The sequence below is a fragment of the Rhodopila sp. genome (genome assembly GCF_965277165.1).
Lineage (GTDB): Bacteria > Pseudomonadota > Alphaproteobacteria > Acetobacterales > Acetobacteraceae > Rhodopila.
Map to the genome: position 1 here is coordinate 1,858,278 of NZ_CBDICE010000005.1, position 115,343 is coordinate 1,973,620.

Annotated in this window: 100 protein-coding genes, 1 tRNA gene and 2 pseudogenes (2 of these 103 cut by a window edge); 55 read left to right on the top strand and 48 right to left on the bottom strand. The window is 63.8% G+C overall.

The features are described from left to right. The 3 genes from ACQY4Y_RS09255 to ACQY4Y_RS09265 all read left to right on the top strand — a co-directional run. A protein-coding gene (locus tag ACQY4Y_RS09255; RefSeq protein WP_428490255.1) for an OPT/YSL family transporter crosses the window boundary here: on the top strand, positions 1-974 show its 3' portion. It extends 625 nt beyond the left edge of the window; only the last 974 of its 1,599 coding nucleotides appear in the window; the start codon falls outside the window, past its left edge; it ends in the stop codon at positions 972-974. Positions 975-1,053: 79 nt separating this feature from the next. Further along, positions 1,054-2,292: a UDP-galactopyranose mutase gene (locus tag ACQY4Y_RS09260; RefSeq protein WP_428490256.1), complete on the top strand. Its 1,239-nt coding sequence runs from the start codon at positions 1,054-1,056 to the stop codon at positions 2,290-2,292. Between the two features lie 211 nt (positions 2,293-2,503). After that, positions 2,504-3,370: a hydroxyacid dehydrogenase gene (locus tag ACQY4Y_RS09265; RefSeq protein ID WP_428490257.1), complete on the top strand. Its 867-nt coding sequence runs from the start codon at positions 2,504-2,506 to the stop codon at positions 3,368-3,370. 17 nt (positions 3,371-3,387) lie between these two features. Here the strand turns inward: ACQY4Y_RS09265 and ACQY4Y_RS09270 are convergent, their stop codons facing one another. From ACQY4Y_RS09270 to ACQY4Y_RS09285, 4 genes are all read right to left on the bottom strand, one after another. Then, positions 3,388-4,257 carry an MBL fold metallo-hydrolase gene (locus ACQY4Y_RS09270; protein WP_428490258.1) on the bottom strand — a complete coding sequence of 290 codons (870 nt, stop codon included), beginning with the start codon at positions 4,255-4,257 and terminating at the stop codon, positions 3,388-3,390. Between the two features lie 57 nt (positions 4,258-4,314). Next, complete coding sequence (locus ACQY4Y_RS09275; RefSeq protein ID WP_428490259.1) at positions 4,315-5,352, bottom strand: amidohydrolase family protein; 1,038 nt, start codon at positions 5,350-5,352, stop codon at positions 4,315-4,317. Between the two features lie 83 nt (positions 5,353-5,435). Continuing rightward, complete coding sequence (locus ACQY4Y_RS09280; RefSeq protein WP_428490260.1) at positions 5,436-6,752, bottom strand: FAD-dependent oxidoreductase; 1,317 nt, start codon at positions 6,750-6,752, stop codon at positions 5,436-5,438. 76 nt (positions 6,753-6,828) lie between these two features. Beyond that, complete coding sequence (locus tag ACQY4Y_RS09285) at positions 6,829-8,154, bottom strand: dihydroorotase (protein ID WP_428490261.1); 1,326 nt, start codon at positions 8,152-8,154, stop codon at positions 6,829-6,831. A 118-nt stretch (positions 8,155-8,272) separates the two neighbouring features. Between ACQY4Y_RS09285 and ACQY4Y_RS09290 the strand changes: the two genes are divergently transcribed. Both ACQY4Y_RS09290 and ACQY4Y_RS09295 read left to right on the top strand, forming a co-directional pair. Beyond that, a complete protein-coding gene (locus ACQY4Y_RS09290) occupies positions 8,273-9,142 on the top strand; it encodes a phytanoyl-CoA dioxygenase family protein (protein ID WP_428490262.1) in 870 nt (289 codons plus the stop codon). Positions 9,143-9,208: 66 nt separating this feature from the next. Continuing rightward, complete coding sequence (locus ACQY4Y_RS09295) at positions 9,209-9,994, top strand: HpcH/HpaI aldolase family protein (RefSeq protein ID WP_428490263.1); 786 nt, start codon at positions 9,209-9,211, stop codon at positions 9,992-9,994. 72 nt (positions 9,995-10,066) lie between these two features. Here ACQY4Y_RS09295 and ACQY4Y_RS09300 read toward each other — a convergent pair whose 3' ends face one another. Together ACQY4Y_RS09300 and ACQY4Y_RS09305 are read right to left on the bottom strand one after the other, a co-directional pair. Further along, positions 10,067-10,465 (bottom strand): type II toxin-antitoxin system VapC family toxin, encoded by a 399-nt coding sequence (locus ACQY4Y_RS09300; RefSeq protein WP_428490264.1) that lies wholly within the window; start codon positions 10,463-10,465, stop codon positions 10,067-10,069. A gap of 164 nt (positions 10,466-10,629) precedes the next feature. Continuing rightward, entirely contained in the window at positions 10,630-10,863 is a 234-nt protein-coding gene (locus ACQY4Y_RS09305; RefSeq protein ID WP_428490265.1) for an AbrB/MazE/SpoVT family DNA-binding domain-containing protein, read from the bottom strand. Between the two features lie 127 nt (positions 10,864-10,990). Between ACQY4Y_RS09305 and ACQY4Y_RS09310 the strand changes: the two genes are divergently transcribed. Both ACQY4Y_RS09310 and ACQY4Y_RS09315 read left to right on the top strand, forming a co-directional pair. Then, the gene (locus tag ACQY4Y_RS09310) at positions 10,991-12,400 is read left to right on the top strand and encodes an aspartate aminotransferase family protein (protein WP_428490266.1); all 1,410 of its coding nucleotides are present in this window, start codon (positions 10,991-10,993) and stop codon (positions 12,398-12,400) included. A 7-nt stretch (positions 12,401-12,407) separates the two neighbouring features. Further along, positions 12,408-13,301 (top strand): alpha/beta fold hydrolase, encoded by an 894-nt coding sequence (locus tag ACQY4Y_RS09315; protein WP_428490267.1) that lies wholly within the window; start codon positions 12,408-12,410, stop codon positions 13,299-13,301. 10 nt (positions 13,302-13,311) lie between these two features. Here the strand turns inward: ACQY4Y_RS09315 and ACQY4Y_RS09320 are convergent, their stop codons facing one another. The 6 genes from ACQY4Y_RS09320 to ACQY4Y_RS09345 form a co-directional block, all read right to left on the bottom strand. Then, positions 13,312-14,133: a ferritin-like domain-containing protein gene (locus ACQY4Y_RS09320; protein ID WP_428490268.1), complete on the bottom strand. Its 822-nt coding sequence runs from the start codon at positions 14,131-14,133 to the stop codon at positions 13,312-13,314. Between the two features lie 241 nt (positions 14,134-14,374). Beyond that, complete coding sequence (gene atpC, locus ACQY4Y_RS09325; RefSeq protein WP_428490269.1) at positions 14,375-14,776, bottom strand: ATP synthase F1 subunit epsilon; 402 nt, start codon at positions 14,774-14,776, stop codon at positions 14,375-14,377. Between the two features lie 61 nt (positions 14,777-14,837). Continuing rightward, on the bottom strand, positions 14,838-16,274 hold the full coding sequence (gene atpD, locus ACQY4Y_RS09330) for a F0F1 ATP synthase subunit beta (RefSeq protein WP_428490270.1): 1,437 nt from the start codon (positions 16,272-16,274) through the stop codon (positions 14,838-14,840). Between the two features lie 125 nt (positions 16,275-16,399). Continuing rightward, positions 16,400-17,281, bottom strand: coding sequence for a F0F1 ATP synthase subunit gamma (locus ACQY4Y_RS09335; protein ID WP_428490271.1), 882 nt, complete (start codon positions 17,279-17,281; stop codon positions 16,400-16,402). A 12-nt stretch (positions 17,282-17,293) separates the two neighbouring features. Beyond that, positions 17,294-18,826, bottom strand: a complete 1,533-nt coding sequence (gene atpA, locus ACQY4Y_RS09340) for a F0F1 ATP synthase subunit alpha (protein WP_428490272.1) — start codon at positions 18,824-18,826, stop codon at positions 17,294-17,296. A 1-nt stretch (position 18,827) separates the two neighbouring features. After that, a complete protein-coding gene (locus tag ACQY4Y_RS09345) occupies positions 18,828-19,409 on the bottom strand; it encodes a F0F1 ATP synthase subunit delta (protein WP_428490273.1) in 582 nt (193 codons plus the stop codon). 295 nt (positions 19,410-19,704) lie between these two features. On the opposite strand from ACQY4Y_RS09345, the gene ACQY4Y_RS09350 reads away from it, so the two are divergent. The 4 genes from ACQY4Y_RS09350 (at position 19,705) to metC (ending at position 26,818) form a co-directional block, all read left to right on the top strand. Continuing rightward, positions 19,705-20,913: an MFS transporter gene (locus ACQY4Y_RS09350; RefSeq protein ID WP_428490274.1), complete on the top strand. Its 1,209-nt coding sequence runs from the start codon at positions 19,705-19,707 to the stop codon at positions 20,911-20,913. 218 nt (positions 20,914-21,131) lie between these two features. Beyond that, positions 21,132-24,671 (top strand): PAS domain S-box protein, encoded by a 3,540-nt coding sequence (locus ACQY4Y_RS09355; RefSeq protein WP_428490275.1) that lies wholly within the window; start codon positions 21,132-21,134, stop codon positions 24,669-24,671. A 92-nt stretch (positions 24,672-24,763) separates the two neighbouring features. After that, complete coding sequence (gene sseA / locus ACQY4Y_RS09360; RefSeq protein ID WP_428490276.1) at positions 24,764-25,624, top strand: 3-mercaptopyruvate sulfurtransferase; 861 nt, start codon at positions 24,764-24,766, stop codon at positions 25,622-25,624. A gap of 3 nt (positions 25,625-25,627) precedes the next feature. Next, on the top strand, positions 25,628-26,818 hold the full coding sequence (gene metC / locus ACQY4Y_RS09365) for a cystathionine beta-lyase (protein WP_428490277.1): 1,191 nt from the start codon (positions 25,628-25,630) through the stop codon (positions 26,816-26,818). Here the strand turns inward: metC and ACQY4Y_RS09370 are convergent, their stop codons facing one another. The 3 genes from ACQY4Y_RS09370 to ACQY4Y_RS09380 form a co-directional block, all read right to left on the bottom strand. Further along, positions 26,819-27,523 carry a lytic transglycosylase domain-containing protein gene (locus ACQY4Y_RS09370; protein ID WP_428490278.1) on the bottom strand — a complete coding sequence of 235 codons (705 nt, stop codon included), beginning with the start codon at positions 27,521-27,523 and terminating at the stop codon, positions 26,819-26,821. It lies immediately after the preceding gene. Between the two features lie 127 nt (positions 27,524-27,650). Then, a complete protein-coding gene (locus tag ACQY4Y_RS09375; RefSeq protein WP_428490279.1) occupies positions 27,651-28,106 on the bottom strand; it encodes a hypothetical protein in 456 nt (151 codons plus the stop codon). Positions 28,107-28,271: 165 nt separating this feature from the next. Then, complete coding sequence (locus ACQY4Y_RS09380) at positions 28,272-28,724, bottom strand: hypothetical protein (protein WP_428490280.1); 453 nt, start codon at positions 28,722-28,724, stop codon at positions 28,272-28,274. 389 nt (positions 28,725-29,113) lie between these two features. Between ACQY4Y_RS09380 and ilvD the strand changes: the two genes are divergently transcribed. Continuing rightward, positions 29,114-30,838: a dihydroxy-acid dehydratase gene (ilvD, locus tag ACQY4Y_RS09385; RefSeq protein WP_428490281.1), complete on the top strand. Its 1,725-nt coding sequence runs from the start codon at positions 29,114-29,116 to the stop codon at positions 30,836-30,838. 224 nt (positions 30,839-31,062) lie between these two features. After that, positions 31,063-31,365, top strand: coding sequence for a hypothetical protein (locus tag ACQY4Y_RS09390; RefSeq protein ID WP_428490282.1), 303 nt, complete (start codon positions 31,063-31,065; stop codon positions 31,363-31,365). A 72-nt stretch (positions 31,366-31,437) separates the two neighbouring features. Here ACQY4Y_RS09390 and ACQY4Y_RS09395 read toward each other — a convergent pair whose 3' ends face one another. Further along, positions 31,438-32,208 carry an exodeoxyribonuclease III gene (locus ACQY4Y_RS09395; RefSeq protein WP_428490768.1) on the bottom strand — a complete coding sequence of 257 codons (771 nt, stop codon included), beginning with the start codon at positions 32,206-32,208 and terminating at the stop codon, positions 31,438-31,440. 88 nt (positions 32,209-32,296) lie between these two features. Here ACQY4Y_RS09395 and ACQY4Y_RS09400 point away from each other — a divergent pair, with 88 nt between their 5' ends. Further along, positions 32,297-32,923, top strand: a complete 627-nt coding sequence (locus tag ACQY4Y_RS09400; RefSeq protein WP_428490283.1) for a glutathione S-transferase family protein — start codon at positions 32,297-32,299, stop codon at positions 32,921-32,923. Positions 32,924-33,035: 112 nt separating this feature from the next. Then, positions 33,036-33,128: transfer RNA gene (locus ACQY4Y_RS09405), tRNA-Ser, on the top strand. Positions 33,129-34,490: 1,362 nt separating this feature from the next. Here ACQY4Y_RS09405 and ACQY4Y_RS09410 read toward each other — a convergent pair. The 3 genes from ACQY4Y_RS09410 to ACQY4Y_RS09420 form a co-directional block, all read right to left on the bottom strand. Beyond that, the gene (locus ACQY4Y_RS09410; RefSeq protein WP_428490284.1) at positions 34,491-35,765 is read right to left on the bottom strand and encodes a DUF927 domain-containing protein; all 1,275 of its coding nucleotides are present in this window, start codon (positions 35,763-35,765) and stop codon (positions 34,491-34,493) included. Further along, positions 35,762-36,055: a hypothetical protein gene (locus ACQY4Y_RS09415; RefSeq protein ID WP_428490285.1), complete on the bottom strand. Its 294-nt coding sequence runs from the start codon at positions 36,053-36,055 to the stop codon at positions 35,762-35,764. Before ACQY4Y_RS09415 ends, ACQY4Y_RS09410 begins: the two co-directional genes overlap by 4 nt. 607 nt (positions 36,056-36,662) lie before the next feature. Further along, positions 36,663-37,880 (bottom strand): IS256 family transposase, encoded by a 1,218-nt coding sequence (locus ACQY4Y_RS09420; RefSeq protein WP_428490753.1) that lies wholly within the window; start codon positions 37,878-37,880, stop codon positions 36,663-36,665. A 711-nt stretch (positions 37,881-38,591) separates the two neighbouring features. Between ACQY4Y_RS09420 and ACQY4Y_RS09425 the strand changes: the two genes are divergently transcribed. The 3 genes and pseudogenes from ACQY4Y_RS09425 to ACQY4Y_RS09435 all read left to right on the top strand — a co-directional run bounded on the left by ACQY4Y_RS09425 (position 38,592) and on the right by ACQY4Y_RS09435 (position 44,227). Beyond that, positions 38,592-39,866 carry an ISNCY family transposase gene (locus tag ACQY4Y_RS09425; RefSeq protein ID WP_428489471.1) on the top strand — a complete coding sequence of 425 codons (1,275 nt, stop codon included), beginning with the start codon at positions 38,592-38,594 and terminating at the stop codon, positions 39,864-39,866. Positions 39,867-40,402: 536 nt separating this feature from the next. Further along, positions 40,403-43,447 (top strand): annotated as a pseudogene (locus ACQY4Y_RS09430) (BPTD_3080 family restriction endonuclease). A gap of 51 nt (positions 43,448-43,498) precedes the next feature. Continuing rightward, on the top strand, positions 43,499-44,227 hold the full coding sequence (locus tag ACQY4Y_RS09435; RefSeq protein WP_428490286.1) for a DUF262 domain-containing protein: 729 nt from the start codon (positions 43,499-43,501) through the stop codon (positions 44,225-44,227). A gap of 262 nt (positions 44,228-44,489) precedes the next feature. Here the strand turns inward: ACQY4Y_RS09435 and ACQY4Y_RS09440 are convergent, their stop codons facing one another. Together ACQY4Y_RS09440 and ACQY4Y_RS09445 are read right to left on the bottom strand one after the other, a co-directional pair. After that, on the bottom strand, positions 44,490-44,693 hold the full coding sequence (locus ACQY4Y_RS09440) for an IS3 family transposase (protein WP_428490287.1): 204 nt from the start codon (positions 44,691-44,693) through the stop codon (positions 44,490-44,492). Next, the gene (locus ACQY4Y_RS09445; protein ID WP_428490288.1) at positions 44,680-45,093 is read right to left on the bottom strand and encodes a transposase; all 414 of its coding nucleotides are present in this window, start codon (positions 45,091-45,093) and stop codon (positions 44,680-44,682) included. The genes ACQY4Y_RS09440 and ACQY4Y_RS09445 overlap by 14 nt, the downstream gene beginning before the upstream one ends. A gap of 830 nt (positions 45,094-45,923) precedes the next feature. Between ACQY4Y_RS09445 and ACQY4Y_RS09450 the strand changes: the two genes are divergently transcribed. The 3 genes from ACQY4Y_RS09450 to ACQY4Y_RS09460 all read left to right on the top strand — a co-directional run bounded on the left by ACQY4Y_RS09450 (position 45,924) and on the right by ACQY4Y_RS09460 (position 50,930). Beyond that, positions 45,924-47,087: an IS4 family transposase gene (locus tag ACQY4Y_RS09450; protein ID WP_428490769.1), complete on the top strand. Its 1,164-nt coding sequence runs from the start codon at positions 45,924-45,926 to the stop codon at positions 47,085-47,087. An 832-nt stretch (positions 47,088-47,919) separates the two neighbouring features. After that, positions 47,920-48,720 (top strand): CbbQ/NirQ/NorQ/GpvN family protein, encoded by an 801-nt coding sequence (locus ACQY4Y_RS09455; RefSeq protein WP_428490289.1) that lies wholly within the window; start codon positions 47,920-47,922, stop codon positions 48,718-48,720. Beyond that, positions 48,717-50,930, top strand: coding sequence for a nitric oxide reductase activation protein NorD (locus tag ACQY4Y_RS09460; RefSeq protein WP_428490290.1), 2,214 nt, complete (start codon positions 48,717-48,719; stop codon positions 50,928-50,930). The genes ACQY4Y_RS09455 and ACQY4Y_RS09460 overlap by 4 nt, the downstream gene beginning before the upstream one ends. Before the next feature lie 39 nt (positions 50,931-50,969). Here the strand turns inward: ACQY4Y_RS09460 and ACQY4Y_RS09465 are convergent, their stop codons facing one another. Beyond that, positions 50,970-52,004: an aliphatic amidase gene (locus tag ACQY4Y_RS09465; protein ID WP_428490291.1), complete on the bottom strand. Its 1,035-nt coding sequence runs from the start codon at positions 52,002-52,004 to the stop codon at positions 50,970-50,972. A gap of 798 nt (positions 52,005-52,802) precedes the next feature. Here ACQY4Y_RS09465 and ACQY4Y_RS09470 point away from each other — a divergent pair. The 7 genes from ACQY4Y_RS09470 (at position 52,803) to ACQY4Y_RS09500 (ending at position 59,410) form a co-directional block, all read left to right on the top strand. Continuing rightward, a complete protein-coding gene (locus tag ACQY4Y_RS09470; protein ID WP_428490292.1) occupies positions 52,803-54,278 on the top strand; it encodes a hypothetical protein in 1,476 nt (491 codons plus the stop codon). A gap of 12 nt (positions 54,279-54,290) precedes the next feature. Next, positions 54,291-54,617 carry a hypothetical protein gene (locus tag ACQY4Y_RS09475; protein ID WP_428490293.1) on the top strand — a complete coding sequence of 109 codons (327 nt, stop codon included), beginning with the start codon at positions 54,291-54,293 and terminating at the stop codon, positions 54,615-54,617. 72 nt (positions 54,618-54,689) lie between these two features. Then, positions 54,690-56,399, top strand: coding sequence for a hypothetical protein (locus ACQY4Y_RS09480; RefSeq protein WP_428490294.1), 1,710 nt, complete (start codon positions 54,690-54,692; stop codon positions 56,397-56,399). Positions 56,400-56,507: 108 nt separating this feature from the next. After that, positions 56,508-57,482: a CobW family GTP-binding protein gene (locus ACQY4Y_RS09485; protein ID WP_428490295.1), complete on the top strand. Its 975-nt coding sequence runs from the start codon at positions 56,508-56,510 to the stop codon at positions 57,480-57,482. Positions 57,483-57,503: 21 nt separating this feature from the next. Continuing rightward, positions 57,504-57,998 (top strand): peroxiredoxin, encoded by a 495-nt coding sequence (locus ACQY4Y_RS09490; RefSeq protein WP_428490296.1) that lies wholly within the window; start codon positions 57,504-57,506, stop codon positions 57,996-57,998. A 191-nt stretch (positions 57,999-58,189) separates the two neighbouring features. Beyond that, on the top strand, positions 58,190-58,330 hold the full coding sequence (locus ACQY4Y_RS09495; protein ID WP_428490297.1) for a hypothetical protein: 141 nt from the start codon (positions 58,190-58,192) through the stop codon (positions 58,328-58,330). A gap of 12 nt (positions 58,331-58,342) precedes the next feature. Beyond that, on the top strand, positions 58,343-59,410 hold the full coding sequence (locus ACQY4Y_RS09500; RefSeq protein WP_428490298.1) for a HoxN/HupN/NixA family nickel/cobalt transporter: 1,068 nt from the start codon (positions 58,343-58,345) through the stop codon (positions 59,408-59,410). Between the two features lie 7 nt (positions 59,411-59,417). On the opposite strand, the gene ACQY4Y_RS09505 is transcribed toward ACQY4Y_RS09500, so the two are convergent. Together ACQY4Y_RS09505 and ACQY4Y_RS09510 are read right to left on the bottom strand one after the other, a co-directional pair. Next, positions 59,418-60,026, bottom strand: coding sequence for an ANTAR domain-containing response regulator (locus ACQY4Y_RS09505; protein WP_428490299.1), 609 nt, complete (start codon positions 60,024-60,026; stop codon positions 59,418-59,420). Between the two features lie 135 nt (positions 60,027-60,161). Next, positions 60,162-61,343: a transporter substrate-binding domain-containing protein gene (locus tag ACQY4Y_RS09510; protein ID WP_428490300.1), complete on the bottom strand. Its 1,182-nt coding sequence runs from the start codon at positions 61,341-61,343 to the stop codon at positions 60,162-60,164. Between ACQY4Y_RS09510 and ACQY4Y_RS09515 the strand changes: the two genes are divergently transcribed. Further along, positions 61,267-63,234: a purine-cytosine permease family protein gene (locus ACQY4Y_RS09515; protein ID WP_428490301.1), complete on the top strand. Its 1,968-nt coding sequence runs from the start codon at positions 61,267-61,269 to the stop codon at positions 63,232-63,234. The genes ACQY4Y_RS09510 and ACQY4Y_RS09515 overlap by 77 nt on opposite strands. 64 nt (positions 63,235-63,298) lie before the next feature. Here the strand turns inward: ACQY4Y_RS09515 and ACQY4Y_RS09520 are convergent, their stop codons facing one another. Next, positions 63,299-63,607, bottom strand: a complete 309-nt coding sequence (locus ACQY4Y_RS09520) for an FmdB family zinc ribbon protein (protein ID WP_428490302.1) — start codon at positions 63,605-63,607, stop codon at positions 63,299-63,301. A 3-nt stretch (positions 63,608-63,610) separates the two neighbouring features. Continuing rightward, positions 63,611-64,843: a formamidase gene (gene fmdA, locus ACQY4Y_RS09525; RefSeq protein ID WP_428490303.1), complete on the bottom strand. Its 1,233-nt coding sequence runs from the start codon at positions 64,841-64,843 to the stop codon at positions 63,611-63,613. Positions 64,844-65,087: 244 nt separating this feature from the next. Here fmdA and ACQY4Y_RS09530 point away from each other — a divergent pair, with 244 nt between their 5' ends. The 4 genes from ACQY4Y_RS09530 (at position 65,088) to ACQY4Y_RS09545 (ending at position 70,639) form a co-directional block, all read left to right on the top strand. Next, on the top strand, positions 65,088-68,456 hold the full coding sequence (locus ACQY4Y_RS09530) for a hybrid sensor histidine kinase/response regulator (protein ID WP_428490304.1): 3,369 nt from the start codon (positions 65,088-65,090) through the stop codon (positions 68,454-68,456). 1 nt (position 68,457) lies between these two features. After that, entirely contained in the window at positions 68,458-69,384 is a 927-nt protein-coding gene (locus ACQY4Y_RS09535) for a response regulator (RefSeq protein ID WP_428490305.1), read from the top strand. Between the two features lie 298 nt (positions 69,385-69,682). Next, on the top strand, positions 69,683-70,099 hold the full coding sequence (locus tag ACQY4Y_RS09540) for a hypothetical protein (RefSeq protein WP_428490306.1): 417 nt from the start codon (positions 69,683-69,685) through the stop codon (positions 70,097-70,099). Between the two features lie 18 nt (positions 70,100-70,117). Beyond that, on the top strand, positions 70,118-70,639 hold the full coding sequence (locus tag ACQY4Y_RS09545; RefSeq protein ID WP_428490307.1) for a hypothetical protein: 522 nt from the start codon (positions 70,118-70,120) through the stop codon (positions 70,637-70,639). Here ACQY4Y_RS09545 and ACQY4Y_RS09550 read toward each other — a convergent pair. From ACQY4Y_RS09550 to ACQY4Y_RS09570, 5 genes are all read right to left on the bottom strand, one after another. After that, positions 70,620-70,961 (bottom strand): EthD family reductase, encoded by a 342-nt coding sequence (locus tag ACQY4Y_RS09550; RefSeq protein ID WP_428490308.1) that lies wholly within the window; start codon positions 70,959-70,961, stop codon positions 70,620-70,622. The genes ACQY4Y_RS09545 and ACQY4Y_RS09550 overlap by 20 nt on opposite strands. Further along, the gene (locus ACQY4Y_RS09555; protein ID WP_428490309.1) at positions 70,958-72,994 is read right to left on the bottom strand and encodes an alpha/beta hydrolase domain-containing protein; all 2,037 of its coding nucleotides are present in this window, start codon (positions 72,992-72,994) and stop codon (positions 70,958-70,960) included. The genes ACQY4Y_RS09550 and ACQY4Y_RS09555 overlap by 4 nt, the downstream gene beginning before the upstream one ends. A 47-nt stretch (positions 72,995-73,041) precedes the next feature. After that, the gene (locus ACQY4Y_RS09560; RefSeq protein ID WP_428490310.1) at positions 73,042-75,087 is read right to left on the bottom strand and encodes an ATP-binding protein; all 2,046 of its coding nucleotides are present in this window, start codon (positions 75,085-75,087) and stop codon (positions 73,042-73,044) included. A gap of 271 nt (positions 75,088-75,358) precedes the next feature. Next, positions 75,359-76,312 (bottom strand): D-2-hydroxyacid dehydrogenase family protein, encoded by a 954-nt coding sequence (locus ACQY4Y_RS09565; RefSeq protein WP_428490311.1) that lies wholly within the window; start codon positions 76,310-76,312, stop codon positions 75,359-75,361. A 46-nt stretch (positions 76,313-76,358) separates the two neighbouring features. Then, entirely contained in the window at positions 76,359-77,099 is a 741-nt protein-coding gene (locus ACQY4Y_RS09570) for a maleate cis-trans isomerase family protein (protein ID WP_428490312.1), read from the bottom strand. A 101-nt stretch (positions 77,100-77,200) separates the two neighbouring features. Between ACQY4Y_RS09570 and ACQY4Y_RS09575 the strand changes: the two genes are divergently transcribed. Beyond that, positions 77,201-78,466, top strand: a complete 1,266-nt coding sequence (locus tag ACQY4Y_RS09575; RefSeq protein WP_428490313.1) for an MFS transporter — start codon at positions 77,201-77,203, stop codon at positions 78,464-78,466. A gap of 14 nt (positions 78,467-78,480) precedes the next feature. Here the strand turns inward: ACQY4Y_RS09575 and ACQY4Y_RS09580 are convergent, their stop codons facing one another. The 3 genes from ACQY4Y_RS09580 to speB all read right to left on the bottom strand — a co-directional run bounded on the left by ACQY4Y_RS09580 (position 78,481) and on the right by speB (position 82,336). Further along, positions 78,481-79,881 carry a homospermidine synthase gene (locus ACQY4Y_RS09580; protein ID WP_428490314.1) on the bottom strand — a complete coding sequence of 467 codons (1,401 nt, stop codon included), beginning with the start codon at positions 79,879-79,881 and terminating at the stop codon, positions 78,481-78,483. 20 nt (positions 79,882-79,901) lie between these two features. Next, positions 79,902-81,164, bottom strand: coding sequence for a type III PLP-dependent enzyme (locus tag ACQY4Y_RS09585; protein WP_428490315.1), 1,263 nt, complete (start codon positions 81,162-81,164; stop codon positions 79,902-79,904). A 269-nt stretch (positions 81,165-81,433) separates the two neighbouring features. Further along, positions 81,434-82,336, bottom strand: a complete 903-nt coding sequence (gene speB, locus ACQY4Y_RS09590; RefSeq protein ID WP_428490316.1) for an agmatinase — start codon at positions 82,334-82,336, stop codon at positions 81,434-81,436. Positions 82,337-82,699: 363 nt separating this feature from the next. Between speB and ACQY4Y_RS09595 the strand changes: the two genes are divergently transcribed. The 4 genes from ACQY4Y_RS09595 to ACQY4Y_RS09610 all read left to right on the top strand — a co-directional run bounded on the left by ACQY4Y_RS09595 (position 82,700) and on the right by ACQY4Y_RS09610 (position 85,815). Further along, positions 82,700-83,254, top strand: coding sequence for a hypothetical protein (locus ACQY4Y_RS09595; protein WP_428490317.1), 555 nt, complete (start codon positions 82,700-82,702; stop codon positions 83,252-83,254). Between the two features lie 227 nt (positions 83,255-83,481). After that, positions 83,482-83,925, top strand: a complete 444-nt coding sequence (locus tag ACQY4Y_RS09600) for an acetyl-CoA carboxylase biotin carboxyl carrier protein (protein ID WP_428490318.1) — start codon at positions 83,482-83,484, stop codon at positions 83,923-83,925. A gap of 4 nt (positions 83,926-83,929) precedes the next feature. Then, positions 83,930-85,270, top strand: coding sequence for an acetyl-CoA carboxylase biotin carboxylase subunit (gene accC, locus ACQY4Y_RS09605; protein WP_428490319.1), 1,341 nt, complete (start codon positions 83,930-83,932; stop codon positions 85,268-85,270). A gap of 71 nt (positions 85,271-85,341) precedes the next feature. Next, positions 85,342-85,815, top strand: coding sequence for a cupin domain-containing protein (locus tag ACQY4Y_RS09610; RefSeq protein ID WP_428490320.1), 474 nt, complete (start codon positions 85,342-85,344; stop codon positions 85,813-85,815). An 85-nt stretch (positions 85,816-85,900) separates the two neighbouring features. Here the strand turns inward: ACQY4Y_RS09610 and ACQY4Y_RS09615 are convergent, their stop codons facing one another. Further along, complete coding sequence (locus ACQY4Y_RS09615) at positions 85,901-86,383, bottom strand: DUF6362 family protein (RefSeq protein ID WP_428490321.1); 483 nt, start codon at positions 86,381-86,383, stop codon at positions 85,901-85,903. 41 nt (positions 86,384-86,424) lie between these two features. Continuing rightward, positions 86,425-86,715 carry an AsnC family protein gene (locus tag ACQY4Y_RS09620; RefSeq protein ID WP_428490322.1) on the bottom strand — a complete coding sequence of 97 codons (291 nt, stop codon included), beginning with the start codon at positions 86,713-86,715 and terminating at the stop codon, positions 86,425-86,427. A gap of 286 nt (positions 86,716-87,001) precedes the next feature. Here ACQY4Y_RS09620 and ACQY4Y_RS09625 point away from each other — a divergent pair, with 286 nt between their 5' ends. The 5 genes from ACQY4Y_RS09625 (at position 87,002) to trpA (ending at position 90,369) form a co-directional block, all read left to right on the top strand. Continuing rightward, entirely contained in the window at positions 87,002-87,334 is a 333-nt protein-coding gene (locus ACQY4Y_RS09625; RefSeq protein ID WP_428490323.1) for a helix-turn-helix domain-containing protein, read from the top strand. Between the two features lie 216 nt (positions 87,335-87,550). Beyond that, on the top strand, positions 87,551-87,904 hold the full coding sequence (locus ACQY4Y_RS09630) for a nucleotidyltransferase family protein (RefSeq protein WP_428490324.1): 354 nt from the start codon (positions 87,551-87,553) through the stop codon (positions 87,902-87,904). Next, entirely contained in the window at positions 87,901-88,098 is a 198-nt protein-coding gene (locus ACQY4Y_RS09635) for a hypothetical protein (protein WP_428490325.1), read from the top strand. Before ACQY4Y_RS09630 ends, ACQY4Y_RS09635 begins: the two co-directional genes overlap by 4 nt. 221 nt (positions 88,099-88,319) lie before the next feature. Further along, positions 88,320-89,534, top strand: a complete 1,215-nt coding sequence (gene trpB, locus ACQY4Y_RS09640) for a tryptophan synthase subunit beta (RefSeq protein ID WP_428490770.1) — start codon at positions 88,320-88,322, stop codon at positions 89,532-89,534. A 13-nt stretch (positions 89,535-89,547) separates the two neighbouring features. Beyond that, the gene (trpA, locus tag ACQY4Y_RS09645) at positions 89,548-90,369 is read left to right on the top strand and encodes a tryptophan synthase subunit alpha (RefSeq protein WP_428490326.1); all 822 of its coding nucleotides are present in this window, start codon (positions 89,548-89,550) and stop codon (positions 90,367-90,369) included. A 48-nt stretch (positions 90,370-90,417) separates the two neighbouring features. Here the strand turns inward: trpA and ACQY4Y_RS09650 are convergent, their stop codons facing one another. Then, on the bottom strand, positions 90,418-90,807 hold the full coding sequence (locus ACQY4Y_RS09650; protein WP_428490327.1) for a hypothetical protein: 390 nt from the start codon (positions 90,805-90,807) through the stop codon (positions 90,418-90,420). Positions 90,808-90,922: 115 nt separating this feature from the next. On the opposite strand from ACQY4Y_RS09650, the gene accD reads away from it, so the two are divergent. The 3 genes from accD to ACQY4Y_RS09665 are packed head-to-tail and all read left to right on the top strand — an operon-like array spanning position 90,923 to position 95,039. Beyond that, complete coding sequence (gene accD / locus ACQY4Y_RS09655) at positions 90,923-91,789, top strand: acetyl-CoA carboxylase, carboxyltransferase subunit beta (RefSeq protein WP_428490328.1); 867 nt, start codon at positions 90,923-90,925, stop codon at positions 91,787-91,789. Continuing rightward, on the top strand, positions 91,786-93,042 hold the full coding sequence (locus ACQY4Y_RS09660; RefSeq protein WP_428490329.1) for a bifunctional folylpolyglutamate synthase/dihydrofolate synthase: 1,257 nt from the start codon (positions 91,786-91,788) through the stop codon (positions 93,040-93,042). The genes accD and ACQY4Y_RS09660 overlap by 4 nt, the downstream gene beginning before the upstream one ends. A 38-nt stretch (positions 93,043-93,080) precedes the next feature. After that, complete coding sequence (locus ACQY4Y_RS09665; RefSeq protein WP_428490330.1) at positions 93,081-95,039, top strand: glycosyltransferase family 61 protein; 1,959 nt, start codon at positions 93,081-93,083, stop codon at positions 95,037-95,039. Positions 95,040-95,065: 26 nt separating this feature from the next. Here ACQY4Y_RS09665 and ACQY4Y_RS09670 read toward each other — a convergent pair whose 3' ends face one another. The 5 genes from ACQY4Y_RS09670 to ACQY4Y_RS09690 form a co-directional block, all read right to left on the bottom strand. Beyond that, the gene (locus tag ACQY4Y_RS09670; protein ID WP_428490331.1) at positions 95,066-96,391 is read right to left on the bottom strand and encodes a cytosine deaminase; all 1,326 of its coding nucleotides are present in this window, start codon (positions 96,389-96,391) and stop codon (positions 95,066-95,068) included. A 54-nt stretch (positions 96,392-96,445) separates the two neighbouring features. Then, positions 96,446-97,150, bottom strand: a complete 705-nt coding sequence (locus ACQY4Y_RS09675) for an aspartate/glutamate racemase family protein (RefSeq protein WP_428490332.1) — start codon at positions 97,148-97,150, stop codon at positions 96,446-96,448. A gap of 3 nt (positions 97,151-97,153) precedes the next feature. Continuing rightward, positions 97,154-97,609 (bottom strand): YaiI/YqxD family protein, encoded by a 456-nt coding sequence (locus ACQY4Y_RS09680; RefSeq protein ID WP_428490333.1) that lies wholly within the window; start codon positions 97,607-97,609, stop codon positions 97,154-97,156. Positions 97,610-97,643: 34 nt separating this feature from the next. Continuing rightward, a complete protein-coding gene (locus ACQY4Y_RS09685; RefSeq protein WP_428490334.1) occupies positions 97,644-98,876 on the bottom strand; it encodes a DEAD/DEAH box helicase in 1,233 nt (410 codons plus the stop codon). 317 nt (positions 98,877-99,193) lie between these two features. After that, a complete protein-coding gene (locus ACQY4Y_RS09690; protein ID WP_428490335.1) occupies positions 99,194-100,180 on the bottom strand; it encodes an N-carbamoyl-D-amino-acid hydrolase in 987 nt (328 codons plus the stop codon). 141 nt (positions 100,181-100,321) lie between these two features. On the opposite strand from ACQY4Y_RS09690, the gene ACQY4Y_RS09695 reads away from it, so the two are divergent. The 3 genes from ACQY4Y_RS09695 to ACQY4Y_RS09705 all read left to right on the top strand — a co-directional run bounded on the left by ACQY4Y_RS09695 (position 100,322) and on the right by ACQY4Y_RS09705 (position 103,958). Beyond that, a complete protein-coding gene (locus ACQY4Y_RS09695; protein WP_428490336.1) occupies positions 100,322-101,821 on the top strand; it encodes an MmgE/PrpD family protein in 1,500 nt (499 codons plus the stop codon). 82 nt (positions 101,822-101,903) lie between these two features. After that, positions 101,904-103,058 (top strand): bifunctional 2-methylcitrate synthase/citrate synthase, encoded by a 1,155-nt coding sequence (gene prpC, locus ACQY4Y_RS09700; RefSeq protein ID WP_428490337.1) that lies wholly within the window; start codon positions 101,904-101,906, stop codon positions 103,056-103,058. Positions 103,059-103,478: 420 nt separating this feature from the next. Then, a complete protein-coding gene (locus ACQY4Y_RS09705) occupies positions 103,479-103,958 on the top strand; it encodes a hypothetical protein (RefSeq protein ID WP_428490338.1) in 480 nt (159 codons plus the stop codon). Positions 103,959-104,141: 183 nt separating this feature from the next. Here the strand turns inward: ACQY4Y_RS09705 and ACQY4Y_RS09710 are convergent, their stop codons facing one another. The 3 genes from ACQY4Y_RS09710 to ACQY4Y_RS09720 form a co-directional block, all read right to left on the bottom strand. Continuing rightward, entirely contained in the window at positions 104,142-104,780 is a 639-nt protein-coding gene (locus ACQY4Y_RS09710; protein WP_428490339.1) for an aldolase, read from the bottom strand. A gap of 4 nt (positions 104,781-104,784) precedes the next feature. Further along, positions 104,785-106,059 carry a 3-oxo-tetronate kinase gene (otnK, locus tag ACQY4Y_RS09715; protein WP_428490340.1) on the bottom strand — a complete coding sequence of 425 codons (1,275 nt, stop codon included), beginning with the start codon at positions 106,057-106,059 and terminating at the stop codon, positions 104,785-104,787. Positions 106,060-106,140: 81 nt separating this feature from the next. Continuing rightward, the gene (locus ACQY4Y_RS09720) at positions 106,141-107,154 is read right to left on the bottom strand and encodes a glycosyltransferase family 4 protein (RefSeq protein WP_428490341.1); all 1,014 of its coding nucleotides are present in this window, start codon (positions 107,152-107,154) and stop codon (positions 106,141-106,143) included. 156 nt (positions 107,155-107,310) lie between these two features. Between ACQY4Y_RS09720 and ACQY4Y_RS09725 the strand changes: the two genes are divergently transcribed. From ACQY4Y_RS09725 to ACQY4Y_RS09740, 4 genes and pseudogenes are all read left to right on the top strand, one after another. After that, a complete protein-coding gene (locus tag ACQY4Y_RS09725; protein ID WP_428490342.1) occupies positions 107,311-108,717 on the top strand; it encodes a dipeptidase in 1,407 nt (468 codons plus the stop codon). Between the two features lie 129 nt (positions 108,718-108,846). After that, positions 108,847-110,298, top strand: a complete 1,452-nt coding sequence (locus ACQY4Y_RS09730; RefSeq protein WP_428490343.1) for an ATP-binding protein — start codon at positions 108,847-108,849, stop codon at positions 110,296-110,298. A gap of 8 nt (positions 110,299-110,306) precedes the next feature. After that, positions 110,307-110,649 (top strand): annotated as a pseudogene (locus ACQY4Y_RS09735) (transposase); the annotation flags it as partial. Positions 110,650-110,981: 332 nt separating this feature from the next. After that, complete coding sequence (locus tag ACQY4Y_RS09740) at positions 110,982-111,146, top strand: replication initiator protein A (RefSeq protein ID WP_428490344.1); 165 nt, start codon at positions 110,982-110,984, stop codon at positions 111,144-111,146. A 185-nt stretch (positions 111,147-111,331) separates the two neighbouring features. On the opposite strand, the gene ACQY4Y_RS09745 is transcribed toward ACQY4Y_RS09740, so the two are convergent. Next, positions 111,332-111,703, bottom strand: coding sequence for a response regulator (locus ACQY4Y_RS09745; protein WP_428490345.1), 372 nt, complete (start codon positions 111,701-111,703; stop codon positions 111,332-111,334). Between the two features lie 755 nt (positions 111,704-112,458). On the opposite strand from ACQY4Y_RS09745, the gene ACQY4Y_RS09750 reads away from it, so the two are divergent. Continuing rightward, positions 112,459-113,037 carry a hypothetical protein gene (locus ACQY4Y_RS09750; protein ID WP_428490346.1) on the top strand — a complete coding sequence of 193 codons (579 nt, stop codon included), beginning with the start codon at positions 112,459-112,461 and terminating at the stop codon, positions 113,035-113,037. 24 nt (positions 113,038-113,061) lie between these two features. On the opposite strand, the gene ACQY4Y_RS09755 is transcribed toward ACQY4Y_RS09750, so the two are convergent. After that, the gene (locus tag ACQY4Y_RS09755) at positions 113,062-113,502 is read right to left on the bottom strand and encodes a DNA polymerase III subunit chi (RefSeq protein WP_428490347.1); all 441 of its coding nucleotides are present in this window, start codon (positions 113,500-113,502) and stop codon (positions 113,062-113,064) included. Between the two features lie 83 nt (positions 113,503-113,585). Beyond that, positions 113,586-115,067: a leucyl aminopeptidase gene (locus tag ACQY4Y_RS09760; protein WP_428490348.1), complete on the bottom strand. Its 1,482-nt coding sequence runs from the start codon at positions 115,065-115,067 to the stop codon at positions 113,586-113,588. A 110-nt stretch (positions 115,068-115,177) separates the two neighbouring features. Here ACQY4Y_RS09760 and ACQY4Y_RS09765 point away from each other — a divergent pair, with 110 nt between their 5' ends. Then, a protein-coding gene (locus ACQY4Y_RS09765) for an L-threonylcarbamoyladenylate synthase (protein WP_428490349.1) crosses the window boundary here: on the top strand, positions 115,178-115,343 show its beginning. Its footprint extends 803 nt past the window's final position; 166 of the gene's 969 nt are visible here — the first part of the coding sequence; its start codon is at positions 115,178-115,180; the stop codon falls past the right edge of the window.

Here is a 115,343-nt window from a genome sequence, read left to right on the forward strand (position 1 = left end):
TGTTTTCCGGGCCGGCATTTCGGTCGATCCTCCCCGGCGGCGACCTGAACGCGGCGCTGGTGCCGCATGGGTTCATGATCGGTGCCGGTCTGATGGCGCTGGTGCAGGTCGGCCTCGCGATTGCTCGGCGTGACACGGGGTCCGAAACGCAGGCGACGCCGATCCGAGCCGGCGGCACATTGGGGTTGGGATTCGCCGGCTACGCCTGCATCGCGGTCGGCATCGCGCTGGCCGGCGGTCTGGTGAGCGAGCTGTCGGTCGGCTGGCTGGTCGCCTTTGTGCTCTACGCCGCTTTCGCGGCCTTCGTGCACGAGCTGATCGTCGGCCTGGCGGCGATGCACTCGGGCTGGTTTCCCGCCTTCGCGGTGGCGCTTATCACCTTGTTGATTGGCATACTGATCGGCTTTCCGCCACCGGCGCTGGGGCTGCTGGTGGGTTTCTCCGCTGCCACCGGGCCGGCGTTCTCCGACATGGGCTGCGACTTGAAGGCCGGCTTCCTGCTGCGCGCCGGCCATGGCGCAGCGTTCGAGATGGATGGCCGTCGGCAGCAGTTGTATGCGGCGATGGCCGCTTTTGTCGTGGCAATCGTGGTTGTCGGCTTGACCTGGCAGGGCTATTTCGCGCGAAACCTGATCCCCCCGGTGGACCGGGTCTATGCCGCGACGATCCACAATGGCCTGAGCGGGCCGGCCGCAACTTCGATGATGCTCTGGGCGGTGCCCGGCGCCCTGATGCAGTTGTTGGGCGGCCAGCAACGCCAGTTGGGCGTGCTGTTCGCAACCGGATTGCTGATCCCCGCGCCGCTGGCTGGATGGGCCGTGCTGATTGGCATTGTCTGCCGCCAGGCCTGGATGGCGGTCCGGGGTGCCGAGGGCCGCTCGATCATGGAGGTGTTCGCGGGCGGGGTGATCGCCGGCGACGCGCTGTTTTCGTTCTTCAATTCGGTCGGCGGCAGTTTTTCGCGGCGCCGCTGATCCGCCTGCCGCCGGCGTTCGAGGACCGGATGCCGCGAAGTTGTTGCGATAACGCAGGAAACCTTGTAAACGCTACGAAATGACCCGAATTCTGGTTGTCGGATGCGGTTTCGCGGGCGCCACGCACGCGCGCGAATTGGCCGACGCCGGATGGGAGGTCGATATGATCGACCAGCGCGGCCACATCGCCGGCAATGCCTTCGACGAGATCGACCGCAACGGCATTCGGATCCATCGTTACGGTCCGCATCTGTTCCACACCTCCAACAGAAGGGTGTTCGACTGGATCACCCGGTTCGGCGCGTTCGTCCCGTATGAGCACCGCGTTCAAGCGCTGCTGCCGGACGGACGATGCGTCGGGTTGCCGATCAACCGAGCGACCATCAATGATGTTTTTGGTCTGGGGCTGAACGACAGTGAGTCGGTCAGCGCCTTTCTGCGGACGCAGGCTGTGAAAATCGCCGATCCGGCCAATGCCGCCGAATACCTTGCGGCGAATATCGGCGTGGTATTGTCGGATCTGTTTTTTCGCCCCTATACCAAGAAGATGTGGGGCCTCGATCTCGAGGACCTGGATAGCTCTGTGGTGAAGCGGATTCCACTGCGTCACGACAATGAGGATCGCTATTTTCCGGATGAAAGCTACCAGGTGATGCCGCAGTTCGGCTACACACGGCTGTTCGAGGTTATGTTAGACCATCCGCTTATCCGCGTACACTTGAACCAGTCGTTTGACGCCTCGATGCTTCGGGGTTACGCGCATTGTTTCAACAGCATGCCGATCGACGGGTTTTTCGACTACCGGCTTGGCCGACTTCCCTATCGATCCATACGTTTCCACCATCACACTGTCCCGTTTGATCACGGCCGCGGGTCGGCCGCGACAATCAACTTCACCGACCCCAGCCCGTTGACGCGGGAGACTGACTGGACCCGGATACAAGGCCACGTTGTCCGTCAAGGTCTGAGCAAAACGATTACGCGAGAGGAACCTTGCGACTTCTCCGAAAACGGCGATGAACGATATTATCCCGTGAAGACCTCCGACGGGCGGTATCAGGCGCTGTACAGTCGATACAAGGCGCTCGCGGCCGAGGTCGCGAATGTCAGCTTCATCGGTCGCTGTGGAACCTACCAGTATCTCGACATGCATCAGGTCATCAATCAATCGCTGGCGCACGTATCGGATTGGGTCGGACGGCAACGGGCCTTGGGGTCTAATGACCGAGGGCCGACGTCTGGGCTGTCGTCATCGGTCAGCGAACCGCGCGGTCGGTTTGCCTATAAGCGCAACATCGGGCTATCTGCCGGGCCGTAACCGAGGCAGCGAAAGGCCACCGATGGCGCCGAATACCAAGCGGGTGTTCTACGTAAACAACGTTTCCGCGCAGATTTATCTCGATATCCTGGCCAGGCGCCCGGACATCCACGTGGACAAACTGGTCAACGATTCTCCGAACCATGACGTCGAACCGGTGCTGACACAGGCGCATGCCTACCAGATCGGCAGCAGCCGGCAGGAACTGGCGATGGCGCTGCAAGGCTATGCGCCGCTGCTGGCCCGTTGTCCCAGTCTGCTGGTGCTTTCGACCAACGGCGCCGGCTTCGATACGGTGAGTTTGGCCGACGCCACGGCGGCCGGTGTCATGGTGGTGAACCAGGCGGGCGGCAACAAAGAGGGCGTGGCCGAACATGTGATGGCGATGATGTTGGCGCTGTCGAAGCGCATCGTCGTCTCCGACCATGCGATGCGCCGTGGGGTCGCGTACCGGCGGCAAGACTTCATGGGCGATGACGTGCAGGGCCGCACGATCGGGATCATCGGTCTTGGCCATGTCGGCGCCAGGGTGGCGGAGCTGTGCCGTGGATTGTTTCAGATGCGGGTGATTGCCTATGACCCGTATCAGACGCCTGAGCAGATTGTCGCAAAAGGCGCCGAAAAGGCCGCGACGCTGGAAGCGATGCTGCGGGTCGCCGACTACGTATCGGTCAACTGTCCGCACACCGCTGAAACCAGGGGGATGATGGGGCCTGAGCAGTTCGCAATGATGCAGGCGCACAGCTATTTCATTACGACCGCGCGCGGCGGGATTCATGACGAGCGTGCCCTGGCGGAGGCGCTGACGGCGCGGCAGATCGCCGGCGCCGGTCTGGACGTCTGGGAAGACGAGCCGCCGCCTTCCAACCATCCGTTGCTTGGCTTCGACAACGTGGTGGTCAGTCCGCACACGGCTGGCATCACGCGGCAGTCGCGGCACAATATTGCCAGGATCGCGGCCGAGCAGATGCTTGATATCCTGGATGGGAAGAAGCCTTCACGCCTGCTGAATCCCGAAGTCTGGGAGGTTTACTCCGACCGGTTCGCGCGGATTTTGGGCTACCGGCCCCAGGGGTAGGGCCGGGACGCCAATCTTCAGGCGATGAATTTGTAGTCGAACGCGTCTGCCGTGGCCTCTACCCGTCCGACCGTGGGGCTGGGGAAGTGGATCGGCAACACAAACGTTCCGGTTCCAGCGATATCGCCCAGGAAACGGCGCCGCGACACCTCGGCCTGCTTGGCGTCCCAGTCAAAGATGGTCGACCAGCCTGGTTCGCGGACCTGCAACGCATGGTGCATCAGATCGCCTGTCACCACCGCGTGCTGGCCGCCCGATTTGATGTTCACGCAACAATGGCACGGTGAGTGACCCGGCGTCGGGGTAAGCCAGACCGTGTCATCGAGGGTGTAGCCATCGTCCACCAACAGGGCCTGCCCGGCTTCGACGATCGGCAGGCAGTTGAAGCGCCAGACATTCCCCGGCGGCTGCTTGTCTTGCTTCGTCGCCTGCTCCCAGGCGGCGTATTCGCTTTTGTGGAACACGTATTTTGCATTCGGGAAGGTCGGAACCCAACGTCCGTCGCGCAAGATCGTGTTCCAGCCGCAATGGTCGATATGCAGATGGGTGCAAAACACATAGTCGATCTTGTCGAACGACAGCCCGGCGGCTTTGAATTCTTCCAGGTAGCGCTGCTTGGGAAAATCCATCGGCGCGGGATAACCTTTGTCCTCGCCGGTGCAGGTGTCGATCAGGATCGTATGATGCGGCGTTCGCACCACGAACGTCTGATAGGTGATATACATCATCCCGGAGACCGGATCGAACACGACGGGATCCAGCGTTTTCAGGTGTTGGGCCGCCACTTCGGGATCATAGGCGGGAAACATATCGGCGGGCTTACGCCAGGGACCATCCCGTTCAATGATGCTGGTTATGCTGATGTCGCCGATTTTCAGAGTTCGCATTGTTTCGCTCCCGCTGGTAGGTGTTTGCGCGCCTCGACGCACATCCCGAAGATGGAATCAGATCTCCAGGCGGTAGAAGCGTGCCGCGGTGCCGCTGAAAAGCGCGGTCTTCTCGGCGGTGGAGGCGTCCCGCGCCAGGATCTTGCAGGCATTCCAGAACGCCGCATAGCCGTACGATCCCTTGTCCACCGGGAAGTTGCTTTCGAACATGCAGCGTGTTGCGCCGAATGCTTCGATGCAGGTTTCGACATAGGGTTTCCAGGCGGCGGCGAGTTCCTGCGATGACGGCGGTTCCGCCTTGGTATGGAAATCCCAGCCGTTGATCCGCATTGCCATGCCGCCGAGTTTCACCACCACGTTCGGGCAGGCCGCCAGCTCTCGGATCGACTTCGACCACTCGGCGAGAATCTCGGCGCGTTTGCCCGCATAGGAACCGATCGCCAGCGGGCCACCAACGTGGTTAAGGCATATCGGCGTGCCGGGGAATGCTTGTGCCAGCGCGGTCACATCGGCGATCTGAGGATGATACAACCATGCATCGAACGACAGATTGAGCGGCGCCAGGCAGGCAAATCCGTTGCGGAACGTCTCGTCGTACATCAGCTGTGGCGGGGGCGCATAGGCCGGGTTCATCAGGGTCGGATCGGGGTCGTAAGCCGTAATGTGCCGGATGCCGCGGAATCGTCCGCCTCCGGCGCGAATATGGGCCTCCAGCACCTGGCGTGATTGATCGCCGTTGCGCAGATCGACGTGGCCGACGATGCCGGCACAGATCCTCGAAGGCCCATAGCCGCCGGATGCGCTCATGGCCGCGACGCCGTTGACGAATTCGGTCTCTCCGACCGGCCTGAATGCCTCGGGGCCCGATGCGCGGTGCATCGACCGGCACTGGACGAACACCGTGCCGACGATGTTGTGGCCGCTGTTCGTATCCGCCAGTAGATCGTCCAGCATGTAACGCCAGTCGGACCGCTCCCACAGGTGGTGATGCGGATCGATGATCGGCAGCGCCGGGTCGAGGATGGGCTCGCTGCGGCGCGCCAGCCAGTCTTCGCGCACGGGCAAATACGGGCTCGGGGTAGATGTGCTGCTCATGGTTGGGCGTTTCCTTTTATCGGTTTCCGCATTCTTTCCCGCCGGGCGCGGACTGCCAAGAGCAGCGGTCAAAGGCTGGTCGATCATAGGCTGGTCAGGGCCCCGACGCTGACCGGCTTGGTGGGGAACCGTGCCCGCAGCGGCTCGATGGCGGAAACCGGGACACCTCGCGCCTGGGCCAGCACTTCGATCGCCACAGGCGCGCACATGCGGCCCTGGCATGGTCCCATGCCACAGCGGGTGTAGGCCTTGAGCTGATTCATCCCCGGGCAACCGGAACGGGCCGCGAGCCGCACGGCGCCGGCGGTGACCTCCTCGCAACGGCAGACCAGGGTGTCGTCCTCCAACCGCACGGACAGGGGCGCAAACAGCCGGTCCAGCAGCGGCCGCGCCGCCAGGCACCGCCGCCGTTGGGCGTCCAACGCGGAGGCATCGCCGCCGATCAAACCCAGAACCGCGATGCGTCCGGACAATACCGCCGCCGCGGCGCCGCCGACGCCTGCGCCATCGCCGGCGATCAGAATCCCGGGCACCGAGGTCCGACCCGATCGGTCCAGCATCGGTTGCCAGCAATGTTGCGTATAGCTCCATGTATGGACGCACCCAACCGCTCGGGATACTTGCACAGACGGAATGACGCCATCGTGCAGCAGCAGCGTGTTGGCGGTTTCGGTTTGCCAGCCTTGGGTGGTCCGGAACGAGACCGCTTGCAGTGCGGTCTCGCCCTCGGCCCGGATGTCGGATGCCGCGACCCAGCGGACACCGGCCTGCGACAGACGCCGCCAAGCGAGGCCGCGACGGATCTCCGGCAGCGCGTTCAGGGAGATGTGCTTCAGCGCTCGCAGCGGCGCGAACCCATTGGAAAGGTCGATCACACCGGCGATCCGGCCGCCCGCTTCCAGCACCTGCGTGGCATAGAGCCACAGCAGCGGACCCTGGCCTGCCAACCAGGTGCTTGTATCGGGCAGCAGGCCGCCGGTCTTCAGCGCAATCTGCGCGGCGCCGACCGTCATCACGCCCGGAAGCGTCCAGCCGCGGATCGGTAACGGCCGTTCGGTGGCGCCGGTGGCAAGCAGTATGGTCTTGGCCGACAGGGAATGCGCGCCGTCGGTGTCGGACCAGAAGGCCTGGCCGTCGGGCTCGATCGCCCACAGCGTGGCATTCCACCGCGCGTCCACCGCACTGCCGCGAAATCGCCCGATCAGGGAGAGGGCCGCCGCGTCCTCGGCGTCCTTGGCGCCGCGGGCTTCCAATGCCTGCCAGACGCGGCCGCCGGGCGCGGTGTTCTCATCCAGCAGCATCACCGAAATTCCATGTTCGGCGGCCTCTACCGCGGCACCCAGCCCGGCCGGCCCAGCACCGACGATCAGCAGATCAACGGCCCCAGTTCGCTTCGTCATCGCGCGGGTCGCGCGTCATGTGTTCGCGCGGGCCGCGCGTGGTGTATTGGCGCAGCCCGTGCCTGGTGCGGCGGAGTCACCCGCGGAAGTTCACCAGTCTGCCGGATGGCGAGCCCAGCACTTCGTCATCACGCATGACGATTTGGCCGCGTACGATGGTCGCCACCGGCCAGCCGGTGATCTGCATCCCGGCGAACGGGGTCCATCCGCACGGTGCGGCGATCCAGGATTCCTCGATGCGCCGGCGGCGTTTCATGTCGACCAGGGTGAAGTCTCCATCGTAGCCGGCGGCCAGGCGTCCCTTGCCGAGCACGCCATAAACCCTGGCGGGTCCGGCGCACATCAGATCGACCATGCGCGCCAGCGACAGACGGCCGGCATTGACGTGGTCCAGCATGATCGGCACCAGGGTCTGCACCCCGGTCAGGCCGGCGGGGCAGTCCGGCCAGGGCAGCAGCTTCTTGTCGCGCGGATGCGGCGCGTGGTCGGACCCGACGGTATCCACCGTGCCGTCGCTGATCGCTTTCCAGGCGGCGTCCAGGTGCTGTTGGCCGCGGATAGGCGGGTTCATGACGCCGAAGCCCTCCAGTCGCTCGTAGCAGTCCGGCGCGACCTGGGTCAGATGGTTGACCAGAACCTCGCATGTCGCGATGTCGCGGTAGTCTTTCAGGTAGTCCAATTCCTGCGCGGTGGAAACGTGCAGGATGTGCGCCGAACGCCCGGTCTTGCGCGCCAGCGCCATCAGCCGCCGGGTGCCGAGGAAGGCGCACTCCTCGTCGCGCCAGACCATGTGGTTGGCATAGGGATCGCCGGACTTGAACATTGGCTTGCGCGCCTGCAGGCGGTATTCGTCCTCGCTATGGAAGGCGATCCGCCGGCGCCCGGCGCGCATGGCTTGTTCCAGATGATCATCGTCCTCGATCATCAGGTCGCCGGTCGAACTGCCGGCGAAGATCTTTATGCCGCAGACACCGTTGCCCACTTCCAATGAAGCCAGCGCGGCGATGTTGGTCTTGGTGCCGCCGACATAGAGTCCCATGTCGCACCAGGCGACCTGCTGGACGTAGTCTTGTTTCCAGGTCAATCGATCCTTGTCCGTAATGGACGGGCTGGTGTTCGGCATGTCGAACACGGTCGTAAGGCCTCCGAGCACGGCGCCTTTGGTGCCGGTGGGAATGGTTTCGACCGCTTTGTCACCAGGATCGCGCAGATGCACGTGGGGATCGATCAAGCCGGGCAGCACATGCAGGCCGGTGGCGTCCAGTGTGTTGTCGGCGGTGCCATCCGAGCCGACGCCCAGCGAGGCGATTTTTCCTCCGCGTACTCCGACGTCGATCTGTTCCGAACCCCAGGGCAGCAAGCAGGTGCCGTTGCGAATCAACAGATCGTAGTGCGCCGCCATCGGTGATCCTTTCTCGATGCCGAACCGTGTTAGCACCGTTGCGCCCGATTGGTCACTCGGTCAGCCTCGACCCTGAACCTGCGCCGGTGTAGTGTCTCGACAAAGGGCGGAGGAATTCATGCTGAGCAAGGCCCAGATCGAGGAATACCATGACGTCGGCGCCATCGTCGTGCCGGACGTGCTGACCGCTGACGAGGTTCGCACGCTCAGCGACGTCACCGATGGCTTTGTCCAGCGCGCTGCCGGGCTCACCAGCCATACCGACATCTACGACCTGGAGGACAGCCACTCCGCGGCCAATCCCAGGGTTCGTCGGATCAAGGCGGCGCATCTGCACGACCCCGCATATGCCGCGCTGACCCGGCATCCGAAGATCATCAGCGTGTTGCAGGCGCTTTGGGGGCCGCACATCCGGTTCGATACCGCCAAGCTGAACATGAAGTGTGCCGGGTTCGGCGCGCCGGTGGAATGGCACCAGGACTGGGCGTTCTATCCCCACACCAACGACGATCTTGCGGCGGTCGGCGTCATGTTCGACGACATGGCGATGGAAAACGGTCCGCTGATGATCATTCCCGGCAGCCACGCCGGCCCGACGTTCGACCACCATGCCGACGGCGTGTTCTGCGGCGCGATGAGTCCGGACAATCACGACGTCGACTATGCCAGGGCGATCCCTCTGACCGGGAAGGCCGGTTCCATTACGGTGCATCATGTTCGCGCGGTGCATGGGTCGGCGCCGAACGTCTCCGACCGTGACCACCGCCTGTTGTTGTTCCAGTTCCGTGCCGCCGACGCCTGGCCGATCCTGGGGTTTCCTGGCGGCATCGAAGCATTCGACGCGCTGATGGTCGCCGGCCAGACGCAGCAGCCGAGGCTGTCCGCCGCGCCGGTGCGTTTGCCGTTGCCGCCGGCGGCTCGGCAAGGCTCGCTTTACGAAAATCAGAAGGGCATGAAGTCGCGTTTCTTCGAGATGGCGGCGCAGTAGGGCTGATCGAACCGATCTTTATGCCGCACTGACAAAATCGTCGCTCATGCAAGACGAGGCAAGCACATGACCGTCCGTAACGTCGCCCACGAGAAACTGACCCAAGGGCATCTGTCGCTCGGGGTCGGCATCCGCACCACACGCAGTGTGGAGGTGGCCAAGATGATGGCCACGGCGGGCTTCGACTGGCTGTTCCTGGACATGGAACATGGCACGATGTCGCTGGACGCTTGCGCGCAGATTTCCGCCGCCGCACTTGACGCCGGCATCGCGCCGATCGCTCGGGTGCCGAATGGGCAATACTCGATCGCCACGCGGGCGCTGGACAACGGCGCAATGGGTATTGTCATGCCGCATGTGGATACCGCGGCCGAGGCGCGCGAGGTGGTCGAGAGACTGAAGTATCCGCCGATCGGCCATCGTTCGGTCGGCGGCTGGGGGCCGCACTATCAGTTACAGAAGCTGAGCACCGGGGACGCGGTGAAGGCGCTGAACGCGGCCAACCTGACCGTGGTCATGCTGGAAACCCCGACCGCCATTGCCAACGCGGCCGAGATCGCCTCGGTCGCCGGCGTGGATGTGCTGCTGATCGGGTCGAACGATCTGTGCGCGGAAATGGGCATCCCCGGGGATTTCGGCAACGACCGGTTGGCCGAGGCCTATCGCGCGATGATCGCCGCCTGCGCTAAGCACGGGAAATTCCCTGGCATGGCGGGCATTTACAACGAGGCGATCATGCCACGCTACATCGAGATGGGTGCGCGGTTCATCCTGTCCGGCCAGGACGCATCCTTCATGCTGGCGGGGGCGCAGGCGCGGACCGGGTTCCTGCGCAAGACGCTGGGCAAATAGGCGCGACGTTGACGTCTCAGGGCGGAGGCCATTCTCGGGGGCGCCCCGGCGTTACGCCAGGGCGATCATGTCCTACGTTGGGAAATAGTGCCGGTATCGCCCTGCATCACGGGTCAACAAGGCGCAGTTCAACACGGCTGCGTGCGCGCCAACGAAGAAATCTGATAATACCCCGGTGCGTGTCCCGCCCCGACTGCGGTAGAGCCTGAACGCCTTAGCCGCCAAGAACAGGGCGGCCCGAGGAATCGGCTCTAGCCGGACGCCCAGTTCAGTGAGCGCCGTTTCAAGCGTTTCGATCGACTCGAACCGGACCGATAGTTCCGCATACACCACATCGTTGATTAGCAGAGGTCCAACCACCGAGGCCCGCGAAAGTTGCAGCCGAGACCATGACATCCAGCACGGATCATTCGTTACGATGTCCAGCAGGATATTCGTGTCAACTAATGTCCCGATTCGAAAGTCCGTCATACTGTGGATCAGCCGCTTTATGGACTTTCGAAACCATAAACCACACTAGTGTCCCGAGTCCGAAGTTCGCCCTATCAGGCGAACCTCAGCCTCGCGACTAGTGGCCGATCCCATGCGTCCGCCGCGAAGTGCGGCGAACTTCTGGGGCAGGACACTAGCGTCAATCAGTCGTCACCACGCAGCAGCGCCATGATCTCATCGGTGCTCATGCCAGGGCCAGCGCTGCCAACCACGCGCTCAAACCGAGGCATGGCCGGCTTCTCCGCCCCCACCTTGCGCAGGATCACCTCGCCCGCCGGGTCCAGGACGAACTCCACCGAGTTGCCCGGGCGAACATCCAGAAACTCGCGGATCGGCTTGGGAACTGTGACCTGACCCTTTACTGTAATGGTACTCATGGCATGTCCTTGAGGTAATACCGTCCGGACATAAGGTATTACCATCCTCCCTTCAACCACTGGTTTCCCCAAACACCCACTTGCGCCTATGCTCGTTCTTTAAGCCCCCCGCTACCCAGGAGCATCCATGGCACCGCCCCCGCCCTTCGGCGCGAACTCCGCGGCTGCACGCGACATCGCCAACGTGCTGCATCCGTACACCGACCTGGAAGCCCACCAGACCACCGGCCCCACCGTCATTTCCCACGGCAAGGGCGTTCGAGTGTGGGACGAGGCCGGCAAGGAATACATCGAATCCGTCGCCGGCCTGTGGTGCGCCGCGCTTGGTTTCGACAACGAGCGCCTGGTGCAGGCCGCCGCCAATCAGATGCGCAAGCTGCCGTTCTATCATGCGTTCACCGCCAAGTCGCACGAGCCGATGATCGACCTGGCGGAGATGCTGATCGCCCGGGCGCCGGTGCCGATGAGCAAGGTGTTCTTCGCCAACTCGGGCTCCGAGGCGAACGACTCGGCGATCAAGATGGTCTGGTACCTTAACAATGCGCTCGGCCGGCCAAACAAAAAGAAGATCATCGGTCGTCTGAAGGGCTATCACGGGATCACCATCGGGTCGGCTTCGCTGACCGGGCTGGCGGCCAATCACCGCAGCTTCGATGTACCGCTGCCGGGCTTCATCCACACCATGACGCCGCATTTCTACCACGGCGCGTTGCCCGGTGAGTCGGAGGACGACTTCGCCTCACGCTGCGCCGATGAACTGGAGAAGATGATCCTGGCCGAGGGGCCTGACACGGTGGCGGCGATGTGGGCCGAACCGATCATGGGTGCGGGTGGCGTGATCCTGCCGCCGCGCGGCTATTTCCCCAAGATCCAGGCCGTCCTGCGCAAATATGACGTGCTGCTGGTGGTGGACGAGGTCATCTGTGGCTTCTGGCGCACCGGCAACTACTGGGGCAGCCAGACGCTGGATATCGAGCCCGACATGATGGTCTGCGCCAAGGCGCTGTCATCATCCTACCTGCCGATCAGCGCGGTAATGGTGAACGACTGGGTGTTCCAGGCGCTGGCCAAGGAAAGTCACACGATCGGCACGTTCGGCCACGGCTTCACCTACTCCGGCCATCCGGTGCCGGCGGCGGTGGCGATCGAAACGTTGAAAATCTACGACGAGATGGAGATCGGCGCCCATGTCGGATCGGTCGGGCCGTATCTGCAATCGGAACTGCGCCGCCGCTTCGGCGATCACGCTCTGGTGGGCGAAGTGCGCGGCACCGGCCTGATCGCCGCGGTCGAACTGGTGGCGGAGAAAGCGAGCCACCAGAACTTCGATCCGAAGGCAAAGGTGGGTGCTCGCCTGACCGCGCTGTGCGAAGCGAACGGCGTGATCGTCAGGACGGTGGCGAACGATTCACTCTGTTTGAGTCCGCCGCTGGTGATCTCCAAAGCAGATATCGACGAAATGCTCAACCGGATAGGCCGAGCCGTGGAGGAGCTAACGGTGCAACTGCGACGCGAACAGATCGCAATCATCAGTTAGGGGGCGTTTGAAAACCGATATCCTGCCTTCGGTGCTCGCCACGGGGCGGCGGACTTTGTTTACTGGCCTGCTCGCAACCCTGGCACGACGGCAACCGGCGAAGGCAGCTGAACGATGGCAGGTGTTGCCGCCGACGCCGGCGCCTCCGATCGGCGCGGCCGGCTATGCCAAGGTCGACGGCATCAGATTGTATTACCTGGAGGCCGGTTCGCGCACGGCCGCGGGTACGCCGGTGGTGATGCTGCATGGCGGGCTTGCGAACTCTGATTATTTTGGCAATCAGGTCCCCGCCCTCGTGCGCCAGCATCGCGTAATCCTCGTCGATAGCCGGGGCCACGGACGCAGCACACGAAACGGGATGCCGTTCAGCTATGACCTGATGACCGATGATGTCGTGGCGTTGCTCGATCAACTGGGCATTGCCCGCGTTCGGATCGTCGGCTGGAGCGACGGGGCGATCATCGGGCTCGACATGGCCATGCGGCATCCGGATCGCGTGGACCGGGTCTTCGCGTTCGGTGCCAACACCCGCACCAGCGGACTGAAGCCGGATGTCGAAAATAACCCAACCTTCGCACGGTTCATCGCCCGGGCTCGGCAGGAATACATCAGGCTGTCGCCCACGCCGCATGATTACGCCGGCTTCCTGGCCCAGATCGGACAGATGTGGCGCACCCAGCCAAATTGGACGGACGATCAGCTTCGCGGGATCCAGGCGCGCGTGCTGATTGCCGACGGACAACACGACGAGGCGATTCGGCGCGACCATACCGAATACATGGCGGCAACGATTCCGCGGGCAGGATTGCTGATCCTGCCGAATGTCAGCCATTTCGCGTTTCTGCAGGATCCGGCGCTGTTCAATGCCGCCATGCTGGATTTCCTGGATGGGCACGACTGATTCGGCGGGGCTATGCCGCCAACTGTTGCTCGAAGCGCCGCTGGCGCCATTGCAAGAGCTTCCAGGCCAGCCTGGTGGCGCCGGCTGAGAGCCGACCGCGCGGCGGTAGCCCGACCGCCTTGAGGATCATTCCGGTGCTGCGTTCGATGTGGCGATAGCGATAGAACCCCATCGCGCTTGCCATGTAGGCAGCGGTGCAGCGGTCGTGCCGGTAAGCCTGCGACTCGGGCTCGTTGCCGCAGTGGTAAGCGTAGGCCAGTTCATCGTCCTCTGACTCGCCGATCCGTCCCAGCGCGATGCGCAAACGGGTGACGACCCCCAGCTTCTCGCGCGAGAGGTAGCGGCGCATGTGATCGTAGAACAGCTTGAAGTGCCGATATTCGTCCGCCGCGATCAGCTTGCAGACCTGCCGCAGCACCGGCTCCGACGCCGCTTCGCCCAACGCCGTGTAATAGCTGGAGGTGCCGGTCTCCACCATGCAGCGCGCGATCAGTTCCCCGGTGCGGGACCCACGGATCGAAGCTTCGGCGTCGACCTGGACCGAGTACCCGGCGCGGTAGCGAGCGAAAGCGACTTCGAAGTTCCAGGCCGGGTCGGCGAGACTGGCCCATTTTGCCAGCGCGTCGCCATGCTGAACCTCCTCCTCCGCCCAGTGGTCGGCCGCCTGACGGAAATCCGGGTCATCGCGGAACACCCGGCCGAGGTAGACGGCGTAATCCCGACCGTTGCGCTCGACCATCGCCGCGGCCTTGACCAGCGGCACAAGCGCCGGATCAACCGCCGAGGGATCGAACCGATCCCACGCCACATTTTCGATCCGCCAGTGTTTCATCCGGTTATCACGCTCGCTGAAGGTTCGCAGGCAAGATCGACGATGGCCTCAGACTATAGGAAGGCTGAACCGAAGATGAAACCACCCAGGCCGCGATCGGGTTTCGGAGCAAGGCGTCGCGCCTGGGTGGCGATGCCGATCGGCCACATTGCCGGGTCCGCCCACGGCAGCGCCGGGTCGCACGGTCGCTGCAGAGGACGCCCAGCGATATTGGCCCAGGGGAACCCCGTCCAGAGTTGAACTAGCCGGCTGCCTCGACCATCGCGCGGGCCGATTGGACGGCATCCAAAGCCGCGTCCTCGACTGCCACGTCGGATTTGTCGGCTGCTTCATAGGCCGCTTCCGCTTCGGTCAGCCGGCGTTCGGCATCGGCCTTGTTGACCTCGGCCAACGGGATCGCGTGGTTCGCCAGCACGGTGCAGCGCTCCGGCGTCACTTCGGCGAAGCCGCCATCGACGAACAGGCGGTCGATGACCCTGTCACCCTCGTACAGGTCGATGGTGCCGCCGCGCAGCATGACGATCATCGGAGCGTGGCCTTCCAGCACACCCATGTCGCCCTCCGACGCCGGGATCACGGCCATGTCTACCGGACGGGACAGCAGCAACTTCTCCGGACTGACGATCTCCAGGTTGGTCGGCATGGCTTATCCTTTGAAACGGCGATCCAGGTCTTCGGTCGGGCGGTCGCCCGGCGAGCGCGCTTTACGCATTGGTCTTCAGCGTCTCGGCCTTCTGCACCGCTTCCTCGATCGTGCCGACCATGTAGAACGCGGCTTCCGGCAGGTGGTCGTATTCGCCGGCGCAGATCGCCTTGAAGCTGCGCACGGTGTCAGCGACGGGTACGAACTTGCCGGGAAATCCGGTGAACACTTCCGCCACATGGAACGGTTGCGACAAAAACTTCTGGATCTTGCGAGCGCGCGCAACCACCAGCTTGTCCTCTTCCGACAGCTCGTCCATCCCCAGAATGGCGATGATGTCCTGCAGTGACTTGTAGGTCTGCAGGATGCGCTGGGTCTCGCGCGCGACGTTGTAGTGCTCCTCACCCACCACCCGCGGGTCGAGCGATCGCGAGGTCGAATCCAGCGGGTCCACCGCCGGATAGATCCCCAGTTCCGCGATCTGACGGCTGAGTGTCGTGGTCGCGTCCAGGTGGGCGAACGACGTGGCGGGGGCCGGGTCGGTCAGGTCGTCGGCCGGGACGTAGATCGCCTGCACCGAGGTGATAGAACCCTTGTTGGTCGAGGTGATGCGTTCCTGCAGCGCGCCCATATCAGTCGCCAGGGTGGGTTGGTAGCCCACCGCCGAGGGGATGCGGCCCAGCAGCGCCGACACCTCGGCGCCCGCCTGGGTGAAGCGGAAGATGTTATCGACGAAGAACAACACGTCCTGGCCTTCCTCGTCGCGGAAATACTCCGCCAGCGTCAGCCCCGAAAGGCCAACCCGAGCGCGCGCGCCCGGCGGCTCGTTCATCTGGCCGTACATCAGCGCCACTTTGGAGCCTTCGATCAGGTTGCCCTGTTCATCGACCTTGATCACGCCGGCGTCGATCATTTCGTGGTACAGGTCGTTGCCCTCGCGGGTGCGCTCGCCCACGCCGGCGAACACCGACACGCCACCGTGGCCCTTGGCGATGTTGTTGATCAGTTCCTGGATCAGCACGGTCTTGCCGACGCCGGCGCCGCCGAACAGGCCGACCTTGCCGCCCTTCAGGTAGGGCGCGAGCAGGTCGACCACCTTGATGCCGGTGACCAGGATTTCCGCCGAGGTCGCCTGATCCTCGAACGACGGTGCCTCACGGTGGATCGGGTAACGCTGGGCGGTCTTGACCGGGCCCTTTTCGTCGATTGGTTCGCCGATGACGTTCATGATCCGGCCGAGCGTTTCGGGTCCAACCGGCACGGTGATCGGTCCGCCGGTGTCGGTAACTTCCTGGCCGCGGACCATGCCGTCGGTGACGTCCATGGCGATGCAGCGGACGGTGCGCTCGCCGAGTTCTTGCGCTACCTCCAGCACCAGCGTGCGGTCCGCGATCTTGCTGGTCAGCGCGTTCTGGATGAACGGCAGTTCGCCGTCGAACTGCACGTCCACAACGGCGCCGAGAACCTGGGTGACGCGTCCGACGATATTGCTTGCCATCGATAAAACTCCTCTACTCCGGGATCAGACCGCATCGTGCGAATGCACGTCTAAACCGAGGTTCCGCGAATGCACGTCTAAATCGACGTTCCGCGAATGCACGTCCAAATCCTGCGAATGCATGTCTATACCGCCTCCGCGCCGGAGATGATCTCAATCAGTTCACTGGTGATATTGGCCTGGCGGGCGCGGTTGTAGTTCTGCGACAGCCGCTTGATCATATCGCCGGCGTTGCGCGTGGCATTGTCCATCGCGGTCATCCGGGCGCCGTGCTCCCCGGCCGAGCTCTCGAGCAGGGCGCGATACGCCTGGATCGCCAGCGCCTGCGGCAGTAGCTTGGCCAGGATGGTCTCCTCGTCCGGTTCGAACTCGTACATCGCGCCGCCGGTATCGTCCTGCTCGCCTTCTGGCGGTGGCGGGGCAGGAATGATCTGCTGTTCGGTGACCACCTGGGAGATAACCGAGGCGAAGCGGTTGTAGACGAGGGTCGCCACATCGATCTCACCGGCCGTCAGCATTTGGGCGACGCGGCTGCCGATCTCCTGCGCATCGGCGAACTCGACGCGGCGTCTGCCGGCGAAGGTGATGTCGCCGACGATCCGGTCGCTCAACTCGCGGCGCAGGTAGTCGCGACCCTTGCGGCCGACCGCGAGGATCTTAACCGTCTTGCCTTCCGACTCCAGGCGCCGCGCCAGATTGCGGGTCGCCCGCCCGACCTGTGAGTTGAACGCACCGGCCAGGCCGCGGTCCGCCGTCACCGCGATCAGCAACTGTGCCCTGTCCTGCCCGGTGCCCACCAGCAACGGCGGTGCGGTCGGCGAATCACTGACCGAAGCCGCCAAGGCCCGCAACATGCGGTCCATCCGTTCAGCGTATGGACGCGCTGCCTCGGCCTGCTGCTGGGCACGACGCAGCTTGGATGCCGCCACCATTTTCATCGCGGAGGTGATTTTCTGCGTCGACTTCACGCTGTTGATGCGCGTCCGGAGCGCCTTCAGGCTGGGCATGGTCCGGGGCTTCTAGCTGAACGACTTGGCGAAGTTGTCGAGGAACCCGGTCAACTGCTTCTCGGTGTCCGGCTTCAGCTCCAACTGGGTGCGGATCGCCTCCAGGATACCCGGGTCCTTCGACTTGAGTTCGGAGATGAACCGCGATTCGAAGGCGCCGACCTGGCCGACGTCGATCTTGTCGAGATAACCGCGCACGCCGGCGAAGATCGCCACCACTTGTTCCTCGATTGGCAGCGGCCGGTACTGCGGCTGCTTCAGCAGCTCAGTTAGCCGCGACCCGCGCGCCAGCAATTGCTGGGTCGAGGCGTCAAGGTCGGACGAGAACTGGGCAAACGCCGCCATTTCACGATACTGCGCCAGTTCGAGCTTGATGCGCCCAGCGACCTGCTTCATCGCCTTGACCTGGGCGGCGGACCCGACGCGAGACACCGACAGGCCGACGTTCACCGCCGGACGGATGCCGCGGAAGAACAACTCCGTCTCCAGGAAGATCTGGCCATCGGTGATCGAGATCACGTTGGTCGGAATGTAGGCTGACACGTCGCCGGCCTGGGTTTCGATCACCGGGAGTGCCGTCAACGAACCGGCGCCCAGGCTGTCGTTCATCTTGGCGGCGCGTTCCAGCAGCCGGGAGTGCAGATAGAACACGTCCCCCGGATACGCCTCGCGACCGGGCGGACGACGCAGCAGCAAGGACATCTGGCGGTAGGCGACGGCCTGCTTCGACAGATCGTCATAGCAGATCAGCGCATGCTGGCTGTTGTCGCGGAAATACTCACCCATGGTGCAGCCGGTGTAGGGAGCCAGGAACTGCATCGGCGCCGGATCGGACGCGGTGGCGGCCACGACGATGGTGTAGTGCATCGCGCCGTTTTCCTCCAGCGTGCGCACCAGTTGCGCCACGGTGGAGCGTTTCTGGCCGATCGCGACGTAGATGCAGAACAACTTCTTCTTGTCGTCGTCGCCGGCGTTGAGGCCCTTCTGGTTGATGATCGTGTCGATGATCACCGCCGTCTTGCCGGTCTGCCGGTCGCCGATGATCAGCTCGCGCTGACCGCGGCCGACCGGGATCAGCGCATCGATCGCCTTCAGCCCGGTCTGCATCGGCTCATGAACCGATTTGCGCGGGATGATGCCCGGTGCCTTGACCTCGACGCGGCGGCGCTCGACGGCATCGACCGGACCCTTGCCGTCGATCGGATTGCCGAGGCCGTCAACCACCCGCCCCAACAACCCAGGGCCCACTGGCACTTCCACGATCGAGCCGGTGCGCGAGACGGTGTCGCCTTCGCGGATCTGCTTGTCGTCGCCGAAGATGACCACGCCGACGTTGTCGGTTTCCAAATTCAGCGCCATGCCGCGCAGGCCGGCCGAGGGGAACTCCACCATCTCACCGGCCATCACGTTCTGCAGGCCGAACACGCGTGCGATGCCGTCGCCGACCGACAGCACCTGGCCGGTCTCGGCGACATTGGCCTCGGTATCGAACGCGGCGATCTGCTTCTTCAGAATCTCCGAGATCTCGGCTGGGCGGATCTCCATCTCAGGCGGCTCCCTTCATGGCGTACTGCAGACGTTGCAGGCGCGCTTTCAAACTGGTGTCGTAAAGCCGGGCTCCGATGCGGACGACGAGGCCGCCGAGCAGGTCGGGTTCAACCCGTTCGTCGATGTTGACGTTGCCGTAGCCGGCTTCGATCAGCCGGGCGCGCAATTGCTGGCGCTGGACGTCGTTCAACGGATGCGCCGTGGCAACATGGGCAGTGATAATGCCGCGGCGTTGCGCCACCAGCGCGGCGAACGCGGTTACGATGTCACGCAGCTCGCGCAGCCGACGATTGACGGAAATGACGCCGACGAAATCGCGGACTTCCTTGCAGAAGCCTTCCTGGGTGAGCACCGCCTGGGCAGCTTCGGTCGCGGTCTTGACATCGATCAGTGGTGATTGCAGCAGGCGGCGGAAGTCGCTGCTGGCGTCGATCATTCGCCGGAGGTCTTCCATCTGCGACACCACGGTGTCGAGCGCGTGGTTGTCATCGGCGTGCGCATACAGCGCGGCGGCATACCGGTCGGCGAGGCCGCCGCCGGAAGAAATCGTCGTAGCCTCAGAAGCCACCTGGGTTTCCATCGGTTGGGCCGGCCCTTCGGACAATAAGGGAAACCGGCGCGGGCAAGTGTCAGGACCGGCCGGCCGAACCGGCGCGGCGGCGTCTAGCATGGGGTAGGGGGGCACGCAATACGCCCGGGATCGCGATTGTGGCGATTTGTCCATTTCCGGCGAAGCTGCGACGAGCCTCCGCCGCGGGACAACGACGCCGCTCGGTTCGCCCGGTCCAAGAGAGTGCCTGTGGACCGCCCATTTGCTTGACCCGACATTCAACCGGCGTCAAAATTACCTAAAATCCATCCGAGGCCCAATCTGCATGGCGTTCAGCCGCACCACCCGTGTCAATTTGCTAATCGGCAACGGGCACTTCCTGTCGCATTTCTACGTGCTCTGCCTGCCGCCGATGTTCATCGCCTGGCAGCGCGCATTCGACGTCAGTTTCGCGGAACTCGGCATGACCATCATGCTGATGTCCGGCACCACCGCCATCCTGCAAACCCCGGTTGGCTTCCTGGTGGATCGCCACGGCGCGCGGGGGTTTCTGGTCGGTGGCACGCTGTTGATGTCGCTGTCCCTCGCGGCGATGGGGCTGGCCACCCAGTTCTGGCAAATCCTGGCACTGGCGACGCTGTCCGGGGTCGGCAACTCGGTCATCCACCCGTGTGACTATGCCATCCTCTCCGGATCGGTCGACAAGGACCGGATGGGACGTTCGTTTGCGTTGCATACGTTCAGCGGCAACCTTGGGTTTTCCGCCGGGCCGCCGGTCGCGGCGCTCTTGATGGCCTGGATCGGCTGGCGCGGCGCGTTGCTGACCATCGGCCTGCTCGGCGTCCCTGTCGTGGTCTCGATCCTGCTGCAAAGCCGCGTGCTGAAGGATCAGGTGCGCGAGGTGGTGCATGGCGCGGTCACGATGTCTGGCCGAGACCTGCTGACGTCGCGCACGATGATCCTGTTTTTTCTGTTTTTCATGCTCGGCGCCATGGCCGCCGGCGGCGTGCAGTCCTGGTTGGTGACCGTGCTGCACGATTTCAAGGGCATCAAGCTGGAGGTCGCCGCCACCGCGCTCACCGCCTACATGCTGGGCTCGACAACCGGCGTACTGGTTGGCGGCTGGTTCGCCGACCGGTTCAATCAGCACGTGCTGCCGTTCATAACCGGGCTGACGATCCTGTCAGCGGTGCTGATCGTCGCGGTTGACTGGCTTAACCTGCCGATCGTGGTGATCATCGGCCTGACCTTCCTCTCTGGCCTGGCGCTCGGGGCCAGCCGCACGCCGCGCGATGTGATGGTCAAGGACGCCGCGCCACCCGGGCAGATCGGCAAGGTGTTCGGCTTCGTCAGCGCCGGACTGCCATTGGGCAGCGCGGTCACACCGGTGCCGTTCGGCATGCTGATCGATCACGGGCACCCCGAACTGGTGCTGGTCCTGGTCGCTGCGATCCTGCTGTTGAGTCTGCTGTGTGCCGGTTCGGCGCGGGTTTCCGCCAAGGCGGAAGACGCGATCGCGCTGCCGGCGGAGTAATCGCCGGTCGGTCATCATCGCCGACCCGTCACGCCGTCCGCAGCCTGGCGATCAGCGGGAAAGGGGCCTCGGGATGCCGCGCTCCCGATCAAATCACGGAACTGTGATAGCCGGGGAATTTCGGATTCCTACCTGGTCGGGTCTGGATTCGATTAATAGCCATTGCTTCAAGCGAAGGAGGCTGAGTCAGCGTGGCGCCCCCCCGGGATGCACCTCTGATGGAACAGTCCGCGGCCGATGATGAACTGAACGCCGCTTTCGCGCCTCGGGCGCGGCCCCGACCCCGTTGGCGGACCAACCTGTCGCTGCAATCCCGGTTGCTGCTGCTGGTCATCGCCAGTGTAGTGCCGTTGGCCTGCATGGGCGTCATCCGGGAGTATATGGATTACCGGGCCGACCGGGAGAGGATTTACCAGGGGCTTCTGGTCATCGCGCGCGGGATGGCGGTGTCGGTCGAGCGCGACCTGCAGCTTCGGGTGTCGGCGCTCGAGATCCTGGCCATGTCGCCGGCCCTGCAAGCCGACGATCTCGCTGCCTTCGACAAGCAGGCCGAGACGTTTCTCGCCCGGCAGCCGCCAGGGTCGATCATGGGTCTCGCCGGACCCGATTTGCGACGCCTTCGTGCCTATGGATCGTCGCCTGATTTCCTCAAACCAATGACTAGGCGCAAATCTTTCCCTGAAGGCGCCAAGGTATTCGAAACCCGCCGCTCGGTGGTTACCGATATTCACCGCGGCCGGATCAGCGGCCTGAATGGCTTCAGCGTCGACGTTCCGGTGTTCCGCGACGGTCGAGTCGCCTATGATCTATATATTAGGCTGCTGCCGGCAAGCATGCAGGACCTGATCGCGGGTCAGCACCTGTTCCAGGGCGGTGTCCTGACGGTTGTCGATACCGCCGGTAAAGTCGTCGCCAGGCTGCCTGGTCAAGACCGCTTCGTTGGCTCGCATATCGTTCCCTCGCTGTGGGATGTTGTGCGATCGAGTGCCTCGGGGGTGACGAAAGTACCAACGCTGGAGGGCGTTCCGGCGCTTGCCGCCTATACACATGTCTCACCGTTCGGTTGGGCAGTGGTGGTGGGTGCGCCCGAGGAGATCATCTTCGGGCCGTTGCGCGCAGGGATCCTGCGGGCCGCCGCGCTGGGTGCGATCGTACTGGCGGCAGGACTGGTCCTGGCGCTGTTCGCCGCGGCGGATATCATGCGCCCGATCGAACAGTTGCGCCGCCTCGCCGCCGACGAAGACCGGTTCGGTCCCGCCGCCCCGGCCGCGACCGGTCTGCCGGAAGCCGACATGGTCGCTCGCGCGTTGGTAACCGCGGCGGCGGGGCGTCGCGAAGCCGCGAAGGCCTTGGCCGAGAGCGAGGAGCGGTTCCGCGCGCTTTTCGAGTTATCACCCAGCGGCGCGATCCTGCTCGATCCCGCTACCGCGCGGGTGGTCGACGGCAACACTGCCGCGGCCAGCTATGTCGGTCTTTCGGTCGAGGAATTTCGCGGCCGACCGATCACCGACTTTGCCCTGCAAACGAGTCCGGAGCGGATCGCGGAGATGTGCCGTTCGGTCGCCGCGGGCGCCAGTCTGCGATACGAAACTCGCATCGAGGGCCTGCGGGGCCCGCGTGACGTCATGGTCGCGGTCGCGCCGGTGCAAGTCGTTGGCCGGACGCTTATGTTGATCAATCAGATCGATGTCACCGATCTGCGGCGTGCCGAGGCCGGCCTGCGTGCCAATGAAGAGCGGTTGGAACTGGCGCGAGAGGGCGCCAACCTCGGCATCTGGGACTGGGACGTGGTCAACGATACGCTGACCTGGAGCGAGCATCAGTGGACTCTGCACGGTTTGCCACCGCAGGCGGGCGGACCGTCTCCGGAGATTTGGCGCCAGGTGGTCCATCCGAATGATCTGCAGCGGACCCAGGCCGAACTGCTGGCGGCGCTGAGGGCGCCGGATCATCTATACACAAGCGAATACACCGTGGTTCTGCCCGACGGGTCGAGCCGCAGGCTGCTGGGCCGCGGCCAGACAATTCGCGGCGTCGATGGCCGCGCGGTGCGGATGGTCGGCATCAACATGGATGTAACCGCCCGCTACGAAGCGGAATTGGCGCGCGACCGGTTGATCCTGATGCTGGAAACCGAGCGGAGCCGGCTGTCGGAAGTCATCGAGGCGGTGCCGATCGGCGTGGGCATCATCGACACCAACGGCCACGTGCTGTTGGGCAACGCTTCGATGAAACGCCTGAATGGGCCGGTTACCCAGATCGCGGGCACGCCGCCGCGCGGTGTATGGATCGCTACCGATTCGGATGGCAACCGCCCAGCGCCCGAGGACTTTCCGATCCAACGCGCGCTTCGGCTGGGCGAAACCACTCTGCCCGGGGCCGAGTATTTGTTCCGCGACGGCGATGGTTCGGAGAATTGGTTCAGGGTCGGCGCCGTCCCGCTGCGTTGGGGCAATGGCCAGGTTCAGGAGGCTCTGGCGATCTTTGCCGACATCGACGCCGAACGGCGGCTGATCGATCTCCAGCAGAGGATCAATACGGCTCTGGAACAGCAGGTGCGCGAGGAAATGGCGGCGCGCGAAGAGGCCCAGCAGCGCGCCGCCCACGCCGAAAGAATGCATGCGCTAGGTCAGATTGCCGGTGGCATTGCGCATGACTTCAACAATGTGCTGCAGGCGGTGTCCGGCGGCGCCGCGCTCATCGAGCGCCACCCGCAGGATGGCGAACGCGTCCTGCGCAATGCGCGCATGGTGCTGGATGCGGCCAAGCGCGGCGCTGCCATCACCAGCCGGCTGCTCACATTTTCCCGCCGCGGCGACCTGCGCGCCGAACGCATCGACGCCGCCACGCTGTTGACCGACATGGCCGAGGTGCTGACCCACACCCTGGGCGGATCCGTCGTTTGCAAAGTGGAAGTGGCGGCCGACTTGGCGCCGCTGTTGGCGGATCGGGGCCAGTTGGAAACGGTGCTGGTCAACCTGGCAACCAACGCGCGCGACGCGATGGCGTCCGGCGGCACGCTGACCCTGGCCGCGGATGCCGAGATCGTCCATCCCGGCTCGCCGCATCCGGCCGGACTGGCAGCCGGCGACTATGTGCGGATCGCGGTGAGCGACACCGGCGCCGGCATGGATCGAGCCGTGCTCGCCCGGGTGACCGAACCATTCTTCACCACCAAGCAACCCGGCAAGGGAACCGGCCTCGGACTGGCGATGGCAAAAGGTTTCGTCGAGCAGAGCGGCGGCAGTCTGTCGATCGACAGCGTGATCGGGCGCGGCACGCGGATCGTGCTTCGGCTGCCCAGCGTGGCGGGCGCGGTGGAGGCAGTGGCGTCGAAACTGCATGCAAGGACACCAGCCGGCCCGGATAAGTTGTCCGTGTTGCTGGTCGATGACGATGCCATCGTGCTCGATGTGTTGACGCTGTCGTTGGAGGACGCCGGGTATGTCGTGCGGGCGGTTGAAAGCGGGCCGGCGGCCCTGGTCCAACTGGATACGCGCCAGCGCGTGGACGTCATCGTTTCCGACCTTACGATGCCGGGGATGGACGGCCTGACGCTGATTCGTGCGGCGCAGGAACGGCGCCCCGGTCTGCCCGCCGTGTTGCTGACCGGATATGCCGGCGATGGCGCCGCCCTGGCGGTCGGGGGTGCGATCAGTGGCGCGTTCTCGCTATTGCGCAAGCCGGTATCCGGCGCCCAATTGGTCGATCGGATCGGTGCGTTGCTGGCATCGAGGAAGCAGACCAGCAGCACCTGAGCGTGCAGGGTTCCCAACGCCCGGACGGTCGGGCAAGGCGATGCGCCGCCGCCGGATTTTGACCCGACCGAAACTCTCTCTAGGATGCCCCGATGTCGGCGACGGGGATGCATATGGGGCCGCTGGTAACAACGGAATGGCTGGCGGGGGAGCTGGGCAAGACCGATATCGTGGTATTCGACGCGACGAAATACCTGCCGAACGAGGCGAAGGACGGCCACACCGAATTTCGTCGGGGCCACATTCCAGGGGCTCGATACTTCGATATCGACCAGATCGCCGACCCCGACACCGACTTGCCACACATGGTGCCCGCTGCCGGCCGCTTCGCCAAACTGATGGCCGCGTTCGGCGTCAGTAATGCCTCGAGAATCGTGTTCTACGATCAGAAAGGCTTGGCTTCGGCCGCCCGGGGCTGGTGGCTGATGGGTCTGTTTGGCCACGACAATGCCGCTGTGCTGGATGGCGGGCTGCCCAAGTGGCTGAAGGAAGGCCGGCCGACGCAGGACGGCGAACCGGGCACGCCCGGGCGGGCTGCATTCCGCCCTGACTTCCGTGCCGGCCGGATGCGCGGCATCGGTGACATGCTGGACAACGTCGGCAAACGGTCCGAGCAGGTGCTCGACGCGCGGGCCGCCAGGCGGTTCAGCGGTGCGGTGGCGGAACCGCGCACGGGCATGCGCAGCGGCCACATCCCGGGCTCGACAAGCCTTCCCTACACCGACCTGCTGCGCGACGACGGCACGTTCCGATCTGTCGCCGAGCTGCGCCAGCGTTTCAAATCCGCCGGCGTCGACGGCGCGCGGCCGCTGGTCACGAGCTGCGGTTCCGGCGTCACCGCCTGTATCCTTACGTTGGGGCTGCACATCGCCGGCATACCCCAGGGCGCGGTGTATGACGGGTCTTGGACGGAATGGGGCGGTCGCTCCGACACGCCGATCGAGGTAGGCTGACGCATGACCGACGCACCCAGTGAACGCGGCTTCCGCACCACTCTTTCGCATATCGGGCGGGCAACCAAGCGGGAGCATGGTTTCGTCAACCCGCCGCTGCTGCGCGGGTCCACCGTGCTGGTTCCGACGGTTGCCGAACGCCAGGCCTTGCAGGCGAGGCGCGGTGAACGGGTCTTGACCTACGGCACCGGCGGTTCCGCCACGCACTGGGCGCTTGAGGATGCCATCGCCGCGATCGAGGGCGGGACCCGCTGCTACGTCGTCTCGACCGGGCTGGCGGCGGTGACCACCCCGTTGCTGGCGTGGCTGAAGGCTGGCGATCATTTGCTGATGCCGGACCACGTCTACGGCCCGGCGCGCAACTTTGCCACCACGATGCTGCGCGACTTCGGCGTGGAGACGACGTTCTATCTGCCGGAAGTCGATGCGGCCGGATTGGCCGCGCTGATGCGGCCGAACACCAAGGTCGTCTATACCGAGAGCCCGGGCAGCCACACCTTCGAAGTGCAGGACGTGCCGGCCATCGCCCGGGCGGCGCATGCCGGCGGGGCGAAAGTGTTCATGGACAACACCTGGGGCATCCATCATTTCCAGCCGTTCGCGCACGGCGTCGATGTATCGATCCAGGCGGCGACCAAGTATCTGGCCGGGCATTCGGATGTGCTGATCGGCTCGATCACGGTGAACAACGACGCTGACTGGCAAATCCTGCACGCCGCCGGGCGGACGCTTGGGCAATACGCCAGTCCGGACGATTGCTGGCTGACGTTGCGTGGCATCCGCACCATGGGGGTGCGTCTGCAGGCGCAGATGGAGGCTGGTCTGCAGGTGGCGCACTGGCTGCGACAACAGCCCGAAGTCGCCCAGGTGCTGCACCCCGGCCTGCCTGGCGCGCCGGGACACGAATTGTGGCGCCGCGATTTCACCGGCGCCTGCAGTCTGTTCGGCGTCGAATTCAGGCGTGAGGTCACCACCGCCGCGACACATCGTTTCGTGGAGGCGCTCGAACTGTTCGGGATCGGCGCATCGTGGGGCGGTTATGAGAGCCTCGCGGTGCCGACGACCGGCTTTATCACCCGCTCCGCCGGAGGCCCGTCGTTCCCGGGGCCAATCGTGCGCATTCACATCGGGCTGGAGGACGTCGACGATCTGATCGCCGACTTGCGGCATGGACTGAAAGCGATGCGGGCCTGACTACGGCGCGCGGTATGCCATCCGCACCGGGGACGCGCGGTAGGACGCCAGCGACCGGCCGACCGGCATTCCGCCCGCCAGGCCGGGAGTTTGCCTAATCATGTGCGGAACGCCCGGTCGCAGCGGCGCGAATATCATGGATCGGCCGAAAGCCGGGCCCCATGCACTGACCAGGGGATAAGGTTGCGTCACCTCGGCCAGCTTCTGCTCCTCGGGCAATGCGGCATAGACCTGGCGGCCGTACTCCTGTCCGATCTCTGGTGTAGCGGAATGATACATTTCGACCGCTCTTGGCCAGGAGTTCGTCTTTTCGAATAGTTGCACCAGAAACCGGGCGCCATACTCGGCGTTCGAGGCGGGGTCGAATGCCTGGTCCATGCTGGAGAACGCATCCGGATGATTGGTCAGGCTGATCTGCATGCAGCCGACATCGATCGATCGGCTAATATGGGGTCGCATTGATACGGCGGCGGCGACCGCCTGCGCCTTGTTGTCATAAAAGCTGCCCTGGCCGTCCATGTTGATGGTCCATGGCCACGGGTTGAACGTGCCGGTGGCCTGGTCCCGGCGGCCGCTTTCCACCCGAGCGATCGCCGATAACAGATGTGTCGGGATATGATGCGCGCGCTCCGCCGCCGCGATGGCTTGGCGGCAGGCGGCGTTGGCGCCCTGTGACGGCAGTGCGGCGGTATCCGCGAAAGCCATGCACGGCGCCAGCAAGACCAGCAGGAAGAGGAGCGTCCGAGCATTCATCCGGCTTTTCTACAAGCGGGAGATGAACAAAAAGTTGATGATCGCGGTCAGACCCGGAGGGATTGCGACTGCAGGTGGCTCATTGTCCGCTGTCGGCCTGACCGCGCAGGATCAGGGTCAGCGATTCCGGCAGAAACGTCAGCGACGGCTCGGCTCCCGGACAGGTCCCATCGGATGACACCGCCCGGCACCAAGTAGGCGGTTTGGTCTGGTCCGGGTCGCCAAATCGGGCTCGTACCGATTCGGGTATCAACGCCAATTCACCCGCCCCGTGCCCGCGAAACACGTAGCGGACTTCGGTCACGCCGCGTTCAGCGGAGAGAATGACCTGCAATCGTCCGTCCATGGTATTGGCGGTGATCACCGTCGGGGTAAGGTTCGGCTTGTAGCCCTGACGCCCCAGGCAAGCAATGACCTCTGGTGCCTGCATTCCGAGGCGAAGGCCAATGATGTCCACGCCAGCCGGGTCGAATGCATGGACCGGAGCGGCTCTGAGCGCCGCCGCGAGTAATATCGCCCATCGCATCCGTCGCATTTTCGTCCTGCCTGCCGCCCGGCGGCAGTGTCGCGATGAAACCCTAACGATGGATTAACACCGCTGGTCTGATCCGTGGCTCGCAGACGGTTGGTTTGGCAGACACGCGCCGCGACGCGGCTTGATCTGAGCCTCGGGCCCCGAACGAGCATCCAATGCGCCGAATTAGTCTGACTGCCAAAGCTGATGCCTGCTGGCGGCGGGCATGGTGTTCGCCGATGAAACGAATTCGGACAATCTGGCGCGTCCGGCGTGGTAAGCGTCCTCCATGTTTTCGAAGCCGTCGACCGAAATATAAACTGGTTCAGCCATATTTTCCCTGTTGATCTCCCACACGAACGGGGCCGCGCCGCTGCGGCCTCGGCGTACGACCACCTTGGTGGACAGTTCTTCTTTGGAAATCCTCATTGGGATACATGCTCCAGGGGCTGAAACCGAAGTCACCCAGATGACATCCGCAGATCGATACGACAACACACTTTTGCGTATATTGTAATGATAATGGGCGAGGATGAAGAATTCGCGGCGCCGGGCAATGGTTTCAAGCTGAAAATCGATAGAGCAAGGCGCGGTCGAGCCAAATCTCGAGCCCGTTGCAACGATCCTGGTCCAGTTCATCCGCCAGGATTTTTCTACCGGTAGCGATAGCGGCATCAAGTGTAGACACGTCTAGATTGTATCCGTCTTCAACTTGCCCGTGTTGGGTGAAATAACAGCGATACATCGGCGGCGACCTTTTCTCAATCCTTCGGGCTGACAGCGGCGATCTAATGCCGAAACAGACTCGGATCGCAATCGGAAAGTTATGACCAGGCGCTGGATCGCCTTCCGCGGACTACCCCGAGCGGGTGAAGCATGCGGAAAAAACGGCGGCTGTCGATGACGAAAACCGTCCCGTGTTTAAAGCCCGTGCCGCGAAGTCCGCCCGGATAAGCGCCGACACGGCTTTGGCATGGCTTGGTGCCGAGGCTATAACCTGGCTTCGACACCGGAGAAAGGAAACAGCGATGCCGATCAAGCGCTGGGACAAATCAGAAATGCCGTCCCGCCATGTGACGGTCGGGCCAAGCCGAGCGCCACATCGCAGCTACTATTATGCGATGGGGCTGACCGAGGCTGAGATTGACCAGCCTTTTGTGGGGGTAGCCACCTGCTGGAACGAGGCCGCACCCTGCAATATCGCGCTGAGCCGTCAGGCCCAGTCGGTCAAGAAGGGTGTCGCGGAGACCGGCGGCACGCCGCGCGAGTTCACCACCATCACCGTCACCGACGGGATCGCCATGGGCCATCAGGGGATGAAGTCGTCCCTGGTGTCTCGGGACCTGATCGCGGACAGCGTGGAACTGACCGTCCGCGGCCATTGCTACGACGCCCTGGTGGGCCTGGCCGGGTGCGACAAGTCGCTGCCCGGCATGATGATGGCAATGTTGCGGCTGAACGTGCCCAGCGTCTTCATGTATGGCGGTTCGATCCTGCCCGGGAAGTTCAAGGGCCGTGATGTCACCGTCGTCGATGTGTTCGAGGCGGTCGGCATGCACGCCGCCGGAAACATGTCGGATGCCGACCTGCATGAGTTGGAATGTGCCGCCTGTCCGTCAGCCGGTGCCTGCGGTGGTCAGTTCACCGCCAACACCATGGCGACGGTGTCCGAGGCTATCGGCCTGGCGCTGCCGGGTTCGGCGGGATCTCCGGCGCCATATGAGGAGCGTGATCGGTTCGCCACCGAGTCGGGCCGAGCGGTGATGAAGCTGATCGAACAGCGCATACGCCCGCGTGATATCGTGACCTTGAAGGCGTTGCAGAATGCAGCGGTTGTGGTCGCTGCCACCGGAGGTTCGACCAATGCCGGGCTGCATCTGCCGGCGCTGGCGCATGAGGCCGGCATCCGCTTCACCATGGACGACGTGGTCGAGATCATGCGCCGCACGCCCTATATCGCGGACCTGAAACCGGGTGGGAAATACGTCGCCTTCGACGTGCACAACGTCGGTGGCATTCCAGTGATCATCAAGGCTTTGCTGGACGGCGGGTTGCTGCATGGCGATTGCCTGACGGTGACCGGGCGGACGCTGGCGGAGAACCACAAGGACGTGGTGTTTCCGCCGGATCAGGACGTGATCTATCCGGTGTCGCGGCCGATCTCCCCGACGGGGGGCGTCGTTGGCCTGAAGGGCAGCCTGGCGCCCGACGGGGCGATCGTGAAGGTCGCTGGCCTGCACGCTCTGCGGTTTGAGGGGACCGCGCTGTGCTTTGACTCCGAGGAAGCAGCCTTCGCCGCGGTCGAGGCTCGCGCTTACAAGGCGGGCGATGTCATCATCATCCGCTACGAAGGGCCCAAGGGTGGTCCCGGCATGCGCGAGATGCTGTCCACGACAGGCGCGATCTACGGCCAAGGCATGGGCGAGAAGGTCGCGCTGATCACCGACGGACGGTTTTCCGGTGGAACCCGCGGCTTCTGCATCGGCCATGTCGGGCCGGAGGCGGCCGTGGGCGGGCCGATCGCAATGGTGCGGAACGGCGACAGGATCGTCATCGATGCCGAAAAGGGTACCATCGACCTGATCGTCCCCGAGGCGGAACTGGCGCGGCGAAAGGCCGCCTGGGCGCCCCGCAAGACCGACTACAACGCGGGTGCAATCTGGAAATTTGCCCAACTGGTCGGGCCGGCGCATCTGGGAGCGGTGACCCACCCCGGCACCGCGTCCGAGACGCATTGTTACGCCGACATCTAGTGTCCTGCCGCAGAAGTTCGCCGCACTTTGCGGCGGACGTATGGGATCGGCAGGCCACTGAAAACAAAGAGCTAATGTCGCGAGACTGATGTTCGCCTGATATGGCGAACTTCGGACTCGTGACACTAGTCGGCCATCGTCGGGTGGGATTGTTACATTCTTCCATCCACGGTTACGGATGGCGGTGGTAGGTCTGCGCTCAGCAGGGTTCAAGGAGTTTGTATATGAAGTGGCTCGTTGCGGGTGCGGCGGTTTGTCTGCTTGCCATGGGAACTGCCAACGCGCAGCCGCCGCCACCGCCGACCTACGCGCCGATCCCACCGCCGCGCGCGGAAGTGGTACCGCCGCCGCCAGGCGGACGCATGATCTGGGAACCGGGGCACTGGCAATGGGATGGCGCTCGGTATGCATGGCACCCGGGCCGCTACGTGGAGCGCGGACCGCACCACGGACATTACGTCCAAGGCCGCTGGATCTGGGGTCCGCGGGAGCATCGCTGGCTCTGGCGCCCCGCCCACTGGGGGTGACGATACCGGCCCCGCGACGCGCTCGCGGAGCCGGAGCGTGAAAAATCATCCGGGTCAGTGCAGGTCGCCGGGTCAGTGCAGGTCGATCATCACCGGTACGTGGTCCGACGGTTGCGGCCGATCGCGTTCGGTCTTGTCGGGATCGGCTGCAACAAGCCGCTCCGCCAAGGTCGGCGAAATCAGAGCGTGATCGATCCGCATTCCCCGGTCGCGTTGCCAGGCACCGCCCTGGTAGTCCCAGAACGTGTAGACCGGTCCGTGCGGATGCACCGCCCGAACCGCGTCGGTGAGCCCCATCCAGATCATCCGGCGATGGCGCTGCCGGCTCTCCGGACGCACCAATGCATCGCTCGGCGGCAATGCGCCCGGAGCGAAATCCTCGTCCGTTGGACAGATATTGAAGTCGCCGGTGATGACGAACGGCCGGTCCGCTTCCAGCAACGCCTGGGCATGGTCGGCCAATCGGTCCATCCAGGCGAGCTTGTATGCGAAGCCCTCGTCGCCGCGAGAGTTGCCATTCGGCGCATACACCCCGATGAGTGTGACGTCGTCAGTCTCGATCTCGATGTACCGCGCCTGGCCGTCGTCTTCCGGCAGGCCGGGTAGAGCTCGGTCCACGACCTTGAACGGCTTGCGCGCCAGGACGGCAACGCCGTTGTAGGACTTCTGCCCGACCGCCTCCGCGGTGTAACCAAGGGCGTGGAACGCCAGCTGTGGAAACGCCGCGGTCTCGCATTTGATTTCCTGCAGGAACAGCACATCGGGCTGGGATAGTTCCAGCCAGCGCTGCACGTGGGCTTCGCGCTGGCGGATCGAGTTGACATTCCAGGTGGCGATCTTCACGTCGGTGTACTCCGCCTGCTGATCCTGGGTGTCTTGCCGCGGGTCGGTGTTCTGTTCACTGTGCTGCCAGCCTGGAAAGGGACGCCGCATGTCGATCGAGCTATATACCTGGAACACCCCGAACGGCCGCAAGATCAGCGTGGCGCTGGAGGAGATGGGCCTGCCGTACAATGTGCATCCGGTCAATATCTCCAAGAACGGACAGTTCGCGCCGGAATTCCTCAAGATCAGCCCGAACAACCGGATCCCCGCGATCATCGATCCGGACGGTCCGGGTGGGGCGTCGATCAGTGTGTTCGAGTCGGGCGCAATCCTGATCTACCTCGGGCAAAAAACCGGCAAGTTCTATCCGACGGACCCGCGTGCCCAGGTTCCGGTGCTGGAGTGGCTGATGTGGCAGATGGGCGGTTTCGGCCCGATGCCCGGTCAGGTGCACCACTTCCTGCAGGTGGAAAATCCGCAGGACCAGCGCTATGGGCTGGAGCGCTATTCGAAGGAGACCGCGAGGCTTTACGGCGTGCTCGACCGCAGGCTGGCGGCGCACGAGTTTGTTGCGGATGCGCTTTCGATCGCCGATTTCGCTATCCTGGGATGGGCGTGGCGGCACGAGCGGCACAAGATCGATTTGGCCGAATTCCGTCACGTCAGGCGGTGGTATGAGGCGATGATGGATCGGCCCGGGGTAAAACGGGGCTTCGAGGTCGCGCTGGGCTAGGGCGAAGCCGTTTCAGGTTTGACGCTGAGGCGCTGTTTCCCCTACAACATAGGCGCAAACGCCGTGTCCGAGCTTGCCGTGCGAGCGGGTGGCTTGGGGATGTTGCCCCGGCGGAGGGGTGGCCGAGTGGCTGAAGGCGGCGGTTTGCTAAACCGTTGTACGGTGTCAAGCCGTACCGTGAGTTCGAATCTCATCCCCTCCGCCAATATGCTCAATCAATCGATTGATTTTATTAGGTAAAACTTACCAGAGCTGCTGGTGGCCTACAATCCAGCCTACATTTTGAGGTGGACGAAATGGGATGATTTGGGACGCCCCACCAGCAGGCGGCGTGATCGCGGCGTTCGCTTGGCCGCCGATCGGCGACGGTATAAATTTAAAGGCCACGAATTTGGATAGTGTTGCGCGTCACCGGGACGGCGCGGGCAGCCAGCGGTCAAGCAAGCGTCCGAGTGCCCCGGCAATTGCCGCGGAATCGTCCTTGTCCATCTCAGCCAGCAGCCCCATGCGCGTGAGCGCGGCGACCTCAGCGTGTCGGAGTTCGATCGATACGGGGGTGAGCCCGATCCGCCGCCGCTCCCGGGTTCGGCGCATTCGCACGGCGGAGGAGGATTTTATCATCCCGCGCCATTGTGCACGGCGGGCGCCGGGATCGCAGTTGCGTCCACCCATGTGTTCGGAAACGAGTGGCAGCCGGCGCACAGCCACGGGCCAGGGCCCCGGACAGTGCGGCGCGGCGCAGCCATAGCCTGGAGCCACACGCAAAACAGGGGGTGTCGGGTAGGCTGCCCAAGCCCAACGGGCCAGGGGCGATGTCCAACCTGACTCCCGACCCGTCATCACTTTCAGCATTGCAACAAGCAGGGGTCCCACGGTCCCGGACCCAAGAAACCCAGCACTTACACCGCTTTCCCTGGGACCCGTTTGAACAGGTCCACGGATACCAGGGGTCCCGGCACTTGGAAATGACGGGGTGCGGCAGGGCTCCGGGTCGATGGTCGATGGACCCGCGCTCAAAGGTCCAAGACGCTCGGCCATTCGGCGTAAATCAGCCAGTGCCATCGGCGCCGACCTCGTCGTCAGCAAGGATCGCGCCGGAAACGCGATAAACCCGCCGCCGTCCTTCGTTCGGCACTTCTGCGCGCCCCGCTCTGTGCCGGTCATCACCGCCCAGCAGCCAACCCTTTGACGCCAGCAAGTCCGCCGCCCGCTTGGCATTAAGGCCTCGGCACACATCGGCTTTCCACGTCTCAGGGTAGGATCAGGTATTCCCAGGTTTCGCTGGATGGGCTTGGCATTCGCCGTCGCCAACCGGCCCGGTTAATCGTACGCGCCTCCGCCGGGGCCGATGCACTGTCTCCGGCGCCATCCAATAATGTAAACCTGCTTTCGCCGTGCGTTTCGAGGAAGTGGCGGATCTGTGTCAGCGCCGCCGCCTCCTCGGCCGGTCCCGCGCCGCCGCGTTCCGCCAGCCACGTCGCGAAGCAGGTCCCGGCCGCGCGCATCGCCTCCCCTTCTGGCCAGGGTAAAACGTCGTAGTCCCGGGCCAGCTCGCCGGCCGCTCCAATCAGCGCAAACCGGCTCGCAACGTTTCGCACCTGCCTGTCTGCGCCACCCGGCACGTGGTGAGCCAGAATGCATCACCTCCGTGCAGCACGAAGACTGGCGCGAATTCGCCTTGGTGCCAGCCGGTGCGGTTCACGCAGCGCAGACGCCGGGCGACTTCCACCGCCCCAATAAACCGCTTCAGCTTGTCGTGAGCTGCGCCGTTCGACCCGCATGACAGACCGGCGTGTTCCAGTTCCTCCGCGATCTCATTTCCCGGCCGATGGATCAGCCGGCGTGGGATGGCCCATTGGTGAAGTCGACCGTCGCGGTCGCGCCAGCGCAGCAGAAGGCCCCATGCCTCGCCGGTCACGCTGCGGGTCTCGCCGACTATACAGAACGGTGCAGAAACGAAAACGGGGACAGGAGTTAGGTTCCTGTCAGTCGGCTCAGGATAGAAGAACAAGCCCTTGGGTGTCATCCGGTACTCCGGTGGAAAGCTGGCCGCAGCGCCGTCCGGCGCATCATCCAGCAGCATGCGCAGCTGATCGGGCGTCACACCGTCTGGCGGATCGTCCGCCAAGTCCCAGCCCTCTGGCCAATCGGGCGGCGTTTCTACGGAGCGCACCATTTCGGCGCCGGCTTCATTGGCAAGATTGGCCACTGCCGCCGCAAAGTTTGCCCCTGACGCATCGTTGTCGGGCCAGATCGTCGCGGTGCGGCCTTGCAGCGGCGACCAGTCCGACTTGCCCGGCGCATTCGCGCCGTTCATGGAGGAAATGGCGACGTGGTCTGGAAACCGCACCTCCGCGCGATCGGCGGCCTTTTCCCCTTCAGTTATGATTACCGGGGCCGCTGGCCGGGCTGCCAACCGGTCGAGCCCATAAAGCGGCCGGGGCGTTGGAGGGGCCTTGGCGTGCCAACCGGTGCGGTCTCGCGCCTTGCCATCGCGGTCGGTCCACTGCCGCCGGCCGTAGCACCAAGGTGAAAATTGCTTGGCCTGTTTGCCGTTCTCTTTCAGCTTTGGCGAACCATCCTCATTGAACAGATTGTAGCGGGCCATGGCACACAGCAACGCGGCGTGGGCATCCCGGTATAGCCAAGCACCGGACGGCTCGCCATGCACCCAGTGGTGGAAGCGGTGCGGCGGCGGTTCCCGCTCTGGACAGGTTTGGATGTCCAACGTGTGGGCATCGTCGCCGCTGCCGGACGGTGTCGCCGCTGCCGCAGCGCGCTCATCATTGGTCAAAGCGGCAAACGGATCCGGGTCCAGACCCGGTGCGATTCCGTCGGTCATGGCCGCAGTCCCAGCAAGCCGGCCAGCCGACGCGCAGCTTCGCCCTGCGACAATCTGAATAGGTAGGCGACCAGGCTCACAGGGTCTCCGCCCTGGTCACCCGTGGCGAAGTCCGCCCAGCGACCGGTGCGCAGGTTCACCCGGAAAGAGCCGAGGTTACGATCACTGCGGTGCGGGTTTCGCGCCTCGTACTCGTGGCCGATCACCCGTCCGTCCGGCAGCCAGCGCGCCAGCAGGGCCGGTAGTTCACGTAGCGCGGCAGCGTTCGCCAGCGCAAAGGAGACAGTCACGGGACCCCTGGGACCCGAGCAACGGCAAGAACCGGTCCTAGGCCTGTTCATGGCAAGGCCAGGAGAAGCGTGAGTGTTTACGGCAAAGGGACCCGTAGGACCCCACGGACCCGTGGAATTCAATGCTTGGTTCGGCACGCTGTTGCCGGGTCCTGGAATAGCCAGGTCGGACAGATTAGCGCGGACGGGGACCGACAATTCAACGTCGTGGCTGCGCGCCAGCGCGATCATTTTGGCGATGGACTCGGAACTGCCAATGGATTGGAGGCCGGGCTTACCCGGGCAAGAATAAAAGAACATGACTTCCCCTTTCAGCTTGGAGGAAGCCCCGGCATGCGGTTGCGAAACGCTGTGGAATCGCGCATATACAGCTTGTCCGCCAGACAAAGGTTGTGTCCGTCAAGGTGTGCAAAAGCGGGTTTGGCAAACTGATTTTGGTGTTTCTTTGTTCGGCTGAACGGGGCCGTTTCTTCGTCCCGGCCTGATCGTCTTGGGGCAGCGTGGCCGCCGCGGTCAAGGATGGCCGCTGGGCCACCGGCGAAGCCGGCGCGAAGCGTCCTCGACGGCGGCGGCCACGCTGGCACCCTTGGGCAGCCCGGGCTGTGGGTCATGCCGCGGCTCGCATCTGCTGCTTCTTGTGTTCGCGCAGATCCTCCATGTTCAGATAACGCGGACTTTCCAACCACTCTTCATGGATTTCGACCGCCAGCGCACGGATTAGCCGCAAGCAACTGGCTGGGCGACTGAGCACGCGAAGGAGGGTGGGGAAGATCCGCACCACATGCGTGCGGCGTTTGATCTCCTGGTTCAACCGTTCCAGCAAGTTGGTCGATTTCATGTGTTTATGATGCGGCAACGGCAGCCGATAATAGGTCAGCGTCTCCTCGATGTTGTCTTCCACCCAACTGCATAGCCGCCCATATTTGCCGCTCCACTTGCCAAGCCAGGCGGCAAGGTCGCGCCGCACCTCGGCCAACTCACGCCGGTCATAAATCCAGCGCAGCTCTTGCAGGCAATCGTCGTTCGCCCGGCGCGGCAGATGGTCCAACGCATTACGCAGAAAGTGCACGTAGCAGCGCTGCCAGAACGCCTCGGGCAGCACCTCACGGATCGCTTGCTTCAGGCCCGGATGATCGTCCGAGACGACGAATTCCACCCCGTGCAAGCCGCGTTGCTTGAGCCCCAGCAGAAAATCGCGCCAGCTCGATGTGCTTTCGCGGTTGGCCAGGTCCACCGCTAGCACTTGGCGGTGACCTTCACCATCGACCGCGATCGCGATCAAGGCGGCCTGGCTGGCAATCACCCCGCCTTCGCGGGCCCGCTCGTAGCGCGCGTCCAGGATCAGATAGGGATAGGGTTCGTCCAGCTGCCGCGCCGCGAACGCCGTCAACGCCGCGTCCAGCGTCTTGTTCATCTCGCTGACCGACGAGGCCGAGAAGCTGTGCCCGCACAGCGTTTCGGTGACCGCCTTGACTTTGCGGGTGGATACGCCCTGCACATACATCTCGGCCAGCGCACTGACCAAGGCTCGCTCCGAGCGTTGATAGCGTTCGAATAATTCCGTCGAGAACAGACCCGAGCGGTCGCGCGGGACACGCAACTCAATCGAGCCGACGCGGGTGATCAGCGACCGGCTGTAGGACCCGCTGCGATAGCCGAGGCGACCGTCCACGCGTTCGCTCCGCTCCGCCGCCAACGCCTCCGTCATCTCCGCCCCCAGCGCCGCCTGGATCGCGGCCTTCACCGCTGAGCGCAGAAAATCTCCGTCCTGCGACAGGATGGCTTTCAGTTCGTTGGCTTCGTCCTTACCTTGCCGCTTGGTCATGGTGTGCGCCCTCTCCACAGGGTTGGTGACCTCGAACATCACCAGCATGACATGGCCGCTTCCACCGAGTTAGATTTTGCACAACACCTCGGACAGTATCCAGACAAACGCCTATCCACGCTCCCGACTCGGCTACCGCGCCGGGGCGGTTTCGTCTAGCGGGCCGCGCTAGGTGCGCGCAGCAGATACGCTTCAAGCGAACTCGTTACTACCACGGTGCGGCGACCGATTTTTCGAGCGTCGAGTTCATGCGACTTTATCAGCTCAGAGGCACGGGTGCGGGATATCGCTCCGTCCGTGAGCTGTTCGACGCCGTCGAGTGACGGCACCAATCGCGTGGCGGGTGCAGAAGTCGGGCCGGATGCCGGGAAGGCATCAACGTCCGCGCACGGCGATGAAAATTGAGTTTTTTGGCGCATCGAGCCATCCTGGTCACTGCTTGCAGAACAAGCACACGCCGCGAGCCGCGCAACGCGCTTCGGCTCAACAGCAGAAATGACTGCCCCACCCCAGCGCGAGATAGGATAAGGCCGGTCCCCCGGCTCGGGGGTGTTTTAGCCGCCAACCTCCGCGCGAGGTGACAACCCGACCATGCAGGATCGAGCAGGACGTTACCGGATCCTATGGAGTGTCGCAACAAGCTTTTGTACACGTGTTAGCCCCAAGTAGGAATGTCCCCTCCGTCCAAAGTTAGAATGTCCCCTTTTGCGCATGCTTGGGGACGCAATGGCCGAGACGGGGTTGTGGATGACGCAGGCGGAGCGCGATCGCGCCTATTGGGTGCGCCAGTCGATCGAATGTCGGTTGGGCCAGGCTGAAGCAGCGGAGCGCGTTGGCCTCAGTGTCCGCCAATTCAAGCGCTTGGTGCGTAAGGCGAAGACTGAGGGCGACGCGGGTCTGGTTTCGCATCAGCGCGGCCGGCCATCGAACAACCGGATGTCGGCGGCGCTGCGCGGTCGTATCGCGACGCTGCTGAGGGACAAATACCCCGACTTCGGCGCGACGCTGGCGGCGGAGAAGCTGCTGGAGTTGGACGGGATCGTCGTTTCGGCAGAGACGATCCGCCAGATGCAGATCGGCCTTGGCCTGTGGCGGCCCAAGCGCCGCCGGGCCAGGCGGGTGTTTCAGCTCCGCCAGCGGCGTCCGCGGTTTGGCGAGTTGATCCAGATCGACGGCAGTGCGCACCACTGGTTCGAGCGGCGCGGGCCGCGCTGTGCGCTGATCGTGTTCATCGACGACGCCAGCGGCCGGCTGACCGCGCTACGCTTCGCCCCGGCGGAGACGACGGCGGCCTATCTGGCGGCGCTGCGCGGCCACGTGCTGGACCATGGCCGGCCGCTGGCGTTCTACTCCGACCGGCACGGCATCTTCCGGATCAACGCTAAGGACGCCACGAGCGGCGACGGCAAGACCGAGTTCGGACGGGTGGCGGATCGGCTTGGGATCGAGCCGATCCATGCGCTGACCCCGCAGGCCAAGGGTCGTGTCGAGCGCGCCAACCAGACCCTGCAGGACCGGCTGGTCAAGGAGATGCGTTTGGCCGGCATTGGCTCGATCGAGGCGGCGAATGGCTTCGCGCCGGCGTTCATGGCGCGCTTCAACGCAAAGTTTGCGGTGCCGCCGCGCGACCCGGCTTCGGCGCACCGGCCGTGGACGAAGACCGCGCAAGCGTTGGACGACGAACTGGCACGGCGCGAGCAGCGGGTGCTGTCGAAGGCGCTGACCTTCCGCTCCGGCGGGACGATGTATTGCGTCAAGACACCCGGGCCTGGCACCGCGCTGCGCGGCGCGAAGGTGACGCTGCATCACTTTCCCGACGGTGCGCTGAGGGTGCATTACAAAGACCGGATCCTGCCGGTAACGGCCTATGCCCGCTATGCCATGCCCGCCCCGGCGGTGGACGGCAAGACCATCGATGCCCGGATCGACGCAATGATCGCTGCGCGGCACATCCCCAACGCCGCGGTTGAAACCGTCCCGGGGTGAGTACAGCCCGCGTAACAGCCGCCGCAGCCGTGGATAAGTGGCCCGCTTGCGCCCGATTCTGAACGATCACTCCAGCGGGCCACTTACCCACCGCTCCAACACCGCGATTGGACTAACGCTTGACCGGTGCCCACCCCCCGCCCAGCCCACAGGGGACATTTTAACTTTGGGGAGTCAGGGGACATCTCTACTTTGCATTGACACAAGCTTTTGTACACGAGATGCGTGCGGTCCTGATGACGGTGCGATGCTTATCGCGACGGGCTGACGTGGGCCTCGTCAATGCGCAGATGCAGTCGAACCGGATCAGACGAAAGAACGTTACGAACCCCAAAAATGGGAAAGCCCGGCACAACGTGACATTCCCGCCCTGCCATCACGATAACATAACGTTAAACATTGATGCGGTCTGTAGGCAATCCATCACGAATGATCCCGTAGTGTGAATATTTTAGGATGACAACCACTAACTAAACCCATTTCGAGTTCGCAGTCAGGACAGTCCCAAATCGTCCTGTTGGAGACGGTGGCGAACAGTGAGTGCAGGCTTTTTCGAACGTCCGATTCTGAACTCGCCATACCAGTTGCCGAAGTGGCACCACCACCTCGACGACAAAGGCCAACCAACCGATCTGCCGCTGATCCCCGGGCGCCGTCGCTCGGAACTGCTCACCCCAATTCCCAAGACGAAAAAGCACGGTAAAGCGCCCAGCAAGCGGAACCAGACCGTCACCGACAACAAGGGCCTGTCGGACGCTGAGGTCGAATACAACGCGAACTCGATCATCAACGAAATCCGCCAGTACGTGGATGCCTGGCGGGAACTGCCGAACCCGGCGCAGTGGCAGGTCACTCCGGCGACGCAGCGGCTTCTGCAACATTGGCGTAGTCACCCGTTCGCCAATCAAAAGCCGTTCTTCTGCCAGGTCGAAGCGGTTGAGACGATGATCTGGCTCAACGAGGTCGCCCCCGGCCTCGGCGCACGCGGACAGAAATTCCTCGCCCACGTGCAAGGCGCCAACGAACAGGCCAACCCGGGTCTGTTGCGTCTGGCGATGAAGATGGCCACCGGCAGCGGCAAGACGACCGTCATGGCCATGCTGATCGTCTGGCACACCATCAACGCCGTCCGCAGTCCCAATTCTCCGCGGTTTTCCCGCGGCTTCTTGATCGTCACACCCGGCATCACCATCAAGGACCGGCTGCGCGTGCTGCAGCCCAATGACCCCGACAGCTACTACCGCTCCCGCGAGCTCGTGCCTGAAGATATGCAGGCCGACCTCGCCAAAGCCAAGATCGTCATCAGCAATTATCATGCCTTCAGGCGGCGGGAACGCATGGAGGTCTCGAAGGTCGGGCGGGCGCTGCTGCAAGGCCGCGGCGACGCGATCGAAACCACCGAGACTGAAGGCCAGATGCTGAGCCGCGTCATGGGCGAGCTTATGGCTCTCAAGCACATCGTTGTGCTGAGCGACGAAGCGCATCACTGTTACCGCGAACGCCCTGGCGCCACCGCCGGATTGACCGGAGACGAACGGAAGGAGGCTGAAACCAACAACAAGGCTGCCAGGCTGTGGATCAGCGGCATTGAGATCGCCCAGCGTCACCTTGGCCTGCGCGCGGTGTATGATCTGTCGGACACGCCGTTCTTCCTGCGTGGTTCGGGGTATGCCTAGGCCACCTTGTTCCTCTGGACGGTCAGCGACTTTTCGCTGATGGACGCGATCGAATGCGGCATTGTCAAGCTGCCGCGCGTGCCGGTGGCGGACAACCTGCCGATCGAGGACATGCCGGTGTTCCGCGATCTATGGACCCACATCGGCAAGAAGATGCCGAAGAAAGGCGCCGGCAAATCTGGCCAACTGGACCCGCTGTCGCTGCCGTCCGAACTGCTGACCGCGCTGGACGCGCTGTATGGCCACTACACCAAGGTTTTCGAACTTTGGGAGGACGCGGGCATCGCCGTCCCGCCGGTGTTCATCGTGGTCTGCAACAACACCGCCACCTCTAAACTGGTGTACGAATACATCTCCGGCTTCATCCGTCAGGATGAAAACGGCTCTGACAACCACCATAATGGCCGGCTGGAACTGTTTCGCAACTTTAGCGACCACGGCGACCGCCTGCCGCGCATGCGCACGCTGCTGATCGACAGCGAACAACTTGAGTCCGACGAAGCCCTTGATGCTGAATTCCGAGATGCGGCGGCAGCCGAGATCGAGCAGTTCAAGCGCGAAATCGTCCAGCGCCAGGGGGCCGGGGCGGCCGACAATCTGACCGACAACGACATCCTACGCGAAGTCATGAACACCGTCGGCAGGGTCGGCCGGCTTGGCGCCCATATCCGCTGTGTGGTCTCGGTCTCGATGCTGACTGAGGGCTGGGACACCAACACGGTCACCCACGTGCTGGGTGTGCGCGCGTTTGGCACCCAGCTGCTGTGCGAACAGGTGGTCGGCCGCGCGCTGCGGCGGCTGAACTATGAAACGAACGAAGCCGGGCTGTTCAATCCCGAGTATGCAGACATCCTAGGCATCCCATTCCATTTCACCGCCAAGCCGGTGGTTGCCCCACCCGCCAAGCCACTGGAGATCGTGCGCGTGCAGGCGCTGCGCGATCGAGCAGCGCTGGAAATCACTTTCCCCCGCGTCGCTGGCTACCGCGTCGAACTGCCGAATGAGCGGCTGCGCGCCAGCTTCAGTGCGGACTCGGTGCTGGAACTGAACCCGGAACTGACCGGCCCCTGCACGACACTGATGGAAGGCATCGTCGGCGAGGGAGTCACCCTGGATGTCAAGCACCTGGGCACGGTGCGGCCCAGCACGGTGGCTTTCAATCTGGCCAAGCACCTGTTGTATCAGCACTTCCGCGACCCTGGCGAGGAACCGCGGCTGCACTTATTCGGCGACCTCAAGCGGATCGCGCGCGCGTGGCTCGACAGCTACTTGAAGTGCAGCGGCGGGGCCTTCCCCGCCCAGGTGCTGTACCTGCAGATCCTGGAGCTGGCCGCCGAACGCATCTGCCTGGCTTGCCAGGCCGGGTTGATGACGGTGGGCGAGAAACGCATCAAGGCAATCCTGGACCCCTACAATCCTGAGGGCGCTTCCCGGTTCGTCAATTTCACCACCAGCAAGGAATTGCGTTGGACCACCGATGCCGCGCGCTGCCACGTCAATCTGGTGATCTGCGATAGTGCCTGGGAAGTCGAATTCGCCCGCGTGGCCGAAGCACATCCGCGCGTGCTGGCCTATGTGAAGAACCAGGGTCTCGGGTTCGAGGTGCCCTATCGCGATGGTGCCACGCCGCGCCGCTATCTGCCCGATTTCATCCTGCATGTGGATGACGGGCACGGCCCGGATGATCCGCTGCATGTGGTGGTGGAGATCAAGGGGTATCGCCGCGGTGACGCACAACTGAAAGCCGAAACCATGCGCAATCTGTGGGAGCTGGGGGTCAACAACCTCGGTCGCCTCGGGCGCTGGGCATTCGCGGAGTTCACCGCGCAATTCGAGATAGAGGCGCGATTTGCCGAGTTGGTCGGGCAGCTTTGCGTCGCAGTGCCGGCCGTGGTGGCGGCCTAGGAGACGACGCGAACCATGACGCAGACGACATTCAAGACCAACCCGGTCGGGTTGGAGGAACTGCTGAGAGACTGCAGTTGCGGCAAGCTGCAACTGCCCGACTTTCAGCGCAGTTGGGTGTGGGACGAGGAGCGGATCAAGGGGTTGCTGGCGTCCATCTCCCAGGCGTTTCCGATAGGAGCGCTGATGACGCTGGAGATGAAGGCCGGCGCCGCCGAAACCTTCGCCCGCCGTCCGATCCAGGGCGCTTTGCCCGCGGCTGAGGCACGCGTGCCGGATGCGCTGTTGCTCGATGGCCAGCAGCGCATGACATCGCTGTATCAGACCTGCCTGCGCGATGAGGTGGTGGAAACCATCACCCCGCGGCAAAGGCTTGTCCGCCGGTGGTTTTATATCGACATCCAGAAAGCCCTTGATCCCGGCTCCGACCGGGGAGAAGCGATTTGCGGCATTCCAGAAGACCGCAAGGTTAAGCACAACTTCGACCGGGATGTGGTGCTCGATCTCTCGGAGCCGGACTTCGAGTACGTGCACTTGATGTTCCCGCTACACAAGGTTTTTGACACCTTCAAATGGATGCAGGGTTTCGTCAATTATTGGAACAGGAAGGGTGATCCCACAAAGTGGGACCTGTTCAGCGCGTTCAAGGAAGGCGTCCTCGACAATTTCAAAAGCTATCACGTCCCGGTCATTGCCCTTGGGCACGATACCTCCCACGAGGCGGTTTGCCTGGTGTTTGAAAAGGTGAACACCGGCGGCAAGGCGCTGGATGCCTTCTAACTCGTTACGGCAATGTATGCTGCCAAAGGCCATCGGTTGCGGGATGATTGGCTCGGCACGCCGGCACGTCCCGCCGGGAGCGGGAAGCCGGCACAAACCGCCGCGCCCGGCATTCAATCCCGGTTACAGACGTATGGACACTTCGCCAACAATAAGCACGGCGTGTTGGAAAGGTTGCGAGCACGGACTTTCTGCAAGCCGTCGCGCTGCTGCATTCCAGCGATATGCGGCAGCAGGCAAAGGCGGCCGGAATCAAGGACGCCTATCTGCCAGCGGTTTGGAGTGCGCCCCTGCGGGTGGACAGAATCAAGCCAGCATTTTTGACCGTCTGGCGGGTGTGTTGATCCTCAAACTGGGCCGGGCTGAGATAGCCAAGCGCTGAATGCAGTCGTTTGGTGTTGTAGACCTCGTCGATGAAGCGTGGAAGATCGGCGGTAACATCCTCGAAGGTTTCATAGGCTGCCAAGTAAACCGACCTTCAAGGTTTTCATGAAGCTCTCGGCTTTGGCATTATCATAGGGATTGCCGCGTCGGCTCATCGAACCTTTTAGGCCGTACTCGGCAATCAAAGTGCGATAGGCGTCCGACGCGTATTGCGCCCCCCGATCGGAATGGTGAACACAATCCTTGGGCGGCTGACGCAGGCGGATGGCGGCCTTGAAGGCGGCGATCGCAATCCGGGCATCCATCGATCGGCTGATGGCGTAGCCGATCACTTTGCGCGACCAGGCGTCCAGGATGGCGGCGAGATAGACGAAGCCACCCGGGATCGCCACATAGGTCAGGTCCGCGATCCAGAGCTGATTGGAGCGCTCGACCACCAGGCCCTTGGTCAGGTTCTTGAAGATCGGGCCGTGGTCGGGCATGAGGCTGGAAATTTGACTGATGACATCTACAACGGCGGCCCGGACATTGACGTGAAGCGCCGTTGTGTCGAAAGTGTGGCAGTGCCTCATGCGGGTGCGGTGCCGACATAAAGACGTCACACGGAGTACCTTGAATGGCGCGGCCGCGTCGGGCCATTGTGCGTCGAGTTTCGCCCTTTGGCAGCGTGCTGGCTTTTTGCTGGATGGCGGCCTTTGAGGCCCCGGCTCGCATGACGGCTATGGAAAAACGACCGCTGACTAGCCAGTATCATCAGCACCACCCAAGAAACGAGTGATGGTAATGAATTTTGGAACTGCTTTAGTCCTTACCATTCTCGGTATCCTTATGTGGATAGCCAGTCTTGGCTTTGCATACAACATAGGCTGGAATCGCGGACGCACTGATGGCGCCGAACGGGCTACCGATCGGGTGTCTTGCCCTCCGTCATAACATCGTCAGATGAAGGATGAGGCGTAATATTGTAACATAGAGGGAGGTACTGGTAATGGGATCGGCGGCCACAGATGCGAGTAGTGCTTTTCTTTCAATGATCTTGAAGGCATTTGATCGCGAGCGGCTACGGCGGCAACTAGCAGGGTTCGGATTTGACGCAACACACTGGGTCAGGATGACCGCATACGAACAATGTCATACGTGGCTTTGCGAACTTGGAGTAGAAAAGTCTTGATACTCTAAAAATCGCTCCAGGGCATTACTGGAACAACCCTCACGAATCCCCTCATTTTTGTTGACGCCGGGGTAGGCGCGATTAGCTCGGGTTGTGTAGCTGCTTTGACCCATGTCGGATGGGAGCGTCGAAGTGGCTGCGGTGTATCATTCTCGTCGGCGTTTGCAGGATGTGCGTGGGTTTATCGGCGGGTTGTATGGTCATGACCTGCATGCCAAACGGGTCGACGCGCTAGCGGGGGCCACACTCGGTGTGATGGCGGGCGCGTCGCTGGCGGTGGCGATGATCGGCCAAGCGCTGGCGCAGGCGCGCGGGTTGGTCACCAAGCATGCGGTCAAGCAGGTGGACCGGCTGATGAGCAACGCGGGCATCGACGTGTGGGACAGCTTTGCGCGCTGGGTCCCGCAGCAGGTGGGCAGCCTGACGAACATCCTGGTCGCGATGGACTGGACCGACTTTGACCATGATGGCCAATCGACGCTGGTGCTGAGCTTGGTGACGGGCCACGGCCGGGCTGCTCCGCTGCTGTGGCTGACCGTTTGGAAAGAAGAGATCGCAACCCGACGCAACGACTATGAGGACGCTTGCCTGCGGCGTCTCGCCGACCTCGTGCCGCCAGCATGCCGGGTGACGATCCTGGCCGATCGCGGCTTCGGCGACCACAAGCTGTTCGCCTTCCTTGGCGAACTGGGCTTTGGTTATGTCATCCGCTTCCGCGGCAACATCCTGGTCGCCGCCACCGATGGTGAGACGAAGCCTGCGGCTGAATGGGTGGGCAAGAACGGGCGTGCCCGCAAGCTGCGCGATGCTCGTGTGACGGCGCAGGGTCGCAGGGTCGGCGCTGTTGTCTGCGTGCATGCGAAGGGCATGAAGCAGCCTTGGTGCCTGGCCGCGAGCGATCCGGAGGCGACAGCGGCGGTTCTGGTGAACCACTACTCCAAACGCTGGACGATCGAGCCGGCGTTCCGCGACACCAAGGACCTGCGGTTCGGCATGGGGCTGTCGTCCACTCGCATCGGCGAACCCACAAGGCGAGACCGCCTGTTGCTGGTCAGCGCATTCGCCGTGGCGCTGTTGACCTTGCTTGGCAGGGTCGGCGAGAGCCTGGGCATGGACCGGCTGCTGAAATCCAACACCCGCAAGACCCGCAGCCATTCGCTGTTCCGCCAGGGCTGCATGCTCTACGAACTGATCCCCAATATGCCAGAGCACAGGCTCGCCCCACTCATCGCCAGCTTCGCGCAAGCTCTCTCACAGGCGACCGAGTTCGCCGGCGCGTTTGCCGTTACCGAAATGAGGGGATGATTGAGGTTCCCGGCAGGTGGGTGAAGTGATCTTGGCGAATCGGCAAGGCGTGCTACAAAATAGCGCTTGTCTTTTCTTGGCACGTCGGCCGCAGTTCTGGAGGGCTTGCAGATCAGCTCAGTGAAGGCGTCATCAAACAACAGGTCAAATCCACGGCGGCATCTGCGGAACACGCAACTGATGCCCGGGCGTCAAGCGTAGGGCGTCTGGCGGTCGTCCAGGTAAGCCGGCAGATGCCGCAGCTCCGGGTGCAGGTCGACGCGGTAATATGGAGGATGCTTCGGGATGCCCAAAACTTTGCGGGTCGCCCAGCAGGCGGATTGCCACATGGCAACACCAATGAAGACGATCAGCGCAAAACCCAGAACCGTCGGACTTGGCAGTGGTGGCGGCCGCAGATTTGAGCCGGGCGGACAGCGACTTGTACGAGGGAGATCGCAGCGTACAGTCTGCTGATTCCCGTTTGACCTTGCGCCGTCGCGCAGGCCGGACCCGAGGCGGTTTCGGCCGGCCCGGGGATGATCGAGACGCGTGGCGGCACCGATCGCATCTGTTCAGGAAAATTAGTGGAGTCCGTGTCGGACCAGGTGTCCATCATCTCGGCCAGGGCGTCCGGACTTGTCGAATAGGTGTTTTGGCTGGCAATCCCGTGGCCACCAAATGACGAAAGGCGCGACGAATCGCGCAGCGGTTGTCGATGACCGTGAGATTGCAGCCGCGCAGCAGCCCATTCGGTTTGATGGTTCGGCGCGCCGCTTCTTGGGAGGATGATTTGTTGCGTCTATCCGCGATCAGCGCTGAACTGCATGCTGGCAAGAAGTGATCCCGTCCGATGCACCTCTCTTCCTATCAGATAGAAAACGAACCGTTCTACCAGCAGACCGGCAACGAACGGGCGATCTTTCAGGCCGCGGCGGCCAGCCGGCTACCCTTGATGCTGAAGGGCCCAACCGGCTGCGGCAAGACGCGGTTTGTCGAATACATGGCCTGGCATTTGAAATGCCCATTGATTACCGTCGCCTGCCATGAGGATATGACCGCCGCGGACCTCGCCGGCCGATACCTGCTGACCGCCGAGGGAACTGTCTGGCACGATGGTCCGCTGACAATTTCCGCCCGCCACGGCGCCATCTGCTACCTCGATGAAATCGTCGAAGCTCGGCAGGACACCACGGTCCTGATCCATCCGCTGACCGACAACCGCCGCATCCTGCCGCTGGACCGCAAAGGCGAGCTGGTGAAGGCGCATCCGGACTTCCTGCTGGTCGTGTCGTACAACCCGGGATACCAGAGCGCCGTCAAGGATCTGAAAGAATCGACCAAGCAACGGTTCGTCGCGATCGATTTCAGCTACCCCACGTCGCGGGATGAGGCCGCGATCGTCTCCCGCGAAGCCGGTATCGACACCCGTATGGCGTCGGGCCTGGTGGAGGTCGCCGCCGGAACGCGCAACCTCCGAGGACGCGGGCTGAGCGAAGGGGCCTCAACGCGGATGATCGTGCACGCCGCGCGTTTGATGGCCGCCGGTGTGTCCGGCGCCGATGCCCTGCGCGCTGCCATGATCCTGCCGCTGACCGACGATCCGGACATGCGCGAGGCGTTGGAGGCAGTGATCGCGGCCCACGCCTGGTGAGCGCCTCGGCGGTCGAACGCGTTGAGCGTCTGGTGCGCGACCGAGCCGCGCTGCGGCCGGCGTTCGCGCGGTTCTGGCCGCGGCAAGCCGACCAGAACCAGGCGCTGATCGAGGATCTGGCCGCGGCGACCCTGGAACTGTCGCGGGTGAATGCCGGCCCGGCCTGCATCGAGGCGCTGTGGAAGGCGACCGGGCATGGAATTTTGCCCGTTGTCTCGTCCGGCGGTCGCGCGGCCGCCGATATCTGCCGCCATGCCGGCAGCCGAGCCGCACTGGCCTGCCTGGAGGCGGTGCCGGCGGCGACCCGGCTGACCGGCGGGCGGAGGGAGGATCTGGCCGCGTGGTGGCAGGGGTTGCACCGGCTGTCGCGTGAAGCGCCGGCGCTGGTGCCTGACACGGCACGCCGGGTGGAGACCCTGCTCGCCGCCGGCGATGGTCTGGCATTCACTGATTTTGTCGCCGCCGGCCTGAAGGCGACCGCGACCGACCCGGCCCGGAGAGCGGCGTTCTTCGCGTTGGATGACCCGCTGGCCGCAGCACTGCTGGAACGCCGGTCGGGTGCCGGCGGCTTCGCCGATGCGCAACGCATGCTGGAGGCATTCGCCGCCGGCCTATGGGGCGTTGAACCGCGCCTCAAGGCGGGGCCGCCGGCGCGCCGGACCGTCATCGCATCGGGCTTGGTGATCCTACCGCCGGTGTTCGCCGGGACGCCGGCAGCGCGCACGCGGCTGCAGTATCGCGCCGCCGTCGCCCACGCGCAGGCGCATCTGGCCCATCCCCCGGTACGGCACGCGATCGGCACGCTGAAGCCCTTGCAGGTTGCCTTGGTGGGGCTGGTGGAAGATGCCCGGGTGGAGGCTTTGGTGATTCGCCGCTTGCCCGGCCTGCGTCACCTGTGGGCGGAGTTCCATGATGCTCAGCCCGGCGGCATCAGGACCGCGGTCAGCCTGATGCTGCGGCTTTCCCGCGGTCTGCTGGACCCCACCCGCGACGACGCCGACGGCTTCGTGGCGAAGGGGCGCGGGCTTTTCGCCGCCGCCGCGGATCGGCTGGAAGACCCGGCAATCAGCCGCGAAATAGGCGGGCTGCTGGGCAATGACCTAGGTCAGATGCGGCTGCAGTTCAACGCCGCCACCTACGTCGTGGAACCAGCCTACCGCGACGATAACATGCATCTGTGGGAGCTTCCCGACACCCCGGACGATGCCCTGAGCATGGCCGTGGACGCCGCGCGTGGCACCGATCACGGTGACGGCGACCACCAGCAAGGTGACGCTCCCGCCGCGCCACGGGCGCGCGACGCCGGTCTCGATCACAGCACGATGCTGCTGGCGAACTATCCCGAGTGGGACGCGGTGGCCGGCGTGGAGCGTCCTGATTGGACCAGCCTGCGTGACGCCGTACCGGTGCTGCGTGATCCTGCGCCGAACGCGCCGGGGGAGTGGGCGTTGCGGGCCCGGATTGCCCGGCTGGTGCGCAGCTCCGTAGTCGGACGCAACGTCCGCCAATCGCTGCGTGAAGACGGCGAGGAACTCGACATCGATGCCGCCATTTCGGCTGCTGTGGCGCGCCGCGCCGGGTTGCAGCAGGACAGGCGGGTTTATCGCGACCGCCGCCCGCGCGGGCGCGATCTGTCCACGCTCATCATCCTTGACGTATCGCAATCCACCGCCGCGATCGACGCCGCCGGATTGTCGGTGCTGACCGCCGAACGCCTGGCCGTGGAGGCGCTGGCATCGGCACTGGACGCACGTGGCGATTGCTATGCGTTGCGCGCCTTTGCCTCGGCCGGCCGCGATGACGTCCGCTTGACCCGGCTCAAGGATTTCGACGAACCCTTTACGGCAATCGTCGGCGCTCGCCTGGCGGGCCTGTCGCCCGGTTTGTCGACGCGGCTGGGGGCGGCGCTGCGCCACGCCGGCGCCGAACTGGCGCCATTGCGCACGACGCGAAAGCTGGTGCTGGTACTGACCGACGGGGAGCCGTCCGATATCGACGTGCCGCGTCCGAACGAACTGGTCGAGGACGCACGCAGAGCGGTTGCTGGCCTGCGGCGGCAGGGCGTCGACGTCTTCGGAGTAGTGATGGACCCGCTCGGCGCGGGATCCGGCGCGACGATTTTCGGTCGCCACAATGCGATCGCGATACGGCGGTTGGAGGAACTGCCGGCCAAGCTCGCCGGTCTCTATTTCCGGCTGGCGCTTCGGTAGTGCCGACGGGATGGCCGCAACCATCCCGCCGAGTGGGCCTCAGCGATGCGTGGCCATCGCGGGAATGCCCTCGATCGGGCACTCCTCCGTGCCGACGGAACTGCGTGTCAGGGCCTCGACCATCTCGCGTGTCGCCTCCGGATCGGCAATCCAGTTCTTGTAGAAATCATAGGGGCAAGACGCCTCACCCTTGTCGCCCTCGCCGGAGTTGATCACCCCGGTGTAGCCACGGTGCAGCAGCTTGAACAGGTGGTTCTCCGACTGCATGTTTTTCCGCGCGTCGCGGATCAGTCCCTTGGAAAGGGCGGCGTACTGGATGCCGTATTCCTCGGTGCCACATTCACCCAGAGTGCGTCCGTCGAACCCGATGACCGAGGAATGGCCGAAATACGAATAAACGCCGTCGAAGCCAGCCGCATTGGCGACCGCGACATAGACGTTGTTCGCCCAGGCCATCGCTTTCGCCATGATGATCTGCTGTTCCTTCGCCGGGTACATGTATCCCTGGCAACGCACGATCAGCTCGGCGCCGCGCATCGCGCAGTCGCGCCAGATTTCGGGGTAGTTGCCGTCGTCGCAGATGATCAGGCTGACCTTCAGACCTTTCGGCCCTTCCGAGACGTAGGTGCAGTTGCCGGGGTACCAGCCCTCGATCGGCACCCACGGCATGATCTTGCGATACTTCTGAACGATCTCGCCCTTGTCGCTCATCAGGATCAGCGTGTTGTACGGCGCCTTCTTCGGATGTTCCTCGTGGCGTTCGCCGGTGAGGGAAAAGATCCCCCAGACCTTCGCCTTGCGGCAGGCGTCGGCGAAGATTTCGGTTTCGTCACCCGGCACCGAGGAGGCTGTCTCGTACATCTCCTTGCTGTCGTACATGATGCCGTGGGTCGAGTATTCCGGAAAGATTACCAGGTCCATGCCAGGAAGTCCGGTCTTCATGCCGACGATCATCTCAGCGATATTCCGGGCGTTCGCCATGACCTCGGCCTTCGTGTGGAGCCGTGGCATTTTGTAGTTCACCACCGCGACGCCCACGGTATCGTTGCTACTTGATATATCGCCGTGCAGCATAAGCCTGCCTCCTTTGTGGTATCCCCGCGGCGGATGCGCGCAGGGCTGGTGAGTCCAACATCGTCGTCCCGCTACTGTCGCGCCCGATGATCGCCGTTCTACCGACGAAACGGGTATGCACAGCGGGCCCGGTGCGGGCCAACAGGTCAGGGATCGTCACGGAGTTACTAGACTGCCGCCAGAATCAGGCGGCAAGATGCCGGCGGACAACGCCATTGGTGCCGAACCGGCCGCTGGTGCTGATCGCAGCACCACATCAAGTGCAAGCTAATCACCACGGAATACAAAGCGCAAGACGTGTTTACCGCTCCGGTGCCCTCAGCATCGCGCGGATCGCCGTTCACAGCGAGTTGAGAAATCCCGCGTTGGCACAAGGGTTCAGGCGAGTCGGCAAAACTCGCACAGCTATACATTCCTATACGCGCCGGCGCATCCAACTTTGCGAATGAAATCCGGCGTCACCCGCGACAGCAATCGCCCCGCTGGGTCGTGTACCGCCAATTCGCCGCCGGCGTCCAGAGCGGCCAATGGCGCCGGCAGGCCAACTTTTATGCTTGACACATTCGGGTTTTGGCCATCTGATCGAAGTAGATGGGCTAAGTACCTCGTGCGTCCGCACGTCGGATCACCAATGACGTTGATCCCGTGGCCTTCTGATCATGAGTGATACTACCATCAACTATCTCGCCTCGATTGGCTGATCATCGGTTGTTCCAACTATGGAGCAATCCGGGCCTGAGGCTGTGACTCCCAGTATTTCATTCGCAACCACTCATCCGTGGAGGGACTTGTGCGTCCATGAGCCTGTCGATGCAGGATAGACTTAAGCGTCGCAAACTCGACGCGCTCAAGCGTGGCGTTCATCGCGTGACCGACGACGACCCGGTCCCGCTCGCGACGCATGTTGTCGGCATCGGCAAGGCCGGAGCCGCCGCGATTGCCGGGATTGTTCAGGGTCTGGAACCTGGCGCGGCAAAACTCAGGGCGCTCGCGATTGATATCGGCGATCAGGATTTGACCGCATTGCGCGCCCTGGCCGAGACAATCTCGCCGGAGCGGGCCGAGGTCACAACAATCGCTTTGGAGATGCCGCCTGCAATCGCGATGTTCGACGTGCTTGCGGACTACGACACGTTTCTAAGGCTCGAATATCCGAACTATCGCTGGCCTGGCAACCCGGTTCCGTGGCTGCCGCAATCGGCATATGTTCCGGATACGCGACAACACCACGAGCGCGCCGTCGCCAAGGCGATCTACGGATACGCCTATTACGCGGGGACGCGTCCGCTGGAACGTGCACTGCGCGCGTTTGCGGCGTCGATAGACGCGGAACGAGCCCAGGCACTTGTCGCGGTCATCTTCGGCATGACTGGTGGAACCGGCAGCGGCATCGTGGTCGATCTCGCCCGCCATCTGTCGAATGGGCTTTTCGGCCGCAGGACGCTTGTGGTTGGCATCGGCGTGGCGCCGTGCGACGGCGACGGGCAGACGGACGGGCGGCTGTTTTCCGTATTGAGCGAACTCGACGTTCTCTGTGACGAAAACAAGAACCGCGGCGTTGTGACGTCGTGCGGCGAGATGTTCCGCAACCCGTTCACCGCAGGGTTCGTCATTTTACCTCAGCAACATATCTGGCTAGCGACAAAGGATCTCGCCGAAACGAATCACCGTGTGGACACGGCAATCGCGGCACTTATGACGTCCGGGCGCGGCACCCATATGTGGGAATTGCTGCGTCTGCTGAACTGGGTCGCCGCTCCCTCCACGCAGCATTCGGCCGCCAGGACACCGTGGGGACCGCAGTGGATCCACATGCTTGGCTTCACCGACACCCCCGATCCGGCACTGCGGGCCAGCCTCGGCTTGCTGCCCAGCTTCCATCCGGAGTTCATCGAAATCCGCGTCGCCGACGCCGATGCGAACCACGCCGCCATCGTCGACAGTATCCAAAGCACGTTCGCACCCGATGTGCCGCCCCAGGTCGTCAACGGCGGCAAATCAGCGTCCGCGCAGTTTATTCTTCCGCGTCTTGCAAAAACCGACCTGGCCAAGTTCTACCATTCACGCGAAGCATACAACATGGAGGATGAAGAGCAGCGCCTGCTCGACCATTCGCTGCTGCTCGACCAAGGCATCGAACTTTGCGAGCCGTCCACCCAGCTAGAAGGCATGGCCGGCGCCAGCCTGGCAGGCGCGAGCGGTTGGGTTGCGGTTCCTTTGCAGGATATCCACGGACCGCCGGTTGTTTCCGCCCCGCTGTTGATGCCGGTCTAGAAAGGAGGAGCCATGCCGCTGGACTGGTCGGCCGTCATCGCGAAATACGGCAACGGGAAAAAAGTACCGACCGTGACAGGCGGCAAGTTTCTCCAGGTCACCCGCGCGGACGACGCAGCGATCTACATCGAATCACCAATCTGGAATGCCACGCTTGACCGAAGCAACCTGGAAAAAGGTGTCAACCTGATCGAGCAGGGACTGATATCGCGTGATCCCGGCCTGTTTGTCGAGGATTACATGCTTTACGTGGCGAACCAGCGTGCCACGTCGGTCGCACATATTCTCCGCGATCTGGGTTTTCTCGACAAGACTGAGACCTTCTCCATCAGGTGCTGATGGCCGGCGAGGGCCGAGGCAGCCACGAACAAGACTGATTTATCCAGGACTTTTCAGGGAAAGGAAAAGCAGATGACTGCATCTCTCTATCACAGCGCGACTGGCGTTCAGGCACCGCACTGCATGCACGTGGTCGGCATCGGGCGAACCGGGGCTGGCTATGTCGAAGCCTTGCTGCGTACCGGTGAAATCGAGGACCTGCTAGAGGATCCCCGCGCCCGCTTCGCCGCCCTGGTGGTCGATATTGGCGATCAGGACATGGAAGTCGTCTGCGACTACGCCAAATCGTTCCAGAAACGGCTTGAATCGCGCGGCATCCCGTCCGATCGCTTCCTGTTCCAGTCCGTCGCCCTGCCGGTGCCAGGCAAGGAGGAGTTCTTCGAAGGCCTGAACCGTACGCGTGAGTTCCTGAAGCTCGAATATCCGCGCTACTACTGGAACCCCAACTTCGAGTCCTACGTGTCGCACAAGGCAACCATGCCGCATGCCGGCGAGCATTTCCCGCGTATCATCGCTAAAGGCATCTATGCGAACGCTTATTATGCCGGTGAGCGTCCGCTCGAGGTCGCGCTCAAGAAGTTCGTCGATCATCTCGAAGGCGCCACGCTGCCGTCACTGATCACCGTGTGCTTCAGCCTCGCCGGCGGCACTGGCAGCGGCATGGTCGTCGACCTCGTTCGCCACCTGTCGACCGTCAAACTCGGCCGCCGCATCCCGGTCATCGGCGTCGGCCAGTTGCCGCATTCGGGCGATCCGGAGATCTATAAAAATAGTCCGACGCTTTACACGACGTTGAACGAACTCGACTGCATGCTGGATGAAGACAAGAACGCCGGCGTCACGGCGGTCTGGGGCGACCTCTATCGCAGCCCGTTCACCGGCGGCTTCTTCGTCGTCAATCCCGAGCAGAGCTGGCAGCGCCTTACCGCCTATACCACCACGGGCGAGAAGGAGGTCCGGCAGAACTTCAAGCAGATGGTGACGAACCGCTTCGTTGCCGACTCGTTCATGCGCTTCGTCGTGGTGGACAATGGACGCGACCTGTTCCGCGCGCTGCGGCCCGCCGGCTTGACCGGCGCTCCGCACGAGACCGTCAGCGCAAAGGCCAGAAGCTGGACCCTGTTCGACGTCGCCAAGCTGACCCACCCGGGTGTCCAGGTGCTGCCGGGCGAAGCGCCGTCGAAATGGGATTCGGTGATCAACCAGTGGATCGAGTTCGCGCCAAAATACAGCGGCCTGAAGGAAGGATTTAAAACCGACTACGCCGAGGCGTTCATCTACGGGTCCCGCAACATGGGGCACGATGACATGAACAAGGCGTTCCGCAAGATGCTCACCGAGAACTATCTGCTGGATGCCGAATCCACATTGCAGATCTTCAACCACGAGTTCTTCGATGCGCTGACCGCTTATGCCAACATCATTCTGCCCGGCGTCGCCAAGACTGACCTGATCAGCTTCTGGGAAAGTCAGAAGAACTACGACAAGCTGTCGTGGGAAGACAAGCTGCACGAGCACGCCTGGCTGATCGACATCGGCCCGATGCTTTCCGAACCGGCGATCCGCTTCGAAGGTATGGCCGGCGAGTGCATCTGGGGCTGTGCCTGCTGGGTGGTTGTGCCCTACGACGAGTTGCGCGGCGACAAGCTGCCGCCGGCGAACCGCAAGATCATCGTCGAACAGGGTATCGCGGCGATGACCAGGACAGTAGTGCCGACGCCTGGTGGACTGGCCAACGTCAAGCGGGTCGCGGTGGAACGCGCGCCCGCGTTGGCCAAGTAGCGTTGCGGACATGGCGGGGATCGCTGACCCGATCCCCGCGGCTTCGCCAGCGCGAGTGTCCAACCTTGGCCAATCGGCCCACCAGGCCACTGCAACAGGCAGATCATCGTGCAAAAAAACGACAGCCGTATTCCGGCGACCGTAGTCACCGGCTTTCTCGGGTCGGGCAAGACAACCCTGATCAATCGCATCCTGCGCGAGCAGCATGGACGCAAGCTTGCGGTGATCGTCAACGAGTTTGGCGAGATCAGCATCGACGGGCAGCTCGTCATCCATGACGAAGACGCGCAACTAGTCGAGTTCAACAATGGCTGCCTCTGCTGCACTGTTCGCGGCGACCTGGTCGACACACTCGGCCGGCTGCAGGAACGCGCGGGAACGCTGGATGGCATCCTTATCGAAACGACCGGGCTGGCCGATCCCGCCCCTGTGGCCTCGACTTTCTTCGCCGCCGATGAGGTGAAGTCCGGTATCCGTCTGGACGCGTTCGTGACGGTGGTCGACGCCGTGAACCTGGAGCGCAATCTCGAACAAAGCAACGAAGCTGTTGAGCAGGTGGCGTTCAGCGACATCATCCTGATCAACAAGATGGACCTGGTCACCGCGGAACGGATGGCGGCGGTGGAAGCGCGGGTGCGCCAGCTCAATCCGCTGGCGAAAATCTACCACACCGCCAACGCGGAAATCGATCTGGCCGGCATCCTTGATGTCGGCGCCTTCGACCTGGTGCAGAAGCTGGAGGTCGACCCCGCGTTCCTCGATGACCACGCGCATGAGCATGACGCCGCCATTGGTTCATTCGTTCTTGAAGAACATCGACCGATCGACATCAACCGGCTGATGATCTGGATGAACGACATGGCGCAGCGTCGCGGCGAGGATCTTTATCGAACCAAGGGCATCTTCTTCGCCAATGGCTTCGATGACCGCCTGGTGTTCCAAAGCGTGCGCATGCTGACAACCCTGCGACGTGACCGGCCCTGGCAGCCGGACGAGACGCAGATGTCCCAGTTCGTCGTGATCGGCAAGCATCTCGACCGCAATGAATTTGCCGCCGGACTGGCCGGCTGTGTGTTTCGCTAGGATCCAAGAAGGAGTTTTGACATGCCGATTGAACAAGGCGATGCCGTTCCCCCCGCGACGCTGAAGCAGATGACGGCGGACGGGATAAAGGACGTTGATCTCAAGACCCTGCTGGCCGGGAAGAAGGTCATATTGTTCGGTCTGCCCGGTGCCTATACGCCGGTCTGCACCACGGCGCATCTGCCCGGCTACGTCGCCGAAGCGGACAAGCTGAAGGCCGACGGTGTGGCCGAAATCGCCTGCATCGCCGTGAACGATCCGTTCGTGATGGGTGCCTGGGGAACACAGCAAGGCGCCGAGGGCAAGGTGCTGATGCTATGCGACCCCGACGCGTCGTTCACCCGCAGCCTCGGCCTGTCGCTTGATCTGTCCGCGTTCGGCCTCGGTGAGCGCTCGCAGCGCTATTCGATGGTCGTGCAGGACGGTGTCGTCGCCACGGTCAACATCGAGCAAAGCATCTTCGATCACGGCGCCAGTTCGGCTTCGAACCTGCTGGCCTCCGCCCCGGCCGAGTGACTCTGCTCTACCGCGTTCATGTGTTCTGCTGCACCAACGAACGTCCGGCAACCCACAGGCGCGGCTGCTGCGCCGGGAAGGGAAGCAGAGCCCTTTGTGATTACATGTGCCGATTGGGCATGGCGACGGGGGTGCGACGGATCAGGATCAACCACGCCGGTTGCCTCAACGTTTGTGAGCATGGGCCAGCAATGGTGATCTACCCGGCGGGCGTCTGGTATCGATACGAGACCGAAGCAGACATCGAGGAGATACTCCGCCGCGACATCATAGGCGGACAGCCGGTGGAACGGCTGCTTCTTCAGATTGATCCCACGACGCTGCACGGATAGCCGAGGATACCGATGATCGAACTGTTCAGTCGCCTGTTTCGCACCGGCTCATCTGACCTGAGGCGACGCACGATCGGCGTATACGCGGTGCTGTTCGTCGCCAACGTCGCAGCCTGGGTCTGGGCCATCTCGCTGTATCGCGATCAGCCCCTTTTGCTCGGCACGGCGCTGATCGCCTACGGGTTCGGCCTGCGCCACGCGGTCGATCCGGACCACATCGCGGCAATCGACAACGTCACCCGCAAGCTGGTCCAGGAACGCAAACGACCGGTGACGGTCGGCTTCTGGTTCGCCGTCGGCCACTCCGCCGTCGTCGCCCTCGGCGCGGCGCTGATTGCCCTGGCCTCGGTGGCGATGGGCAGCCGGTTCGACGCCTTCAAGGACATTGGCGGCGTCATCTCGACGGTCGTTTCGTCTCTGTTCCTGTTTGCCATCGCCGGCATCAACCTCGTGGTGCTTCGGTCCGTCTATCGGTCCTTCCGCTCAGTGCGCAAAGGCGGCCGGTACGAGGAGGAGGATTTCAACCAGTTGCTGAACGGGCGCGGGCTGCTGGCACGCCTATTCCGGCCCATGTTCCGCCTGGTCACGCAAAGCTGGCATATGCTGCCGCTCGGTTTCCTCTTTGGGTTAGGTTTTGATACCGCAACGGAAATCGGGCTGCTGGGCATCGCCGCCGCGGAGGCAGCCAAGGGCGTGTCGTTTTCCGCCGTCATGGTTTTTCCCGCTCTATTTGCAGCCGGAATGTCCCTGGTCGACACCACGGACGGCGTGCTGATGTTGCATGCCTATGACTGGGCGTTCGTGAGGCCAATCCGCAAGCTGTATTACAACCTCACGATTACCCTCGTGTCTGTCATCGTCGCAGTCGTTATCGGCGGGATCGAGGCGCTCGGCCTGATTGCCAGGGAGCTGAACATGGCCGGCACATTCTGGGACGGGGTCGGGGCGCTGAATGGCAACTTCAACACGCTGGGCTTTATCGTGATCGGGGTGTTTCTCGCCAGTTGGATACTGTCCGTCGCGATTTACTACGGACGCGGCTTCGACAAGATGGAACTCACCGCCTTGTCGGACAGGTGATCAAGCATTACGGCATGCGTGCCCGTTCGCTGACCAGGTCATGGGCATGGATGATTGCGACGGCCATTTCCTCCATCGGGATCCGCTTTGACATCGCCTGACGGCGGATCGTCTGATAGGCGTCCTCCTCGCTCAATCCATGGCTCGCGATCAGGATAAGGCGAGCCCGCTGGATTTTCTGAATGCCGCCGAGCTTGCGCTCCAACTTGCGAACGCGGCTGTCGGTTTCCTGCTGGCGCAGCCAAAGGCTGCGGGCGATCGCCAACTGTGTCAGCAGGCCGAACGGACGCACCGGCCGCTCGATCACGGCGTGCGCGCCGATTTCCAGCACGAGTTGCAGGATTGACGGGTTCTCGTACTCGACGATGCCGATCACCGTCGGTAGCTTGCGGTCCTGACCCCGCAGCAGCCGGCGCAGCGGTTCGCGGCTGTCATGATCCACGGCGAGAACAACCAGGTCGGAGGTCGGGGCGAATTCCTCCGGAAACGGCCAGACGGTGCTGGTGATGCAGCCGATGCGGCGCAGATGCTCGACCAGGCTGATGCCCTCGGCGTCGGGCGGATGCAACACCTCGATACGCAGGCCCCGCAGGTCACGAAGGATTTCGATCGCCACGCCCGAACGGCTCGACTAGTGCCGCGATGGCGGCGGGCGCTGCGGCCCCCCGGCCGCATCGGCCCACACACTCAACCTGATGGTCTGACGCATCATCCACCTCCTGGTTGTGCCAGAGCACTCGGCCTGCAAGCACTAGGCCTGCATCAGCGTCGTTGGCGCTGCCGGCCTGGCGGTTTCGGACCAGCTATCCAATCTTTGTTCGATACAGTAAGGATCAGGCCGTACGCGCATGCCCGGGTCCCAGACGATCTCGAAGCGGCCGGTGGCATCCAGCTTCGCCACCCGAGGCCAGAGATAGGTGTGGTTGTTGCTGGGATCCACCCGCACCCGCCCTTGCGGGGCTGCGAACTCGACCTCCGCAAGCGCCGAGCGGATCATCTCCGGGTCATCGGAGGCGGTTCGCTCGATGGCGCGGGCGACCAGCATCACCTGGAAATATGCGGCCTCAGCGGCGGCGGTAACGATTGCATCCTCGCCGAAGCGGGCGCGAAAGTCGGCCACGAATTTCGCCGCGGCCTGGGTGTTCAGCACACTGAAGAACGGCGCCGCCGTGATGTGGCCGGCCGCCGCCGCCGGCGTCATTTCCGCCACTTCCGCCTCGCTGGTCGTCAGGCTGGAAATCGGCATGCGTTCCGCATCGAACCCGGCCTTGCGATAGGCCTCGTAGAACACCGACGTCGACTTGCCCACCACGGTCGAAAAGATCACGTCAGGCTTGGTGCGGCCGATTTCCTTCAGGGCTTTGGCGAAATCCGCCGGCCCGGCGTGCAGCGGCACGTAGATCTCATCGAGGACAGTGCCGCCGGCCTGCAAGGCCAGGTCCGTCATGATGCGGTTCGACTCGTAGGGATAAACATAATTGGAGCCGATCAGGAACACACGCTTGCCGTATTGACTGAACAGGTAGCGGGCGAGCGGGAGCGAATTCTGATTGGGCGCCGATCCGGTGTAAATACAGTTGGCGGAGTATTCGAACCCCTCATACAGGGTTGGATAAAACAACATGCCGCGATGGGACTCAACCACCGGAAGCACGGCTTTCCGCGTGCTGGACATGTAGCAGCCGAAGATCAGCCGCACGCGATCCTCGCCAAGAAGCTTTTCGGCCAGGCTACGAAATCGCTTCGGGTCGGAGGCAGGATCGTAGTCGATCAATTCGATCGGCCGGCCATGGATCCCACCGGAGGCATTGATGAACTCGGCGGCCAGGATGGTTGCACGAAGCTGAGTTGTCTCAATGGACGCGGTGACCCCGGAGCGTGAGAACAGAACGCCAAATCTCCAGGGCACACCGGGTTCGGCGATCAGGACCATGATGCTGACATCAGTCGTTCTTTCATCGCTCATGCGCGTAAACCTGCATCCTACACCGGAGATCCGGTTTGAGAAAGCGTGGCGGGTGCCTATCCGCGCCATACGTTCAAACCTCACGTTGCCGCGCATGCGGAACGACAAAGATACTCCCTCGGTACGTCAAATAACGCATATCGCGCCGCACAAGTCGCGCCATAGGCTGTCGTGGGATAGAGGGGAGTCTATACGTATGCCAGATATTGCCGCTGACGCGCTGAAGCCGCCGCGTCGATCCTACAACAGGCTGGTCAGCAATCCGGTACTAGAGGATTACTCCCTACGATACGCACCAAAAAGCTTTCGCAAGTGGTCGACCTACGCGGTCGCGTCCGCGGCGCTGGGCGGAATAGCCTATCTGGCGGATCAGGCGATCGGCGGATCGCTCGCCGTGCAGTTCGGCTTTGCGAATGCGTTCTGGGGCATCCTCGCGGCTGCGCTGATCATCTTCCTGACCGGCATCCCGATCGCCTACTACTGTGCCAAGTACAATGTCGACGTCGACCTGCTGACCCGCGGCGCCGGGTTCGGCTATCTGGGTTCGACCATCACGTCGGTCATCTACGCGTCGTTCACCTTCATCTTCTTCGCGCTGGAAGGGTCGATCATGGCCCAGGCGTTCTACCTGTACTTCGGCATTCCCTTGCCGATCGGCTACGCCCTGGGCTCGTTGATCATCATCCCGCTGGTGGTGTTCGGCATGACCCTGTTGGCGAAGCTGCAGGTGTGGACACAGCCAATCTGGCTGCTGCTGCTATTCGCGCCGCCGGTCGCTGTGCTGGCCATTGACTCTAACGCGGTGCATGACTGGGTGAACTTCGCCGGACACTCGCCCAGCAAGGCAGGTTTCGACTGGCTGCTGTTCGGCAGCGCGGCCGGTATCGCGCTATCCCTGATCGCCCAGATCGGCGAACAGGCAGACTATCTTCGCTTCATGCCGGACAAGACCAGTTCCAACAAGGTGCGCTGGTGGCTTGCGGTGCTGTGCGCCGGTCCTGGGTGGGTGGTACTGGGGGCAGCGAAGCAGTTGATGGGCTCGTTCTTCGCCTCGGTGGCGGTCGCCCACGGCACGCCGCTCGATTCGGCGAACGAGCCGATCCAAATGTATGTCGCCGGCTACAACTACATGTTTCCCGCCTTCGCCGCGCTGAGTGCTGCGACGTTCTTCGTGATCCTGTCCCAGATCAAGATCAATGTCACAAATGCCTATTCCGGATCACTGTCCTGGTCCAATTTCTTCTCGCGTCTGCTGCATGCCCATCCTGGCCGCGTCGTCTGGATTTTCTTCAACGTGGCCATCTCGCTGACGATGATGGAACTGAACATGTTCGCGGTGCTCGGGCACATCCTGGGCTTCTACTCGAACGTCGCGGTCGCCTGGATCGGCGCCGTCACCGCCGACCTCGTTATCAACAAGCCGCTGCTGAAGCTCAGCCCGAGCTACATCGAGTTCAAGCGCGCCCACCTCTATAGCTTCAATCCAGTGGGCTTCGGCTCGATGATGTTCGCCTCCGTCGTGTCGATCATCGCGTTCTTCGGGCTGCTCGGCCCGGCCGCGCAGGCGTTCTCCGCCTTCATTGCCCTGGCCCTGGCGTTCGTCGGATCGCCGATCATCGCGATCGCAACCAAGGGCCGCTACTACCTGGCCCGCCCGCCGTTCGACGACAGCAGCACGCGCGCTACACTTTTGAACTGCGTGACCTGTGGCTTCGAATATGAGAGGCAGGACATGACCAGCTGCCCGTTCCACCACGGAACGATTTGCTCGCTGTGCTGCTCCTTGGAAGCCTCGTGCGAGGACATTTGCAAGCCGGCGGCCGGCACCGTCCCGGCAACCGCGGCCGGAACACTTTGACCCACACGCGGCCGGGGAGGGATCATCTCCTCGGCCGGTGGCCCAACGGCGCTAGCGCTTCCCGCTAATGGCTGATCATCCACGGCCGCGCATTGGGGAAGCTCTTCGCCATCGAGGCCGCGGGTTTGCTCGGCCCGCAGCAGGCGCATCCTTTGGGGTGCGCACGTGCCGAACGGGGCGCATGCGCGCTTCGCTCATTCGTCTCTCTTGCGACACGTTCCGTGCCACCGACACACGACAGCCTCGGTAGCGTCAGCGAACGCGGACTGCGGCTGGCGCACCCAGGGCAGGGCAACGGCTGATCATAGTCCGCGAGTGGTCTGAACGCGGAAAATGCCCCGCAGCCGGGGCATTCGTAGTTATAGAGCGGCATCGCCTACTTGTCCGGCGCGGTCGGGATGTCGATACCACCGGTGACAGCCTTGGTCGGACCGTCCGCGCCGGGATTGATATCGAAGTCGAAGATCTCGGTCGGCAGCCACAGCGTTGCGCAGGCATTCGGGATGTCCACGACCCCGCTGATATGGCCCTGCACCGGGGCAGTGCCGAGAATGGCGTAAGCCTGCGCCGGCGTGTAGCCGAACTTCGTCATATAGGCGATCGCGTTCAGGCAAGCCTGACGATATGCGACGTGCACATCGAGGTAGTGCTGAACACCCTGTTCATCGACCGAGATGCCCTCAAAGATCAAATAATCCTTGTACGTCGGCGTAATCGGACTCGGCTTGAAGATCGGATTGCGGATGCCGTATTTGCTCATGCCGTCCTTGATCAGGCCTGACACCCGAAGATGGATCCAGCCAGGCATCTCGATCGCACCGCAGAACGTGATTTCGCCGTCGCCCTGGCTGAAGTGCAGATCGCCGACCGACAGCCCGCCGCCCGGCACATACACCGGGAAATACACCCGAGCGCCGCGCGAGAGATCCTTGATGTCGCAGTTGCCGCCGTGCTCCCGCGGGGGCACCGTGCGCGCCCCATCCGCCGCCGCCGCGGTGCGGCTGTCGCCCTTCATCCGCCCCATATGCGCGGTCGGACCGAACGGCGGGTTGGCCAGCGGGGGAATTCGCGTCGGGTTCGTCGCGATGAAACCTGTTTCGCGAGCGTTCCAGGTCTCCAGCAGGCTTTTCGACGGCAGGCAGCCGATCAGCCCGGGGTGGATCAGGCCGGCAAAGCTGACACCGGGCACGTGGCGGGAATGCGTGAACAGCCCCGAGATGTCCCAGATCGACTTCTGTGCCAGCGGGAAATGCTCAGTCAGAAAACCGCCGCCATTCTGCTTCGAGAAGAAGCCGTTGAAGCCCCAAGGATTGTGCGGGAACGCACCGATGTCGAGAAAGTCCACCACCAGCAGATCCCCGGGTTCCGCGCCATCCACGCCGATCGGGCCACTGAGGAAATGCACGATGCTGAGGTCGATGTCGCGCACGTCCTCGGCTGAGTCGTTGTTCTTGATGAATCCGCCAGTCCAGTCATAGCACTCGACGATGAAGTCCGCGCCCGGCTTCACCGTGGCGACCATCGGAATGTCCGGATGCCAACGGTTGTGGATCATGTCATTCTGGTACGGTGACTGCGACAGGTCCACCTTGATCAGCGTGTCCGGCATGATCGCTCCCTGGCTGGAAATGGCAGGCCGCCGCGAACCAGCGGCGACCAGGGCCGTCATGGTCAGAACAGCACGCACAGAGGGAAATACGTTGTTTGCCGTATATACTGCCGCGGTTGGCGGTTTTGTTGATTGACGGGTCCCTGGGTCCCGCACACGATCCTGCGCGGCCCGTCGAAGAACGGGCGTGGGACGGAAAGCCGAGACGGAAAGTTCTAGGCAGGCGGGAGAACACAACCCCTTCATGGCTATCCGGCAGCGAATCGTCCCGTCCCGAAGGGACTACAATCGCTGGGTCGCCAACCAGACGCTCGAGGATTTCGCCCTTCGTTTCGCGTCTGTTTCGGCACGGCGCTGGAGCGGCGCGCGTGTCGCCAGCACCGCGCTCGGGGCGAGTTCGTTCCTGGCGCTGGAGGCGATCGGCGGCGGCGTCACATTGCGCTACGGCTTTGCCAATGCCGCGGCGGCTATCGGCGTTGTCAGCGTGCTGATCTTTCTGACCGCGCTGCCGATTTCCGTGGCCGCGGCGCGCCGTGGCCTGGATATCGATCTGCTCACCCGCGGCTCCGGCTTCGGCTATATCGGATCGACGGCGACCTCGTTGGTCTATGCCACGTTCACCTTCATCTTCTTCGCCATCGAAGCCTCGATCCTGGCGACTGCGTTGCAACTCTGCCTGGGCGTGCCACTCATGCTCGGCTACGTGCTGGCGTCGCTGGCGGTGATCCCCATCGTCACCCACGGGATTACGATGATCAGCGCGTTCCAGCGCTGGACACAACCGATCTGGATCGTCCTGAACTTGCTGCCGTTCATCGGGCTCGCCGCCTGCGGGCATCTGGAATTGCACCACTGGATCGAGTTTCCTGGATCGTCCGGCAGCCGGTTCACGCTGGTCGGGTTCGGTGCAGCCGCCTCGGTGATCGTTGCGCTGATCGCGCAGGTCGGCGAGCAGGTCGATTTCCTGCGGTTCCTGCCGCCACCGGTGGCCGGTCGCCGCTGGCGGTGGTGGCTGTCTGTCATCGTCGCTGGACCCGGCTGGATCGTTCCGGGCTCAGCAAAGCTGTTCGCCGGCTCCCTGCTCGCCTGGCTGGCGATGCGGGCGGGCTTGTCCACGGTCGAGGCGGCCCAGCCGGCCATCATGTATCAGTCGGCCTTCAGCGCGTTCCTGCCCGGCTGGGGCGCCCTGGTCGCAACCGGGGCTCTGGTGGTGGTGGCACAGTTGAAGATCAACGTCACCAACGCCTATGCCGGATCGATTGCCTGGTCGAATTTCTTCTCGCGGCTGACCCGCAGCCACCCGGGCCGGGTGGTGTGGGTCCTGTTCAACGTCGCGATCGCGCTGGTGCTGATGGAGATCGGACTGTACGGCGCGATCGAGCGGATCCTGGCGCTGTTCTCCATCCTCGCCAGCGCCTGGGTCGGGGCGTTGGTCGCCGATCTTGTGGTCATCCGACCGCTAGGGCTGGCGCCGCAGACGCTGGATTTCAAGCGGGCGCATCTTTACGATATCAATCCGGTCGGGGTGGGCGCGATGGTCCTGGCCACGCTGACCGGCCTCGCGGCGCATTTCGGCAGCTTCGGCGTCGGGGCTCACGCAGCCGCGCCATTCATCGCCCTGGTGCTGGCGTTCACCACCGCACCACTGATCGCGTGGGCCACCGATGGCCGCTTCTACCTAGCCCGGCGTCCGCGCAGAACCTGGGACAGGCAGGCCTTCGCCAAACCATGCGTGGTGTGCGGCAACACCTTCGAGACTGCCGATACCGCGTACTGCCCGGCCTATGTCGGCGTGATCTGCTCGCTATGCTGCTCGCTTGACGCGCGGTGCCATGACGCCTGCAAGCCGCACGGCCGTTCCTCGGCGCAGTTCCGCGCGATGCTTGACGCGGGAGTGCCGCGGTCACTGCGCCCCTATCTCAATGGGCCGCTGCTGCGCTTTGCCGGCACCTTCTCGATCGCGACCGGCCTGATCGGCTGCCTGCTGCTGCTGACTTTCATGCAGGCCGCGACGAACAACCCGGAAGGACGCGCGCTTCTGGCTTTGGCCATGTGGCGCGCCTTCTTCGTGCTGACGATCATCACCGGGATTGCTTCCTGGCTGCTGGTTCTGGCGCACGAGACCCGTGTCGCGGCGCAGCTTGAATCGCGACGGCAGACCACGCTGCTGTTGAGCGAGATCGATGCTCACCGGCGCACCGACGCCAAGCTGCAAAGCGCCAAGGAAGCCGCCGAGGCGGCCAATCTTGCGAAAAGCCGGTTTGTTGTCGGTGTCAGCCACGAGTTGCGCACGCCGCTGAACGCCGTATTGGGCTATGCGCAGATCCTGGAGCTGGATTCCACCATCCCGGTCCACCGCCGGGAGGCGATCCGCACAATCCGCCGCAGCGGCGATCACATGGCCGGGCTGATCGACGGGCTGCTGGACATCGCCAAGATCGAGGCGGGCCGAATCGAGATCGATCGGCGCGCGGTCAGACTGCAGGCGTTCCTCGATCAGCTGGTCGACATGATCCGCCCTCAGGCGGCCGGGAAAGGCATCAGCTTCAGCTTTGAAGCCAGCCAGCCGTTGCCCGCCGTCGTGCACACCGACGAGACCCGCCTGCGACAGATCCTGCTCAATCTGCTGTCCAATGCGCTGAAGTTCACCGCACGCGGTGGTGTTACGCTGCGCGTGCGCCGGCGCGGCGCGGTGACCGAATTCGCCATCGCCGACACCGGCCGTGGAATCAGCGAGGCTGATCTGAAGCGAATCTATGACCCGTTTGAACGCATTGAGCACGCCGGCCAGCCGTCGCTGCCGGGCATCGGCCTGGGCCTGACCATCACCAAGCTGCTGACCGAGATCCTCGGCGGCGAGATCTCCGTTACCAGCCGCCCGAACGAAGGCAGCGAGTTCCGCGTCCGGCTGCTGCTGCCTGAGGTACCCAGTGCGCCGACGTCCCCGACGAAGCGGCGTCGGATCGTTGGCTACCGAGGGCGGCGCCGCGTACTGATCGCGGCGGACGACGACCCGACGCATCGCGCTCTTCTAGAAGAGACCCTATCGCCGTTGGGGTTCGAACTGCTGACAGTGCGGGATGGTGCAAGCTGCCTGCGTCTGGCGGCCGAGCACCAGCCGGATGGGTTCATCCTGGATCTGTCGATGCCGGAAATGGACGGCTGGCGCCTTGCCACGCTGTTGCGAGAAGCCGGCTTCGACATGACGCCGATCCTGATCGTTTCGGCGCACCCGCATGAGGAGGCGCAGTGGTATGGCGAACGTCCGTTGCATGATGGATTTCTCTCCAAGCCGCTCGACTTGGCAGCGTTTGTCGAAACCATCGGCCAGCGCCTGGGCCTGCAGTGGATCGAGGAGGCCTTCGCGCTCGATGCGGATGGTTCGGCGATCGCCGATACACCGGTCCCGGTGCCGCTGATCGCGCGTCTGGATGAACTGGGACGTCTTGTGCGGATCGGCCATGTGCGGGCACTGCGAACGTTGCTGAACGAGCTGGATGCTGATGGCACGACCGGGTGCGACGTGATTGGCCAGATGCGCGGCGCGCTGACCGACTTCCGCCTGGACGAACTCGCGGAGATCGTCGATTCCGTGCGTGCCCGGTCGGGTTGAGATGCCGCAGGCTGACATCCCATCCGGTGCCACGGTGCTGATCGTCGACGACGACCCGGGCACGTTGGGCTTCTTGACCGAAGCGCTTGAGAACGAACGGTTCACCATTCTGGTGGCACTGCGGGGTGACCGGGCGCTGGCTATCGTGCAAGCGCATCGGCCGGACCTGGTCCTGATGGACGCGGTCATGCCGGAGCTTGACGGGTTCGAGACATGCCGGCGGCTGAAGCGCGTGCCGCGCGCGGCAACCATACCGGTGATTTTCATGACGGGTCTCAGTGACACCGACCACGTGATCCGGGGGCTGGAGGCCGGCGGGGTGGATTACGTGACCAAGCCGGTCGTACCACGCGAGCTGGTGGCGCGCATCCGTGTGCATCTGGCAGGGGCGCAGCTGGTCGCCAGCGCTCACGCAGCAATCGACGCAGCGGGCCAGGCGTTGTTCGCCACCGATCCGCAGGGCAGGCTTCGCTGGGCCACCCCGACCGCCACGCGGCTGCTCGCACGGACGCATGGCGCCGAACGCGGGCAGACGTCCGGCGAGGACGGTCATACCGAACTGCTGCGGCTAGCCATCTCGGCCGGTGCGGTGGAATGTCCGGCGGCAGCGGGTGGCGCCGCGAGCGTGGATATCCGTCTGGTGGGCCGGCTGGGCGGCGACGAAATCCTGATGCGTATCGCCGAGGCTCAGCCCACCCGGGATGAGGCACGGATCCATGCGAGGCTGAAGGTGACGCGCCGTGAAGCTGAAGTGCTGCTCTGGCTATCACGCGGCAAGTCCAATCGGGATATCGCCGAGATACTGGGTCTCAGACCACGTACCGTGAACAAGCATCTTGAACAGATCTATGCCAAACTCGGCGTCGAGAACCGGGCTTCCGCGGTCGCGCTGACGCTGCATGCGCTGGCTAATGAAGGGGCGTTGTAAACTTGACGGTCGCCAGGTAACGACCGGCTGGCGGGCCGATATGGGATTGTCTCTGTCAGCACATTGCCCTGGCACAGGAAGCCCAGGCGCTGGGCCGTCCTGGCGTGGGTCGCAACAGATGCAGCGTGACCCTTTGCAAGCCTCCTTGGAGGCGCCTTGCTGACCCGCCTCTCCGCCAAGTCCCCGAACGAAAGTCACACCCGCTCAATAATGCGACCCGACAGCCCGGCGGTTTGATCACCAGCCGGTTCCATCCTATGCTCACGTTTCAGACCAATCCAAGCCACGAGGATCGAGCATGGAGTATGTCTGCGACGCGCCACGCACCCGGACCTGGTTCCGCCTTCTGACCGAAGGCGAGGCGGTGTCTGAATCGCTCGAGATGCATCACGCGGTGGAAAAGCACTACCGCCGCGAACGCGAACGCGCGATCGATGCCTTCCATCCGACAACCTCGGTATTCATCGAGCAGGACATCAACAAGGAAGCCCATATCAGGCGATCGATGCCGCTGTTCCTGACGCTGCGAGACCAGGACGGCGCCGCACTGGCGACCGCCATGCTACCGCCGAACGCCAAGCCCAGCGGCGGGTGCATCATTGTTGGACCCGGCAATGCCGACCCGTACCCAGAGCATGCCGACGCGATCGCGGCGCTCGGTGCCCATTTCGGCATCACCCTCGACCGAGGCAGTTGCTATCCCTATCGTCGATAATCGCAGGAGGAATCCGCCGTGGCCATCACACTGGAGAAGTTCGCCGCCGACTGTCATGCCGCATTGAAGGGCCAGCCCGGAACGCCGGGGCGGGAACAGGTGCGCAAGCTGGTCGAGCAGGCCCTGGCAGATCCGGCTTTCATCGCGACCTACATCCCGCCGGGCACGCCCGAACGACATCTGTTGTATGAAGACGCCGAGCTGGGGTTCGCCATCCTGGCCCACGGCTATGTCGGGGCAAAGGGCAGCAAGCCACATGACCATGGTCCGTCCTGGGCGATCTATGGTCAGGCCGATGGCGAGACGATCATGACGGACTGGGATTGTGTCGCCCGTCCCGCCGACGGCAGTCCAGGCAAGGCGGTCGCGAACCATGACTACGTCATGAAGCCTGGCGACGCTTATCTTTACGATGTCGGCGTGCTGCACTCGCCCGAACGCAAGGGTGACACCCGGCTGTTGCGGATCGAAGGCCTGAACATGGCGATGGTGAAGCGCTTCCCGTACGAGGCGGTCACGCTCAGCCGAGCGGCGGAATGATCTGCCGCTCCTCGATCAGGTAGGTCTTTATCCGGCCGATGAACAGCGCTCCGTCGTCGGTCAGCGCCTTCATTTCCGCCGTCGTGCTTGCTTGCTCGAAACTCGCCAGGTTGTCGTACCAAAGCTCGGCGATACCATCGACCTCCAGGTCGGTATCCGGAATGTCGGGGCGCGAGCGGCTCTCGGTGATGTGCGACTGGACATAGCGTCGGATGCCGGGAACGTGGTGCGCCAGCGGGGCATGGACGTCGAACCAATGGCGCACGAACTCGGCGTGAGTGATCCCCTCCTTTCGCGTCAGAAGGCTCAGTAGTTTTATCATTCGCGTTCTCCTCCGATGCTGACGACATGCCTTGCCGGGTCCCATCGTTCGGCCGCGGCCGCACAGCGCGCCACGTCTTCCTCCAGCATAAGGTCGGCGGCGACCAGTTCCTCGGCGGCTCTGGTGATGGCCGCGACGTAGCCGCGCCAGTCGGAATAACGTTCCGCGACTGAAAGTCGCGGATCGCCGGTCGCCAATCGTTCGGCCGGCGTCTCCGGAAATGGTATGTAACTGCCCTCGAACTTCCATTGCACGCCGTGCCCGTGACCGCGGCTCCGCGGATTCCATCCGGTATAGGTCCCCAGCGGCGCGTTCACCATCGGGGCTCGGACGCCGGCGATGTCGTTGCCGTCCTTGTCGACCGCAGGCACCAGCACGGTATAGCGCAGCCCCGGTCCGCCATCCGGGTCGTTCCGGCCTCGGACCATCACCGGTGGTTCGCGCAGTATCCCGCGGTCGGCGTCGGGTCCAAAGTCCAGCAGCGGCAGTGCATTCGGCTCCGCCAGAACCATCACACCCGGGATCGTCGGAAACTGCCGGCGCCAGCGGGCATATTCCACCAGCGTACCGTCCGCGCGCATCGGAAACCGGCTGTCGGGTGGCTTGGTGCCGTCCGTCGCCCATCGATCCATCGCATCCAGCAGCGCCCTGAACAACATCGACGTGGCGACCGTGTTGGACAGGTTCTGCCCGATCCCCTTGGCCGGCGCCTTCAGCAGCGGGTTGGCCGAATGTTGCGAACTGGACCAGCAATAAACCCGCACCGTTGCCGGCTGAGGCAGATCGTGGCCCAACGTATCAGTGTGCACCAGCGAACCGCGCCGCACCCAGTACTCCGTCGCGGTCTGGGTATGGAACACCAGCGGATCGGTCTCTGGTCGTTTCAAGATTGCGTCTTCACGGCCGGTAAGGTGATCGACCGACCACGCATAGGAAAACGGAAATGAATCAGCGATATTGAAATGATCTTCGTATTGCTGACCGCCGGAAACGATCGGGCTGGCGAACCGATGGTTCAACCACTTTCGCCCCGCACCCGAGACATGCGGCATCACCCCGTCGAACACCCTTCGCCCCGCGGCGTCCGCATTGTAGCCTCGATAGACGAAATCCCGCAGGCAACGCCCGGTTTGCGACCGGCCCCAGGCATACGCCTGCCGGATTCCGGCCAGGGGGTTGCCGCTACCGTCCGCGTATTTGACGAAACTGACAAAGTCGCGCACCGCAACGTGGCCCAGGCCCATCAATTTCGGGTCGCGCGCGGTATAGATCAGTTCGTAGATCCAGCCGGGTTCGAATCCCGGCCGGTAGTGAATGAAACCGTCGGCGGGAACGATCGCGCGTTCCAGGGTTGTCGCCTCGGTGCCCGCACCGCTTATCTCAAGCGCGAAATCCCACTCTGAGGCTGCAACGGGTTCAGGTGTGTCGTACGGATACCGCCGTCTTGTCAGTATCGCATCACGCTTGTCGCGGGAAGCGACCGGATAGGAGTGCGCCGCCAACCGGCCGCTCAGCGGCATGCTCGGGCCCGAGGGCTTGTCGACGATGATCTCGGTGCGTACTCGCCCGGTGATCGCCACGCCGTTATCGGTTGCCACCGGCACATCGAGAACCATGCGGCCGTCTCCGGGCAGGATATCGCCCTCCCACGCCAACCAGGCGAGCGCGTAGCCGCGCCGCATCAGGAAGCCGTTGCCGGCATGGTCCAGCGTCAGCGGCTCGTTGCTGTGCATCGCATCGTTAAAAAATTGCAACGCTCGTTTGTTCCCGCGATTGCCATAGTCGAACAGCACTCGCCGGTTGCCGCCACCCAGCGGCTTCAGCAGCATCAGGTCCGCCTCGAACCGCACCGATCCGTCCGGGTCGCGCGGCGCCCGGCCGATGTCGACGACATCCGCCTGGGCTTGGGCCAGGGGATCGACGGCAAACAGAACCCGTCCGGTCAGTCTCTCATAGGCCCCGACTTCGTCGAACGCGTGCCCGCCGGCGAATGGACGCCGATCGTCGATGCGAATCTCAAGCGTGCCTGCCATGCCGGGTCTCCTCCACCCGGCCAGTCTGCGCGACCGATGGCGGCGGCTCAAGCGTTGGAGGAAACGCGCTGCCGCTCCCCAAGCGCCGCCTCGACGGTTCGGTACAGGTCGGCGGCGGCAAACGGCTTGCGGATCACTCGATCGCCAGGCTCCAGCGCGCTCTCGATCTCATCGGCGTAACCCGAGATGAAGACGACCGAAAGATCCGGCAGTTGTGCTCTTGCCAACGCGGCAAGTCGGGATCCGGTCATTCCGGGCATGACCAGATCGGTCAGCAGGATGTCGATCGCGGCATCCTGAGCCATCACCATAAGGGCGGCTTCGCCACAATCGACATGGCGCACGTTGTATCCAAGGTCCTGCAGCATCGCGGCCGTCACCGCTCGCACCTGATCGTCATCATCGACCAGCAGGATCGTCGCACTTGTGCCGGTCAGCGATTCCGGCCGCGAATCGGATGATTGGAGCAAGGGCATCGTGCCGGCGCGCGGCAGATCGACGATTACAGCCGTGCCGCGGCCGATCGCCGACTCGATTTGAACCTCCCCGCCGGACTGCCGGGTGGTGCCAAACACCTGGGAAAGTCCCAGGCCGGATCCGACGCCAAACGGCTTGGTGGTAAAGAACGGCTCGAACACTCGGCCGATGATTTCCGGCGGAATGCCGATACCGGTATCCCTGATGATGACCCTGACGTAATCGCCAGCCGGAGGTCCATCGGCAAACCTGGCTCGCTCAAGCATGTGGTTGGTCGTTTCAATGGTTATGATACCACCGTCAGGCATGGCGTCGCGCGCGTTCAATACAAGGTTCAGAATGACCAACTCGATCTGGCTTTGATCCGCCATGGTCGGCCACAGATCGTCGGCGAGGCGCAGGCTGATCTGAGTCCCCAGGCCCAAGGCGCTATCCAGCAGGTCTCGCATGCCGTGGATGGCCGCGTTCAGGTCGATTGCCCTGGGCAACAGCGGCTGCCGACGCGCGAACGCCAGCAAGTGGCCGGTCAACGTGGCACCCCGCTCCGCCGCCGCGCGTATCGCCGCCAGCCGATCCGCCAGCCCGGACGTATCGTGCCGCATCGCTCGCCGCTGCAGGATTTCGACATTGCCCAGCACCACGGTCAGCAGGTTGTTGAAATCGTGCGCGACGCCGCCGGTCAATTGACCGATCGCCTCGATGCGTTGTGCCTGGCGCAACTCCCCCTCGGCCCTCTCCCGTTCGGCGATCTGCTCCAGCAGCCGATCCTTGGTCTGTTCCGCCCTGTCGTGCGCCGCGTGGGTCTCTGCCAGCAATTGCTCGACGTCATGCGACCTGCGCGACAGCGACAGCAGCAGCACGACGACGGCACCGCCCAGCGATAGCGCACCGGCGACCAGGGCCAGGGCCTCGCGCCGCCAGTCGGACAGAATCCGTCCTTGCTCCACGGAAACCATCACCACCAGCGGAAACGCTCGAAGCGCCCTGATCGCGGTAATCCGCGTGCTGCCATCGACGGGGCTGGGCATGACCAGGGTTCCCGCCAAGCCATGTGCCAATACTTCGGTGAACGGCGGCAAGTTTCCGAAACTGGTACCGATCGTTGTGTCGACGTGGGGAAACCGGGCCAGCACCGTTCCATCGCGCAGAGTAAGGACGATCGCCCCGTTCTCGTTCAATTCGACGGCGCGGTAGAAATCCTCGAAGTAAGCCAGATTGATCGAACCGATCGCCACGCCGCTCAGCGTCCCATCGGCCGCCCAGATCGGATGCGCGAGCAATGCGTTCCATCGATCATCGGCGACACGAAACGGCGGACTGATCAGCATGGCGGCACGAGGATCCGCACGGTAGCGGGTCAATAGTGCCGCAACAAGGTTCGGCGGGGTCGTCGCTCTGTCTGGATCGGTGGATGCAATCGGCCGACCCGCGGCGTTGACGATCAAGATGGCGGCGAGTTGGCGCACGCCCCGGATCCGGCGCCGGAGCATCTCATCGACCCCTTCCAGACGCGGCAGTTGGGCCTGCACGGTCTCCTGCGCGCCCATCACCAGCAAATCCACCGCCTCGACCGCGCGCCCAGTCTGCTCGGCAAAGACCATGTCCAGCCGAGCCATTTGTCGCTCCGTGTCCGAAATGAGCGCCTTGCGACTTGCGTCTACTTCATGGCAGGCAGCGCCCGCCACCAGCAGTAAAATGACCCCGGACACGACCCGAAGCGCCGCGCTCACCGGGGTCAGGGGACGGAAGAGCGGCCACGCGGCCTGCCTGCTCATGTGCTGTCTTCCGGACCCTTCAATCAAAATCGAGTTGAGCGTTATCACAAACACGCGGGCGGAGCATATATCCTCGCTGTTTCGTGATCGTGGCGGTAGAAACTCGTCAAATTTAGTTGGCGACCCGCGACGGTAAGCCGCCGGCATAAGCCAGTATCTGCTCGAAGCATTCGCCGAAGTAGAGCTCGAAGTTGTCCCATTCGGCCCAGCCGAGATGTGGAGTGCACACCACGTTGGGCATCGACAGAAACGGATGTTCGCCGTTGCGAACAGGCTCTTTCTCGTAAACGTCGACCGCGGCGTAGCCGGGGCGGCCATTGCGCAGGCCCGTCAGCAGCGCGCTTGGCTGGATCAGTTCGGCGCGTGATGTGTTGACCAGGAGCGAGGTTGGTTTCATCCGTGCCAAATCGTCCGGCCCGACGATGCCACGCGTGTCGGCACGTAAACGGACGTGCAACGAAAGCACGTCGGAGCGTTCGAACAAATCGGCTTGGTTGGCGGCAAACTCATACCCGGCGGCCTTGGCTTTGGCGGCCGACCCGTCGCGCCCCCAGATCAAGGGGTGCATGCCCATGCCGGCCCCGGCTCGGGCGACGATCGATCCGATCGCGCCAAGGCCGAAAATGCCAAGCCTGTTACCCGACAATCGATGCGAAAGCGTGCATGGCCAGTCACCCCGACGCATCCGTTCCGCTTCCAACGCGACGTTACGGCGCGCCGCAACGATCAACGCAATGGTCAGTTCCGCCGGCGCGATCGGCGAATTGCTGGCGCCGTGGGACACCAGGATGTTGCGCTCCCGGCAGGCGGCATGATCGATCGTTGTCGCCGCTCGCCCGACCAATGCGATCAGGCGCAGGTTCGGCAAACGCTCGATCAGCGTTCGGGAAAAGCTGACCCGCTCGCGAATCGCGACGATGACCTCGGCCGGGTGAAGTCGCTCGACAAGTTGGTCCGGATCGGCCGCCGGTTCGCGGTAACGAACCACGTCATGGCCAGCGAGCAGCGAAAAGCAGGACAATCGATGGACGACATCCTGATAATCGTCCGGAATGACTATTTTCATCACTGCTCCAGAAATAGGCTGCCGGGACGGATCCGAACGTCGTTGATCAGGCGGTGTATTCCCGCAGCAGGCGTCCCCAGCCAAACACCGGTGCATGATAGCCAGCCAGAGTAAGCGCGGCCCAAAGGCTGACCTGATTGGTCGTCAGCACCGGCTTGCCGATCGCTGATTCCAGGCGATCCACGATGCCCAGCGTCAGCCAGTTCCCGCATGCCAGCAACACCGCCTCCGCGTCCGGCTGATCGACCGCGACACCCATATCGAAGGCGGTCTGTTCATCCAGCCTGCCGATCTCCAGGTTGTCGACATGCCCCATAGCCTGCTGGGCAAGCACCCGAAATCCGTTGGCCTCGATGAACGCCGCCGCCGTCGCGTTGGTCTCGTCGCTCCAAGGCGCCGCGATCACCAAGCGGTTCACATCCAATACCCGCAGGGCCTGGATCAACCCGGTCGAGGCGGTTGTCGCCTTGCGGCCCGAAGCGGACTCAATCCGCTGGATCAATTCTTTATCGTATCCGATTCCGTTGCGACAACTCGGCGCAGTCGCGGCCAGCACGATGGCATCGACATCGGCATCCGCGAGCTTCCGGCTTTCGGTCTCGATGTCCTCGACGATCCGTTCGGTAGACGATGCCTCGACCGTGCGCAATGGCAGCCGAGCGATGTGCAAGGTGACGCCGTCCGGCAGGATACGGGCGAATTCCGGCTCCTGCGTGGTGTTGGATGAAGGAAGCAGCAGCCCGATCCGTCGCTGGTTGCTTTCGGGCCGGTCCTGGCGCACTGGCATGACCTTTTCCCTCCCTGCGTATCAAGGCATTTTTCCCCAACATCTCGTCCATTGTCAAACCGGCCTTTCCATCCGGCGCCGTTCCGTTAGCATGTCAACGAATGAGTGAAACGCCTGAAAACCGCGGGGAGCAGCACCAAACCAGGATCAGGACAAGCGACGGAGGCTGGCAGCGCACGCTATGGGCGATGGTCGGTATCCAGTTCGTCATGACGGCATCGATCAGCTTTCTCAGTCCGATCATCCCGCTGATGCTGCCGCAACTCGGCGTCACCACCACGCGAGGCGTCGATCTCTGGGCCGGGGTGATCACCGGCGCGACCTCTTTCGTCGCGGCATTCGCCTCCCCGATCTGGGGCCGCGTGGCCGACAAGCACGGTCGAAAACTGTCGCTGATCCGATCCAGCGCGGCGATTGGAATTTTCACCGCGGCGATGGGACTGGCAACCAATGTCTGGTGGTTCTTTGGTGCGCGCGCGGTGATGGGCGCCTTTGCGGGTTTCTCATCCGCCGCCATCGCCCTGGTTGCCAGCCAGGTGCCGGAGCGCCGGCTGGGCTACGCCCTTGGCTGGCTGAGCACCGGTCAATTGGTCGGATCGCTGATCGGCCCGGTGCTTGGCGGCGGCCTGGCCGACATCACCGGCAGCTACCGGGTGCCGTTCTTTTGCACCGGAGCGGTCACGCTGGCGGCGCTGGCCCTGGTCTGGGCGACCGTGCACGAGAATTTCACCCCGCCGAAGCAGACCGGCCCGTCGAAATCCATTATCTCCGGCCTGCGGCTGTTGACCGGTTCGGCGAGCCTGCTCGCCTTGTTCATGGTGCTGCTGATGGCGCAGTTCAGCGTTCGAACCGTGCAGCCGGTGGTGACCCTTTTCGTGCAGCATCTGATCGGGTCGCCACCGGAAATTGCCACGCTGTCGGGAATTGCGTTTTCGGTGACCGGCTTGGCCGACCTGGTGTCGTCGCCGTTCCTCGGCAAGCGCAGCGATATAATCGGCTATCGCAGAGTGCTGCTGATCTGCCTGCTGGGCGCCACGCTGACCAGCGCGCCGCAGATCTTCGTCAGCAGCTACTGGGCCTTCGTGGCCGAGCGCTTCGCGGTGGGGCTGTTCATCGGTGGTATCCTGCCCACCGCGAACGCATTGATCGGCCGCAGCGTGTCGCGGGAAAACCGCGGCACGATCTATGGCATGACGTCGTCAGCGACGTTCCTTGGCAATTCGCTGGGGCCGCTGACCGGCGGCAGCGTCGCGGCCAGCCTGGGCATCCGCTACGTGTTCGTGGTAACGACGGTGCTGCTGGCGGTGAACCTTGTGTGGGTCTGGTTCACCGTGGCCGAACTGCGTGAAGAAACGTTGCCGCAATAATCCAGTCGGCGCAATCACGTCACGCGGAAATTGCCGAACTGCCACGGGCAGGACGCATCGACCGGTTCCGGGAACAACCGGCCCCGGTCCAGCAGCGGCGTCCAGTCGCTGTAAGCACCGACCATATCGCCCAGGTAGGGTTCGGCGACCTGCAGCACCCGCGCATGATCCAGGTGATCGGCTTCGACGACGCCGGACCGCGGATTCTCCATCGCCCAGACCAGCCCACCCAGCACCGCGGCGGTGACCTGCAGGCTGGTGGCGTTGTTGTGCGGCGCCAGCGCTCGGGCCTGCTCGATCGACAGGCGGGAGCCATACCAGTACGCACCTCGAGCATGCCCCATCAGCAGCACGCCGAGTTCGTCGACACCGCCATCGATTTCATCCATCATCAGACGCTGCCTGGGCTGAAGCTGCCAGTTGCGTCCGGCGAACTCATGCACCGACAGGACGGCGTCGTCGCAAGGATGATAGGCGTAGTGCACCGTCGGGCGGTAACGCACGGCGCCCCCTTCAACCACGGTGTAGTAATCGGCGATCGAGATAGATTCGTTGTGCGTGATCAGGAACCCGTGCTGCGGTCCCGCCATCGGCGTCCAGCTTCGCACCCGGGTCGAGGCGCCGGGGCGCATCAGATAGATTGCCGCGCCACCGCCGAAATCATGCTGACGCGCATCCGCCGGCAGCGTCTTCTCGTGCGTGCCCCAGCCAAGCTCAGCCGGTTGGCAGCCTTCTCCGGCAAAGCCGTCGATCGACCAGGTGTTGACGAACTCGCCGGCCCGTTTGTTGATGGACGACGACTGGGTGTCGCGTTCGGCGATATGGATCACCTTCACATCAAGGCTTCGCGACAACGCTGCCCAATCCTGGCGGTTCGAGGGGACGGTTGTCTCCACACCCGTATCGCGGGCAAGATTAAGCAGTGCCTGTTTGACGAAATGGGACACCAGGCCCGGGTTGGCGCCGTGTGTAAGTACCGCCGTCGGGCCGTCCCCGCCGGCGAGTGCCAGGGCGCTTTCCCGCAAGGCATAATTCGACCGTTGCGATGGCGTCAGCGACGGGTCGGTGTAGCCCCCGGCCCACGGCTCGATGCAGGTATCCAGATACAGCGCGCCTCGCTGCTGACAGAACGCGATCAGCGCGACCGATGAAACATCGACGCTCAGGTTCAACAGCATGTCGCCGGGCCGTAGCAGCGCGGTCAGCACGCCGCTAAAATTGTCGCGGGTCAGCGGTGTGACGGTAAAGCTGACATCATTCTCCGCCGCGACTTGCTGCCCGCGCGAGTCGCCGGACACGATGCTGATCTGCTCGCGCGGCATGTCGATGTGACGCAGGATCAGGGGCAGCACGCCTTGGCCGATGCTGCCAAAGCCCAGCATCACCAGGCGGCCGTCGAAGCCGACGTGTCGCATCGCTTGGGTCTCCTTTTCGATCAGGCAGCGACCTCTAGAGGGTCCGGCAAGGAAGTTGGCCTATCGCGCATCGGCTTGTCACCGACTTCCACGATTCTGGCCCGGTCAAATCCGTTGAATGCCGTGCGCAGGCAGGCGCCGTAGGCTCCAAGCTGGCCGATCTCGATCCAGTCTCCCTCCGCCGTGTCCGCCGGCAGCAGGAACGGGCCACGCATGACATCGGCGCTGTCGCAGGTCGGCCCAAACAGCGAGAAGCTGGTCGTTGCCGCGACCGAGCTCCGGTCCGGGCGGATCAGTCGCACCGGGTAGCGGAAACCGAGTGTGCCGGCGTCCGCCAGACTGCCGTAGACGCCGTCGTTGACGTATAGCGCCGCGCCTCGCCGCGCCTGCACCTGCACGACGACCGAGGTCCCCGCCGCGACCAGTGCTCGTCCCGGCTCCGCCCAAAGGCGAGCGTCGGGCAGGCCTAGCGCCTCGAACCCGGCCTCGATCTCGGCGAAGCAGGCGCCCAGCGGAGGCGGCTCTTGATCCGGATAGGCAACCGGAAATCCGCCGCCCACGTCGATGATGTCGACCTTGACGCCGGCCGCGCGGATCACCCGTCCGGTCAGTGCCAGTGCCTCGCGCCAGGCCAGCGGGTCGAGACACTGCGACCCGACATGGAAGCTGACCCCAAGTACCCTCGCGCTGCCGCGCGCGGCGCGCAGCAGATCCGCGGCGGCCTCGGCCTCGGCGCCGAATTTGCCCGACAGGTCCAGCATCGCCGCGCCCTTCGGCAGCGCGATCCGCACGATCAGACCAGGCACGCCGGGCACCTCCGTGGCGGCGATTTCGGCCAGGATCTTTGTCAGTTCATCGGCGCTGTCGAGGACAAAATCCCGCACCGCATGACGCGCCCAGGCTTCGCGGATTGCGCCGCGTGCCTTGATCGGATGCATGAAGTGGATCGCAGCCTCGGGCAACATGGCACGGACCAGCCGGATTTCGGGGAGCGATGCACAATCGAAATGCTGCACGCCGCCATCCCACAGCGCACGCAGCACCGCCGGGTCGGGGTTGCACTTCACCGCGTACAGCACGTCGCCTGGGAACGACTGCACGAAGTCGCTCGCGGTTGCCGCGACTGCATCGGGGCGCAGGCAGTGGATCGGCTCCTCGGGACGATCGGCGGCTACCACTTCGTCCACCGTGGGCCGGCGCACCGGAAAGTCGACGAGAACACGGCGGAGCGGCGAAACGGCGGCGCGGGTTCGCGCCGCGAACGGCTGAGCGACAACAGACATCGTGGTCATCCTCGCGGACAAACGGGCGGGTTGACCGCCCATCCGGACAAACGGACGCAGCGTGAGCGTCCGAAACGAAACGGGGACTTGGGCCGAAACCGCGCGAAAACGCCGCGGTTTCGGGATCAGACGATGCTGGTGGTACTTCGCATCGCGGCGGCGCTGTCGGACATAGGCGTGTTCCTAAACGACCCCGGCCCACGGTTGGCCGGGTCAATCGAAAAGGACGCGTTTACGTCGTTGCTCATTTTTAGGCGGCGCGCAGACCCTCAGCGCATAGCCCCCGATCCCGCAAGCGCCAGATATTCCCAGACCATCGTTGCCGCCGCGAGCGCCGTGATTTCAGCGACGTCGAACGGGGGTGCAACCTCGACCACGTCCATGCCGACGAAACGAACGGCCTTCAATTGCCGCAGCACTGCCTGCGCCTGCCATGACGCAAGGCCGCCAACCTCGGGCGTGCCGGTGCCGGGCGCGAAAGCCGGATCGAGCGCGTCGATGTCGAAGCTTAGATAGGCCGGCTCCGAGCCGATCACCTCGGCGATCCGTGCGGCGACCGCCGCGGGGGTAGACGCATGCACATTCTGGGCGGACAGCACAGTCACCCCGCGGGCCAGCGTCCAATCCATCACCGCTTTCTCGACCGGAGACCGGATACCGACCTGGATCATGCGCCGCGGATCAACCAGGCGCTCGTTGATGGCGTGATAGAACGGCGATCCATGGGCGTAGGTCTGGCCGAAATTGGTTGGCCAAGTGTCGACGTGGGCGTCGAAATGCACCAGGGCGACAGGCCGCCCAAGCCGTTTTGTCAGCGCGCGCAATAGGGCCAAGGTGATGCCATGCTCGCCGCCCAGCGCGATCAGGTGGCCGATCGCGCTGGCCTGGGCCTCGATCATCGCTAAACTGGCCTGGATGTCGCCCAGTGCCAGCGCGAAATCGCCGATGTCGGCCAGCGATGCGCGGGCCGGGTCGACCCAGTGTTCCGGATGGTCACCATCGGTCAGCATCCGGCTCGCGCGGCGGATCGCCGCGGGGCCTTCGCGCGACCCGGCGCGGTTGGTGGTGCCAATATCGATCGGGACACCGGCAACCACGTATTCCGCCGAGGGGTCACGGCCGGACACTCCCAGGAAAGTCGACGGGACGGCGTAGGTGGGGGGGGCGGCCATCGAGGTTTGGGAACTTTCTCGCTCGTGACGCTGGGTCAAGATGGTGGGGTTCTTGATACAACCCGTCTAACATGGCCGAAGACCGGGCGCCACGAGCGATGCGCTCGGTCTCCCACATTGACCCGCGGGCGTTTCAGTTGCACTTCTGGCAAGACAAATTTGGCCGGATCGCGCGCTATTATTCACCAATTGCTATCCTGGACTGTTTCCATTATTGATCAATTCAGGTATCCTAAAACGGACTGGCAATAATAAAGAACGGCGATACGTCGATTTACACGACCTCTTGTTTATCCTCTCCTGCGCTTTGCCCGCTAGACTCGGTCGATCAATTCAAGGTCGGACGCTGTGCTGAATTTTGAAATGGCATATTTCCTCGCGGCGGCTGCTGCATCAGGCGTATTCATCGCGGCAAGCTGGCGTGGCAGGACCGATCTGGCACTTGCCCCGGTGCAAGGCCGGCCACGACCTTTGATCGATCCTGTATGGGATGACGTCGAGGCGAATATTTATGCGCCGGAGGCTCGCGCCGACGTCGGGGTCGCTATGCGCGTTGCCCTGAAACGACTGTCGCCGATCATGACAAACCAATTCGTGCAGGCGGATGTCGCCGCGCTGCCAGGGTTGCGTGTGCGGATGCGAGGCGCACCTCTGACTGATCTTTTGGAAGAGATGTTGGCTGCCGCAATCCATGCTGCCCCCGCCAGTCGGCTGTTGCTGACCGCCGCCGCGCATGGCAGCCGAATCGATGTCGGTATCGCAGACGACATGCCGGGCGCCGACCCGACGGTACGACTGGAAAGAGTTCGCGGCCTGACGGCACGGGTCGCCAGGCGCGGCGGAACGTTGGAGGTCAATGTTCGCCCGGCCGAGGGTACTACCCTGACCCTGCGATTGGCCGCTGCCGCCGACGCATAGGCGAACCATCCAACCGAACCGGCTCGAACCAGCCGCCGGATCCAGGTGGCAGAGACTTTCCAGCGTCGGTGACATTGAAGCGCAGAGCGCCGTTCCCCGTCCATCATTGGACCCGGCGCATGACGTATGCTACGCGCCCAAACTATGCATCAATTCCGGCGCGAAACCGTTGGCAGCGAAGCGCCAGGGCCCCCGCCGGCGACGGCCGAGAGTCTGGAGGAAGCCCGTTGACCCGTATACCCATCGATCCGGACGCGATTCGCGCCCTGGCGGCCGTGCTGGTTGAAACCGGCCTGACCGAGATCGAAATCGCCGACAAAGACGCGCGAATTCGCGTTGTCCGCAGTGCGGGCACTACAACGACAGCTGTTCCGGTCACCGCCGCATCACCGGCTTTGGCCGCCTCTGCCGCAGGGGCAGATGACGTCGCCGCCCATCCCGGCGCCGTGGTCAGTCCGATGGTGGGGGTCGCCTATCTTTCGCCAGAGCCCGGCGCACCGCCGTTCGTCGCCGTGGGTCAGCAGGTAACCGCAGGCCAGACCCTGTTGCTGATCGAGGCAATGAAGACGTTCAATCAAATCAAGGCACCGAAAGCCGGTTCGGTGACTGCCATCCTGGTGCAAAGCGGTGCTCCGGTGGAATACGGCGAAGCACTCGTCATCCTGGAATAGACCGTTGTTTCGGAAAATCCTTATCGCCAATCGCGGCGAGATCGCCCTTCGCATCCAGCGTGCCTGTCGGGAATTGGGGATCGCCACCGTGGCCGTGCATTCGACTGCCGACGCCGAGGCTATGCATGTCCGCCTGGCCGACGAAAGCGTCTGCATCGGGCCGCCCCCGCCCAAGGACAGCTACCTCAATATCCCCTCGATCCTGTCCGCGGCGACCATCACCGGGGCGGACGCGATCCATCCGGGCTATGGCTTCCTGTCGGAGAATGCCGGCTTCGCCGACATGGTCGACGCGCATGGGCTGACCTTTATCGGCCCGGCAGCGGAACATATTGGCATGATGGGCGACAAGATCGCTGCGAAAGCCGCAATGGCAGCCGTCGGCGTGCCTCTGGTGCCCGGCTCCGACGGCGAGTTGCCGGATCTGGACAGTGCTCGGTCGGTTGCCGGGCGCGTCGGGTATCCGGTGCTGATCAAGGCGGCGGCAGGCGGTGGCGGTCGCGGCATGAAGGTCGCACGCGACCCGGCGGACCTGGAGGATGCCTTTACCCTGGCGCGCGGCGAGGCTCGGGCGGCGTTCGGCAGCGATGCCGTCTACATGGAGAAATACCTCGACCGGCCGCGGCATATCGAGTTGCAGATCATGGCCGACAACCACGGCCACGTGGTGCATTTTGGTGAGCGTGACTGCAGCCTGCAGCGGCGCCACCAGAAATTGCTGGAGGAGGCCGGGTCGCCGGCGATCGACTCGGCGCAGCGCGACGCGCTGGGTGAAACCGCGACGACGGCGCTGCGCAAACTGGGCTATCGCAACGCCGGAACACTGGAATTCCTCTATCAGGACGGGCAATTCGCGTTCATCGAAATGAACACCCGGCTGCAGGTCGAGCATCCGGTCACCGAGATGCTCTGCGATATCGATCTGGTCAGAGAACAGATTCGCGTCGCCGCGGGATCGCTGCTGGGCTATCAGCAGCGCGATATCAACTTTGACGGCCACGCCATCGAGTGCCGGATCACAGCCGAGGATCCGCTGACCTTCATCCCGACGCCCGGGCGGGTGACCGCCTTTCACGCCCCAGGCGGCCTCGGTGTGCGGGTCGACTCGGCGCTGTATGCCGGCTATTTCGTGCCTCCCTTCTATGATAGTCTGGTTGCGAAGTTGATCGTTCATGCGCCGACTAGACCTAGGGCGATCGACCGTATGCGTCGCGCGCTCGACGAATTCGCGGTCGTTGGCATCAAGACCACGATCCCGTTGCACCAACGGATCGTCGACGATGCCGAATTCCAAGCCGGTGACTATACGATCCATTGGCTGGAAAACTTCGTCTCGGGCGGCTGAACGGCGCGTGTCGATGTCGTTCGCGCCTCGCGTGGCGCGCCGGCGTCGGCCCGCCATAGTGGAGCAGGATCATGACGCACGACCATGATGTGGATTGGAAGTTGAACGGTGTACGGGTGATCAAGGGCGATCAGCTCGACACCAACACCGCGCAGACCCCGGGCATGAACCGAGCCGCGGCGATTAATCTGGCGCGGGTGGGTGCGCAGAAAATCTGGGCCGGCACGGTAAACATCCATGCCAATGCCAAGACCGGGGCGCATCATCACGGCGCGCTGGAGAGCGTGATCTATGTCGTGCGCGGCAAGGCCCGGATGCGTTGGGGCGCCAAGCTCGAATATGTCGCCGAAGCCGAGGCGGGCGACTTCATCTTCGTCCCGCCCTACGTGCCGCACCAGGAAATCAACGCCTCGACGGAACAGACGCTGGAATGCGTTCTGGTGCGTAGCGACAACGAAGCCGTGGTGGTGAACCTCGATATCGAGCCGGTGGAAAAGCCGGAGGCGGTCTACTGGGTCGATCCGATCCATAAGCATCCTGAGTAGCCTGGTCGGAGCTCTGCCCGACCGGCCGCCGCCGGCAACACCGCCATAGAGCGGCGCCGCGGCGAACAGGATCGCCAGCTCCACCCTATTGCGCCGCCCGCAACGCCGAGACGATGAGGGCGATCCCTTGCGCGTGCCAGCGTTGGATGGCCTTGTGGTCGGCACCGAGCGCCTTGCCCAGACGGCGCCACGGAAACAGGTGGCGGTCGGTAACCGGATTGACCAGGCTACGGGCGCCGACCACGCGCCGAAGCACGTAGCGGTCCACCGGGATCAGCGGGATCCAACTCATCGCTTCGTCCATCCGGGTGATCCGTTCCGCGGATGGGACGGACGGACGAACTCGGGCCTCGGTCCAACCGTAGGCATCCAGCGCCGTCCGCACGATCTCCAGCGACGATGTGCGCAACCGGGTCGTCCATCCGGTGCCAGGCAAGGCGAGCAGCGTCGCGCCAGCCTCTTCCAGGCGATACACCACGTAGTCGGCGTCGATCTCGTACCCATTGGTCATGATCGGGCGGATCGGCGCCTGCGGGGCCGCGGCCCCAGGGGTGCGGGGTGTCGTCATGATCGAATCCCTCCGGCTATCGAGAAGCGGCTTCGGAATGCTCAACGAATGTCTCCGGGCGTCTGGAACGGCACGTTCTCCAGGCTGGTGCCGCGGTTGATCGCGCCCCAGCTATCGCCATGTCCGGCCGGCAGCGGCTCGCGCCCCGACTCGTCAAGGAACGCGACGGCGTTCGCCGGCAGCCGTTCGGCGCCGATCTCGCGGGCGCGCTCGATGACCGCCAGGCGGGCGAGGCCGAGTGCCAGGGCCACGACCTCCCAGCTTGCACCCTCGGTGCGCAGGCGGCGGATTTGGGCATCCTGTCCGTCGGTCCAGACTGTCTTCCTAGGCATCGGGGGCTCCGTCATGAACAATGAGTGAACATGGCGTTAGTTAGAGAAAATAACATAACCTGTCAACGAAAATAACAAAAACTCAGGAAAAATTCCCTGGCCATCACAATCCGTCGGCCGATACGGCGCGCCTCCAATCATGGACCGGGGCGACCAAATCCTCGATTGGGATGATCGAACGCCGAATTCCAACCGGAGGGACGGAAAACATCCATGCGTGCCGAAGCCGAAAATTCCCGCAGGATTTCACTGGTAATGTTAGGCGCTGTAAGTTAGACTAACCACCATGAGTAGCCCGCAAGACATCGGAACCCGCATCCGCGCCGCGCGGCGCGATCGCGGCCTGACCCAGGACGAACTGGCCGATCAGGTCGGTGTGTCGCGCAGCGCCGTCGCCCAGTGGGAAACCGGGCGCACCGGTCAGATCACCGGCAACCTTTCCCGTATCGCCGGCACGCTGGAGGTGAATGTCGAATACCTCATGTACGGCGATGACAAGCGAGCGATGGGCGACGTTCGTCAGGGCGATGAATTGGCGCTGCTGCGGCTGTACCGCGAATGCAACCCCGAGGATCGTCAGATGCTGCTTCGCACCGCTCGGCGCCTGGCTCGGCAGTAATTCCGGCGGAGCCAAACTGTCTCCGCGGCCACAAGCGGACAGCAGTGGATTGCCGCCGAAAAAGCCCTGATCGCCAACGTTGAGCCGTGGTTCGGCTACCGAAGAATGCGGGCTGTCAGCGCCCATACGATCACGAAAATTCCCGCCAAGTCTATCAGGACCCGTTGATGTTCGTGAATGGCACCCGAGCTTCGCTCGCGACCTTGAAAGCGCGCAATGGCCGGGGCACTGCCGATCGACATTCGTCCGGACCTCTGGCGGAACGTTCGCGACATCCTGACCCGGCACGTCTGCGGCCATGAAGTCTGGGCCTTCGGCTCGCGGGCAATGGGTAAAGCCAAGCCTTACTCCGATCTCGACCCGGCGATCATCACGGACACGCCGCTGCCGCTGCTGATCAGCGCCCGGTTGGCCGACGACTTTCCCCCCGACGATTCCAGGCGAGCGGAGGTGGTGGACCGGGCAGCGACACAGACGGCCTTTCGCGAGATCATCGAGCGTGACAAAGTCGCGTTGCAACGGCGGGGCGGCGGGAACCCTGATGACGCGGCGCACGTTTCCCAGCCATGAGCACGCAAGAACCCGACGCTCCAAATACCAAGCTGCCGCCGCGACCCGAACCGCCGGGCGGTTCGGCTGCCTTGCCGGAAGGCACCCTGCCGGCACCCTATCTCGGCCCGCAAGGCGACGAAAACCGCGATCCGCCCGCCAATGCGCCGGCACCCATACCGCCGACCGAAACCGTCAAGGACACCCGCCGCTAGCGGCCTTGTTCGGGCGCTCCGCCCTGGGCCGGACGCGGTTTTGGGCCGGACGCGGTTTTGGGCCGGACGCGGTCTTGGGCCGGACGCGGTGTTCGGCTAGAGAGCATAATGCGTCGCGCCGAACGCGCCCGCGTCATGCGACCTGGCAACCCCTTAGGCGCTCCCCGGCTGCCTGGGGACACTCTGGAGCCGCAGCCCGCAAGAAGGACAAGTCTTTGAACATCCCACCCGGCGTCAACAGCCTGCGAACCGGCCCCAACGAAAGAGGCCGGTTTGGCGAATTCGGCGGCCGCTTCGTCGCCGAAACCCTGATGCCGCTGATCCTGGAGGTCGAACGCGCCTACACCCAGGCGAAAGCCGACCCCGCCTTCGACGCCGACCTGAAGCATCACCTACAGCACTATGTCGGCCGGCCAAGCCCGCTTTGGTACGCCGAACGGCTGACCAGGCAGCTCGGTGGCGCAAAGATCTACTTCAAGCGCGATGAACTCAACCACACTGGCAGTCACAAGGCCAATAACTGCATGGGCCAGATCCTGTTGGCCCGGCGCATGGGGAAAGCCCGCATCATCGCCGAGACCGGCGCGGGCCAGCACGGGGTTGCCACCGCCACGATGTGTGCGTTGTTCGGGCTGCCCTGCACCGTCTACATGGGCGCCACCGACGTCGAGCGCCAATCGCCCAACGTCTTCCGCATGAAGCTGCTGGGCGCCGAGGTGAAACCGGTTACCTCCGGGGCCGGCACCCTGAAGGACGCCATGAACGAGGCGATGCGCGATTGGGTGGCCAATGTCGCGGACACCTATTACCTCATCGGCACCGTCGCCGGGCCGCATCCCTATCCGATGATGGTGCGCGACTTCCAGTCGGTGATCGGCGAGGAGGCAAAGGCGCAACTGCAACAGGCCGAGGGCCGGCTGCCTGACGCCGCCGTGGCCTGCATTGGCGGCGGCTCGAACGCCATGGGGCTGTTTCATCCGTTTCTCGACGATACGACGGTCCGCCTGATCGGCGTCGAGGCCGGCGGTCATGGCGTCGAAACCGGCCAGCACGCCGCGAGCCTGACCGGCGGGCGTCCGGGCGTGCTGCACGGCAACCGCACTTACCTGCTGCAGGACGACGACGGGCAGATCATCGAGGCCCACAGCATCAGCGCGGGTCTCGACTACCCGGGCATCGGCCCCGAACATGCCTGGCTGCATGACATCGGCCGTGTCGAGTACGTCTCCGCCACCGATCAGGAAGCGCTCACCGCATTCCAGCTCTGCACCCGGACCGAGGGGATCATCCCCGCGCTGGAACCGGCACACGCGCTGGCTCACGTGATCAAGCTGGCGCCGACGCTGGACCCGGACAAAATCATCCTGATGAATCTCTGTGGCCGCGGCGACAAGGACATCTTTGCCGTCGCGGACCATCTAGGCGTGAAGCTGTGAGGAGCGCGCAGCCGTGAGTCGCATCGCCGCCCGGTTCGATGAACTCAAGCGCCAGGGCCGCGGCGCGCTGATCCCGTTCCTGGAAGCCTGGGATCCTGACCAGGCGACCTCGATGGCGCTGCTGCGCGGAATGCCGGAAGCGGGCGCCGACCTGATCGAGATCGGCATGCCGTTCACCGACCCTATGGCCGACGGTCCGATTGTCCAGGCGGCTGGGAAACGAGCCCTCGCAGCGGGGGTAAAGCTGGCCGACGTATTGGCGATGGTGCGCGATTTTCGGCTTGCCGATGCGGCGACCCCGGTGGTGCTGATGGGATATTTGAACCCCATCCTGTCGTATGATCCGCGGCGTTTCTGCGTCGATGCGGCGGCCAGCGGCGTGGATGGGTTGATCATTGTCGATCTGCCGACCGAGGAGGCCGATTTGTTGCTGCCGCACAGCAACGCCAACGGGCTGGATTTGATCCGGCTCGTCGCACCGACGACCGACGATCGGCGCTTGCCGCTTGTATTGAACGGCAGTTCCGGCTTCATTTATTATGTCGCCATCACCGGCATAACCGGCACCCGCAGCGCCACCGCCGAACACTTGCAAGCGGCGATCCCGCGTCTCAGGCGGGTGACCGATCTGCCTATCGCAATCGGGTTTGGCGTCCGCTCCCCAGAGCAGGCCGGCACTGCATCCCGCATCGCGGATGCGGCGGTTGTGGCATCGGCTCTGATCGAAACCCTCTCAGCCGATCTCGACGCTGACGGCAGGGCGCGTCCAGGTGCGGTGGAAAAGGTGTTGAATCAGGTCCGTGCCCTGGCGGCGGCGGTCCGGCGCCGCGACTGATTGATCCAGGCCACTCAGCGCCGCGATATCGTCGCGCCGTCGTTGGTCCTATTCGTATGCCTCACCCTCGTATCGAACGAACCCGACCGGCCGATGGGTAAAATGCAGCACCGGAAGACCCTCGTTGTCCTGGCCCGGGTCGGCCTGATCTGCGGGGATGAACAACCCCTGCAGTTCGACCGGCTTGCCGATCTCGAACGGGATATCGGTGCCGATGCCGCCATTGTTCACCCGGATGGCGACAAAGACGTTGCCTGAGTAATCCGCGCCATCGTCCAAGGCCCGCAAATCGTCGATCCAGATATGCTGGTGCTCGGCGCCATCGTGCGATGCCCGGTCCGGAAACAGCTTCGACACCTTTGCTCCGACATGTCGCTTTTCACCACGCCCGGACCCGTCCGGATTCCGCAGGCCGACGTTTCCATGATGCCAAGCCATGACGCACCTCCGTGAACGGCGCTTGGTTAAGATAGCAGGCCTGCCACGTCCGACGCATGTGAAGGCTCGGTGACGCAGGCTTGCCCAGCCCTCGATCCGGAGCTATCGAGCCGCCATGAACTGGCTCACCGAATACGTCCGACCGAAAATTCGTACGCTGTTCACCCGGTCTTCGGTGCCCGACAACCTGTGGCACCAATGCCCCGCCTGCCAGCAGATGATCTTCCATCGCGACCTCGCAGCCAATCTGAAGGTGTGTCCGCACTGCGGCCACCACCTGCGCGCTTCCTCCACCGAACGGCTGAACTGGACTTTTGACGAGAACGCCTACACCAGTATCGAACTGCCCAAACCGCTCGCAGATCCGCTGCGCTTCCGTGATACCAAGCGCTACCCCGATCGGCTGAAGGAAGCCCGCGAAAAGAGCCATACCGACGACGCCATAACCGTCGCCCACGGCATGATCGAGGGCCGCAAGGCGGTCGTCGCGGTGATGGACTTCGACTTCATCGGCGGTTCGATGGGCGCCGCGGTCGGTGACGCTATCGTCGCCGCCGCCCGCCTGGCCGTGCTTCAACAATCACCGTTGATCGTGTTCACCGCCTCGGGCGGCGCCCGGATGCAGGAAGGCGCAATCAGCCTAATGCAGATGCCGCGAACCGTCATTGCCACCCGGCTGGTCAAGGACGCCGGCCTGCCGTTCATCGTCGTCTTGACCGATCCCACCACCGGCGGCGTCACCGCGTCCTTCGCCATGCTTGGCGACATTCAGATCGCCGAACCGGGCGCCTTAATCGGTTTCGCGGGCGCCCGCGTGATCGAGCAGACGGTACGCGAAAAACTCCCTGACGGGTTCCAGCGCGCGGAATACCTGGTGGAGCATGGCATCATCGACATGGTGGTGAAGCGCACCGACATGCGCACGACGCTCGGCCGGATCATCGGGCTGCTGATCCAAAGGGAGGAGCTGGTCGCGGCGTGACCGACGCAATCGAGCAGATCGCCGCGCGCCTCGAGCGCCTGCATCCCAGGCTGATCGACCTCAGCCTCGACCGGCTCCGCGGCCTGCTTGTTCGGCTCGACCATCCGGAACAGCGCCTGCCCCCGGTGATCCATGTCGCCGGCACCAATGGCAAGGGCAGCACCTGCGCCTTCATTCGGGCGATGGCTGAGGCAGCCGGGCTTCGCGTGCACGTCTACACATCCCCCCACCTGATGCGCTTCAACGAACGCATCCGCGTCGCCGGTGCGCTGGTCGGGGACGATCAGTTGCTCGCCGCGATGCAGCGCATCGAGCGCATCAACGACGCCGCCCCGATCACCGTGTTCGAGGTCATCACCGCCACCGCCTTCGATCTGTTCGCCGCCACGCCGGCCGATCTGTGCGTGATTGAAGTCGGCCTTGGCGGGCGCGGCGACGCCACCAACGTGATCGGCCCTCCGGCGGCCTGCGCGATCACCTCTATCTCGCTCGACCATCGCGAACTGCTGGGCCCCTCGGTCGAGATCATCGCCGCCGAGAAGGCCGGAATCATGAAACCGGGAACCGTGGTCGCGATCGGTGCGCAGCCACCTGGCGTCCGGCGCGTGCTGCTTGATCACGCCGCCGCGCTTCAGGTGCCGGTAAAACTGCGCGGCCGAGACTGGCATCTGGCCCCGGCCGCAAACAGCCTTCGCTATTCCGATGAACTCGGCAGCATCGACGCGCCGATACCTTCACTGCCGGGGCTGTTTCAGCAGGACAACGCCGGTATCGCCCTGGCCGCTTTGCGTATCGCGGCCGTGCCGCACGAAGCGTCGGGTTTGGCGCAGGCCGAATGGCCCGCCCGGCTGCAACGCCTGCACGGACGTCTCGCGGGGCTGCTGCCATCCGGCTGGGAGCTCTGGCTCGACGGCGGCCACAATCCCGGCGCCGGCGCCGTGCTGGCCGAACATCTTCGTGGCTGGGCCGATCGGCCGATGCATCTGGTCGTCGGTATGAAACAGGCGAAAGACTCCGCCGAATTCCTTCGCCCGCTGATACCGGCGGCGGACACCGTCTGGGCGGTGCGCGAACCGGACCAGCACGCCGCCCTGCCGGTCGAGGCCATCATCGCCGCCTCCGGCGGCCTCGCTCGGCGTGGGCCGCGGGTCGAGGATGCCCTGCATGCGATGCCGCGAACCGAAACCCCGGCCCGCGTGCTGATCTGCGGCAGCCTCTATCTGGCCGGCGAGGTATTGAAGCTGGACCAGTAGGTAGAAGACCCGGCCGGGTCGCGCTATCTAAGGCTGCAATGTCAGGCACGTCCGAACAGACCTCTCGCCAATCGCTGGAAGCCGCGGCGGCCAAGGCCGACGAGCTGGAACGGACCTGTCTGTTCCATGGTGGGTCGGAAATCGCGCTGGGCGAGGCGCTGGCGCGGCATCCGGTCGGCCCCGATTTCCATGCCCTCGGCGCCACCACCGCGGTGCTGAACCACACGCTCGAAAACGTCGTGCTGGATGCCGACTCTCTGATCCTTTTCAAGCACGGACACGCCATCGCCGAGACGGTGTATTTCGAGCCTCCGGGTGCTGCCCGGCAGCTACAAGAAGGCGTCGAATTGACGTCGCTGCCGGAAGGCGAGAATCTTATCTTCGGCTACAACAACGCCCATCTCGGTTATCAGCACTGGCTGACCCAGTGCCTGCCGGCAATCGACTGGTCGTTGCGGGGCAAGCGGGCAGGCAATGCGCGCCTGATCCTGCCGCGACTGGCACCTTGGCAGGAGGAAACCCTCGCTGCCCTGGGTTTGGACCGCATCCCTCGGCTGACGCCGCAGGCGAATACCCGCTACCATCTGCCTCGTGTCGAGTATTCGGATTTCCTGACCGGGGCTACCAGTTTCGCAATCTGCATGAGTGGGCTGCAGACCGCGAAACGACTTGCCGATGCCATGCCGAGCTACCCGACGCATGACAAGGTGCTCTACATCGATGAGGTCAATCCGTACTACGGATCGATCCGCAACGAAGGCGCGGTGATAGATTTGTTGCGCAGGCGCGGCGTCACCATCGTCGAGCGTGAACGCCTGTCGACCGCCGAACGCATCAACCTGTTCCGCCATGCCGATGCGATCATCGGCCCGCTCGGCCAAGGGCTGACCGACGTGCTGTTCTGCCGCCCGGGCACGCTGATGTGGGAATGGATGCCCGGGCACCATCAGAATTCATCGTTCAATCGTCTCGCTCAGGCGACGCAGGTCGATTACTGGGCCGACATGTTCGCGACCGTCGCCGAGCCCTCCAAGCCCGGACAATGGGAAATCGATCTCGATCTTGTCGAACAGCGGTTGAAGCTGCTGTCCAGCCGCCTCGCCCATCGCGCCGCGGCCGTGGCGACAACCGCGGATGCTTCGCCCGTCGTGACCCGCAGCATCAGCAGCCGCCCGGTCAGGGAGTTGATGCAAAGTTTCGAAAGCCTTGGCGATAACTGCGAATTTGGCCTGGTCCAGCAACAGGCCGGGGTCACCTCAGCCGGACTCCTGCGGTTCAACGGTTTCTTCGCACCGCCGGAATTTCGCCTGGAAAAGCTGGTGGCGGCGTTGCAGCGCAAGTTTGACGGGCTTGGCGCGCAGGGCACGATCAGCGTGTTGCCGGAAGGTGAGCCCGGGCACCGCGAGCTGATCGTGCGCGAAACGGCGTATGGCATGCTGTATCACTCTGGCGTGCGCGAAGGTCAGATCGACCCGGAGGCTCAGATCGAACGGGCGGCGAAGCTGCTGGGCCATCTGCGCGAGCGCCTGCTGGAAAACCTGGCGACTGGGCAGAAGATTTGGGTCTGGAAGTCGCAGTGCAAGACATCGCGGGAAGACATTCAGCCATTGCTGGAGACGCTGCGCGAGATGGGGCCGAACACCCTGCTCTGGGTCGCCGAAGCCGACGACGATCATCCGGCCGGGTCGATCGAGCGGCTGGAAGCCGACTTGATCAAGGGCTACGTGGACCACTTCGCGCCCTACGGCAGTGTCGCCAATATCCACTCCGCATCCTGGTTCGAAGTGTGCTGGCGGGCCGATGAATGCTGCCGCCCGGACCGTGCGGGGCGGGAACCGGGACCGGAGGCTGACTACCAACCAGAAAGACCGCCGCCGCCGTTGACCGCAATGGAAATTCTGGCCCGCAATCCAGCTCCCACTCCCGTGGCGGCACCGAGGGTGACACCGCGAGCTGCCTCCAGGTCAGGGATCTGGCGATGGGTTCGGCGGCCGTGACGTTCGGGGTATGGTGCACCGAACGCTTACGGCACGCCCAGCACCAGGTCGAGCTCCCTAAAGTCCGGAACTGAAACGTCCAACGGTTTTCCCGTGCGCAGGATTACCCGGTCCGATTGCGGCCGCGCCAGCAGCTCGGTCATCGACCGCGCGCGAAACAGCACCAGATCGGCCGGTGCGCCAACCGCGATACATCCTCTGTCGGCAAAGCCACAGGAATCAGCGGGTGTAGCTGTGACCGAGGCGCCCCACGCGCCAAACCGATGATCGAGTTGCGCGATGCGCACCGCTTCGCGGTAAACCTCCATCATGTCGTAATCGCCATAGGCATAAAACGGGTCACGGCAGTTGTCGGAGGCGAACGACACCGGCACGCCTGCGGAACGGAATTCGTGTACCATGGTGATGCCGCGCCAGCGCGGCGTGCGATCGGCTTGCCGTCCTTGCAGATACATATTGCACATCGGCAGGTTGATCACCCGCAGCCCAGCATCGGCGCACAATCCGATCGTCGCCCGAGCCTCTGCCTCGGTCTGGACAGACAAAGAGCAGACATGGCCGACCTGGATCGGCGCCTTGAAGCCCCGACGCAGCGCGGTGCGGGCGACAGCATCCAGGGCCCGCGACGATGCATCGCCGGTCTCATCCAGATGCAGGTCGAGAGCCAGCCCTCGTTGCTCGGCCAGCCAGAAGAAGCGATCCAGCAATGCCTGGAATTCCGGCGATGACGCGCGACCGCCCTCGCCGGAGGTGGTCATCCCAAGAATGCCGTGCGAATCAGCGACCTCGTCGGCCAGGGCCAGGCCATCGTCGCCGGCGAACCGATCCAGCGGACAGATCGAGACCGCTTGCAGGTCGATACGTCCGGCCCACGCTTCGCGCATGCGCCGGAACACCGCCCAATGCGCGCGAGCGTCCGGCCAATAGCTGTCCAGATGGGTGCGGATCGCGGCGGTTCCATGCGCCAGCGCGCAGCGCAGGCCGAAATCGAACCGCGGCTCGATGTCGTTTTGGCTATAGTATTTTCCGCGGTCGGCGATGACCGCTTTCCTGGCACCGGCGGGAGTTCCGTCCGGATTCGGTTGCCGCGGCCAGGTCTGGGTCTTGTCCAGGTGCACATGCCCATCGACGAAGCATGGCCAAACCTGTCCCCGGTCCAGGTCGATGCCGCCAGGCGCGGTTCCGGCGCCGGCAATTGCCGCGATCCGGCCATCCGTTATGCGCAGGTCAAGCCGCACCAGCCCTTCGACGTCCTCAGGCCCCGGCGCGCCGGCAAGTACCGCAGCCGGGACCTGGGCGTTCCGTAGCCAAATATCGGGTGGCACTGCATTGGGAAACCAGGCCGGGATCATGTTGACATCCGATATGCTGCGTCATGCGACGAGACGGCGGACTGATCCGGCCTGTCAACCGAGCGCCCAGGCGATCGAGACGCGGGCCAGCGCGTCGATCGTGTCAACCACCGGGACCTGAAATGCGTCGGCGGGGCCGGCCTGAATGCCGAGCGGAATTTCGGTGCAGCCCAGCACCACCGCCGTCGCACCTCGCGCGGCAAGGCTGTTCGCGACTTCGGCCAACGGCGCGTAGGCTTCCACGACCCGGTTAGCCTTAACCGATGCGATCGCCGGGGTCACCAGGCGGGCCATTTGTTCGGGGTCGGGTTCGACGACCTGCCAGCCCTCGGCTTCCAGGCGATCCTGGTAAAGCCGCATTGCAAGGGTCGCGGCGGTCCCCATCAGGCCGATACAGCCGCGCCTTATGCCGATGCGCCGGAGCTCGGTGGCGGCGGCGTCCACGATGTGCAGGATCGGCATGCCGGCAGCGCGCATCATCGGGTCCAACCAGCCATGCGCGGTGTTGCACGGAATGGCGATCGCGCCGCAGCCGGCGGCTTTCAGGCCCTCGATGCCGCGCAGCAGCCATGGCAGCGGATCCGGTCCTGCGCTCAGGCTCGCGGCGGTTCGATCGGGAACCCGCGGGTCCGACCAGAGCACGGCAGGGATGTGGTCCTGGTCGCGTTCAGCCGGGGTCAAAAGGGTCAGCCGCAGCATGAAATGGGCACTGGCCAGAGGACCCATGCCGCCCAATACGCCAAGCACCTTGTCGGTCATGCTTCAGCCTCGCTGCGCCGCCCGCACCAATGTATCCAGCTCGCTGAGGAAGCGCGAGCGGTGCTGCTTGGTCAGCGTGGCGGGACCCCCGGTGGCGACGCCCATTTCGCGTAAATATCGGCCGACCTCGCGGCCGGCCAGGGCGTTGCCGATGTTGTCCGGCGTCCAGACTTTGCCGTTTGGCGCCAGTGCCCGGCCGCTTTTGCCCAGACAGCGCGACGCCAGGGGGATATCGCTGGTGATGCAGACATCCGCCTTGGTCATGCGTTCAGCGATCCAATCGTCGGCGACGTCGGCTCCCGCCTCGACCGTGATCATGGTGACGTTGGGCCGTCCGGTTGGGCGGATCGGGCGCGAGCCGTTGGCCACCACGAACACGGCAAGTCCCAGACGGTCCGCGACGCGATAGACTTCGTCGCGGACCGGGCACGCGTCGCCGTCGATGTAGAGGATGGTCATTGCGCCCGCATCGCGCGGCAGCAGCCGCCGTGCATCATGCGGCGGAGCGCATGCCCCGGTTGCCGCGGTCGTTGTAGCGGCGGCGCTGCGCCTGGCCGGGCGCGCCAGGCCGCTTCGGCTGGTGCGTCATCGGCGGCGGGGCGTCACCAACCACTGCGATCGAAACGTTCATCTGCCGCTCGATCTGGCGCAGAATGCCACGCTCCGACGGATCGCAGAACGAGATTGCGACCCCGGCGGCACCGGCGCGCGCGGTGCGGCCGATGCGGTGAACATAGCTTTCAGGCTCCGCCGGCAGGTCGAAGTTGATGACGTGGGAAATCCCGGTCACATCGATCCCGCGCGCGGCAATATCGGTCGCCACCAGCACCCGAGCCCGGCCGGTGCGGAATTCCCGCAAGGCCTTTTCGCGCTGCGGCTGGCTCTTGTTGCCGTGAATGGCGTTGACCTGGATGCCGGCATTTTCCAGCACGCCGGCAACCTTGTTGGCACCGTGCTTGGTTCGGGTAAATACGATGACCCGGCTGAGCGCATCGTCGCGCAGCATCGACAGCAGCAAAGACTGCTTGCCGCTTTGCGCCAGGTGGTGGACGAACTGCTCGATCTTCGGTGTGGTCTCTTCCCGGCGGGCGATTTCCACCCGGATCGGGTCACGCAGCAGGCTGTTGGCCAGGCTGCTGACCTCGGCCGGCATCGTGGCCGAGAACAGGCAGGACTGGCGACGCGGCGGCAGCGCGGCGACGATCCGGCGAATGTCCTTGATGAAGCCGAGGTCAAGCATCCGGTCGGCCTCGTCCAGCACAAAATGCGTGATAGCGCCAAGCCGCAGCTCGCGGGTCTGCATCAGGTCGCACACCCGGCCCGGCGTGCCGATGACGATGTCGGCGCCCCGACGCATTGCCTCAACCTGCTTGAAGCGGCTGGCGCCGCCGATAATGACGGCGGTGCGCAGACGCAGGTTGATGGCCAGCGCGCGGACGGTTTCGTCAATCTGCAGCGCCAGTTCGCGTGTTGGAGCCAGGATCAGGGCGCGGGCCACGAATGGCGCCGGGCGTATCGGCTGGGCCGCCAGGTGCTGCAGGATCGGCAGGGTAAAGGCAGCGGTCTTGCCACTGCCGGTTTGGGCGATACCGAGCAAATCCTTGGTCGCCAGCAGCGGCGGTATCGAATCGGCTTGAATCGGGGTTGGCGTTTGGAACTTGCGCGTTTCAAGGGCGCGCAGAAGCGGCTCGGACAGGCCGAGGGTCGTGAAACTAGCTTGGGTCAAGACGTGGTTATGCTCCAGCGCTTGCCACGATAGGTGGACGAATAAGCGCCTGAAAGTTCGCCGCCCCGCGCGATTAAATGGGGACGAAAGGTTTTCGGATGAAATTTTCCGGAACTTCGGTCGAGGAGAACCACGCCCGTTAATCACGCAATCACGGAAACACAGCCGCTATATCGGCCGGAGGTTCCCAGATTGCAAGGTCTTTGTGCAGGTGCGTTGTGACGCTGCAGCTGGCGACGCGCCTTGAGTTGCCAGGCAGCGAATCATCGCCCCGGCCGCTGAAGCGTCGCCTCGAAGGTCTGGGCTCATCGGCGAGGCTAAGGCTTCCGCCACACCGGCGGCGGCGTCGCGCCGACCTGTCCGGTGATTGGCCTATAGGCCTCGGGGCGGCGGTGCTTGTCGAAGGCGAAGATCGTCGTGCGGCCCAGTGTACACATATCCAGGTCGCAATCGGCGGTGATCAGTTCGTCGTCCCAACTGGTGGCCATGGCAACGATCTCACCTTGCGGGTTGACGATGATCGAATGTCCGAACAGTTCGCAACCATCCTCGGTGCCCGCCTTGGCGGTGGCGACCGCGAAGCAGGCGTTCTGGTAGCACCCAGCCTGGATCGACAGATGCGAATGGAATACTCGCAGGTGATGCGCCTCGAAGCCGGCCGCATCCATGTTCAGGCTTGGGGTGTTGTAGCCCAGCGCAACCAGTTCGACGCTTTGCAGACCGAGCACTCGCCAGGCCTCGGGCCAGCGGCGGTCGTTGCAGATCATCATGCCCATGTTGATCCCCTGCTGGCTGCCCATTGGTGCGCGGATCACCGGGAAGCCCAGGTTGCCGACCTCGAAGTAACGCTTCTCCAGGTGTTGCACGACGCGCTTCGGATCGTACTCGGCATGTCCCGGCAGATGGACCTTTCGATATTTCAGCAGTACGTCGCCTGACGGCCCGACCAAGATCGAGGTATTGAAGCGCCGCTTGCGCTCAATGCCGGTCGCATCGGCTTCGTGCGCGATTTCGGCGTAGCCCAGGTGAAAGCCGATGCCGTATTGGCGCGCCGCATCGAACAGCGGTGCCGTCTCGTTCGATGGCATCGCGGTCTCGAACCAGCCGTCCGCTTCGGCGATGTTCTCGTGGTAGTGGCGCGGGAAGAACGTGGTCAACGCCAGTTCCGGAAACACGATCAGCTCGACGCCGCGTTGATGCGCCCGTTCCAGCAGCCGAACCATGCGCGCGACGGCAACCGAACGCGGTTCGGCTTGTTGGATCGGCCCCAACTGGGCGGCCGCGACGGTAATGATGCGGGACAACGGAACCCTCCTTCGCATGATCCCGCCACGATGCCACGATCAGCCTGCCACGCAATCGCCCAAGCTTGCCGTGTCATTGCCGCGACACTACCAAGCACCAAGATGGCCTGGCTCGCAGGCCAGGCTTGCAGGAGGAACACAATGATCGACTACGACGTAAAGGTCAGCCCATCGAAGGCGGGCCTGAAGCGCGACGACCAACTCGCGTGGAAGATCGCCGGCGTCGCCGTCGACCGGGTCGCCGTCGCCAAGGAAGTGGCGGCGATGATCGTCAACCGCGTCATCGACAATGCCTCGGTGGCGATCGCCTCGGCCAACCGCCGCAGTATCGTCTCGGCTCGGGACATGGCGCTGGCGCGCCCGAACCGGAACGGCGCATCGGTGTTCGGTGTCCCCACCAGCAAGCGCGTCAGCCCAGAATGGGCCGCCTGGGCCAACGGTGTGGCGGTGCGCGAGCTCGATATGCACGACACCTTCCTCGCCGCCGACTACTCCCACCCCGGCGACAACATCCCCCCGATCCTCGCGGTCGCGCAGAGCATGGAGAAGTCCGGTCGCGAACTGATCCGCGGCGTCGCCACCGGATACGAAATCCAGATCGACCTGGTGCGCGCGGTCTGCCTGCACGAGCACAAGATCGATCACATCGCCCATCTGTGCCCGGCGCAGGCGGCTGGCATCGGCACGCTGCTGGGACTGAAGCAGGACATCATCTATCAGGCTGTTCAGCAGGCGGTGCATGTCAGCTTCACCACGCGCCAGTCGCGCAAGGGCGAGATCAGTTCCTGGAAGGCGTACGCGCCGGCACACTCCGGCAAACTGGCGATCGAGGCGGTGGACCGGGTGATGCGCGGCGAGGGCGCGCCAAGCCCGATCTACGAAGGCGAGGACAGTGTCCTGGCCTGGATGCTGGACGGACCGCAGGCGCACTACGTGGTGCCGCTGCCGGCACCGGGTGAGGCGAAGCGCGCGATCCTCGACAGCTACACCAAGGAGCACAGCGCCGAGTATCAGTCACAAGCGCTGATCGATCTCGCGTTCCGCATGCGCGAGCGGATCGGCAAGCTCGATGACGTCGAGAAGATCGTCATCCACACCAGCCACCACACTCACAACGTGATCGGCACTGGCGCCAACGACCCACAGAAGATGGACCCGAAGGCGACCCGCGAGACGTTGGACCATTCGATCATGTATATCTTTGCCGTCGCCCTGCAGGACGGCGGATGGCACCATGTCGACAGCTACGCGCCGAAGCGCGCGGCCCGAGCGGACACCGTGCGTCTGTGGCACAAGATCGAAACCACGGAAGACCCGGAATGGACCCGCCGCTATCGCGCGACCGATCCGAACGAGCTGTCATTCGGCGGCCGCGTCGAGATCTTCCTGCGCGACGGCAGCAAGCTGGAAGACGAGATGGCGGTCGCCAACGCGCACCCGCTTGGTGCCAAACCATTTGGCCGCGACGACTACATCCGCAAGTTCCAGATCTTGACCGAAGGCATCATCACCGCGCGTGAGTCGAACCGCTTCCTGGAAGCGGCGCAGGAATTGCCCCGCATGCCGGCGGGTGATCTGCATCGCTTGAACGTGGCCCTGCCCGCGGGCACCTTGGCCGTCGGCAAGCCTGGTATTCTCTAGTGTCCTGCCCCCGAAGGTCGCCGCATCATGCGGCGGACGTAGGGGATAAGCAGGCCACTAAAAACACCACAAGGAGGAACGCATGAGCGAGACAACTTCTCTTCCCAACCGCGCCAAGAAGGGCGTCGGCCTGTCCGGCGTCAACGCCGGCAACACCGCGTTGTGCACCGTCGGACGCTCCGGCAACGATCTGCACTACCGCGGCTACGACATCCTCGACGTCGCCGACACCTGCGAGTTCGAGGAGATCGCCTATCTGTTGGTACACGGCATACTGCCGACGCGCGCCGAGCTCGCCACCTACAAGGCCAAGCTGCGGGCGTTCCGCGGTTTGCCGATGGTGGTGAAACACGCGCTCGAGGCGTTGCCCGCCGCGTCCCACCCGATGGACGTGATGCGCACCGGCGTCTCCGCGCTGGGTTGCGCGCTGCCCGAGAAAGACGATCAAAACCCACCCGGCGCGCGCGACATCGCCGACCGCTTGATGGCCTGCCTGGGACCAATGCTGCTTTACTGGTTCCATTACGCCCACAACGGCCGGCGCATCGAGGTCGAAACCGACGACGATTCCATCGGCGGTCACTTCCTGCATCTGCTGCACGGCAAAGCGCCATCCGAGATGATGGTGCGCGCGATGCACACGTCTCTGATCCTCTATGCGGAACACGAGTTCAACGCTTCGACCTTCACCTGTCGGGTCGTGGCCGGCACTGGGGCGGACATGTATTCGGCGATCGTGGCCGGGATCGGCGCATTGCGCGGGCCAAAACATGGCGGTGCCAACGAGGTCTCCTTCGAGACCCAAAACCGCTATGCCTCGCCGGACGAGGCGGAAGCCGATATTCGCCGTCGCATCGAAGCGAAGCAGGTGGTGATCGGCTTTGGCCACGCCGTCTACACGATCGCCGATCCAAGAAACAAGGTGATCAAGGAAGTCGCCCGCCGGCTATCGCAGCATGCTGGCTCGATGAAGATGTTCGACATCGCCGACCGTATCGAGGCGACGATGTGGGATGCGAAGAAGATGTTCGCCAACCTCGATTGGTTCTCCGCCATCAGCTATCACATGTTGGGTGTGCCGATGTCGATGTTCACTCCGCTGTTCGTCATCTCGCGTACGTCGGGATGGGCCGCGCACGTGATGGAACAGCGCATCGACAACAAGCTGATCCGTCCCACGGCGAATTATACCGGGCCTGAGAATCTGAAGTTCGTGCCGATCGATCAGCGCGGCTGATTCGGAATTTTTGTGTCTTTCGGAACCGCCGCGGCAGTGCTGTCGCGGCGGTTAACTTTTTCCATTCGTCCCTGAAACGCTACGCACGAAAACTTTTTTCATAAATTTGCCGTCGACATGTTGCTTTTCGTTGACATGTATGCCCTTCGCGATGAATAGCGGAATCCGTGTTCGCGAATCGATTCGCATGATGTGCTGGCTTTCGATGCGCGGGGACGTTTAACAGAAGGACGGTCAATGGGCCGCGACCTTGGAAAGCCGAAGAAGACTCAAGTAGCCTCGGGATGGTTGCCGGCTTGGCGCACGCCTCAGCCGGTTTGCCGATGAAACAAATCAGCGCCTGCATAACCACGCGCCCCGAACAACGGCTTCGTCCAAAGCGCACGAACAGAGACGGCACGTTTAGCAAGGAGATTGCAAGTGACTGACGATACGACGACTGATGCCCGACGCGCCAAGACGACGGGCGCCAAGGCGATGGCGATGAAGGCCGCGACCAAGAAGGCAGCGGTGAAAAAGCCGGCGGCGAAGAAATCGGCGGTCAAGACCGCTCCGAAAAAAGCCGCTGCCAAGGCTGCACCGAAGAAGGCCGCCGCGAAGGCCGCACCGAAGAAGACAGCGGTGAAGAAGTCTGCCGCCAAGGCCGCGCCGAAACGGGCTGCTGCCAAGGCTGCTCCGAAAAAGACTGCCACCAAGAAGGTCGCTGCCAAGAAGGCCGCGCCGAAGAAGGCAACCGCCAAGGCTGCCCCTAAGACGGTCTTGAAGAAGGCTGCTGCCAAGGCCACGCCGAAGAAGGTGGTGACCAAGAAGATGGCGGCAAGGAAGGGCTCGAAGGGGATGCCCGCTTCAACCCCCGCGCCGTTGGCGTCGCCGTTCGCGGCAAGCGAACCGAAGGAGTAAGTCCGCGCGACGATCCTTGGAGGAAGAGGCGCCCGCGAGGCGCCTTTTTCTTTGCCCGCCTGAGACGGGGGCCCGCCTGAGACAGGGGCCGGCCCAAGACAGCGGCCGGCCCAAGACAGCGGCGCTCAAACTGTACAGCCTCGAAAAGCGGCTTTAATTTTCCGCCCAAGCCGCGATCATGCTCTACCCGAACGTCGTCAGCAGATCGTCAACCTGTGGCATCGTCAACAGACGCGGCGAGTGTCCTCGCAGCAGCAGAAACAGCTTGGCGGCCTCCTCGAGTTCTTCGGCGGCATGGACCGCATCGGTCAACGTCTGGCCGGAAACCACCGGTCCGTGGTTCGCCAGCAGCACCGCGCGGGCATTGCGTGCCGCGGCATTTATCGCCGGCTCCATCGTGGCATCGCCCGGCCGATAATACGGGATGATCGGCATGCGCCGGCCCACCCGCATGACGAAGTAGGGTGTCAGCGGCGGGATCGGGTTCGATTGATCCACATCCGGCAGGCATGACACCGCCGTGGCCTGGGTCGAATGCAGATGCACCACCGCGCTCGCGTCGTCGCGCGCTTGGTAGAACGCGCGGTGCATGAACACTTCCTTCGACGGCTTGTCGCCCGCCACGTGCTGGAACGCGGGGTCCAGCTTCGACAGGCGACCAGGATCGAGTCTTCCCAGACTCGAATTTGTCGGCGTCATCAGGTAGCCGTCTGTCAGGCGCACGCTGATGTTGCCGGCGCTGCCGACAGAGAAACCGCGCGCGAACAGACTGCCCGCGAGTTCGCACAGCAGCTCACGCATCTCCTGTTCGTGGGACGGCATCCGATCAGGCCTCCAGCACGCGAAACGCTTTCAAGAAGAAGTCGGACGCACCGAAATTCCCCGACTTCAGGGCCAGCATCAAGCCAGGTCCACCAGTGCCGGCTTCGGCGAACGTCCACGGCACACCCGGATCGATTTCCGTCCCGATACGCATGCTTCGCACGCCAAGCCGCCGCACCACAGCGCCGGACGTCTCGCCGCCCGCCACGACGAACTTGCGCACACCCAGAGCCAGCAGGCCCTCGGCGATATTGGCGATGGCGTCCTCGATCAGTGCGCCGGCCTGATCGCGACCCAGGCGAGACTGCAGCGCCGCCACTTTGTCCGGCGGCGCCGAGGCAGCGATGACCAGCGGTTTTTCGCCGATCTTATCGGATGCCCATGCCAGCGCCGCCTCGCTCAACGTTGCCGCGTCCGGCGTCGCCAATGCAGCCAACTCGAACGTCGGCAGATGGGAACGCGCGTAACCAAGCTGCGCCAGGGTCGCTCGTGAGCACGACCCGGCGACGACCGCGCAGGCACCTTCGATCGGCGCCAGGGCACCCGGGTCGGTCGTCCGCGAAAGCAGCCCGGCGCGGCGGAAATTATCCGGCAGCCCTATCGCCACGCCGGAGCCGCCGGTTATCAGCGCGTGGCTTGCCGCGGCCTCACCGATCGCCACCAGATGGGCGTCGGTGATGGCATCGACGACGGCGTAGCGGCGCCCCCGCTCCTTCAACTGCGTCATCGCATCGCGGATCGCGTTCGCCCCGCGATCGACCGTGGCGAACGCCACCAGCCCGACCGTGCCCTCGGTCTGGCGCGACAGCACGCGCACCAGGTTGGCGTCGGTCATCGGAGTCAATGGATGGTGCTCCATGCCGCTGTCGTTCAGCAGGCTGCCGCCGACGAACAGGTGGCCTTGGTAAACCGTGCGGGCGTTGGTCGGGAACGCCGGGCAGGCCAATGCGAAACCGCAGCCGAGCGCGGCGGTCAGCGCGTCGGCGACTGGACCGATATTGCCCTGATCGGTGCTGTCAAAGGTGGAGCAATATTTGAAGAAGAATTGGCGCGCACCCGCCGCCTGTAGCCAGCGCAGCGCCCTGAGGCTCTCGTCCACCGCCTGCGAGGTCGGCGCGGTGCGGGACTTGAGCGCCACGACGACGGCATCGGCGTCGGGCGCCGGCAACCCCGGCTCCGGCACTCCGATCAACTGCACGGTCTGCATGCCGCCCCGTACCAGCATCGAGCACAGGTCGGTGGCACCCGTGAAATCGTCAGCGATCGCACCTAAAAGCATGGTCCGGCTCTCCCTGTTATGGGCGTCCCCTGTGATGGGCGTCAACGCGCGCTCACAATGACGCCTCGTCGCCAGCGTTGTCTAACCGGCGAGTATCGCCGCGAGGTGGGCCACCTGTTCGTTCCAGGACGGCAGCGTCCGGCCGGAGACCCATGCGACCTCCGCCATGTCGCGCCGCAACGGCTGGTCGAAGATCACCCGGCGCAGCGCCTTGGAAAACTGTTCGACGTCGCCGGGGGCGCAGACCACACCGGCCTCGGGCCCCACCAGGGTCGGCACCGCCCCGACACTGCTGACCGCAACCGGCAGGCCGCGCCGAAGCGCCTCGGCGATCGCCACGCCATAACCCTCGAAATACGACGTCAAGGCGAACAGGTCGGCTCCCAGCCAAAGCGCATCGCTCACCTCATCGACGAAGCGGACGCGGCGCGCAACCCGGAGCTGCTCTGCCAGGGCGAGCAGACCGTTGGCGTGCACCGGGTCGCGCTCCGGCGAACCGGCGATGGTCAGTTGCCAGTCCAGGTCGAACAATCGGCTGAGCGCGCGCAACAGCACGTCGTGACCCTTGCGCGGAATGAGTGCCCCGACCGACAAGATCTGGCAGTCCGGCCCGTCGGAACCTGCGCAGCGAGGCAGGTCATCGATGCCGGGGATGACCGCGGTGATGCGATCCGGCGACGGCCCGAAGTCCTGGATCAGTCGTTCGGCGGTCTGCTCGCTCGTCACCACGAAGCGCGGCATGTCACGGAACATCTCCACCTCGGTGGCGCGCAGTCGCCGCGCCGTGTCATCGGCCAGGCCGGTTTCCAGCGAGGCGGGATGGTGGATCAGCGCGGTCACCCGGTGCAGCGGCAGGCCGGCGAAGGCCGGCAGCGCGAGTCCGTCGATCAGCCGGGCGCCGTCCGCCGGCAATGCCGACCAGGCGGTCCTGGCGGCGTAGATCGCGGCTTGGTCGGGGTCGGGCAGCCGGCCGTCGAGTTCGACGACGTGGACCTCGTGTCCCAACGCGAGCAGGCCATCCGCCATGCGGCGATCGTAGGCGTGGCCACCGGACACCGTAGCCAACGGACCCGGGACGATCAGGCAAACATACATGGGTGTGACTTTTAGCAGGTTATGCGGCGTCGTCAGGAATAACGAATTTGTCGGCTGCCGGCACGATCCGGACCGAACGCCGCGGGCACCGCGGCGCAAGGATGACGGGTGGAGCCGGATCCATTAGTGATGCAACCTTGCAACGCGGAGAAATTCATGCCGGTTCCAAGTCAATCGACACTCGCTGCCGTGCTGGACCATGTCGATGCCAGCTTGCCGGCATCACGCGCCAACCTGTTCGATTTGTTGCGCATCAAATCGATCAGCGCGCAGCCCGCCCATGCGGCGGATTGCGTGCAGGCGGCGGACTGGTGGCGCCGCCAGTTGGCGGGGCTGGGATTCGAGGCCTCGGTTCAGCCGACCGCCGGGCACCCGGTGGTCGTGGCCCATATCGCCGGTGCGCCCGACTACAACGGGCCCCACATCCTGTTCTATGGCCACTACGACGTGCAGCCGGTCGATCCGGTTTCGCTGTGGCACAGCGATCCGTTCGATCCGCAATACGTCGACGGCCCGCGCGGCAAACGCTTCGTCGCTCGCGGCGCGGTCGACGACAAAGGCCAGACCTTGATGTTCCTCGAAGCGCTGCGCGCCTGGCACGCAGCTGGCGGCGGCATCCCGGCGCGCATCACCGTGCTGATCGAGGGCGAGGAAGAAGTTGGGTCGCTCAACCTCGACCCCTTCCTGCGCGATCACAAGGCTGATCTGGCGGCCGATCTCGCGCTGATCAGCGACACCGGGATGTGGGACGTCGACACGCCGGCCATTACCACGCGGTTGCGCGGAATGACCTATGCCGAGGTGACTCTGAAAGCGGCGAACCGCGACCTGCACTCTGGCCTGTATGGAGGTTCGGCGCTGAACCCGATCAATGCGCTGACCAGGATTCTCGGTGATTTGCAGGACGAGAACGGCCGTATCCAGCTTCCGGGTTTCTACGACAAGGTTGCGCCGGTGAGTAATTCGCAGCGGGCGCAGTGGGATGCGCTGGGCTTCGACGAGGCGGCGTTCCTCGGCGGCATCGGCCTGACGACGCCGGTGGGCGAGCGCGGCTACGCTCCGTTGGAGCGGCTTTGGGCACGGCCAACCGCGGACATCAACGGCATCTGGGGCGGCTACACCGGGGCCGGCAGCAAGACGGTGATCGCCGCGGAAGCATCGGCGAAAGTGTCGTTCCGTCTGGTGCCGAACCAGGACCCCGACGAAGTGATGGCGCAGTTCAAGCGGTTCGTCACGGATCGGTTGCCGCCGGGTGCCACGGCCAGCTTTGCCGAATTTTCCCGCGCCCCGGGAATCGAGGTCAACGTGGACAGCCCCCATGTCCGCGCCGCCCTCGACGCGCTCAGCGACGAATACGGCAAGCCGGCATTGCTGATGGGCAGCGGTGGGTCGATCCCGGTGGTGACGTCGTTGCGCTCGATCCTCGGTGTGGACTCGCTGCTGATGGGCTTCGGGCTGGACGACGATCAGGTGCATAGTCCGAACGAGAAATTCGAGGAGGCCTGTTTCCACCATGGCATCCGCTCGCATGTGCGGCTGTTGGCGAAGTTCGCCGGCGGTTGATCGGAAACACCGTCCCCGACACCCCGGCCGTCAGGTTATCACAAAACTGTGACACTCGGTGAGCTATTCCTGCTTGCTTAGCGTGCTGGCGGCGGTTCCTTAACATCGGGCCGCAGACAGGTAGTGCCGATGCTGTCGGAGCAGGATGCAGGTCTGGTCGAATATGAGCGGTTGCGATCGGTGTTCGAGCACGCACCGGTCACGCTGTCCGTCACTGTCATCAACGCGATCCTCACCGCCTTTGTCCTGGCGCCGCTCGATGGCAAGCGGCTGACAGCCGCTTGGGTCGCCGTCATGGTGATCGTCTCGGCGGTGCGCTGGATCCGCGGTCGGAGTTTTCTCAGACGGCGTCCCGAAGCGGCAGCAACTGCACGGTGGGCCGTGTTCAGCGTCCTCGGCTCGTTGACGACGGGGATGCTGTGGGGTTTCAGCGCGACGATGATGTTTCCCGCGGAGGAATCCGATCAACTTTTCCTCGCGCTGGTCATCGGTGGCATGGGCTCGGGTGCCGTCGCGGTCAACGCCGCCCATCTGCCCACGGTGTTGGCTTTCATCGTGCCGTCCAGTGTGTCGCTGGCCGCGAGTTTCTTCGCCGAGGGCGCCGCCTGGCGCGTCTCGTCGCTGATGATCGTTTTGTTCGCGGCGGCGCTGACCGGAATCAGCCTGGAAGCGCATCGCAAGTTTGGCGAACGTATCCGGCTGCGCATCGAACTCGGGCACGAACAGCGCAAATTGTCCGAGACCAACCAACGCCTGCTACAGGAAATCGCTCAACGCCAGACCGCCGAGGCAACGCTGCACCAGGCCCAGAAGATGGAGGCGATCGGTCATCTAACCGGTGGGATAGCGCACGATTTCAACAATCTGCTGCAGGTGATGATCGGCAGCATGCACATGATCCGCCGGCTGGGCGCGGACAATCCCAAGATCGTCAAATACGCCGACGCGGCGGAGCAGGCCGCCACCCGGGGCTCGCAACTGACCAGCAGTCTGTTGACCTTCGCTCGTCGCCAGACCCTTGAAGCGAGGCCGGTCGATATCAACGTACTGCTGCGCGAGTTCGAACCGATATTGCTGCGAACGGTCGTCGCCAGGGTGCGGTTCGAGATGGTCCTTGCGGCGGATTTGCCGTTGTGCCACGCCGATCCCGCGCATTTTCAATCAGCCGTGCTGAACCTGGTGATCAATGCCTGCGACGCCATGCCTGAAGGCGGTGCTCTGTCCATCACCACCGGCGTCGCCGAATTGGCGCCCACCGACCTGGCCGGCAATGACGATGCCGCTCCCGGCCGGTTCGTCAGCCTTTCGGTGCGCGATACCGGTTTCGGCATGACCCCGGAGGTCATGACCCGCGTTTTCGAGCCGTTTTTCACCACCAAGGGAGTGGGCAAGGGCAGCGGCCTCGGGTTGTCGCAGATTTATGGGTTTGCTCGTCAGTCGGGTGGCCATGTGCGGCTGCTCAGCACACCGAACGAGGGAACCCAGGCGATACTGTGGTTGCCGGTCTCAGCCCTCTACGCTGGCTTAGGCGAGATCGCCGACAAGCCGCAACAGATGGCGACCAATCAATCTCAGCGATGACGCCCCCGGCGGACGCAAAGGATCGTGACGGCGCGCCGGACCTGCTGGCCAGCCTGGATCGCGCGTTCCCCTGGCTGAACCACATCTTTGCCGATGGCGGCTATGCCGCACCCAAACTGAAAGAGGCTTTGAACAAGCTCGGTGATTGGACCGTCGAGATCGTCAAGAGGTCCGACGTCGCCAAGGGGTTTTGTCCTGCTACCCCGCCGATGGGTCGTCGAGCACACGTTTGCCTGGTTGAACCGCGACCGCCGGCTAGCCAAAGATGTCGAAGCCAGTGTCGAGAGCGCCGTGACATGGCCCATCGTCGCCAGCATCAAGCTCATGTCGCGTCGTCTGGCTGTCGCATGAACGGCGTCGGTCAATAAATACCCCAAGCAAAAATGCCTTCAATTGTTCCACCGATTCGAGTCAGACTCTCAAAGATTTTGCGAGTGAGTAGTTTGTTCGAATAATGCCGACAGCAGAGCGTTTTGCCGACCTTGAAATCGTCATTTAGGCGCTCTCACCTCATGCGGGCCAAGTTTGCTCAAGAAACCCCTGCCCCGCTACCATACAGGGCGCATGATCGATCAGGACGCGCTCAGCTGGATTGAGAGCTGACCGACGTGGTCAACGAGGAGACCGGGCAGAGCCGAGGTATGAGTCTTACCGCCTCGGAATGATTTTGCGAAGGAATCCTGATGGATGGCTGCCTCCTAGCGATCGATCCAGCTTATTTCGCCATGACCGGCGGCCACGAGCGCAGCCTCTACCGCGTTGCCCGGAAGCACGCCGGCGGCGGTGGCCCGGAAGGATTTGCCATCTCGGTGCCGACGCTATTTGAAAAATCCAACCGTCGTCCGTAGCAATGATCTACCAGGTTTCGATTTGAGCCGACCCGGGTGAAGCGTCCACAAGACGCGGGCCTGTGCCGAAGACGTCAGAAGCTGAAGCATCAGACCATTCGCGGCCGATTGCGACCGGATTGCAACCGGCTTATCCGTCGCATCCGTTCCGTGCCGCGAACTTCGCCGGCCTGGCCCACCGCCGGTCAGCCGACCGAGACCGAAATAAACCGCAAAAGCTCGTGATGCGACATGGGTTTTTCCAGCACGGTCATGACGCCGAGGCTGGCCGCCTTGCGCTCGACTTCGGTATCATGGATTCCGGTTATCAGAAGGGCGGGGATGTTGATGCCGCGATCGGTCAGGTTTTCGATCATCTCCAGACCCGTCATACTGGGCATATTCTGATCGACAACAAGGCAGGCCAGGCGATCGAATTTGGCTGTGGAGAGAAAATCCATGCCCGAACGGTAGGTCTCAAATTGGTATCCCATCGTCTCCAACAGGCCGCCGAGGACATCGCCGACGTCATCGTCGTCATCGATGACTGCAACGATGTTCGCATTGTCCCTGTCCATGAAAACCTTCCCCGAAAATGGTCGCCGTCGGTTGGCGACATCCAACTAAGTGCGATGCTAGCCGCCTGTAGCAACCTTAATAACCCCTTAAGCAGCGGATCACTTGCTATTTATAGTTCCGGCCCATACATAACGGGCTCATGTCAGTGCGAATCGAGTGGATCTGGTCCAGGGTTGGCTTCTGACCCGGCCGGCTATTGCCGTCGGTTTAGCCAACGACTTGAAACCTATATCAATCCGCCCAAGCTCCCAAGGAATACTCAGGCCTCCAAGGAATACGCAGGCCTAAGGAATAACTCGACCCGGCGGCTGCGGCACGCTACCAGCCTGCGGGGGTCAGGACCGATGCGGTTCCTGACACAGGGTGGAAGACGGTGTCATGATGTTATTTTTCCCAGGTGATGGAATTGTCTGAAAATCTGAAATTGAACCCCGATGCCGCATCCGGCGGACCCTCGCCCGACCCGAACCCGCTGGCGCCTGGCGCGGAACCGGGAACCACATCAAACGCAGGTGGCCCGCAGTCGGAAGATTCCGGACCAAACGACGATGCCGAGTCACAAATGCGCAAGGCGCTGGGGTTGATGGGTGAATCGCAGCGACACCGCCCCGAACCGGAGCGAATGGATCACACCGCCCGCATGGGTGACCGTTTCAATGGCGGATTGCACCGCCGGCGGTTCGTGCAGGATGGCGATGTCCCGGTTACAGTCCTGCGACGGGAGCCTGGGGTTGAGCCACCGGCCCATCGCGGCGTGGTCACCCCGACCGGGCCTACGAGCAGCCGATTGCAACGAACAGAGGCCGCGCTCGCCGCCGAAACCGCGGCGCGCGACAGGGCCGATCGGTCGCTGATCGAAACCCAGGGCGTAGTCCGCGATCTGCAGACCAAGATCGGCCACGCCGAGTTGGCCAAGAACGAAGCAATTGAGGCGTTGCGCCGCGAACGTGAGGCGATCGGCGACCTGCGTGCCGAAGTCGCATCTCACCAAGAGCAGCTAAGGGCTGCGTTTGAACAGCTACGCTCCGCGGAACGCAGCGCCAACCTGCACCACGACGAATTGGCTGAGGAACGCAATGCCCGGCGGATCGCCGAGAAGTCGCTCCGGATGGCGGAAGCCACCCGCGATTCCGCGCAGCAGCTTATACGAGCGCTTTCCGACGAATCGCCGACGCCAGTCGGAATGTCGGGAACAGATCAGGTAGTTGCCGAATCGGAATCCGAGGTCTTCGATGCCTCTCAACGTCGTGGCCACCCAGCCGAGACCGCCAAGTTGGAGCCTGAACCAGTCAAGTGGTGGTTGAACACCAAGCCATCTGGGAAAAAGCGCTAGACCGGCTCGACGCGGCGCGAGCGGTTATCCGTTTTTTTGCCAGCCAGTCTCGGTCTGTTGCCAGTACGTCTTGGGATGGCCAGCGTCCTGGACTGCCCTCCATCTGCTGCGCGCGGCCGCGACCGCATCGGGGGCGTTGCCATCGAACATGTCGAACACCCGGTCGTAGCGCTCGAAGCGACCGGTCTCGGCGCCCTCGGTCAAAAATAGATAACGCGCCCCGTTCGGCGGTTCCGCCTCAGTGCTAAGCCAGATAGGTTGCAGGTCGGGGTCGCCGTCCGCGATTGTGCCATGCGGCAGCCAGGCCGGTTGCGCCCAAAGCGCTGTGCTCAGCGCATCCAGCGCCGCGGCACTTGGGCCAAGCACCAGCGCGCGTTGCCCGGCGGCCAGCGTGCGGGTCAGAAGCTGCGACAGGGTCTGCGCCAAGGTCGATCGGGTCAGGTGGTAAAACCCCACTTCGGTCATTGACTGCCCTTGGCCACGATCAGGAACGCAGGACACACTACCCCGCCGCGCGCGCCCAGCCGATCGGCGTGGATGGTCATCGCCTAACTTTCGTAGTGGTCGGCGACCAGACGATCCAGCAGCCGCACACCAAATGCCGTGGCTCCCTTCGGCGTCACAGCGGTGTCCTTCGTGCTCCAGGCCATGCCGGCGATATCCAGATGCGCCCACGGCTTGGCGTTGACAAAACGCTGGATGAATTGCGCGGCGGTGATCGACCCGCCAGGCCGGCCGCCGACATTCTTCATGTCGGCAATGTCAGAGCGGATCTGTTTGTCGTATGCGTCATCGAGCGGCATCCGCCAGACCCGCTCGCCGGTCGCCAGGCCAGCCGCGGTCAGCTTTTGCGACAGGGCATCGTCGTTACTGAACAGGCCGGCGTATTCGTGCCCAAGCCCAATAATGATGGCACCAGTCAAGGTAGCCAGATCGACCATGAATTTCGGGTCGTATTTCTGCTGTGCGTACCAGATGACATCAGCCAGCACCAGGCGGCCTTCAGCATCGGTATTGATGACCTCTATGGTCTGACCCGAGTAGCTGGTAACCACGTCGCCGGGCCGTTGAGCGGTTGCCGACGGCATGTTCTCCACCAGCCCGACCAGTCCGATGGCATCGACCTTGGCGCGTCGCCCGGCCAGCGCGGCCATCAGCCCGATGACGGTGCCGGCGCCGGCCATGTCCCACTTCATGTCCTCCATGCCGCCAGCCGGCTTGATGCTGATACCGCCGGTATCAAAGGTCACGCCCTTGCCGACGAACACCACAGGCTTGTCCTTGGACTTACGCCCATTGCCGCCGGCGCCGTTCCAGTGCAGCACGACCATTCGAGGCTCCTTCGCGCTGCCCTGCGAAACCCCAAGCAGCGCGCCGAAGCCCAGCTTGCCCATCTCCTTCGGGCCGAAGATCTCGACCTTCAGGCCCAGTTCGGAAAGCCTGCGACAACGCTCTGCCATTTCCGGCGGGTCGAGCACGTTGGGCGGTTCGGTAACCAGGTCGCGGGTCAGGAACACGCCCTTTGCGGTGGCGTTCAGTGGCTCCCATGCCGCTTTCGCCTTGGCCGCTTCCGCGGTCAGCACTGTGATCCTGGACAGCTTCGGCTTGTCGTCGGGCTTTTCCTTGGTGCGATAGCGATCGAACCGATAGCTGCGCAAGATTGCGCCGAGCGCCACCTCGGCGCATTGTTGCGAGGTCAGTGCGCAACTGGCGACCGCGACGGCGGCTTCATGCGACAGATTGGCAACGATCGTGCCACCAGCTTCCTCCACAATGGTCTGGCTGATCTCGGCCGGCTTGCCCAGACCGATAGCCAGTACTCGTGTGATCCCGGCGCAGGGCGCCAGGATCGAGCAGATCTTGCCTTTGCCGCCCTTGAACTCGGAAACCCTGAAGGCTCGCTCGATGGCGCCCCCGGCAACCTCGTCCAGTTGCTCCCATAGGCCAGACGGTTTCTCGCCCTCATGAATCAACAACGCGAGTGCGCCGGACTTCGGCAGGGCCGGCTTGGCGAAGGCGATATCGGGCATGTTGCGGACGTCTCCGATCATTCGTCCGGGCAGGCTAGCCCGCTTCGGCGCGCTTTGCCATGCGGAGCGGGCTCTACCTTGACTGCACAGAGTGATTATGGCGTTCCTGCATGACGCAGATTCTGGCCGCCGACAAGGCTGGCGTATCCCACGCGGCGGCCCTGCTGCGGAGCGGGGCCGTGGTCGCATTCGGCACCGAGACGGTGTACGGCCTGGGCGCGGACGCGACCAATGCGGAGGCGGTGGCGGCAATTTTTCACGCCAAGCAGCGGCCGC

Bases quoted from the DNA above. Each gene is read 5' to 3' on its own strand.
- sseA (WP_428490276.1), top strand. From the start codon at position 24,764: ATGTCGGCGACGGGGATGCATATGGGGCCGCTGGTAACAACGGAATGG.
- ACQY4Y_RS09445 (WP_428490288.1), bottom strand. From the start codon at position 45,093: ATGCCCGACCACGGCCCGATCTTCAAGAACCTGACCAAGGGCCTGGTG.
- ACQY4Y_RS09495 (WP_428490297.1), top strand. From the start codon at position 58,190: ATGGTGATCTACCCGGCGGGCGTCTGGTATCGATACGAGACCGAAGCA.
- ACQY4Y_RS09610 (WP_428490320.1), top strand. From the start codon at position 85,342: ATGACGCACGACCATGATGTGGATTGGAAGTTGAACGGTGTACGGGTG.
- ACQY4Y_RS09565 (WP_428490311.1), bottom strand. From the start codon at position 76,312: ATGAAAATAGTCATTCCGGACGATTATCAGGATGTCGTCCATCGATTG.
- ACQY4Y_RS09720 (WP_428490341.1), bottom strand. From the start codon at position 107,154: ATGTATGTTTGCCTGATCGTCCCGGGTCCGTTGGCTACGGTGTCCGGT.
- ACQY4Y_RS09285 (WP_428490261.1), bottom strand. From the start codon at position 8,154: ATGGCGGCGCACTACGATCTGTTGATTCGCAACGGCACCTGCTTGCTG.
- ACQY4Y_RS09350 (WP_428490274.1), top strand. From the start codon at position 19,705: ATGGCGTTCAGCCGCACCACCCGTGTCAATTTGCTAATCGGCAACGGG.
- ACQY4Y_RS09500 (WP_428490298.1), top strand. From the start codon at position 58,343: ATGATCGAACTGTTCAGTCGCCTGTTTCGCACCGGCTCATCTGACCTG.
- ACQY4Y_RS09550 (WP_428490308.1), bottom strand. From the start codon at position 70,961: ATGATAAAACTACTGAGCCTTCTGACGCGAAAGGAGGGGATCACTCAC.
- ACQY4Y_RS09510 (WP_428490300.1), bottom strand. From the start codon at position 61,343: ATGGTCCTGATCGCCGAACCCGGTGTGCCCTGGAGATTTGGCGTTCTG.
- ACQY4Y_RS09305 (WP_428490265.1), bottom strand. From the start codon at position 10,863: ATGAGTACCATTACAGTAAAGGGTCAGGTCACAGTTCCCAAGCCGATC.
- ACQY4Y_RS09670 (WP_428490331.1), bottom strand. From the start codon at position 96,391: ATGATCCCGGCCTGGTTTCCCAATGCAGTGCCACCCGATATTTGGCTA.
- ACQY4Y_RS09390 (WP_428490282.1), top strand. From the start codon at position 31,063: ATGAAGTGGCTCGTTGCGGGTGCGGCGGTTTGTCTGCTTGCCATGGGA.
- ACQY4Y_RS09335 (WP_428490271.1), bottom strand. From the start codon at position 17,281: ATGCCCAGCCTGAAGGCGCTCCGGACGCGCATCAACAGCGTGAAGTCG.
- ACQY4Y_RS09280 (WP_428490260.1), bottom strand. From the start codon at position 6,752: ATGACGAAGCGAACTGGGGCCGTTGATCTGCTGATCGTCGGTGCTGGG.
- ACQY4Y_RS09310 (WP_428490266.1), top strand. From the start codon at position 10,991: ATGGCACCGCCCCCGCCCTTCGGCGCGAACTCCGCGGCTGCACGCGAC.
- fmdA (WP_428490303.1), bottom strand. From the start codon at position 64,843: ATGCCGGACACGCTGATCAAGGTGGACCTGTCGCAGTCACCGTACCAG.
- metC (WP_428490277.1), top strand. From the start codon at position 25,628: ATGACCGACGCACCCAGTGAACGCGGCTTCCGCACCACTCTTTCGCAT.
- ACQY4Y_RS09620 (WP_428490322.1), bottom strand. From the start codon at position 86,715: ATGCCTAGGAAGACAGTCTGGACCGACGGACAGGATGCCCAAATCCGC.
- ACQY4Y_RS09630 (WP_428490324.1), top strand. From the start codon at position 87,551: ATGGCCGGGGCACTGCCGATCGACATTCGTCCGGACCTCTGGCGGAAC.
- ACQY4Y_RS09755 (WP_428490347.1), bottom strand. From the start codon at position 113,502: ATGACCGAAGTGGGGTTTTACCACCTGACCCGATCGACCTTGGCGCAG.
- ACQY4Y_RS09375 (WP_428490279.1), bottom strand. From the start codon at position 28,106: ATGCGACGGATGCGATGGGCGATATTACTCGCGGCGGCGCTCAGAGCC.
- ACQY4Y_RS09420 (WP_428490753.1), bottom strand. From the start codon at position 37,880: ATGACCAAGCGGCAAGGTAAGGACGAAGCCAACGAACTGAAAGCCATC.
- ACQY4Y_RS09575 (WP_428490313.1), top strand. From the start codon at position 77,201: ATGAGTGAAACGCCTGAAAACCGCGGGGAGCAGCACCAAACCAGGATC.
- ACQY4Y_RS09265 (WP_428490257.1), top strand. From the start codon at position 2,504: ATGGCGCTGCAAGGCTATGCGCCGCTGCTGGCCCGTTGTCCCAGTCTG.
- atpD (WP_428490270.1), bottom strand. From the start codon at position 16,274: ATGGCAAGCAATATCGTCGGACGCGTCACCCAGGTTCTCGGCGCCGTT.
- prpC (WP_428490337.1), top strand. From the start codon at position 101,904: ATGAGCGAGACAACTTCTCTTCCCAACCGCGCCAAGAAGGGCGTCGGC.
- ACQY4Y_RS09675 (WP_428490332.1), bottom strand. From the start codon at position 97,150: ATGACCGACAAGGTGCTTGGCGTATTGGGCGGCATGGGTCCTCTGGCC.
- ACQY4Y_RS09665 (WP_428490330.1), top strand. From the start codon at position 93,081: ATGTCAGGCACGTCCGAACAGACCTCTCGCCAATCGCTGGAAGCCGCG.
- ACQY4Y_RS09680 (WP_428490333.1), bottom strand. From the start codon at position 97,609: ATGACCATCCTCTACATCGACGGCGACGCGTGCCCGGTCCGCGACGAA.
- ACQY4Y_RS09410 (WP_428490284.1), bottom strand. From the start codon at position 35,765: ATGACCGACGGAATCGCACCGGGTCTGGACCCGGATCCGTTTGCCGCT.
- ACQY4Y_RS09760 (WP_428490348.1), bottom strand. From the start codon at position 115,067: ATGCCCGATATCGCCTTCGCCAAGCCGGCCCTGCCGAAGTCCGGCGCA.
- ACQY4Y_RS09560 (WP_428490310.1), bottom strand. From the start codon at position 75,087: ATGGCTCGGCTGGACATGGTCTTTGCCGAGCAGACTGGGCGCGCGGTC.
- ACQY4Y_RS09635 (WP_428490325.1), top strand. From the start codon at position 87,901: ATGAGCACGCAAGAACCCGACGCTCCAAATACCAAGCTGCCGCCGCGA.
- ACQY4Y_RS09455 (WP_428490289.1), top strand. From the start codon at position 47,920: ATGCACCTCTCTTCCTATCAGATAGAAAACGAACCGTTCTACCAGCAG.
- otnK (WP_428490340.1), bottom strand. From the start codon at position 106,059: ATGCTTTTAGGTGCGATCGCTGACGATTTCACGGGTGCCACCGACCTG.
- ACQY4Y_RS09425 (WP_428489471.1), top strand. From the start codon at position 38,592: ATGCTTGGGGACGCAATGGCCGAGACGGGGTTGTGGATGACGCAGGCG.
- ACQY4Y_RS09480 (WP_428490294.1), top strand. From the start codon at position 54,690: ATGACTGCATCTCTCTATCACAGCGCGACTGGCGTTCAGGCACCGCAC.
- ACQY4Y_RS09730 (WP_428490343.1), top strand. From the start codon at position 108,847: ATGCTGTCGGAGCAGGATGCAGGTCTGGTCGAATATGAGCGGTTGCGA.
- ACQY4Y_RS09555 (WP_428490309.1), bottom strand. From the start codon at position 72,994: ATGGCAGGCACGCTTGAGATTCGCATCGACGATCGGCGTCCATTCGCC.
- ACQY4Y_RS09400 (WP_428490283.1), top strand. From the start codon at position 32,297: ATGTCGATCGAGCTATATACCTGGAACACCCCGAACGGCCGCAAGATC.
- ACQY4Y_RS09570 (WP_428490312.1), bottom strand. From the start codon at position 77,099: ATGCCAGTGCGCCAGGACCGGCCCGAAAGCAACCAGCGACGGATCGGG.
- ACQY4Y_RS09540 (WP_428490306.1), top strand. From the start codon at position 69,683: ATGGAGTATGTCTGCGACGCGCCACGCACCCGGACCTGGTTCCGCCTT.
- ACQY4Y_RS09380 (WP_428490280.1), bottom strand. From the start codon at position 28,724: ATGAACTGGACCAGGATCGTTGCAACGGGCTCGAGATTTGGCTCGACC.
- ACQY4Y_RS09465 (WP_428490291.1), bottom strand. From the start codon at position 52,004: ATGCTGCACGGCGATATATCAAGTAGCAACGATACCGTGGGCGTCGCG.
- ACQY4Y_RS09300 (WP_428490264.1), bottom strand. From the start codon at position 10,465: ATGACGGACTTTCGAATCGGGACATTAGTTGACACGAATATCCTGCTG.
- ACQY4Y_RS09320 (WP_428490268.1), bottom strand. From the start codon at position 14,133: ATGAAACACTGGCGGATCGAAAATGTGGCGTGGGATCGGTTCGATCCC.
- ACQY4Y_RS09275 (WP_428490259.1), bottom strand. From the start codon at position 5,352: ATGAGCAGCACATCTACCCCGAGCCCGTATTTGCCCGTGCGCGAAGAC.
- ACQY4Y_RS09470 (WP_428490292.1), top strand. From the start codon at position 52,803: ATGAGCCTGTCGATGCAGGATAGACTTAAGCGTCGCAAACTCGACGCG.
- ACQY4Y_RS09345 (WP_428490273.1), bottom strand. From the start codon at position 19,409: ATGGAAACCCAGGTGGCTTCTGAGGCTACGACGATTTCTTCCGGCGGC.
- ACQY4Y_RS09370 (WP_428490278.1), bottom strand. From the start codon at position 27,523: ATGGCTTTCGCGGATACCGCCGCACTGCCGTCACAGGGCGCCAACGCC.
- ACQY4Y_RS09615 (WP_428490321.1), bottom strand. From the start codon at position 86,383: ATGACGACACCCCGCACCCCTGGGGCCGCGGCCCCGCAGGCGCCGATC.
- ACQY4Y_RS09580 (WP_428490314.1), bottom strand. From the start codon at position 79,881: ATGCGACACGTCGGCTTCGACGGCCGCCTGGTGATGCTGGGCTTTGGC.
- ACQY4Y_RS09695 (WP_428490336.1), top strand. From the start codon at position 100,322: ATGATCGACTACGACGTAAAGGTCAGCCCATCGAAGGCGGGCCTGAAG.
- ACQY4Y_RS09725 (WP_428490342.1), top strand. From the start codon at position 107,311: ATGCCGGTTCCAAGTCAATCGACACTCGCTGCCGTGCTGGACCATGTC.
- ACQY4Y_RS09355 (WP_428490275.1), top strand. From the start codon at position 21,132: ATGGAACAGTCCGCGGCCGATGATGAACTGAACGCCGCTTTCGCGCCT.
- ACQY4Y_RS09535 (WP_428490305.1), top strand. From the start codon at position 68,458: ATGCCGCAGGCTGACATCCCATCCGGTGCCACGGTGCTGATCGTCGAC.
- ACQY4Y_RS09625 (WP_428490323.1), top strand. From the start codon at position 87,002: ATGAGTAGCCCGCAAGACATCGGAACCCGCATCCGCGCCGCGCGGCGC.
- ACQY4Y_RS09270 (WP_428490258.1), bottom strand. From the start codon at position 4,257: ATGCGAACTCTGAAAATCGGCGACATCAGCATAACCAGCATCATTGAA.
- ACQY4Y_RS09260 (WP_428490256.1), top strand. From the start codon at position 1,054: ATGACCCGAATTCTGGTTGTCGGATGCGGTTTCGCGGGCGCCACGCAC.
- ACQY4Y_RS09475 (WP_428490293.1), top strand. From the start codon at position 54,291: ATGCCGCTGGACTGGTCGGCCGTCATCGCGAAATACGGCAACGGGAAA.
- ACQY4Y_RS09595 (WP_428490317.1), top strand. From the start codon at position 82,700: ATGGCATATTTCCTCGCGGCGGCTGCTGCATCAGGCGTATTCATCGCG.
- ACQY4Y_RS09515 (WP_428490301.1), top strand. From the start codon at position 61,267: ATGGACGCGGTGACCCCGGAGCGTGAGAACAGAACGCCAAATCTCCAG.
- ACQY4Y_RS09740 (WP_428490344.1), top strand. From the start codon at position 110,982: ATGGATGGCTGCCTCCTAGCGATCGATCCAGCTTATTTCGCCATGACC.
- atpA (WP_428490272.1), bottom strand. From the start codon at position 18,826: ATGGAGATCCGCCCAGCCGAGATCTCGGAGATTCTGAAGAAGCAGATC.
- speB (WP_428490316.1), bottom strand. From the start codon at position 82,336: ATGGCCGCCCCCCCCACCTACGCCGTCCCGTCGACTTTCCTGGGAGTG.
- ACQY4Y_RS09530 (WP_428490304.1), top strand. From the start codon at position 65,088: ATGGCTATCCGGCAGCGAATCGTCCCGTCCCGAAGGGACTACAATCGC.
- ACQY4Y_RS09585 (WP_428490315.1), bottom strand. From the start codon at position 81,164: ATGTCTGTTGTCGCTCAGCCGTTCGCGGCGCGAACCCGCGCCGCCGTT.
- ilvD (WP_428490281.1), top strand. From the start codon at position 29,114: ATGCCGATCAAGCGCTGGGACAAATCAGAAATGCCGTCCCGCCATGTG.
- ACQY4Y_RS09290 (WP_428490262.1), top strand. From the start codon at position 8,273: ATGCTGAGCAAGGCCCAGATCGAGGAATACCATGACGTCGGCGCCATC.
- ACQY4Y_RS09295 (WP_428490263.1), top strand. From the start codon at position 9,209: ATGACCGTCCGTAACGTCGCCCACGAGAAACTGACCCAAGGGCATCTG.
- atpC (WP_428490269.1), bottom strand. From the start codon at position 14,776: ATGCCGACCAACCTGGAGATCGTCAGTCCGGAGAAGTTGCTGCTGTCC.
- ACQY4Y_RS09745 (WP_428490345.1), bottom strand. From the start codon at position 111,703: ATGGACAGGGACAATGCGAACATCGTTGCAGTCATCGATGACGACGAT.
- ACQY4Y_RS09520 (WP_428490302.1), bottom strand. From the start codon at position 63,607: ATGCCGCTCTATAACTACGAATGCCCCGGCTGCGGGGCATTTTCCGCG.
- accD (WP_428490328.1), top strand. From the start codon at position 90,923: ATGAACTGGCTCACCGAATACGTCCGACCGAAAATTCGTACGCTGTTC.
- ACQY4Y_RS09710 (WP_428490339.1), bottom strand. From the start codon at position 104,780: ATGCCGTCCCACGAACAGGAGATGCGTGAGCTGCTGTGCGAACTCGCG.
- ACQY4Y_RS09490 (WP_428490296.1), top strand. From the start codon at position 57,504: ATGCCGATTGAACAAGGCGATGCCGTTCCCCCCGCGACGCTGAAGCAG.
- ACQY4Y_RS09650 (WP_428490327.1), bottom strand. From the start codon at position 90,807: ATGGCTTGGCATCATGGAAACGTCGGCCTGCGGAATCCGGACGGGTCC.